This is a genomic window from Chitinimonas prasina (genome assembly GCF_030160395.1).
In the GTDB taxonomy this organism is placed as follows: domain Bacteria; phylum Pseudomonadota; class Gammaproteobacteria; order Burkholderiales; family Chitinimonadaceae; genus Chitinimonas; species Chitinimonas prasina.
Map to the genome: position 1 here is coordinate 387,280 of NZ_BSOG01000002.1, position 115,343 is coordinate 502,622.

The following is a 115,343-nucleotide window of genomic DNA, read 5'->3' on the forward strand; positions in this document are numbered from 1 at the left end:
GAGCTGGCGGGTGGCGCCCAGACGGGTCTGGCCGTCGGCGACGATGGTGCCGCCCTGGTTGTTCAGGTCGGCAGCCTGGAGGCTGACGTTGCCCTTGCCGCTGATGGTGCCGCCGATATTGCTGACCTGGTCGCGGGCCTGAATGTCCAGGTTGCCGGCGCTGGCCAAGACGGCGCCGTCCACCTCAATGCCACTCGCCTTGATGTCGACTTCGCTCCCCACCATGGAGCCATCCTTGAGTGCCAGCGACTTGTTCAGCACAACTGAGGATTTTCCACCGGCCACCAAGGCGGCGCCTGTCGCCTGCAAGGTGTCGGCTTTCAGCACTAAGTCATGCTTGGCCGAGACCGTACTTTTGGCGAGAGCCAGGTTTTCGGTGACATCGATCACTACATCGTTATTCGTGGCGATCAGGCTTGCATTACTGTCGAGGATGCGGCTTTGTAGCGTGACCCTGCCCTGTGCGGTCAGCTGTGCGTCTTGCAGCGAGAGTAGTTGCGCTGCCTTAATATCCAGTGCTGTGCCGGCTGAGAGGCGTGCTTTGTCTGCCAGCACCTGCTCACTGGTAAGCCGTACTGCTTGGTCAGAGACCACCGTACCGCCAGACATATCAGTGCGGCCATCTATCTTGATCGCTATATCCTGCTTAGCGCTGATGACGGTATCGCGCACACTGAGCGCCTCGGCCTGCAACTGCAGCGTGCCATTTGCCACGAGAGTGGATTGGTTGGCCTCGATGGTATCGGCCTTGAGCGACAATGCGCCATCGCTGCTGATAGCCCCGCCGTTGTTGCCAAGCGCTTTTGTCTCAACAGTTAGATCGCCAGCGGCATAGACTGTACCGGAGTTATTGAGCTTATCAACGCGCAGTGCGGCACCTTGTGCCCCCCCCAAGGCCAATATGCCCTCGTTGTTCAGCGTGGTTGTATTCAGTACCAGATCACCATTGACAAAGGCTTTGCCGGTGTTCTCCAGCTTGGCTGCCGTAACAACCAAGCCGGCTTCTGCATTGTTCTGGCCTGTCAGCTTAAGATCACCCGCAGCCTTCAGTTGCTGGCTACCCTTGCTGTAAACGTCATGCAAGCGAACATCACCATTCACGTCAAGCGTAAGGCTACTCTCCAGTGCGGCGATCCGGCCGGCAGAGTTCACCCCCAAGCCTTTTTCGGTGCCGACCAGAAAAATACGGTTGGCGTACATGCCACCTACCGCCGACACATCGAGCAGCATGCGCGGCGCAGGTCCTCGTGCCTGTGTGGCCTGAGTCGCCAACGTGGCATGGTCTATCTGATTGGCGCCACCTACCACGTTTAGCAATGGCGCCCATACTTCGCCTTCTACACTCAAGCCACGAGCAAACAAGTCGAGCTGGTCGACATTGGCCGCATTCAGGCCACCGCCTGCAATATGCAGTTGACCGCCGCCCACATCAAAACCACGGATAGCGCCATCTGCGCCGAACAAGGTTTGACCAGTGGTCAAGGTGGCGCGGCTAGTATTGATAAAGCCGCAACCGTCACAGCTGATGCCATTAGGGTTGGCTATGATCACCTCGGCCTTGCTACCTGCCACCTCCAAGTAACCGCGTAACTGGCTGCTACTCGCACCAGTAACTTCATTCAGAATAATGCGGGCCGAGCGTGTACCAAATTGCAGGTTGGGCGTGATGTAGCCACCCAACTGGGTGTCGGTGTTGCTTGTGGCGTTATTGAGTATCACGCCTTGCTTGTCGACATTGAACTGATCGTACTGATTGCGCGAAACACCCGACGCAGAGGGTGGTGCGATATGTACGACTGGTACGCCATTACCCGCTGCATCAACAATCGGCTTGGTTCCAGCAGGCGCACCCGGTGCGGCGACAACCGCCGCCCAGGCAAGGTTGGCTTGCCAGAAATAGCTTACCAGTACGGATTTGATGACCAGCTCGCGCCAGAAGCTGCGTGGCTCGCTAACTTGCATATCGTTCAAATTGTTCATTGCAGTCTTGCTCATCAGAACCCGTACCCCAGGCTCATAAAGGTATTCACCGCATGGGTCTGGAACCCATTAGGCTTATGTAAAGGCGCACCCAGACCTAACTCATAGCTCAAGCCCCATTGGCGTCCGCGCACGCCCAACATGCCGCCAGCCAATCGGTCACCTAGAAAATCGGAGGAAGAAGGACCCCAAACGCGGCCGGCATCCAGGGCAAGGTAATAGACACGCTCGCCTGAGGGCCAGGTCAGCTCATTGCGCCAGTACCATCCACGTTCACCACTCAAACTGACTTCACCGTCGAACCCTCTGATCGAGCCAGGCCCACCCAGAGAAACATGATCCATCACCAAGGTGGGTTGACCCGCAAACTGGCTGTGCAGTCGGCTGCTCAGGCCCAGCTTGGAGCCAGCTATCATCAATTGGCCGTTGAAGCTGATATCCAGGGTATCGACATCCGGGCGTAACGTGACGCCGCCGACATAGGCGCTCTCAAGATCATCCTGCGCCCCATTCCAGGCCATGCCCTGACGGCGTGAGTAGCTGATATCCATGCTGCCGTTTGCAAACCGCCTCCGGTAGCTGATGCCCAGCTCGGCATTGCTGGTGCGGCGACGCTGCACCAGTATCTCGGTATCGTCGATGAAGCTACGCGAGCCCCGCGAGTTGGCAGATAGGTGCATGGACAGGCGATCTGCGCCGGTGCGCCAGACCACGTGCTGTGCCCGAACCTCCACGCTATTGCTGCGGCCATGCGATAGAAAGGTCTGGCTGACGCCCAATATTCGTTGAGCAAAATTGCTACCCGATGCGGATGCGGACAACAGTGAGTAGCGGTAAGGCAGGCTGTAACTGAGCACCAGACTCTGGCTACGATTGTCCTGCTTTAGCTTGCTGAGGTTGCTACTGATGTTGACGTTTAGTTGATCACTTACACCCAAGGGATTGTCCAAAACCAAGTTGGCATTGCCCTGCAATTGGCCAAAAGCTTTAGACCCGGTATTGTCCAGCTGGACGCTACCGTAGAGGCTGCGACCACGTTGGCGGACAATGACGACATTGCTCGCGCCTGCGGTATTACCCGGCTCGATTTCTGTCTGCACCTGCTGGGAACCCAGTCTGCTGAACTGCTCCACGCCCTGCTCAAGATCACGCAGGTTCAGAAGTTGCCCCGGATCTACCGGCAAAGCGTTGGACCAGATGCCGCTATCAGCATCCGAAAAGCGTACTTTCTCAACCCGCCCTGCCATCACCCGCAGGATCAAAGTACCACCAGAGAGATTCTGCTCAGGCAGCAGCACACGCGTTGTGACAAAACCTTCATCCAGTAAACCATCGTTCAGGTAGGCCACGAGTTGTCGCAGGCCGTTGGCGCCGACGCATTGCCCTACAGCATCTTCTATCCGATCTGATAGTTGTCGAAACCGCGGCAGATCAGTTTCAATGTCGATCTGTTGCAAAGTAAAGCAGGGCGTTTCAGGTGCCAGCGATGGTTTCTCGCCACGCTTGGTAGCTGGTTTCAATGCGTCAGGCTGTGCCTGCAGGCGCTCCAAAACCGCCTTAGCCCTGTCCTCTTCTTTCTTAAGCTGCTCTGCAATCTGTTCATCCACGCCAATCGCAGCATGCGCAGACATGAGGATACTGCTCCAAGCCATAACGGCGAGCGCGATGCTGGCACAACGACGGTAAGAGGACTCAAGCAAACGCATTTTTATCAATAAATTCAGAAAAAACTCACCCGCTTCCATGCGCAAGGCTTGGAAGGCGTAGAAAGGACCTAGGTATTCAGCGGGTTTACTGGTTTCTACTGCGCTATGACGCAGTAGCATGGGGACCCAAAAGGTCGCATCCCTCAGACTTGGCCTGCTCAGATATGCCGAGGCTTGTATCCATATTGCTTTTCAACTTGGCAACCCTGCCAGCCGCGAAGCGACCCACCTAGCTCGCTGCAAAGCTGGTGGAAATTGGCACAGTACAGTTGAAGGCGCGAGAATATACTTTAGTCCCAGCACAACCTCAAGCCATTGATTTTATTAACAATAGTAAAGGAGCATAAGCTCTAGTGGTGTTAATTAGGTATCTAACTACCGCTAGTGGCAGGTCGAAAGCAGCTGAGCTCCGGAGCGCCAGTCCACATGGGATAGCTAACAGCACTGTGCTCGGTTAGCTTGAATTGAAGCGGTGCAACGAGTTGGCAGCCGTATTGAAGCAGCGGTGTGGTCTGCACAGCGAGGTAGGCCAATACCACTCGAGACATATCTTTTGGATTGCATGACATTTCTGTGTGCTGGGTAGCCAGAAACCCGGCAGTTCCGTTGTTCAATCCATCCGTCATTTATGACAATGGTCTTAATTTTCAATAGCTTTCTGACTCGGGATTGATCCCGCCGTACGCCAAGAACCTCAAGCTAGGGGGCCAATGAGAATAAAAGCCGAGGGCGTCAAGAAGTGCCAACAAGTCAGCCAAGTAGCAGCGTCACCCCTTCGGCGTCGTCAGCGCTACAATCATCTCCTTGACAGCAACAGCCGCCAGCTCCGGCTTCTCGAAGGGAAACAGGTGCCCGCCATCAAACTCTGCCAGTTTCACGCCGAAATGCCGCTTCATGCTGGCAATGTCGGCTGGCCGTACATAGATGGAGGTCTTGCCGCCAATAAAGCCGGTAGGCACGGTCAGCTTGCCTCTATGGCGTGGAAAAACATGCGGCAGGCCAACATAGATGCGGTACTCCACTTCGGTGTCGAACTTGAGCCTGACGCCGTTTTCCGTCGGTACAGTGCCCTCCGTCACATAGTCACGCAGGCAGCGAGGGTCGAAATCGGCAAACATGCCGCGCCCCTGGAAATGTCGATAGGCAGCATCCGTGCTGGGCCATTCGCGGCGGCGGGTACGTGACCCGCGGCCTGGGGTCAGTCGCTCGATAAAGCCAAACCATTTACCCAGGCGCAACATGCTGGAAACCCGTCTGCTGAAGATGGGGGAATCGAGCAGCACGACGGCGCGAAACAGGTCTGGCCGCTCCATGGCGCACATGAAGGACAGAAACCCGCCCAGCGAATGGCCAACTGCGATCACCGGCTGATCATAGCGCTGCTCGATATAGCGTATGGATTCAAGCACCTGATTTGGCCAGCAGTCATGCACGGGATAACGTGGATCATGCCCCAGCGCTTCTATGTAACCCACATCGAAATCAGCCTCGAACTGCGACAGGAACTGCTTGTAGCTGCTGGCCGGAAAGCTGTTGGCGTGGGAGAAATGCAGAGGAGTTTTCATGCGAGTCCGGGGCGGCCAAGTTTGCATGGCAGAAAGGTGACATGTCACCCTATCCGCCACTCAATTAAACTATCTAGCGGTTGCTAGAATATTAACTCGGATCATACCCTCGCCCTGCCCTGGCTGTCAGTGTGGTGGATGAATTTCCTGCCAGCCGGCATCCAGCCTGGGCAACAGCACCTTGTCCGCCGCCAGGCGCATCATCAACTCGGATGCAGGCATGGGGCGTCCCAGCAGATAGCCTTGCACCAGATCGCAGCCGGCGGCGCGCAGGAAATCAAACTGCTCAACCGTTTCCACGCCCTCGGCCACAACCTTCAATGCCATCTTGCGGGCGATGGCAACAATGGCCTCTGTGATGGCCATGTCGTCGCCTTCGTGTGGGATGCCCGAGATAAACCCACGGTCGATCTTGAGGTTATCCAGCGGGAACTGTTTGAGGCTGACCAGCGAGGAGTAGCCGGTGCCAAAGTCATCAATGGACAAGGCGACGCCCATTTCCTGCAAGCGCAGCAGCAGCCTCACGGCATCCTGCGGTTGTTGCATCACGGTGCTCTCGGTCAGCTCCAGCTCCAGCATATAGGGTGGCAGGCCGCTCTGGCTCAGCGCCGCGCTGATATAGCCCAGCAGATTGTCATCGGCAAACTGGCGGGCAGAGAGGTTCACCGCGACATGGCGCAGGCCATAACCTGCATCCAGCCATGCTTTGCCTTGACGGCAGGCCTCCTGCAACACCCAGGCGCCGATGGGCACAATCAGGCCATTCTGCTCAGCCAGGGGGATGAACCGTGCGGGCGGCACCAGACCCAATTCTGGATGGCGCCAGCGTATCAGTGCCTCCACCCCGACGATCTCGCCCGTCTCGGTCGCCACCTGTGGCTGGTAATGCAGCTCAAACTCACCACGCTCCAGTGCGTGCCTAAGGCTGTTTTCGAGCAGCAGATGCTCAAACGCCTGGGCATTCATCTCCTTGGCAAAGAACTGATAGGTGTTCTTGCCCCGTTGCTTGGCCCTATACATGGCCACGTCAGCGTTCTTCAGCAGCGACGCCGCATCATGGCCGTCCCCTGGGTACACAGCCACGCCCACGCTGGCCGTCACGAACATCTCGTGGCCATCGATAAAGAAATGCTGCGCCATGGCATCGACCACCCGGTTCGCCACGTCAGCTGCCATTTCCGGGCTGGGCAGGTTCTCCAGCACGAGGGTGAACTCATCCCCGCCCAGGCGCCCCAGCAGGTCCGTTGCCTTGACCTGGTTGCGCAAACGCTCGGTGGCAGCCACCAGCAGCTTGTCTCCCGCACCATGCCCCAGCGTGTCATTGATGGCCTTGAACCGGTCCAGGTCGAGAAACAACACAGCCAGCGACTGCTTGAGATTCCGTGCCCGGCTGATCTCGTGCTCCAGCTGGCTCATCAAGCCGCTGCGATTCAACAGCCCTGTCAGACCGTCATGGTTGGCCAGGTAGTGCAGCCGGGTTTCCGCCTCCTTGCGGCTGGTGTAGTCGGTAAACACTCCAACATAGCTATTGATGCGCCCCGCATCATCACGCACCGCCGAGATGGACATCCACACCGGATACCACTCACCGCCAAGACGCCGATCACGCATCTCGCCCTGCCAGTGACCATCACGTGCCAGGTGGTCGAGCATTTCATGGTTGAATTCAGCACGGGCGTCCTGCCGCATCAACATGCGCGAGAGCTTGCCTATGGCCTGCTGCGCCGAATAACCGGTAATACGGCTAAATGCCGGGTTCACCGCCACGATGCGGCTATCGGCATCGGTGATCAGTATCCCCTCAGAGGCTGACTCGAATACCCGCTCGGCCAGCCTGGACTGCCGCTCCGCTTCAATCCGCTGGCTTACGTCCAGCGCAATGCCCATCACGGCCAGACGACCATCGTATTCAAATACCCGGCCATGCGCCTCCACCCACAACAAGCTGCCATCGCGACGCCTGGCGCGGTAGGTATAGCGGGCACTTTCCATCTCGCCCGCCAGTCGGCGGCGGTGATAGTCGCGCAACAGGGGTAGATCCTCGGTGGCGGTCATGTCCTCTACCGAAAGCCCGATCAATTGCTCGGCCGAATCATAACCCAGCACACGTGCAATTTCCGGATTGGCATAAACCAGCCGGCCGTCCTGCACCACATACAGGCCAACCAGAGACAGCTCCACAAATGCGCGAAACTTGCCTTCCGATTCCAGCAGCTTGCGTTCTGCCGCCCGTATGGGCGAAAGATCGGTGATGATGGCTATGTAGTGGCTGACGGCATGGTGCTCGTTGCGCAGTGCGCTGATCGACAGCATGGTCGGATAGACGTCGCCGTTCTTGCGCAGGGCCAGGAACTCCCCCTGCCAACGGCCGCTGCTAAGGGCTGCCGCCACGATATGCTCCAGGCGCGTGCCACTGATGCGGTGCTCCAGCGACAGCACGGGCTGCCCCATCAGCTCGTCGCGGCGATAGCCCGACAGGTTTTCCAGCGCCGAATTGACGGTAACGATCATGCCCATGGCATCGGTCACCACGATGCCTTCGCTGCTGGCCTCGAAAGCCCGCGCATACAGCGCCAGTTCATGCTGAACGGTGATGCGGTCGGTAATATCGATCAACACGCCAACCAGGCGATGCTCGCCCCCCAGCCGGGCGGCCCTGCTATGCACCTCACAATGCCTTATCTGCCCATCACCGCGTAGGATGCGGAAGGGATAGCGCAGGCTATCGACCTCCCCCGCCATGCGGCGGCGAACGTTCTCGGTTACCAATCCCAGGTCATCAGGATGTATGACGCGACTGAGCGGCAGGTCAGACAGCGCATCGCGTGGGTAAGCCAGGATATCGGCCATGGCCTGATTGCCATAAACGATGCGGTCAGCCTCCAGGCAGTAGATACCAACCAGGGATTGCTCCACAAAGCCAGCCAGTTCTGCGGCAACTTCGGTGTCGTCGGGCTTGGCGGCAGAACGTAGATGACAGACATAGGCCACCGCTCCACCTATGGCCACGGCCAGGGGCAGTGCTACCCATGCAGGCAGCAGGCTCGCCGCCAGAACAGCGGTAGCCGCAACCACCCCCTTCAACAGGGGCGGCCAGATTCCAGGGGTCTTCTCCATTTCGCTCTTGGTGTTTGGGTGTCAGCCAGGGCCAACAACCGTACTCGGCGTATTTCAGCATTTGATTGTAAGGTAAATCCGCCAAACCACCAGTGACCCATCCACACCAAGCCGCCAAACACCCCAAACCTGATGCAAACCACCAACTACCCGCGCCAGACGCGAACCACTCAAGCCGCGCCAGGCAGCCGCAAAATCGCCAGCCCTGGCAGGCTGCGCAAATGCTTGTTCAGTATCTTGTAGCTATCCAGGTCAAACGGCATCTGCCCCACTTGCTCCAGCAGCTCGGGCAAGTCCTCTTCGCAGTTCACCGTACCCAGGTGGCGCCAGTGGTCTATCAGGTGCAGATCCACCGCCGCGCTGGACTCGGCCTGTTCCTTGACCAGAATAGGTCCGCCATAGGGCCAGCTATTGAGTTTGAGCTTGGCCAGCACGGCACAGGCACGCGCCTGGTGGGTCAGCATGGGTTCCTTGTTGACACAGGCACCACGGCATTTGCCTATCTGCATGCCAAAACAGGGCGTACCCGCTCGCCGGCTTGTACGTTCCAGCCCCAGTGCCATCATGCATAGCTTGTTGGCCTCGGCGATCTTGCGCAGGGTGTTGGTTGCCTCCCGCTCATTGCCGTAAAGGCCAAACAGGTTGGTCTGGCGACCAAAGTCCAACTCGTGGGCATAGACCAACTCAAGCTTGGCACTCCCCTCTGCATTGGGTTCATAGCGCCAGGCGCACAACTGCTCGTCGCACCGCTGCTTTGGGTTATGCAGTGGCTGCAATTGCTTGAGCAGGCGTGCTTCCGTCAGCAACGCCCCTAACTCGCCAGCGGTGGATACCCAATCTATGCGGGTGATCTGATGGTGAAAGCGCAGCGCCTTGTTGGCACGCCCATCGCCAGAAAAATGCGCCAGCACGCTGCGCTTGAGATTACTGCTCCGCCCCACATAGAGCGAGGCATCACTGTCACCATAAAACAGATACACCCCATGGCCATCCGGCATGGATTCGATCACCTCGGGATCAACACCGGCGGGCAGACTGGCCTGGCGGCTGATCTCCTCCAGCACGGCATTCAATTGCTCTGCCGGTAGCTCGCGCTTGAGCTTGACCAGAAACTGGTAGATCAACCGTGCGTCTGTCAAGGCACGATGCCGCTCACCTTCAGCAAGCAGGCCATTGCGCGCCGATACGGCATCCAGATTGTGCTTGTACTCGCCAGGAAACAGCTTTTTCGAAAGCTTGACGGTACACACCACCCGCGCACGGAAGTTGAGGCCAGCGCGCTGGAACTCGTTCTTGAGAAAGCCATAATCAAAGCGAGCATTGTGGGCCACGAATACCCTGCCCTCCAGCCGAGCCAGCAGCGGTTCGGCCAGTTGGGCAAAGGTCGGCGCCTCCGCCACCATTGCGTCGCTGATGCCCGTCAATTGGCTGATAAATGGCGGAATAGCAGTCTGCGGGTTGACCAGGCAGCTCCACTCCGTCATGCGCTCGCCATCCCATTCCACCAGGCCAACCTCGGTGATACGGTCACGCTGCGCATTGGCCCCGGTGGTTTCGAGGTCGACGAAGATCAGCGGCTGGTCTAGCAAATCAGGCATGGTGCTACGCAATGAGAAGGGCAAGGGGCCGTCACTTTAATCGAAAGTCCAGGAATACAGCAGATCCGCCGCACTACTCTGCCCTGCAGTCAAAGCTACCGATACCCGCCGTGTCAGCTGATACGTCAGTTTTACCGCATAACCCACGCCGTCCAGACTCTGCTCGTAGCTCACATAGGCCTTGTCCGATACCCGCTTGCCCAGGCTGACCACACGTCCCGACAAGGCGCCGCCATCCCCCTCGTTCTTGGTATAGCTATCAGAGCGGCCAATGCTGATATCGTCCAGCCCCAGGCGGCCCGCCATCTGCTGGCGCAAACCCACCGAGTCGCCTGCCGTAAACAGCGCATCCGCCGCCGTCAGCAAGAGATCGGCATCGCCACCGCCTGCCGCAGAGCCGCGCCCCAATACCAACCAGGACAACTTCTCTGCATCCGACATGGCATCGTTGGACACCAGGCTCACCCTGGGCGCCAGGGCAGTGCCCACGATTTTCACCCCCACCACCACCGGTAGATTCTTGCGCTCAGCCAGAATATCCAGCGCCGGATTGTCCAGCGGCCCCTGGAAAGTAATGATGCCTCGGCTAATGGCCAGATTCTGGCCATAGGCGGCGTAGCGCCCTTCATCAACCTTGAGCGCGCCACTGGCAGAGAGGTTCTGGGTGGGGCTGGCGGCGATTCTCACCAATCCAGACAGGCGGGCATCCACCCCCTGGCCCTTGAACACGAATTTTCGGCCCAGATCCAGATCAAGCCGCAGGGTAATCGGCGGCGCCTTGCTGCGCTTGCGATCCGGCGCCTCCCGCCCCTTCACGATCACATCGTCTCCCAGCGTCGGCGCATCGCCACGCGGTAGCTCTATCAGGCCCTCATCGGCAGATAGCTTACCGGTCAGCGTCAGTGCCTCGCCCTGTACACCCAGGGCAGTTTCTCCTGATACCACTAGGTTGCGGTCCGGTCGGGTCAACGCGCCAAATTGCGCAAACTTCACCAACAGCGAGCCCTCAGGGCCGGTATCCCGCAGACTCATACGACCCGATGCGGTCATTTCCCCCTTGCCGGCCTTGAGCGATAAGGCGGAGAGCTGTGCGGTATCACCATCCAGCGTGGCATCCAGCTGGCCCTCGCGCCAATAGATACCACTGTCGGGCAGCCTCAGTGCCACGTCTTTGGCGCTGAGCCGGCCAAACCAACTTGGCGCCCCGATATGCCCGCCGGCCGTAACTTCAGCCGAAAGCTTGCCTTCGACCTTGGCGGCCGGCCCAAGTAGCGGGCCCACCCAGCCCAGGGATGGCATTTCCGCCTGCAGCTTGCCCTCCAGAGCAGCGCCTGCGGCGGGCCGCCAGCCTTGTTCAGTACGCTCGAACCGGGTGCTGATACGGCCCGAGGCCGAACCGAAGGAAGCTGATTTCATATCCAAGGCCAGGGCCGCCTGATCGCCAGCCAGATCCAGCTGCGCCTTGGCACTAGATAGCTTCAGTGGCATGGGTTTGATCGTTGGGTCATCCACCAGCAGCGCCAGGTCACCAGTCTGCCTTTCAAGCACCAGGCTGCCTGCCAGTTTCTCATCTCCCTGCAAGTCAAAGCGCGCTGCCAACACCAGGTCGGTAGACAGATTGGATTTGAATTCCGGCAAACGTTCCAGCCATTCAGCCAGCGCCACATCGCGCAAATCGCCATGGGCGCTGAACCGGCCGCCGTGATGCCACTCGCCGCGCTGCACCCGTATCTTTGCACCCAGTGCCACGGCATCCAGCCCATGCACCGCACCGCCATCACGCGCCACCTGCAACTGCGCCGGCATGTTCAGGCGCATGGGCCAGACGCCTTTGTTCTCGAGTGCCACAATCTGCCCGCGCCACTGCTGTGTTTCGAGGCTGCCGCCTCCCTTCAACAGCAGCTCGAAATCTTCGTCCGCCAGCTTGCCCGTACCCTCCAGCTCCACCGTGTGAGCAGCCTGGGTGCCGCTAATCTGCAACCGTGCCCGGTTCAATGCCAGCTTTGGTGCGGTCAGCTGCGTCACATCCAGCTTTAGCATGAGCGGACTGCTGGCTGGCTTGTCGGGTGCGGCATCCAGGCGGGCAGCCAGCACGGCATTGCCTATGGCGATCTCACCAGGCAGACGCAGCTGCTCGCTACGGGCCGTCCCCTCCAGCGAAGGCCTTTGCAAGGTGCCGGACAGATTCAGCTGTGCCTCCAGGCGGCCGTTGAATCCCTTACCGAAGTCACCGACATCCGGCATTTGTATGTCCAGCCGCAGGCTATTACCAGGCAGGCCAAAATCACCCTGCGCGTTCAAGCGATTCGGCCCCAGCGCCAATGCAGCCCTCACCTTCTGCAACACGGCCGCGGCCCGCCAATCCGCTGCCAGTTCGCCTTGCAGTGGCTGCCCGTTGAAACGGCTGGGGGCGATATCCGCCTTGAAGGTGAGCGCCATAGGCGCAGCCAGTTGCCCTGCCGCAGTGATATCTGCATTGATCTGGCCTGCAGGCAGGGGGTAATCCACCAATTTGGCCAGGAATTGCGGGTCCATCCCTGCCAGTTTTCCAGTCAGCTTGAAGCCCTGCTTGCCTGCCAGACCCAGCTCCCCAGTAAGCGCCAGGCTACCCTCCGCCGCCTTCAATAACAGTTGCTTCGCCACAAGCTTGTGGGCTGGCAGCTCGCCAACCACGCCCAAGTCCATCGCCAGTGTCAGCCGGCCATCCCCCACCTCACCTTGCAGCAGTGGCGCTCGCGGGCTACCGGACAACACCAGCTGGCCGGATAACGGCCAGGCAGGGCCACCCAAAGCGGCGGGATTCAACTTGTTCAGCACAGCCTTGATATCCAGCTGATCCAGCGTTGCCGTCCCCGCCAAGCCCAATTCCCCCTCCGCCACACCGGCGTTCAGCTGCTCAATCCAGAGGTGTTCGGTATCCAGCCGCAGGCTGGCAGATGCTTGCCTAAGAGGCAGTCGGCCTGCCGGCCAATTGCCAGCCAGCGGGTTGCTCAGTTGCACACTCACCGCCACCGCCTCTTCGCGGCAGGGGGCACGCCTATGTTCCTGCCCTTGGCTGCCGACACGCGCATCATTGCACCTTGCCGGCCTGGCTTGCAGTTGCAAATCCAGCGCCGTGCGCGGCAGGCTGGCAGAGAGCACACGCAGATCCATCGCCTCGGTAGCCACTTCACCTGCCTTGAGTATGCCGTAGGACGAGCGGGAAAACGGCGCAAGCCGCAAGTCGTAACGGGCACGGAATGGCTTATCCTGCACCGGGCCACCCTGGGCCTGTCCTGCCAGGCGCAGGCTTTCCAGTGATTCAGACATTTTCAGTCCGGCCTGCCAAGGCGCGCCCTCTGCGCTGCCAGTCATCTTGAGCTCGCCGTGGAGCTTGAACGGCCGGGTACCCGCCAGTTGCAATTGGCCCTTGCCATCGAACCAGGGGGTGCGGGCTTGCTGTACCGTCATCTGATGCAGCGTGCCAGTGCTCTCCAGTGTCAGGCTGGCAGATTGCAGAACCTGCACACCATCCACCACCACCTTGCCGACAGTGGCCGAGCTGATGCGCAAAGCCATCGGCAGGTCCAAAGCATCGGGGACTTCGGTGGGGCTTGTGCTGGGTTGGGTGCGTATGTCCAGATTGCCTAGTACCAGTGCATCCACCGCCACCCGCCCCACCAGTAATTGCGCCGGCTGCCAACGCAACACAGTACTGTCCAGCCTCACATCCTCATTCTCGGTCTTGATCTGCACACCCTGCAGGCGCAACTCTCCCCATAGCGTGCCTTCCACCTGGGCCACCCGGATCATGCCGTCGGTCAAATGCGCCAGCAGGGCAAACAGGCCTCGCGTCCCGGTGGGGCTGGCTGCCATCAACACGGCGGCAGCCAGCAGCGATATCAGCAAAAACAGGAACAACTCCAGCCACACCGGCCCCAGGCGCCATTTACGCTTGGCCTTGGGCGTTGCTGACGGGGTGGCGGAAGTGGTCTGGGGCTCGGTCAAAACCCTATCCCCAGCGAAAAGTGAAAGCGCACTTTCTTGTCCGCCGCACCATAGGCCGCATCAAGTGCAAAGGGCCCCACCGGGCTAACCCAGCGGGCACCAACCCCATAGCCTTTGTACGCCTTGAAACTGAGCCAGTCATTGGCGGCGGCACCCACATCGGCAAATACGGCACCGCGCCACTTGCCCACAATGCGGTGCTGATACTCCACGCTACCTATAGCCAGCACCCTGCCCCCCTCCACCGCGCCGGTATCCGTCTTGATGCCGATGGACTGGTAGTTGTAGCCGCGCACCGAACCCGCGCCGCCAGCGCGGAACAGGGAATCGGTCGGCACACTGTCGCTGTTGTCGCTCACTACCTGGCCGGCTTCTCCACGCAACAGCACGATGCCCGCATCCCCGACAGGCATATACCAAGTAGCCCGTCCCCAGGCGCGCACGAAATTGGTATCCGACAGCAAAGCCTTGGCCGCCCCCCCCAACTGCCAACTCAGGGCCAAACCGCTGCGTGGGTCTACCGGGTTGTCCAGCTCAGTTCGCGACCAGGCTTGCGATGCAATCAGGGCACGATTGAGCTGCCTCTCCTTGCCCGCGGCCTGCTCAGCGCTACGGGTGTACTGTAATGCCTGTGTTACCTCGATCAGGCCCTTGAGCCGGCTGCGCTGCACCCCCAGGGTTTGCGCCGAAGTCCGTACTGCCTCCACGTCTTCGTTCTTGGCCTGAAAACTGCTGCTGTAGCGATAGCCATCGACATCGGGCGGTAGCTTCACGTCGGCATCAAAACGCTGCTCTCGCTGCTGCAGTTTCAGCTCCAACGAACCTATCCAGCCACGGCCTCGCAGATTATTGTCAGTAAATGCCAGCCGTGTACGCGCCCCCTTGTCGGTTTCATAACCCACACCGGCATCCGTGCGATAACGCGGTGCCTCGGTCAACTCCAGCTTGACCGGCACATCATTGGGCTGACTGGCATCAATGGGTACATCCAGAAACACCGATGAAAAATACGGCGTGTTCTGCAAGGCAGTCTGAAAGTCCAGCAGCTTCTGCTGGCTATAGCCCTCGCCAGGCTTGAAGGTCTGCAAACGCTCCACCAGCTCACGCGAATACTGCTTGAGCCCGCTGACCTGCAACTGGCCGAAGGTAAACCTCGGCCCGGAGTCGTATTGCACGCTCAATTCCGCACTGTTCTTGTCAGGGTCTATGTACGCACGGCTATCCTTGATGGATGCCGCCGGAAAACGGTCAATAATCAGTGCCTGCACCCCACGCCGCTTGGCGGCATCCCAATCGGATTGGGTAAAGTATCCCCCTATGGGCAAGGGCCATACCTCGATCAACTCAGCCCAGCGGCTACCAAAATCGGCTTCCTCGCGGATAGCGCCTGCTATTTGCAGCTCCACATCATGCACCAGGGCCTGCTCACCCGGCTCCACCTTGAAACCCAGCAGCCAACGGTGACGCTCTGTCCCCATGCTTGCAGTGATCTTGGGGTTGAAATACCCCTGAGGCGCGAGCAGTTTTTCTATCTCCTTCGGCGTTGCCTCGTAGAGCCGCTGCAGTTGCTCCTGGTCGATATAGTCACTACCCTGCCAGCGCAGTACCCCCAGGTTCTGCCGCAGCAGATCATCCAGCGGTGAAGGTGCAACAATCTCGACCTGATACTCAAGGCCGGCAGCATGGCCCGGTGCCGCCAACAAGGCGGTCAACAGATGCAGGGGAATAAGTTGGGATAGTCGGCGCACGTCGGGCAGTTTAGCGAGGCGCCGGCCCAACGTCATGGCAAGTGTGAGCAAATCGTGAGGTATTCCATCGAGAACAAGGGCTTAACCGACAACCGGGTATACAATTATCGTCAATCGGGCGGTAAAATCAGGTTAGGGGAATATCCGCGCCGTGTAACGTGCATGATGGGGATAGACCAATGAGCATCTCAGGGGTTTCAGCCAGCAGCACATACTATGCATCCATGCCCGCACGGCTGCATAGTAGTGGTTGCAGCTGCGCCATGTGCATGCCCCAGACCGTCAAGAGCTCGCCCCCGCCTACCGACCTCAGCGGCAAGCCCGTCAAGACCGATCCCGCCAAGCCAGAATCCGGCAGCGCCAAGGAGCAACAGCTCACCCGCGAGGAAATGGAGCGCCTGCGTGCACTGCAAGAACGTGATCGACAGGTCAGGCAGCACGAACAGGCCCATATGGCAGCCGCTGGCGGCCTGGTGGTATCAGGCCCCAGCTATACCTACCAGCGCGGCCCCGATGGCGTGAACTACGCCGTCGGCGGCGAAGTCGCTATCAGCGTATCCAAGGGCAGGACGCCAGAAGAAACCATCAGCAAGGCGCAGGCGATAGAACGCGCCGCACTGGCGCCGCAAGACCCTTCAGCAGCAGACCGCGCCATTGCCGCCCAGGCCAGGCAGATGGCGATGGACGCCCAGGCCGAGCAAGCACGGCAAGCGCAGGGGGAAGAACCCAGCGAGGCAGATGGCAAGAAAGGTGCCACACCAAGCGAAGCAGCAAATAATACCCGCCAGGGCCAGCGTGCCCGCCAAGCTTATGAGCAAAGTCCCGGCGCACAGGATTTCAACCAAGGCTTGCTGAGTGCTTATGCTTGAAAGCGGCTTGCAGATGCCTGGCATAGGCATGTGACCAAGCGGCCTCGGCCTTTACTTCAAGCGCAATGCTGAACTCAATCCGCATTCCGCATGAAATCTGCGGTGCGCCAGAATGCCTGCTCCAGATGATCAACCAGAGCCTGGTCCAGATTCATTTCACCCATGGCCTTGAACATGCAATAGAGCCACTCATCGCGCATGCGCTCGTCTATGCGAAAAGGCAGGTGCCGGGCGCGCAGCATGGGATGGCCGTATTTTTCGATATACAGTGCCGGCCCTCCCATCCAGCCGGTAAGAAACAACCGCAGCTTCTCCCTCGCCTCGGCAAGATCAGGTGCATGCACACCTCGCACCCCGGCCGCGACCGGGTCGCTATCCATGATGTCGTAGAAGCGCTGCACCAGGGTGGCGACGCCAGCCTCGCCGCCCAGCATGTCGTAAGGGGTGGTTTCCAGTAACTGACTCATAAAATGCTCTCTACTCCTGGCTGACGGCCAATGGTGGAAGACCGTGTCGGGCACGTGCGCGATTGCAGGCCGGCGGAAAGACCCCATGCTCGGCCAACGGGGCAAACTCGCGGCAAGGGCCAGGCCGCTCGGCATAGATGCCGCATTGCACCCGGCTGCCTATGGTGCCCACCAGCGCTATACAACGGGGCTTCAGGTAATCCGTACCGCGCAAACGGCACAGCACATCGTTTTCGTAGTCCACCAGACCTACGGGGACTCGCCCGCCCTCCTCGTCCAACTCAGCGCGGTCAAAGCTCACCCGAAACGCCGCACAGCAGGCGCCGCAGCTCAGGCAAGGGTTGTCGTTGGGGCTAGCGTTCATGTGAGTCGAATCAGGCCGGAATGGAAGCCAGCTGCGACTGGGTGCGTATTTCACGGAACAAGGCCGTGGCTTCCGGGTAGCTACGGCGTAGATAGCCCAGCCATTGCTTCAAACGCCCCGGCGCATAGGTGGGGGCACCCGTGCCGATCAAGCCGGTATGAAAGCGCCGGATGATCTCCAGCAGCTCAGGCCACTCAACCACGTCAGCCGCCTCACCAGCGATGGCTGCGCGTATCTGCCTTGCAAGGTCGGGGCGTGCTACCAACCCACGCCCCAGCATGACGTCATCACAGGTCGATTCGCTGCGGCAGCGAAAGTAATCTTCCACCGTCCAAATCTCGCCATTAGCAACCACCGGCGATTTCACCACTTCCTTGATACGGGCAATCCAGTGCCAGTGTGCGGGTGGTTTGTAGCCATCCAGCTTGGTACGGGCATGCACCACATGCTCGGCCGAGCCGCCTTCATCCAGCGCGCGGGCGCAATCGAGCACCAGTGCCGTGTCTTCATAGCCCAGCCGCATCTTGGTGGTTACCGGTATATGGACAGGTACGGCACGGCGCACTTCGCGCACGATGGCGTGCAGCAACTCCGGCTCCTGCAGCAGCACAGCACCACCCCGATGGCGATTGACTGTCTTCGCTGGGCAGCCAAAGTTCAGGTCTATGCCAGGCGCACCCAGCTCAGCCGCGCGGGCCGCATTATCAGCCAGGCAAGCGGGGTCCGACCCCAGCAACTGCAACTTGAGCGTGACGCCAACGGGAGTCTTCCAGCCATTTGCCCACTCCGGCGCCACCCGCTTGAAGTAGCGGGGCGGCAACAGGGTGCTGGTTACCCGCACGAACTCGGTCACACACCAGTCCACGCCACCAATTTCGGTCAGCGCGGTACGTAGCGGGGCATCAACCAATCCCTCCATCGGGGCAAGCGCAATACGCAAAATAGACAAGCCTTTGAAAAACATTGGATTCTAGCAAAATCCGGCCTGTTCACCGAATGGCAATTAGCAATGCGTTTTTTTTCATCTTTTGTATGCTGATAGATAGGCATTTCCTATGCCGAACCATCCAGGCGCCACTGCTAGCCCTAGGCAGAAAGAGCGCCAGCTACCACCTTGTACATGGGTCAACGCGGAGAAACAGCATGAAAGACCTCAGCTTCGGCTTACGCATAGGCGCCAGCTTCGCCTTGCTACTGGTATTGATGGCAATCGTCGCCATCACCGGCTCACGCGGTGTGGAACAACAATATCAGCAGGTCAAATCGCTGGTGGAGGGTGACATCGCCCTGAACGCGGCAGCGAGCGACACCCGCTACCACGTAGGGAACCTGCGCCGCTACGAGAAGGACAGCTTCATCAATATCGACAAGCCAGAGAAAGTGAAGGAATACCGCGAAAAGTGGGATAGCTCGCTGGCCAAAGCCCAAGAGAGCCTGGCCAAGGCCGACAAACTGGCAGCTGACGACATACACCAGAAGATAACAGCACTACGGGAGCAGATGGGCAAGTACGCCGAGGGCTACCGTGGGGTAGCGGGCAGACTGGGCCAGGATATCACCACCACGGCTGACGCCAACGCCGCCATCGATGTGCACAAGACCTATGTACGTGGTATGGAAGGCCAGTTGAACGAAATACTGAAATACACCGAAGGCCGTGCCGCCAAGGTGACTGATGAACTGGCCAGTGCCAAGGCATCGACCGAGCGTGGGCTTTGGTTATGGGCAGGTGCGGCCATACTCCTCGGCATCGGCATTGCCATTTGGGTTGCCACCTCCATCCGCACTCCGCTCAATGCCGCCCAGTCAGCAGCGCAGAAAATCGCGGCCGGCAACGATCTCACCATCAAGATGCCTTCGCATGGCGACAACGAAATTGGCCGTACCGTCAACGCCTTCTGCCGGGTGCTGGAAGGTCTGCGCAGCCTGGTAATCGATACCAGGGGCGGGGCACGCCAGGTGGCGGAATCCGCCAGCGAAATGGATACCATTTCCGAACAGGTCGCCTTGGCCTCCTCCAACCAGGCCCAAGCATCTGCAGCCGTCGCCTCTGCCATCGAACAGCTCACCACCAGCATCGCTGTTGTATCCGATAGCGCAGAAAGTGTGCGCGAGGCTGCGGGCGCTGCCACTGGCCAGGCGGGCGACGGTGAACGACTGGCAGGGCAGACCGCCGATGAGATTGCCCGTATCGCCGAGGCACTGGAGGCCGCCAGCCAGGCGATAGCCACGCTCAATGCCCGGTCCGACGAAATCGGCGGCATCGTTCGGGTAATCAAGGACATTGCCGATCAAACCAACCTGCTGGCCCTCAATGCAGCCATTGAGGCCGCCCGTGCTGGCGAACAGGGCCGTGGCTTTGCCGTGGTGGCCGATGAAGTACGCAAGCTGGCCGAGCGCACCGCTGGCGCCACGGCAGACATCTCGGCCAAGATAGAGACCGTGCAACGCGATACCGTCAGCGCTGGCGCTCGCATGCAGGAAGCCAGCGGCCGCATCGATGCCGGCGTATCCCATGCCCGGGAGCTGGCAGATGCCATGGAACGGATACGCTCCGGCTCGCAAGGTACGGTCAACACCCTGACCGAAATCGCCGACGCCATCCGTGAACAGCGGGTGGCCGCCAATCAGATCGCCATCAACATCGAGAAGATTGCCCAGATGAGCGAGGAAAACCACGCCTCAGTCTCGTCCGCCAATCTCTTGGCCAAGCGGCTTGGTGAACTATCGCGCGGGCTAAATGTGCAGATAGGCCAGTTCGTGGTGGATTAATAAACCCGACTAACAGCTCAGTGTCACGCGGGTGGATAGGCCAGGATGGCTTTCTACCTGCCCACCTACCTTCCTGCAGGCCAGACGCTAGCCGCCCCAGATCAATGCTACGGCCTGCTTCGAACTGCTAACAAAAACCAGCGTAGCGATTCTGGCTAGGCGTGCGAGCGATGGCGTGCGCAGCAGACAGTAAGTGGGTACGGCAAGCCCGCACAACAACGCCAGAGGGTTTTGTTAGCCGCTTTTAGCGACCGTGTGTCTTCCAGCAGCAGCCAGGCGCGACCCCTTCTGGCAATTCACCCTGTCTCACAACCGCCTTCCCAGCCAGATGCACCCGGGCTGCCGAAACAGCTCGGCGAAGCCAAACCGGGCATACCATCCCAAAGCACGCTCATTACGCGGATCCACCCCCAGGTGTACGGCCGGCGCACCTGCAGCCTGCAGACTACCCATCAGCTTCTCCATCAACACACCGCCCACCCCCTGCCCTTGGGCACGTGGCAGCAAATCCACATGGAGATGCGCTGGCCATTCGGTCAGGCGTGGGTCCAGCGTATGCACAGACTGCAAGCGGTTGATCAGCCAGCCATCGGCAGGGTGCTGCGGCACGCGATAGCACTCACGTAGTGGCGGCAGCCACGCCCGCTCCATATCGGCATAGAACGTTGCTGAATTGGCACACCCCAAGGCATAGCCGCAAATGCCCTCTTCATCCTCTGCCACCCAGGCATGCTCGGGCGCGAGCGACAGATACGGCCCCGCGTAAAGGTGCCCGTAGAGCGCATCCTGCCTGCCTGGCGCGCTGGCATCGCAACCGGCATCTCCGGTCAGCAGGCAGATGCGATATACCGCCTCTCTATCCGCCTCGGTTGCCATACGATATATTCGCATATAAGCAAATTCCTATCTTGATGGATGGCTCATGATCTGGCCATACTGCCACGCTGACTGCAAACCGTGCACCGCCCGATTCGAAGCGCCTCCGCAGTTCCGCAGAAGGGAGCCGTGTTGAAACGCCTGTATGCCCGTTTGATACCGCACACCGCAAGGATCAAGATCCTCATCGTGTTTATCGCCATCAACCTGGCGGCGACGGTGGCTTATACCCTCTACGCCTGGAACCTCAAAGCCGATGCGGTCCGCGAAACCATCGATGCCCGGCTGGTAGCCGCTGCCAGCGCCGCCCCCAAGATGATAGGGTACGACTACCTGCGCGAAGCCCGAGACCCCAAATCGATAGACGAGCAGCGCTACCTGGCCATGGTGCGCCTGCTGCATGACTACTGCCAGAAGGTAGGCCTGCGCTACCTCTATGTCTTCACCCAGGAAGGCAACAAGATCATCTACTTGGCCGACGCCGCCAGCGAGGAGGAAATCCGCGCTGGCAACTATGGCCGCTACTATGGCGAATACGATGCCCGCCCCTTGGGCCTGGCCCAGGCCTTCGCCACCGGTAAGGCACAGTTCGCCGAGTACGAAGATCGCTACGGACACTTCCGTTCTGTATTCCAGCCCATGCAGCGGGAAGACGGCAAGACCTTGGTGTTTGGCGCGGATATCGACCTGAGCGATGTAGAAACTCAGCAGCGCGAGGCATTGAACCAGGCCCTGCTGATAGGCATGGGCTTGTTCCTGGCCGGCGTACTCGGCTCATTCTGGCTGGCTCGCACCCTGTCTGCGCCGCTCAGCCGGCTTGCCGAGGCGGCAGACCGTATTGCCGATGGCGATTACCGTGTCAGGGTGCCGGCACGCGGACACGACGAGTTCGCCCTGCTCGCCCGTGCCTTCAACAGCATGGGCAGCGCCATATCGGAGCGCGAGGCGGAAATCATCCGCATGGCCTATATCGACCCACTAACCGAGCTGCCCAACCGCGTCAGGCTGGCAGAACTGATAGCCGAAGAAATCCAGGCGGCCCAGCAAGGCGACGACAGCGTCGCCGTGGTGATGATAGATATCGACCGCTTCAAGTACATCAACGACTATCTGGGCTATAGCGCAGGCGATGCCGCACTCAAGAGCATTGCCCAGCGGCTGCGGCAGGTGCAGCGCGATACCGACCATCTTGGCCGCTTCTCGGGTGACGAGTTCGTCCTGGTCCTGCCAGGCGTGCACAAAGGCAATATCGACAATGTCGTACGGCGCCTGCACCGCATACTGGAGAACCCACTCGCCATTGCCGGCCAGAGCATCGACGTGGCCGGCTCCACCGGCGTGGCGTTCTTCCCCCTGCATGGCACCAGTGCCAACGTGCTGCTGCGCGAGGCTGAAGCAGCCATGTATCTGGCCAAGCGCACCCACGCCGATTACCTGGTCTACGACCCTGGCCAGGAAGCCAACCGCAAGAGCCAGCTCTCGCTCCTGGGCGAGTTAAAGACCGCCGTCGAGAGCAATCAGCTCTCCACCTATCTGCAACCCAAGATCAACCTCGCCGATGGCCGCATTTGCGGGGTGGAGGCGCTGGTACGCTGGGACCACCCCGAAAGGGGCTGGATACCGCCCGGGCAGTTCATACCCTTTGCCGAACAGACCGGCAAAATACGGGCGCTCACCCTGTGGATACTGCGCGAATGCATGCTGACCAGTTGCCACTGGGCAGCGCTGGGCCGCAATGTACGCATCTCGGTCAACGTATCGGTCAACGACACCGAAGACCCCGCCTTCGCCGGCATGGTGCAGTCCCTGCTGGAAGAAACCGGCGCCGACGCCCACAACCTGTGCCTGGAAATCACCGAATCGGCCACCATGGAAGCGCCCGACAAGGTGCTCGATGCGCTCAGGCATCTGCGCAGCCTGGGCTTCAAGCTCTCCATCGACGACTTTGGCACGGGCTACTCCTCACTGGCCTATCTCTCGCGCCTGCCGGTGCAGGAGCTCAAGATAGACCGCTCCTTCGTACTGCGGCTGGACGAGGCCGATGGCCTGCAGATAGCCCGAGCCATAGTCGAACTGGGCCATGTGCTCAAGCTCGACGTCGTGGCAGAGGGCGTAGAAACCCAGGCCGCCTGGGACACCCTGGTAGAACTAGGCTGCGATCAGGTGCAGGGCTTCCTGGTGGCCAAACCTATGCCGATTGTGGCCTTTGATGAGTGGTACAAGCACCATAAAGGCTACTGGCGCGACGCAATGGAAAAAGACGAGTCCGGGCAAATGGCATGATTATTCGCTACAACAATAGGCAACAAGGGGGAGTACATGAGCACGCGATCAGGAGGTGGAGGCGGCCGTAGGCCGCCCGGAGGCCCAGGAAAGAATCCTTTCGGCTCGCATGCCCACTATAAGGAAGCCCAAGCACAAAAAGACCAAGCCGAGGCCGACGGCGATGAGCGCAAGGAACTTTCTGCCCTCAAGACAGAAAGAAAATCCCGCGCCGTGCATGGGAATACCAAGCATGGTGGTTTGGATACAGGGCACCAGCAATGGAACGCCGGCCTGAATAGCCGTATCAAGCAGCTTGAAGCGCGCGAGGAAGAGCGACAGGAGATCGCACGCGGACCGGTTGGCGCTGACGGCAGCAGGCCTACCCCCAAATCCTCCGCGCCGCTGACGCGCGCATGGGGTTCAGGTCGTATACCCGGCACCGCACCCAAGGCGCCCTCTATGGGGCTTGACGCCTTCCCTTCCCTACCAGGATCGACCTCCTCCAGCTCGAGTAGCAGCCACACCACGCCTGGGTCCATGCCACCGATAGTCTCCCCCACGCCCAGCACATCCACGCCCATGGCTCCTATTCCCGTCCCACGACCGACCTCCGTACAGAGTGGTGGCGGCTCGACCACCCCAACAACACCTGTGGGGTTGGTACCAACAGGCTCCTCATTCTCGCCGCCCGTCCAGACCGGTGGCCCCAGCCGACCAACCGCGCATGCCATGCCCCCCGTCCCCCCCCAGCCCAAGCGGGGTGGTGGCGGGCCCAGCTCCAGCAGCAAGCCAGGTTCTGGGGGTAAATCCGGCGGCGGCACGCCGCCTACTGGGGGTGGTACGGGTGTATAGGCAGGTGTGATGAGCGCTATCCCTTAAGCGGATGAAACCAGCCAGGTATGGTGGCAGGTTGGTGAAGGCCAGCAGCGCAGGCTCAGTCCATGGATCGCTTGGGCAGCGCAAAGAAGAAGCTCGCGCCCTGCCCTGGAGAGCTGCTAGCCCAGATGCGGCCACCGTGCAGCGCTATAATGCGGGCGCACAGCGCCAACCCTATGCCGGTGCCCGGGAACTCACTGCTCTTGTGCAAACGCTGGAACAGCACAAACAGCTTGTCGGCGTGCGAGGGGTCAAAACCAGCGCCATTGTCGTAGACCTCGATCACCCATTCCTGGCTGCTGGCCTCGCTATGGTCGCGGATGCCGACCACCGGGTCGGTTTGCCGGGCAGAGTACTTCATCGCATTATCGAGCAGGTTCTGCAGGACTTCGCGCAGCAAGATGCGATCAGCCTCAAGCTCGGGCAAGGTGCCAACTTGCCAGCTGATCTTCGCAGCCGCATCGACATTCAGTTCGGCCCGAATCTCATCGACCAGGACATTCAGTGCAAACCGGCTGACATTGAGTGCGGCACTACCCAGCCTGGCCACCGACCAGAGCCCCTGTATCATGTCGTTCATGCGCTCAAGCGCCCGCTGCGAGCGTTCCAGCCACTGGCGGGACGGATCCCCATCCGGCATGGCCTCGCCAACCATTTCCAGATAGCTACTGGCCTGCCGCAATGGCGCCCGCAAGTCATGCGCAATGGCATGGCCAAAGCTCTCAAGCTCGCCCAACGCCTCGCGCAGTGCGCGGGTGCGCAGCTCAACCTTCTGCTCCAGTTCCACATTCAACCTGCCCAGTTGCTCCTGGGCATAATGCAGTGCATTGATATTGAGTATCACGCCGTCCAGCCAGACCAACTGGTCCTTCGCGTCATAGCAGCCCTGCCCCTGCTCCATCACCCACATGATCTGGCCATCCTTGTGCTGAAGCCGATACTCAACCCGGTAGGGCAGCCTGTCCTCCAGCGCGTTCTGTATCTGCCGCCACAGCAGGTCGCGGTCGTCGACATGGACTACTGCATTGAAGCTGATGGCGCCCGTACCAATGAAGGCCGATGCCGGATAGCCGGTGAGCCCTTCCACCGCATCGCTGATGTAGTGCATGGTCCAGTCAGTATCATTGGCGCAGCGGTACACGATGCCGGGCAGATTGCTGACCAGGGTCCGATAGCGGGACTCCCTTTCGGCCAGGTCATCATGAAGTTTCAGTATGTCGTTGAAATGCCTACGGCCACGGCGATGGGCCAGTGCCAGGATCACCGTGGCGATCACCAGTTCGATCAGCAAGGTCGTTATTGCAATATTGCGCAGGGTAGTGAACGAGGCCTCAATCTGCCTGACGATAGGCCCCAATGGCAGGCTATTGACCAAGACCCAATCTGCGCCCTCGATACGCGCGACAAACCACACCCGGTCAGCCTGGGTGACCCGGACAAACCCCTGCCTGGCAAGACCCTGCTGGCGCGCCTGCTGAATCGCCGCAGCCCAGGCGGGGTCGCCAAGCTGGCCTAACCTCAGCTGCCCCTTTGCCCGCAGTATTTCCTCGCCATATTGGTCCGATGCCACGATGCTGTCCTGGCCGCTCAAGAGGACAAAGCGGCTACCCTCCTGCTGCCGCAGTTGCTGTGTCTGCAGCAGCAGGTTGGCCAGCGGCATGTCATGGCCCACCGAACCATACCAAGCGCCACGCCAGTACAGCGGCGCCACAACGCTGGTCATCCAGATACGGGGTACCGGGTCAAAAGCCAGGGCAGTCCAATAGGATTTACGCTGCGGGTTCTGTGCCGGTTCAGTCGGCAAGAACCACTCGGTGGCGCGGTAGTCGAAATCCGCTGCCGGTTGCTCCACCCAGCCCGGCTCGCTCGGCCAGAAAATCACCTCGCCGCCGTGCTTGGGCAAAATCCAGGTGTTGACGAAAGCCTTGCCGACCGTAGCCTGCCCAAACAGGCTGGTGAAGTGCACGCTGCGGACAAAGAACTCGCGGCTGGCGGCGTCTGGCTGCAGATACTTGGGCAGCACGGCAGCGGCATCGCGCTGTGGATCCATGCTGGCCAGGCGAGAACGGTAAGTGCCATCCGGCCGCTTTTCAAAAAGCGTATCGAATGCCCCGGCGGCCTGAGGATCGGTGCGATCCAGCTGGCGCTCCAGCTCCCGCGCGAAGCGCTCTATCGAGCCTCGCGTATCGCCCAGATCGTGCGCCATGCTGGCAGCCACCCGTTGTGCAGTCTGCTCATGCCGCTGCACGATCTGCTCAAGCCGCTCGGACAACAAGGCCTGCTGCTCTCGCTGCGCCGTCACAAACAGGACGAGAAATACCACCGCGCCCAGCAAAGCCGGCACGTAAAGCGGTAGCACAGCCCGGTAGCGCGGCCTGTCGTCAGTCGTCATGATCCACTTCCGGATCCCTCGTTCTAATCACTATAGCTGCCGGCCGCGTTGCAAACTGCCATCTGCCGCCATGCGGTGCGCCAGGCAAGTCAGCAATAAAAAAGGCGGGACATCGTCCCGCCCCTGCTTGAGCGCTTGCCGTAATGCCTGGCGGCTATCTCGGCGCCGGATCTTCTCGGCCTTGTCGTGCACACCCCCGCCACCGCGCTGGCTGGCGGCCAGCGCAATGGGGTTACGAGGCTTGGGTACTTTCAGTTTGATCTTCATGCTGTCATCGTCTCCAGATTCAATTGATACAACCTTGCTTCACAGGCCCGCTGCGCCTGCTTTTTACTCAAAAAACGCGGCACTTCGCTCCCTGCCGCAAAACAGAACTGCCTGGGCAGGTCGGTGTAGATCGAGCGTGGGGGCTGGCGCAGGACTATGCCCTTCAACGACAGGCACGAAGCCGGGCTGTGATAAAACATCCGTCGCAGCCCCAACTCCTCCCGTACAAACCAGATGGTTGCCGCGAGCATGGCCTCTGCCCACAGCTTGCGGTAGCGACCAAGCGCAAACTCGGCGTAGGCACGTATGGTTTCTTCACTTGCGTCCGTACCCTGCACCAGCCTGGGGTTCAACGCCGCAGCAGCGACATTGCGCAGCCAATCTGTCTGAACCTCTTCTATCAGTACCTCACCAGATGCCATATCCACGTCCAGTCGGGACCACGCCAGCGTATTGCGGCCCACCCTGTTGATAGGATGGCTGCGGGTACCAAATGGCAGGCAGTGCTCCCGTGGTCTAACCAGGCGCTGGTAGATTGCATCGTGGCCACGGTCAAAATTGAGCTGCAAAACCAGATTCGCGCCGCCACGGGTGGTCTGTGCGCCATCCCATAACCCCAGGCTCAGGGTAAAGGCCAATGCTGCCGGGTCGCCGTCCGCAGCCAGTACATCTGCCGTACATAGCCGCTTGCTGCCAGCCTGCGCCAGCCACTGCCTGATCCTGGGCTTCTGCAAAAGGCCCGCGTAAGCACTCCGCTTGATCGCCGCAATGCTTACTCCTGAGCCGACTAGGTGTTTGAGCAGCAGCCAGGCATAACGGTCTGGGTAATAATTGAAAATCGTCCTGCCCTCAGGCAGGCAGCCGATGATCTCCTCGGCATATTGTCTGTTCATAGACAGCTTCCCTCTGCCGCCTTTCTGGCGGCGCAATCTTGTATGGATGTGCGTGTTCGGGTTGGGCTGTCACTTGCATGGCGTACTCCTGGTCTAGCGGAAATCTTGTGGGGGATGGCGCACAAAGGCCGAGCACAGCCAGCCGATCGCAACAGCGATGGCATCTGGCAAGTGCAGCAGCACGCAATAGGCGCATGAAAAAACCCCGGACATGGCCGGGGCTTTGCGGGCGACCGGCGTGAAGGCTGTACCCTTCACGCCAATGGCGGTATGGGTCAGCGGATTAAGCGGAGATACATGGCAACAGACATCGGTGATTCTCCTTTCCTGACTGAGAGTGAGTTGAACAAGTTCTGCCTTTTTAAACCAGGCGGGCCTGCGCGGTCAAGTGCAGGCTGACAGGCCAGGGATAGGCTGATTGATTCCCCGGAGCCGCGGAATCAATCAGCCTGTCCTTAACGCTGCAGCGGCACTGCCAATACCTGGGTGGGCTTGAGGCTGGCTGCATCCTTCAGGCTGCCATCGGTTTGGTATCGCCCGACAAAGGAATTGGCAATCACATACAGCTTATCCCCCACCAAGGTGCCCGTGGTCGGCTCATCCAGCGCAGGGTGGTGATGCGACTGTAGTACAGTCATATCGGTGATGCTGCGGCCATCGGCGGCAAGCGCCACGCGTATCACCCGCCCTGGGTTGGTGCTGTTCTGCACCCCAAACAGCGCCTGGTCACGCCAGTAAAGCCCGTCTATCCCGCCAGTCATGACCGTATCAGGCTGCGGCATACGCATCGCTTCGCCTGTCGTCGCATCCACCCGGGCAATACCGGTGGAGAGGGTCACATACAAGGCATTCCCCTGGCCTACCGCCAACCCATTGGCGCCACGCAAGCTCCCCTTCTCGCCAAAACGTGCCAGCCCTGCTTCGCCCGGTTTCAGTCGCCAGAGCGAGCCTTCGGCCGAATCGCTGACATACACGCTACCGTCATCGGCAACCGCAACATCGTTGAACTGCAGTGCATCCGCCCCCTCCAGCCTACCCTGCAATTTGCCAGTGCGCAGATCGTAGCGCAGTACCGCATTGCGGCGCGCCAACTTGCTGCTGTCCTCAAAGCCATTGGTACTCACGGCATAGAGCACGCCCCGTGCGGCATCCACCGCCAAGCCCAGCACGGCATCCAGCTTATCGGTCTTGCGCGAGAAATCCTTGGTTCGCCCCTTGGCGTCCACCACCACGATCTTGTGCTGGGCCACACTCCCCAGAAAGAAGCGCTTGCCGCGTGCATCATAAGCAATACCCTCGGGTATCAGTTTGGGGTCTGGCAGGCTCAAGCCGACTGGCGCATCTGGCGTGCGCGGCTCATCCGCTGCCAGCTCCTGCCGCACAGCCTGGAAATCGGCATCCGCCCATAGCGCATCAAACCCCAGGCCGGGCGAGGGCACCAAACCCAGCTTACGGCCCTTCAGCGCCCGCAGCTCCGCCAGCGCCGCAGCCTTGTCGCCCAGGCTGGCAAGCGTCATGGCTTGGTAATACGCCAGCAAGCCATCACCGGGCCGCTCTGCCCGCAGTGCCTGCACACGGGCCAAGCGTGCCTTCAGAGCCGCCTGCGGGTCATCTTCTGCCTGGGCGGGCGCCCCAAGGGCAAGGCATAGCAAGCTGCAAATCCAGAGGCGTGAAGCGGGCATGGCGGGCTCCTGAAAAGTAGTCGGCCACTATAGTAGTGCCACGCCACCTGCGTCGATGCTGGGCAGCAGCAAGGTGCCAATAAGCAACAGGCAGCAAAGCCAGGCAGGCTTCTCGCTACCTTACATAGCGTTAAAGCACGTTAATCCACCTGCACTTATATTTGTGGGAATATAACTAGGCATGCCATATGCCACCGCCAAGCCTTGCTGTAAGCCACGGCGCGCAGCATCATGCACCCCATTACACCTGCCACTGAGCCTTAAAACGCGCCATCAACGGTACAAACATACACATGAACCCATCCACGATACAGATCATAGGCGCAGCGCTGTTTGCCATCGCCCTGATACATACCTTCTCCACCAAGTTCTTCGAGCGCCTGGCCCGTAGCCGGCCGCAGCATGCCGGCATCTGGCATCTGCTGGGCGAGGTGGAGGTGGTTTTCGGGTTCTGGGCCATGGTGCTGATGCTGGCGATGTTCTTCCTGCAGGGCAAGGATGTCGCAACAGCCTATATCGACTCGCGCAATTTCACCGAGCCCTTGTTCGTTTTCGCCATCATGGTCATCGCCGGTACTCGCCCCATATTGCAGTTGGCCAATTGGCTGGTCGAAGCCCTGGCCAGGCTGATCCCGCTGCAGACGAAACTGGCGCATTACTTTCTGGTACTCGCACTGGTTCCCTTGCTGGGCTCCTTCATCACCGAACCTGCCGCCATGACACTGGCTGCGCTGGTACTGCGTGATCGCTATCTGGGTGCCGGTGTCAGCAACCGCTTCAAGTACGCCACCCTGGGGGTACTGTTCGTCAACATCTCCATAGGCGGCACCCTGACACCCTTTGCAGCACCGCCTGTTCTGATGGTGGCGGCCACCTGGAACTGGGATATCGCCTTCATGATCACGACCTTTGGCTGGAAAGCCGCTGTCGCCGTCGTGTTCAACGCCGTTGCGGTGACTACCCTGCTGCGCAAGGAGTTGCTGGGACTCCAGCCAAGCAGCACAGGTGCTACGACACACCCTGTCCCCCTTGCGTTGATCGCCGTGCATCTGCTGTTCATGGTCGGGGTCGTAGTATTCGCCCATCACCCTGCCGTCTTCATGGGGCTGTTCCTGTTCTTCCTTGGGGTGGCCCACGCTTACGAACGCCATCAGGACAAGCTGATCCTGCGCGAAGGCTTGCTGGTGGCCTTCTTTCTGGCTGGCCTGGTGGTATTGGGTGGCCAGCAGCAGTGGTGGCTGCAGCCCGTACTCCTGAGCATGAATGCCGATGCCGTCTACTTCGGCGCCACCGCACTGACCGCCGTGACCGACAATGCCGCCCTGACCTATCTGGGCTCGCTGGTAGAAGGGCTGTCCGACGAGTTCAAGTACGCCCTGGTAGCCGGTGCCGTCACCGGTGGCGGCCTGACCATCATCGCCAACGCGCCCAACCCGGCGGGTATCGCCATCCTGCGCGACAAGTTCGACGACGGCGCAGTGCATCCATTAGGGCTGCTGGCCGCCGCACTCCCGCCCACCCTGGTGGCCATGCTGGCCTTCAAGCTGCTGTAGCGGGCTTCCCGCAACCTCAGCTTCCAAGCAATGCCGTATCGCAGCGAATTGCGGTAGCTACGAAAGTGGGGTTGCTGAGCGCCCTCGGCAGGAGTGGTACCGTGTTGATCATCAACCCCGGGACACTCCCTTCACCGGCTGGCGCGGTATCAAGCATGGCCTATATTGCAATGCCGGGCACGGCAACACTGCCCGGCATTGCTTTTTCCCATTCAGGAGTATTGCCATGCTGAAGATAACGCTGCCGCATACCGCCATAGCTGTGGCCGCAATTACCCTTGCCGCCATCACGGCACATGCTGCAAGCGAGTGGTATTTCTACGTCCAGAACAACACCAAGACCAAGATAGTGAAGCTGCAGGTATCCGAGACCAAGAAGGATTGGGGCGACTTTGACATAGGCAGCGGAATCGGCCCCGGCAAGAAGGAACGCATGGAATGGGACGAGAGCACCGATACCGAAGGTTGCGACCAGTGGATACGGGCCAAGTTTGCCGATGGCAGCTATAGCGAACCCAGCAAGTTCAATTTCTGCAAGAACCTGGACGACCCCATAGAGTTCGACGATTGACTCCCCCCGCAAAACCCTGGCTCGCCAGGGTTTCATCCTTCCAGCGTAAGCCACACCACGCTACGCGCTCCCAGATTCTCCCTCCCGGCTACTAGCCACCAGAATAGTCGGCAGTACCGTCCGGCTGGTGTAAAATTACATTTCCACAAATGCAAATAGACTTGGATGCATGGACCGGCATCGTTCCAAGCCATTCCCGTGCCCACAAGCGCATCTGAGCAGCAGATAGCACGACACCCAAGGGAGAAACAACATGTTGACCATCGCCATTCCAACCTTGAACGAGGCCGCCAACATCGGGTCGGTTGTCAGATTCGCCAAAGCCCACCCGTCCGTCCGGGAAGTCATTGTGGTGGATGATGGTTCGATTGATGACACGGTGCGCCTGGCCACCGAAGCGGGGGCAAATGTCATCACCAGCACCTTGCTGGGGAAGGGCCCATCCATGCGTGATGCGCTATCAGTCGCGCAGACAGACTTCATCCTCTATCTGGATGGCGACATGCGCAGGCTGGATGCCTCGCTGATCGACCGCATGCTGTCTCCACTTGAACGAGGGGCAGACTTCGTCAAGGCCAGCTTCGCCCGATCCGCAGGTCGCGTCACCGAACTCACTGCACGCCCCCTGCTGCGCACCTTCTTTCCGGAACTCAGCCAGTTCAGCCAGCCACTGGGCGGTATCATCGCGGCCCGCACCGAACTATTGCGGCGGCTCAGGTTCGAAGATGACTTCGGCGTGGATATCGGCCTGCTCATTGACGCCCATTTCCTGGGCGCACTGGTGGTAGAGGTGGATGTCGGCACGGTAGAGCACGACAGCAAGCCACTGGCCAGCCTGGGTAATATGGCCATGCAGGTCAGCCGCGCCATCCTGCGCCGCGCAGAGCTGGTCGGCAGGCTGCAAGCCGACAAACTGGCCGAGACCATGGAGCACGAGCGCCAGCTCGGTGCGGAACTGGACGGCATCGCTTCCAGCATCGACGCTGGCGGCAAGCTAGCCCTGTTTGATATGGACGGCACCTTGCTGCAGGGGCGCTTCATCCAGGCCCTGGCTCAGCGTGCCGGCTTTGAGCAGGCGCTGCTCCCCCTGCTGGACAATGGCATTCTGGATGCCGCTACCCGCTCCCAGGCCATCGCAGCCTTGCTCAAGGGCCTGCCCCAGCAGACATTCATCGACGTGGCAAAATCCATTCCCTTGCAGGAAGGCGCGGTAGAGGCCGTGATACAGCTGCGCAAGATGGGTTATCGCGTCGGCATCGTCTCGGACAGCTACTACATCGCCGCAGAAATCATCCGCAAGCGTGTCTTTGCCGATTTTGCCGTCGCCCATGTGCTGAACTTCGCCCAAGGCGAAGCCACTGGCGAGCTGCGAGTCAACGAACTGTTTGCGCATTCATCCGGCTGCGCTAGCCACGTGATTTGTAAGCGCAATGTCTTGCAGCATCTGGAAGATTTCGCCGATCAGCCTTTTGGCCACACCCTGATGGTGGGTGACGGCGACAACGATCTCTGCCTGATCAAGGCTGCCGATGCCGGCTTTGCCTACCGTACCCGCTCCCCACGGCTCAGCGCCAGCGCCACACCGCTAACTGATCTGAGGGAGATCAGCGCGCACATCAGCCGTGAGTGCGCCCTGCTCCACTGAAAGGCACAGGCCGAAACCCGCCTATCGTTGTAGCACGCACCCAAAGCAAACAGGCCGCTATGCGGCCTGTTTGCTTTACCAAGCATTGCCTGATCAATAAATATTGAAAATGAAGTACTTGCGCTGAATTTCCTGGTAAACACCATTCTCCAGAATGGTCGCCAGCGCCGTATTCAAGCGTGACTTCAGTGCGGTATTGCCCTTACGTAGCGCAATGCCCTGGCCCTCGCCAAAGAACTTGGGGTCAACCACCGACGAGCCCACCAGCTCAAAACCCTGGCCCTTGGGTGTCTGCAGGAAGCCATAGTAACCGGCCACAACGTCGTCCATCACCATGTCGACCTCGTTTCGGCTCAGGCCGTCGTACATCTCGTCTGCATTCTTGTAGCGGGTAATAGGCGAAGTAGCCGAATACTTGGCCGTGAGGTAGCGGTCATAGGTGGTATCGGCCTGCACACCTATCTTCAACTTAGCAACACGCTTGGGCGTGATGAACACATAGGGAACCCGCTTGTTCTTGGCAAAGAAGAAAGCCGGTGTATTGGCGTAGCGGTCAGTAAAATCAACCTGCTTCTTGCGCTCTTCCGTGATGGACATCATGGCCACCGCCGCGTCCACCTTCTTCTCCTGCAGTGCTGGGATCAAGTCATCCCAGTCCACCTTGACCAGCTTGCACTCCACCTTCATCTCCTTGCACAGCGCCAGGGAGATATCGATGTCGAAACCCTTGAGATTGCCCTTGGCGTCTACGTCAGAAAAAGGCGGATACTTGCCTTCGATGGCAATGCGCACTTCTTCGGCCTGTGCGGTAGAGAAAATCGCCAGCAACAAGACCGGCAAGAGCAAACGTAAGCTTTTCATGATTTCGGTACCCCCTTATGCAATGCACCATCCGAGTGTGGGCGCAAGGGCCGAAGCCTACGCCTAGCTGACAATACGAACAACCTTCCCCCTGCATTTGTCGCAATGCAACAATAGCGATGTTGTAGAACGCGAACATGGCCGCTTGCCGCAGCACCGCGACGCGCTACAATCGCCGATATGCTCAGCGAACGCGCCCAAATACTGCTAAAGACCCTGGTCGAGCGCTATATCGCCGAAGGCCAGCCGGTTGGTTCCCGTACCCTATCCAAGTACTCGGGTCTGGAATTGTCACCGGCATCCATTCGCAATGTGATGTCCGACCTGGAAGAACTGGGGCTGATCATCAGCCCGCATACCTCGGCGGGACGCATCCCGACACCGCTGGGCTATCGTCTGTTCGTCGATACCCTGCTCACCATCCAACCATTGGAGCAACTTCAGATACGGGAGTTGCAAGGACAGCTGCAGCCCGACAACCCTACCCGTGCCGTGGCAGCCGCGTCCACCTTGCTGTCGCAGTTGACCGAGTTCGCCGGCGTAGTCATGTCTCCCAAGCGGCGAGGCATCCCATTGGCCCAGGTGGAATTTGTCCGCCTGGCCGAAAAACGCATCCTGCTGATCCTGGTCACTGCCGATGGCGATGTGCAGAACCGCATCCTGCTAACCGAACGCGACCATTCCGCTAGCGAGCTGATTGAAGCCACCAATTTCCTCAACCAGCATTGCGTGGGCAAGACACTGGAAGAAGTACGCGACGCCGTCTATCAGGATCTCCGCAATCTGCAGGGCAATATCTCCGCCCTGATGAATGCGGCAGTCGAGGCCGGCAGCCAGGCTATGGCGGAGGACTCCACGCCCATGGTGATCACCGGTGAAAGCAACCTACTGCGGGTAGACGAGCTGTCAGGCAATGTCGAGCGACTGCGCCAGCTGTTCCGGGTATTCGAGGAGAAAACCGCCTTGCTGCAGCTACTGGATCACGGCCAGCATGCTGCCGGCGTGCAGATATTCATCGGCCAGGAAGCCGGTATTTCCTCGCTGGACGAATGCTCGGTCGTCACCGCCCCCTACAAGGTCAACGGCCAGATCGTCGGCACACTGGGCGTCATCGGCCCTACCCGCATGGCCTATGAGCGGGTGATACCCATCGTTGATATCACTGCGCGGCTGCTGTCTTCCGCGCTCTCGCACCACAACTGAGCCTGTCAGCCCGTCGCGCTACCGCGATAGGCTGGCATGCCGTGCCGCACACCCACCGGATACCCTGTTTTGATCCTACGTTCGCTGCTGCTCTCCCTCGCCGCCATCGCCTGCCTAGCCGACGATGCGCCGCTCCCATCCGCCCCCGAGGCCACGCCCGCCTATTGGGAACGGCCCGATGTGCAGGCCTTCATCGACGAAATGGCCACCCAGCACGGCTTCGACCGCGCCGCGCTGGTCCAACAGTTCGCCCAGATCGCACACAAGCCCAACATCTTGGCCGTGCTGGATAAGCCTTCCACCAGTCGCCCTTACCACGCCTTTCGCCCCGACTTCGTCAACGATACCCGCCTGCGCCTGGGCGTAGCCTATTGGCAGGCCAATGCCCCGCTGCTGCAAGCGGTGTCCGATCAATACGGCGTAGAGCCCGAATACCTGGTCGCCATACTCGGCGTAGAAACCCTCTGGGGCCGCAATACCGGCAGCTTCCGCGTCATGGATGCGCTCGGTACCATCGCCTTCGACTACCCACGGCGTGCCGATTTTTTCCGCAAGGAACTACGCGAGTTCCTGCTGCTGGCGCGCGATGAGCAGGCCGACCCCTTTGAATTCAAGGGCAGCTACGCTGGCGCCATGGGTGCTCCCCAGTTCATGCCGTCCAGCTTCCACGCCTATGCTGCAGACTGGGACAAAGACGGACGCCACGATATCTGGAACAACCAGGGCGATATCCTGGCCAGCGTGGCCAATTACTTCGTCCAGCATGGCTGGCAACGCGGCGAGCCACTGCTGGTGCCTGCTACGGTGGAGGGCGACGGCTACGCCCCGCTGGTCGCAGACAAGTTCAACCTGCACTACAAGGTCAGCGAACTGGCGGCCTTTGGCGTACGCCCCGCCGAACCGCTTAATGGCGACCCCCTGGCCGTACTTGCGCCGCTCGAACACGAGCCTGGCGTAACTCGCTACTGGCTCGGCCTGGCCAACTTCTACGCCATCACCCGCTACAACCGCAGCACCCATTACGCCATGGCGGTACACGAGTTGGCCCAGCGCATCAAGGCTGCCTATCACGATCCCAGTCTGCTGCCCAAGGTCGAAGCGCCTAAGCGCAAGCCAGCCAAGCCCAAAAAGAGATCCGGCAAGCGCCGTAAATAGCGCGGCCACAGGCTCTTACGACAAACCGATTACCAAGCCGCATCCGGGTCAGCTAGCCGACAGCGCACCTGACCCGCTCATGCAACCATCAGGAAAATGATATCTGCACCGCCTAGGGTCTATGCTGATAGACAAGGCGCCGGGCAGGAGGAAAGCAGCGCCCATACACCGGTCAACAATAAACAGCTCCAATGTCATTACGTACGTTGTTGCAGCGCATACCGCCTAGCCTCTACTACGTCCTGATCGCAGCGGCGTGGATCGCCTTTTCCGATCGCCTGCTCCAGACCCTGATCAGCTCGCCCACCCTCATCGCGACACTGCAGACCTTCAAGGGCTGGTTCTTCGTCCTGCTCACCGGCGCCGCCCTGCACTGGCTGATACATCGCAGCCGAGCCAGCAACCGCCTGGCCCATCACCGCATACAGGCCCTGGCTGGATTCTATCAAGCCGTCTCCAAGGTAGGCGATGCCGCTATGCGGGCAGAGCATAGCGAACCGCTTTACCAGGCCGTCTGCGAGGCCGTCGTCAGCAATCCAGGGATACGCGTCACCGCCGTCACCCGTATTGACCCCGATAAAAAACTTCTCCACAGCTGCTACAGCCTGGGCGAGGCCGCCGACATCTATGCAGAACCGCTGTCGATGGACCCCGCCAGTGCCCGCGCCGCACCGGTTTCCCTGCGTGCCATCCAGTCAGGCAGACCCTTCATCTGCAACGACATAGACAAAGACTACGCCTTTGCCCTGCAGCGGGAGCTGTACCGGGATCATCAACTCAACGCTTTTGCCGCCTTTCCCCTGTTTGAGGAAGGGCGCATAGTCGGCACCCTCACCGTCGCCAGCCAGCATGTGGGCTATTTTGATGCCGAACTGGTCGAGGTCATCACCCGTCTGGCCGACGCGGTCTCCTTCGGTCTGGGCCACCTGCGCCGCCTTCGCCGGCTCAGGCTGATGGACAGACTGATCGAACGCGCCAACGACGGCGTCATCGTCACCGACCCCACCGGTGTCATACGCGCCGTCAACCCCCGCTTTTGCGAGATCACCGGCTATACGGTGGATGAAATACTGGGGCAGACCCCTCGCGTGCTGCAGTCAGGCCGCCAAAGCGCGCAGTTCTACCGCGACATGTGGCAAAGGCTCACCCAGCAAGGCCATTGGCGTGGCGAGATATGGAACCGCCGCCGTAATGGCGAGATCTACCCCGAATGGCTGACCATTTCGTCGGTCAAGAACGAACGTGGCGAGACCGAAAACTACCTCGCCGTATTCAGCGACCTCAGCGAGCGCATCGAGTCCGAGCAACGGATACGCGAACTCACCGCAGTCGATACCCTAACCGGCGTACTCAACGCCGAGGTCTTCCGCGCCCGCCTAGCGGAATTCCTGCGGGATACCCGCCAGCAAAAGCAACGCGCCCTGGTGGCCGTGCTCAACCTCAATCGCCTGCGGGTGATCAATCAGGTGTATGGCCGCGAAAAAGGCGACCGCATACTCAGCGAGATAGGAGAACGCCTGCGCTCCCTGCAGCTAAGCAATTCCCTGATGGGCAGGCTGGGCGGCGACGAATTCGGTATCGCCGTAAGCGGTCTGCACACACTGGAAGATGTGATGCGCATCGCAAGGCGGATAGGCGGCTGCTTCAACGCCCTTTTCGTGGTGGATGCCGACACCCTGCTGATACGGCCCAGCATCGGTGCCGCCTGCTTCCCCGAGCACGGCGAAGACACCGTCAATATCCTGGCCCATGCCACCGCCGCCATGCAGCGCTGCAAGCGCGAGGCACTTGACACCGTTCGGCTCTATACGCCCGACCTATCCCACGAGGTCAATGCCCCATTTGAACTTGAACAGGACCTGCGCCGCGCCATCGACAACGGCGAGCTCTGGCTGTCCTTCCAACCCCAGGTCGATATCCGCGACGGCCGGCCCATAGGCATGGAAACCCTGCTGCGCTGGAACCACCCCAGCCTGGGGCCAATTTCCCCAGCCAAGTTCATCCCGGTCGCCGAAGAGTCCGGCCTCATCCTGCCCATAGGCGAATGGATATTGTTTGAGGCATGCCGCCAGGCCGCACTCTGGAACCAAGGCCGGACCCAGCCGCTACGAGTCGCCGTCAACGTCTCGGCCGTACAGTTCCAGCGCCAGAACTGGCCCAGGCTGGTCGAGAAAGCCCTCATCGCCAGCGGCCTGGAACCCACCTGCCTGGAACTGGAGGTCACCGAAAGCGTGGTGATGCAGCATATCGACGCCGTCGCCATGCGGCTCCGCGCCCTCAAGGCCCTGGGCGTCCAACTGGCCATCGACGACTTCGGGACAGGCTACTCCTCCCTGGCCTACCTCAAGCGCCTGCCCATAGACCGGCTCAAGATAGACCAAAGCTTTGTTCGGGGCCTGCCCGGTGACGCAGGCGACACCGCCATCACCCGCGCCATCGTCGGCCTGGCTGCCAGCCTGGGTTTCCAGACCATTGCCGAGGGAGTGGAAACGCTGGAGCAGGCAACCGTACTAAGCCGCATGGGCTGCCCAGAAGCACAAGGCTGGCACTACGCCAAAGCCATGCCCGCCAAAGACTTCAGTGCCTGGCTGGAAAAACAGGACCAGCGCATCACCACCAGCAATTAACCCTCGCGGCAAGTCCTCCTGTCTCCCACTACGGTTTCCATCAGCACACGCAACGGCCGGCATGGCGTCGGCGTATAATCATTCGCTTCGCCGAACCCACCCCATCCGCCGCTCGCCATGCCGCACTTGCTGCCCATACCGCCGCTGCCACCCGCCGGCCAACGCACCCGACTCGTATTGCCTGCCGGCTCCAGCGATGCCAGCTTGCTCGCAGCGATGGCGGAACAGGTCAAACCCCTGGCCCTACTGGCAGCCGATGCCCAGACGGCAGCAAGGCTGAAGGACGAGATTGCTTGGTTTGCGCCCGGCAAGAACGTCGTCCTCCTGCCCGACTGGGAGACCCTGCCCTACGACAGCTTCTCGCCGCACCATGATCTGATCTCCGAACGGCTGGCCACGCTGTGGCAGATACGCCAGCAACAGGCCGACGTCATCATCGTCCCGGTACAGACCGCGCTGATGCCACTGCCACCGGTCGAATACCTCACCGCCTACAGCTTCTTCCTCAAAGCCAAGACCCGGCTGGATGTGGAGAAACTCCGCAGCGACCTGGCCTTCGCCGGCTACAGCCATGTCACCCAGGTCTATGGCCCCGGTGAATTCTCCATCCGAGGCGGCTTGATCGACCTCTTCCCCATGGGCTCCACCCTGCCCTACCGGCTGGACCTGTTCGATTCCGACATCGAAACCATCCGTACCTTTGATGTCGATACCCAGCGCAGCATCTATCCGGTGCCCGAGATACGCCTGCTGCCCGCGCGTGAATTCCCGCTCGACGACAACGGCCGCGCCAAGTTCCGCTCACGTTTTCGCGAGGTATTCGAAGGTGACCCCAGCAAGTCGCGCGTCTACAAGGATATCTCCAGCGGCCTGATCCCCCCCGGCGTCGAGTACTACCTGCCGCTGTTCTTCGACCAGACCGCCACCCTGTTTGACTACCTGCCCGCAGATACCCTGCTGGCACAGCATGGCGACCTGATGCAGGCCTGCGACCGCTTCTGGGCCGATACCCAGAGCCGCTACAAGATGCTGGCCGGCGACCGCGACCGCCCCCTGCTGCCGCCCAATGAATTGTTCATCGGCACCGACCGCTTCTTCGCCCTGATGAAGCCCTACCGGCGGCTAGAACTCAGCGCCGAAGCCCCAGCGGTAGAGGACGCGCGCGAAACCGCCTGGCGCGAAGCCAGCCGAGGCCTGCCCGATCTGCGGGTAGACCGCCGGGCCGACAACCCCATCCAGAAACTGGCTGACTTTGTCGATGGCTTCGATGGCCGCGTCGTCCTGCTGGCCGAATCCCTGGGCCGCCGCGAGACCCTGCACCAATACTTTGCCGAATACGGCCTCAGCGTCGCCGTAGCCGAAACCTGGCAGGACTGCCTCGCCAGCACTGAAAGAGTACTGCTGGGCGTCTCGCCCCTGGCGGCAGGCTTTATCGTCAGCGGCATGGCCGTGATAACCGAGGCCGACTTGTACGGCCACAGCAGCACCCTCAGCCGCCGCAAGGCACAGAAGCGCAGCAACGCCGAAGGCATGCTGCGCGACCTGTCCGAACTCAAGGTCGGCGACCCGGTCGTGCACGAACAACACGGCATAGGCCGCTACATGGGCCTGGTCAGCATGGATCTAGGCGAGGGCGTCACCGAGATGCTGCTGCTGGAATACGCCGGCAGCGACAAGCTCTATGTCCCCGTCGCCCAGTTGCACCTGATCAGCCGCTATGCCGGCGGTGCCGAAGACAGCGCACCGCTGCACAAGCTGGGTTCAGGTCAATGGGAGAAAGCCAAGCGCAAGGCCGCCGAACAGGTACGCGATACCGCCGCCGAACTGCTCAACCTCTACGCCCGCCGCGCCGCCCGCGAGGGCTACGCCTTTGGCTTCAAGCCGCACGATTACGAAGCCTTTGCCGACGGTTTCGGCTTTGAGGAAACCGCCGACCAGGCCGGCGCCATCGAAGCCGTGATCGCCGACATGACCAGCGGCAAGCCCATGGACAGGCTCATCTGCGGCGATGTGGGCTTCGGCAAGACCGAAGTCGCCCTGCGGGCCGCCTACGTGGCCGTGGCAGACGGCAAGCAGGTCGCCGTGCTGGTCCCCACCACCTTGCTGGCCGAGCAGCACTTCCAGAATTTCTCCGACCGCTTTGCCGACCTGCCAGTAAGGGTGGCCGAACTCAGCCGCTTCCGCTCCAAGAAAGAAGTCGATGCCGCCGTAGCCGGGATGGAGTCAGGCAGCATCGACATCGTCATTGGCACCCACAAGCTGGTGCAGGACGGCATCAAGTTCAAGAACCTCGGCCTCGTCATCATCGACGAAGAACACCGCTTCGGCGTCCGCCACAAAGAGCAGCTCAAGGCGCTGCGCAGCGAAGTGGATGTACTCACGCTGACCGCCACCCCCATCCCGCGCACCCTCGCCATGTCGCTGGAGGGGCTGCGCGACTTCTCCGTCATCGCCACCGCCCCCAGCCGCCGGCTGGCCATCAAGACCTTTGTCGCCAACTGGAGCGACGGCGTCATCCGCGAAGCCGTCCTGCGCGAACTCAAGCGCGGCGGCCAGGTGTTCTTCCTGCATAACGAGGTGGACACCATCATCAATATGCACGAGAAGCTCGCCGCCCTGCTGCCCGAAGCCCGCATCGGCGTCGCCCACGGCCAGATGCGCGAACGCGATCTGGAACAGGTGATGCGCGACTTCAACCAGCAGCGCTTCAACCTGCTGCTGTGCACCACCATCATCGAAACCGGTATCGACATTCCCAATGCCAATACCATCATCATGAACCGCGCCGACAAGTTCGGCCTGGCCCAGCTGCACCAGATGCGCGGTCGTGTCGGCCGCTCCCATCACCAGGCCTACGCCTACCTGCTGGTCCCCGACATCAAAGCCCTGACAGCCTCCGCGCAAAAGCGCCTGGAAGCCATCCAGCAGATGGAAGAACTGGGCTCCGGCTTCTATCTCGCCATGCACGACCTGGAAATCCGTGGCGCAGGCGAAGTGCTGGGCGACGACCAATCCGGCGAGATGCAGGAAATCGGCTTCTCGCTGTATTCCGCCATGCTCAACGAAGCCGTCAAAGCGCTCAAGAAAGGGGTGGAGCCCGATCTCAACGCCCCGCTGGGCGTCGCGACCGAAATCAACCTGCACAGCCCCGCCCTGCTGCCCAATGACTACTGCCCCGATGTGCACGAACGGCTGGTCATCTACAAGCGCCTGGCCAACTGCGAAACCAACGACGAGCTGGACGACATGCAACAGGAGCTGATCGACCGCTTCGGCCTGCTGCCGCCGCCAGCCAAGATCCTGCTCGATTGCCACCGCCTGCGCCTGGTGGCCAAGCCCATGGGCGTGCTCAAGCTCGATGCCTCCGAGATCGCCATCTCGGTACAGTTTGCCGCCCAGAACACCCTGGACCCCATGAAGGTCATGAAACTGATACAGACCAAGCGTAACTACAAACTGGCCGGCCCAGACCGCCTGCGGGTAGAAAGCGCCCTGCCCGATCCCGCCATCAGGGCAGTGCGGGTAAAGGAGCTGCTGGCCGAACTCAGCTGACAGCTAAACACCGGCCCCGACGCCGTCCCTACAACATGCGTGCAACACAGGCATGCGAGCCTAGTTCAATCAAAACAAGCACTTCGCGCCGGGTGGGAAAAACAACAATCCGCCACCCGAGCCAGTGCTTGTATGCCCCCATGTTTTTGACCACAATCAAATCAAACCGGAGGACGTAATGACAGCAGTACCGGCCCTCAGCCTGCCCATGACGGGCGACCAGATTTTCGACACGGCCCAACTGGCCGGCACCCCCTACGTTCTCTATTTCTACCCCAAGGACAACACCCCAGGCTGCACCACCGAGGGCGGTGATTTCCGCGATCACCACGCCGCCTTCCAGGCCGCCGGCACCCAGGTGTTCGGCGCCAGCCGCGACAGCCTCAAGTCGCACGAGAACTTCAAGGCCAAGATGGCCTTCCCCTTCGAGTTGGTATCCGACCCCGAAGAGCAGCTATGCGAAGCCTTCGGCGTAATGAAGATGAAGAACATGTACGGCAAGCAAGTGCGCGGCATAGAGCGCAGCACCTTTGTCGTCGATGGTAAGGGACAGATTGTGAAGGAATGGCGCGGCGTGAAGGTGCCGGGCCATGTGAGCGATGTGCTAGCTTTCGTGCAAACGATGAAATGACCGAAACGCCCGTCCCCATGACGGGCGTTTTGCTTTGTGGAGCCGGATGAGCGCCACAAACAAAACCTAGCGTAACATTGCTGGCCAAGCGTGCAGCAGGCGTACGCGGCAGACCGTCCAGGCAGCACGGCCGGTTCACACCGCAACGCCAGCCGGGTTTTGTCAGTGGCAGCGATTTGGTACCGGTTCTCGCGACGTCGGCCACAAGCCGACCTATCACCTAGCCCGAGGAAAATATGGCCGCAGCCCGTAAAGCCAAAACCACCAAGCTCTTTGTGCTGGATACCAATGTACTGATGCACGACCCCACCAGTCTGTTCCGCTTCGAGGAACACGACGTCTGCCTCCCCATGGTCACCCTCGAAGAACTCGACGGCCACAAAAAAGGCATGAGCGAAGTCGCCCGCAATGCCCGCCAGGCCAGCCGATTCCTGGACGACATCGTCAGCGGCAAGGAAGGCGAGATCAACCAGGGCGTCTCCCTGAAAGACCCCTCCAAGGGCATGGCCACCGGCAGCCTGTTCCTGCAGACCCAGGCCACCCGCATCGAACTACCTGCTGACCTGCCCGTCGGCAAGGCCGACAACCAGATACTCACCGTCGTCATGCAACTGGCGCAGCAGCATGCCAAGCGCGAAGTCGTGCTGGTGTCCAAAGACATCAACATGCGCATCAAGGCCCGCGCCCTGGGTCTGGCGGCAGAAGACTACTTCAACGACCAGGTGCTGGAAGACACCGACCTGCTCTACACCGGCGTACGCGAGATAGACCAAGGCTTCTGGGAGAAAAACGGCAAGGACATGAAAAGCTGGCAGGAAGGTGGCCGCGCCTACTACCAGCTCAAGGGCAACGACTGCGCCAGCCTGCTGCTCAACCAGATGGTCTGGCAGGAAGCCGAGAAACCCTTCCTCGCCATGGTCAGGTCGGTCGAAGGCAAGACCGCCGTACTGGAGTCACTCAAGGACTACAGCCACCCCAAGAACGCCATCTGGGGCATTACCGCCCGCAATCGCGAACAGAACTTCGCCATCAACCTGCTGATGAACCCCGATATCGACTTCGTCACCCTGCTGGGCCAGGCCGGTACCGGCAAGACCCTGCTGACGCTGGCATCGGCCCTGATGATGACGCTGGAGGAAAAACGCTACACCGAGATCATCATGACCCGCGTCACCGTGCCGGTAGGAGAGGATATCGGCTTCCTGCCCGGCACCGAAGAAGAAAAGATGGCCCCCTGGATGGGCGCCCTCGAAGACAACCTGGACGTACTGAACCAGACCGATGGCGAGTCCGGCGAATGGGGCCGAGCCGCCACCCGCGACCTGATACGGTCACGCATCAAGATCAAATCGCTCAACTTCATGCGCGGCCGCACCTTCCTCAACAAATTTCTCATCATCGACGAAGCGCAGAACCTCACCCCCAAGCAGATGAAGACCCTGATCACCCGTGCCGGCCCCGGCACCAAGGTAGTCTGCCTGGGCAATATCGCCCAGATCGACACCCCCTACCTGACCGAAGGCTCTTCCGGCCTCACCTACGTGGTGGATCGCTTCAAGGGCTGGGGCCATTCCGGCCACATCACCCTGCAGCGGGGCGAACGCTCGCGCCTGGCCGACCACGCCGCCGAAGTACTGTAACCTCCCCCGTCCTGGCCAGCCTACCCATCAGGCTGGCCCAGGGCAGACCCATCCCACCAAACCGCCCGGCCATCGCAGCAAGCCGGGCGTTTTTTCATCGCCATTGGCCATACGGCAGCTAAAATGATGGCAGACCAACGAGGCGAACCGCATGACCATCATTGCCGTATTCAATCAGAAGGGTGGCGTAGGCAAGACCACCACCACCGCCAACCTGGCCGCCGCCATGGCCCGCAACGGCTTGGCGCCATTGGTGATCGACCTGGACCCGCAGGCCCACCTCACCAGCATGTCCGGCCTCACCCCCAAGGCCAGTCGCACGGTCTATAGCTTCTACCAGAACCAGACGCCCCTGTCCGAGCTGGTGACCGAGCTGGGCAACCAGGTCAACCTCATTCCCTCGCACATGGAACTGGCCAAGGTCGACATGATGCTGACCCAGAACCGGCGCGACTTGCGGCGGCTCAAGAAAGCCATGGCAGACGAAATGCTGGCCGATAGCGATACACCGGTCCTGATCGACTGTTGCCCCATGATCGGCGTACTGTCGCTCTCAGCGCTGATGGCTGCAGATGTCGTACTGGTACCCGTCACCGCCGAATACCTCGCGATGAACGGCGCCCAGCAACTCGACCAGACCTTGAAAGGCCTGGCCACCAAAGGCCTCTATCGCCCGCGCAAGGTATTCATCAACCGCTACCAGCGCGGCCACCCCACCTCCGAAAAAGTCTCTCACGAACTGACCCGCCGCTACGGCAAGGACTTCTGCCGCACCCGCGTGTTCGAGAGCCAAAGCATACTCGAAGGCGTAGGCAGCAATCAGGACGTCTTCAGTTTCGCCCCCGATTCAGAAAGTGCCGAGGACTTCAGCTACCTGTTGGACGAACTGATCGAATCCGGCTTCATCAAGGTGAGTTTGTGATAGTACGCATCCTGTTCGCACTCAGTCTCATGGCCTCGGCCCTGGCGGCCGACGTGGACAAGCTATGGGACTACGACAAACCAGCGGTATCGGAAACCCGTTTCCGCAAAGCCCTGGAACAAGCCCAGCAGGCCGGCGACGCCGCAACGGCAGGCGAACTCATCACCCAGATCGCCCGTGCACAAGGCCTTCAGGGCAACTTCCAGGCCGGTAATCTCACGCTCGACAGCGTACTGCCCACCATGGGCCAGTTGCCACCCACCGTCAGTGTGCGCTACCTGCTGGAACGTGGCCGCCTGATCAACTCAGCCGGCGAGCCCAAAAAAGCCTGGCGCTGGTTCCGCAATGCCCTCTCCCTGGCACAGCGCCACAACCTCGACTTCTACACCATCGACGCCCTGCATATGCTGGGCATCGTCGATAGCGGCAAGGCCACGCTCGAATGGAACCAGCAAGCCATCCAGCTGGCCGAGAAGAGCAGCGACACGCGCGCGAAAGACTGGCTGGGCTCGCTCTACAACAACCAGGGCTGGACCTACCACGACCAGAAAGACCTGCCCAAGGCGCTCGACTACCTGCGCAAGGCCCAAGCCTGGCACGAAGCGCACGGCAGCGGCAAAACACTGCTGGTAGCCCGCTGGAGCGTAGCCAAGGTACTGCGCGAAAGCGGCGAAGTGGAACGCGCCCTGACCATCCTGCTAGACCTGGAACGGGCCTGGCAGCGCCAGGGCGAGGAAGACGGCTACGTCTACGAGGAAATCGGCGAGAACCTGCTACTGACCGGCCGCCGCGACGAAGCCCGCAACTACTTCGCCCGCGCCCTAGCCGTGCTGTCCAAGGACGAATGGCTGGTCAAGGCCGAACCAGCACGCATGCAACGGCTGCGCCAGCTGTCGCAGTAGCACCATGCCATACCGCAAGCCCCCAGCAACCTTGATACCGGTGGCGTCCGCAGGTAGAGCGGCCTGAGCAAAGCGAAGCCCGCCGCATGGGGCAGAATGAAATACCAGTCCCCTCAGCGTTCACGCCAACCTCGGCAGCTCCCCCGCAAACAGCCCTAGTCCCGCATAGCTACTTCAAATATCTCGCCACAATCGCCTGCGCCTCACCGCTACGACTCTGCTCCACCAACTCCCTGTCCAGATCAGCAATAAATGCCTTCTGTGTCGCATCAATCTCGCCTGGCCCAAAAACCACATGGGCCGATTCGCTGGAGAGCGTCAAGCTTTCGCGCAGGTCCAGCGCCGCCATTGATGCCTTGATGCGAGGGTCGCGCTGCAATCGCTTAAGATTCCACAGGATGGAAAATCGATCATTGACATAGCAATGGGTCCTACCCGCCGCCAGCGCCAGCAGGTTTTCCTCGTTGCCTTTGAACTGCGTGACCCTGATTGCACCAGACTGCCGTGCCTGCACAAACACATCGCTCATGGCAAAACCCTGATTGATGCCTATGCGCAGGTCGCCATAGTCCCGGGGCCAGTCTGGCCTGGGTGGTTGCAATACCTGCTGCCTGCAGAACACCGCCACATGCTCGTGCTGCAGCGGGGCAGAGTAATGCGTGATATAGGACCGCTCAGACCGACGGTAGGAGGCAAACAAGCCAAAAATCCGCCCATGCGCCAGCTCCGCCAAACCGCGCTCCCAAGGAATGGGCCGCAGCTCCACCTGGTACTGCTTGAGTCTGGACACAGCGGCCCGCACCTGGTCTACATAGATACCCTTTAAGCGCCCCCGCTCAACATAGGAATAAGGGGGAAACGCCTCATCCGCATACAACACGATGGGCGCAGCCTGGCTTGCCGGCATGCATAGCAACGGCAACAAAGCCAGCATGCCGCACCAGTGGCTCGCACCGCCCACGGTCGCTTCGTACAGCCTCAGCAACGCGCGTCGGTCAAGCCAACAAGTGCTGCTCGCCCTAGCAGCAGCGCCCTGGCACATCACGGCCCAATGGAATCGACAAGAAAAAATCATTCCCCAGACGACCAGCCGCCACCTGGCAACGCCGCATTCTCGAAGCGCGACCAATGGCCCAGGAAGGTCAGCTTGACCACACCCGTCGGGCCGTTACGATGCTTGCTGACAATGATCTCGGCCAAGCCCTTGTCGGGCGAATCCGGGTTGTAGTACTCGTCCCGGTACAGAAACATGATCAAGTCGGCATCCTGCTCAATAGCGCCCGATTCCCGCAAGTCAGACATCATGGGACGCTTGTTGGGCCGCTGCTCCACCGAACGGCTCAACTGCGACAGTGCAATCACCGGCACCCGCAGCTCCTTGGCCAAGCCCTTCAGCGAACGCGAGATTTCACCCACTTCGGTAGCCCGGTTCTGATCCTTGCCCGAACCCGACATCAACTGTATGTAGTCGATCACGATCAAGCCCAGCTTGCCGTCAAACTGCCGCGCCAGGCGGCGGGCGCGGGCGCGTAGTTCCAGCGCCGTCAGGCCTGGCGTTTCGTCGATAAAGATATTGGCCTCAGAGAGCTTGCCAGCGGCATAGGTCAGCTTCTGCCAATCATCATCCTCCAGCCGGCCAGTCTTGATCTTGTGCTGATCCAGCCGCCCTACCGAACCGATCATACGCATGGCCAGCTGCGCACCGCCCATTTCCATCGAGAAAATCGCCACCGGCAAGGCCGAATCGATGGCCACATTCTCCGCGATGTTGACCGAGAAGGCCGTCTTGCCCATCGAAGGCCGCCCCGCCACGATAATCAGATCACCGGGCTGCAAGCCCGATGTCTTACCATCCAGGTCCGAGAAACCGGTAGGTGTCCCGGTCACCTCATCCGGGTTGTCGCGGCTGTAGAGTTCATCAATCCGCGTCACCACCTCCTTCAACAGCTGCGGCATGCCCAGAAAGCCCTGCTTGCCACGGGCAGACTGCTCGGCAATCTCAAACACCTTGCCTTCCGCCTCATCCAGCAGCTGTGCCGCCTCGCGGCCACGGGGGCTATAGGCGGCATCGGCAATTTCGGTACCGATGGCGGCCAACTGCCGCATGATGGAGCGCTCACGCACAATCTCGGCATAGCGCTTGATGTTGGCAGCGCTGGGTACGTTCTGCGCCAGGCTGGCCAGATAGCTCAGGCCACCCACATAGGCCAGCTGGCTGGCATTATCCAGCGATTCCGCCACCGTCACCGCATCCGCCGGGCGGCCAGTCTCCACCAACCGCGACACATGGCGGAAGATCACACGATGGTCGTCACGGTAGAAGTCCGGCTCGGTAATGGCATCCGCAATCCGGTCCCAGGAACCATTGTCGATCAGCAGGCCGCCCAACACCGACTGCTCCGCCTCCACCGAGTGTGGCGGTGTGCGGATGGCAGCTACCTGCGGGTCCAGCGACAACTCATGGTCGCCAAAATCCTGTATGTCTTCTTGATTGAATTGCATGTAACCCTGTTGAAACTTAGGATACGCGACCTTATGCCGCGAACTAGGCTGGTATTCTACCAGTCGCGATCACACCCATGCCCCAAGTCCGTAAATCTGTCCTCGTGCCCTACCCGGCCAAATTGATGTTCGACCTGATCGATCGGGTCGAGGATTACCCGCAATTCCTGCCCTGGTGCGGCCAGACCCAGATCCACCTGCGCGATCACGACTGGACCGTCGCCACCATAGGCATCGATTACCTGGGCCTGAAATCAGCGTTCACCACCGAAAACCGCAAGCAGGCCGATCTCATCAGCATGGAACTGAAAGACGGCCCCTTCCGTGCGCTCACCGGAGCATGGCGCTTCCATGCACTAGCAGACGACGCCTGCAAGATAGAATTCGAACTCGACTACGAGTTTTCCAGCCGCACGCTGGAAAGCCTGGTCGGCCCGGTATTCAGCAAGATAGCGGGCACCTTTGTCGATGCCTTCGTCAAAGAAGCAGACAGGCGGCACGGATGAGCACAATGATCCGCATCGAAGTAGCCTATGCCCGGCCCGACACACAGGCCATCGTCGCCCTGAGCCTGCCCGAAGGCAGCACAATCGCCGCCGCCATCACCGCATCAGCCCTCGCCCAGCGCTTTCCCGAGCTATCGCAGGCCAAGCTGACAGCCGGCGTACATGGCCATGTACGCGCGCTCGATACCCCGCTGCGCGAAGGAGACCGGGTAGAAATCTACCGCCCCCTGATCGCCGACCCCAAAGACGCCCGCCACCGCCGGGTAGCACTGGGCAAAACCATGAAGCGGGACGACGGCGCCTAGCAAGCCCAGCGGGCCACGACAACACAACGCGACCTTGAACGGGCGCCAACAACTCGCCGGCGCCCTACCTACTCCACCTTGTGGGCGCGTAGAGCTGCTAACAAAACCCAGCGTAGCGGTTCTGGCTAGGCGCGCGCCGCAGACAGTACGTGGGTACGGCAAGCTCGCACAACAACGCCAGAAGGGTTTGGTTAGCGGCGCTTAATTACTGCCCTTGCACAACCGCTGCTGCGCCTTGGTATTCTCGGCAATCTTCGCCTGGCGCTCCGCCTCAGGCATCTTCACATTCTTGCCATCCGGCCCGGTGGTAAAGACCTCCTTGGCGCCCAGGGCCTTCAAGTTGGCATTGGCATTGGCGCACAACACCTTGGCCTCTTCCGCCGTCGGCACACCGGCCTGTATCACATTACCCTTGCCCGCTGCCTGGGGCGGCGCCACCTGTACCACGCCAGCCGGTGAGCGAAGCTTCATCTGCTCGCTCTTCACCATGGCCGGTGGCTGATCGCCATACTGCACCTGGCCATTGGCGTCGACCCATTTATACACCTTGGCGTGCGCCAAGGTTGCTGCCAAGGCCAAGCCTACCAGACACAGGCCACGTACATTCATCATGCTCATATCAATTCCTCACTACTGGCTGCCTCAAGCGGCAGGGTCTCCGTTGCTTCGTGCTCAAACCGCACATGCTCGATCTCGACAAAACGCTTGCTGATCTTCTCACTGCTGATCTGTACCTGCTGCGCATCCTCATGCGCCTGCCGGATATGCGTAGCCAGGTTCTTCATACGCGTATCAAACCGGCGGAAGTCTTCCGACAAGCGCGACAGCGCCGACTTGATAATATGCACCTGCTGACGCGTTTCCACATCCTTGATGACAGCACGCGCCGTATTGAGCACGGCCATCATGGTGGTCGGCGACACAATCCACACCCGCTTGCCCATGGCGTACTGCACCAAGTCGGGATGGTAGGCATGGATCTCGGCAAACACCGCCTCGGCCGGGATAAACATCACGGCACCATCCGCCGTCTCACCCGCCACAATGTATTTGTCGCTGATGGCGTCGATATGTTTCTTCACATCCGCCTTGAACTGCCGCTGCGCCAGCAAGCGTTCGGATTCCACACTGGTACCGAACATCCTGTGATAGTTCTCCAGCGGGAACTTCGAATCCACTGCAACTGTGCCGGTCGGCTCCGGCAGCTTCAGTATGCAGTCCGCCCGGGTGCCATTGCTCAGCACCGCCTGCAACTGGTAGCAAGAAGCAGGCAGCACATTGCTCACCAGATGCTCCAGCTGCACCTCGCCAAAAGCCCCGCGCGAACGCTTGTCGCCCAGCAGCTCCTGCAGGCTCACCACATTGCTGGTCAAGCCATCTATCTTCTTCTGCGCCTCATCTATCGTCGCCAGGCGCGCCATCACGCTGGCAAAAGTCTCATTGGTCTTCTTGAAGCCCTCATCCAGCCGCTCGCTCACCTTGCCCGAAATCTGCTCCAGCCGCTTGTCCACCCCCTCGCTCAGCAAGCTAATCGACTGGGTCAACTGCTCGGTGGTACGGCGCAAGGTATTGAGCAACAACTCCTGCTGCGCCCGCCCCTGCTCACCCACCTGCTTGCCCACCGATTCCAGCACCTCAGCGCGCAAGGCATCCTGCTTTTGCTGCACAGTCTGCGAAATCTCAGCCAGCTGCTTGGCAATGGCCTCCCGGCTGTCGGCCAGGGCCTGGGCCTGCGTCAGCTGCATCGATTGCAAAGCAGCAGTCTGGGCAATCTGCGCCGCCTGCAAAGCCTCGGTCTGGGTCGCCCTCAGACTGTCCAGGCCTACCCGGGTGTCCTTCAGCTCAGCCCCCACCGATTCACGCAAGCGATCAAACGACTGCCCCACGCTATCGCGCAGGCGCTCGCCCGATTCCGTCACGCTATTACGCAAACGCTCACTCTGCTCGGCAAAGCCATGGCTCAATGCCTCGGATTGCCGCTGCAAACCACCATGCAGGTCATTGAGCATGGCCCTGTGCTTCTCCTCCAGCTGGGCAGACAACAAATCCAGCGTGGTGCGCTGTGACTGGGCCAACTGCCCCAACCGCACCACCACCAGAATGCCCGCCAACAGCACAACCACCGCCACGATGCCAAACAGCAGTTCAACCATGTAGATATTCCAAGAGCATGTTCATTGAGCGCGATGATACGCCTAGTCAGGCCCGCCGTATGGATGACCGCACAGCCGGCACCAACACAAAATTCCAAATTGATCTAAAAAGACAATTTCAAATTCCTATTTGGATTTTTTCATTGCCGGCATCATGCCCAGCAACGGCACCAAGAGCGGCTAACAAACCCAGCGTAGCGGTTCTGGCTAGGCGCGCGCAGCTGACAGTACGCGGGTACGGCAAGCTCGCACAACGACGCCAGAAGGGTTTTGTTAGCGGCTCAAAGGGTACACATACTGTGCTTGTATTAACCTTACCAAGGACACTTTCAGAAACCTCAGCGCGTCCATGGAGGCCCACCATTCCCCGGCCCCCAGGCAAGACAAGAGCAACACCGTTCTACGATAAAAGAGCGGTTGCCAGAAGCGCCCCCTACACAGCGTATCTGCCAAATTGACAGCCCATTTCGCTCACCCCCAACCCGATAGGCGAAGTCCATGCCCACCACGCCGATAGTGCTGCACCCAGGCTGGCAAAATTCCGGCCCCGAACACTGGCAAAGCCACTGGCAAGCCAGCCAACCCGGCAGCAGCCGCGTCCCACAAACCGATTGGGACCGCCCCGAACTGGACGACTGGATACAGACGCTGGACAAGCACCTGGCCCAGCAAGCCCAGCCCGTACTGCTGGCCTGCCACAGCCTGGGCTGCCTCACCCTGCTGCACTGGCTCGCCCACTACCCCCAACATCACCACCGCATAGTCGGCGCCCTGCTGGTCGCCCCGGCCGACGTCGAGCGCGATAACGCCCCGACGGAGATACAAGGCTTCGCCCCCATACCCCGCCAGCGGCTACCTTTTCCCAGCATCGTGGTCGCCAGCGACAACGACCCCTATTGCCAGTTTGCACGTAGCCAGCAACTGGCACAGCACTGGGGCTCCGGCTTCTACCTGCTCACCGGCGCAGGCCATATCAACGCCCAAAGCAGCCTGGCCGACTGGCCCGAGGGGTTGGCCTTGCTGCAGGGGATTGCCAACCAGCAGGCTGCTCTTGGGTAATGCGCTTCTGCATGCTCAATCTCCTTCGAATAATGGGATTGGACGCAAAATCGTGGTGCTACTCAAATTCGGGTGGACGCCGGCCTACCTCTCATAAGTAATAACTGGCTCCTTCAGCGCATCCATCAAAAGCGAGAAAGTTTCCCTAAGCTCTTCAAGATCATCTGCCTCAGGCGAAACAGGCTCTTTTGAGTACCCCTCAACCGAGCCATCATCCGCATAGTAGACCTCGTATATAGCAATATACTTCCCTCGTTTCATGACGCGATAATTCCAAGAACTCATAGATCACCTATTTCTAATGATAGTCTTGACCAACCCGATGAATAGTTACGCTATTCTCGGTTTCTGAATATATTACCCGATCCGATCCACGCCCTTTTCCGCTTCCAGGAAGATCAACCGCTGACTTGCTTTTCAGGTCGCCATGTAATTCATGTTGATTCTTTATGATGCCCCAGTCGGGGGCAACGCGGTGGGGGGGGACGGGCATACGGCCGGGCCGATGGTCCGGCTCCGAAGGAGTAGTCTCAGCATAGACTACTCGGTGCGTCTTACCAATCTGGTGAGCTGCGGTGGGCGGTTAGCGTGAGTACCGAACAGGGTAACGATGGCTGCTCAATCTGTTGCGGACGAGTGGGCGGGGCAACGGGGCACCGCGCTATGTGCTCTTGTGCTCCAACAATCCAGCGATATTATAAATGGCAGTATAAGACTTGCCCGAGTCCATGTCGTAAAACAATAGAAACATATACCCTTCCTCAGCGGACGGCATATCCAGCCATACCACAAAGATATTTTCGCTTGGATACTCGGCTATGATTTTCACTTCAGCCAGCAAATCAGTTACACGGCTCCAGACCCCCTTTTCCCTGTAGAAAATCTGCAGGGGAAACCGATCGTAGCACTCATTCGTTAAGAAATTCATGCACTCTTCAAGGGGCTCAATCACTTCATCCTCCTCACTTCGCAAGTGATTTACCGAATTGGAATTGCTGTTCTGTAGCATATTCTATTTCCTGCCTTACCATTAATCTTCACTGATGCGCGGCAGTAGTGCGATCATTAACCATTGCAATAATACGCTACCCATCTGCACTAATATAGTACTCTCTCCCATTGGGGCCACGCACCATATATGCCCCATCTTTAACTGGTACAAAAACATCTGAAGGCCTCGCCGTTTGAATATCATTTATCACCTTCCCAACATTTCGGCCTTCCAATTTTCGCAGTTCAGCGTGCGTTGTCTTTTGAAGAGCCTGGCTCTGCTGGGAAAGCGCCTTCTGCCCAACCACGCTCTCCCCAAGCAACCGACCGCCGTCATACCGGATCCATTGCTGTTTACCGTCTACTACTTTCATGTAGTAACCGGGACCGGGATACTTATCGACACCAGCTATAGTGGTACTTGGACCATCAGTCAGGTCATTAATCATCTTCCCAACAACAGGAAGCGCAGTCACGAACTCCTGAACCGATGATATCCCCTCCTGCACAGACGATGGCAGCGCCTCAATAACTCGGCCCGCTATTCCCCTGTTTGTCTAAACTGATGACCCCACCACGTCCTGTCCTACCCAAACGGCCAGATCCTAGACGCAGTGCGGCTTCCCTCGCATCACGCATACCGCCATACTCAGTTTAAAGAGCGAGACCCCCCAACGCGGTTTTCTGGCTACTGCTGAAGGGTCAAGGTTTAGGCTCGCAGTATAGCGTGTGCAAGGCTTGCAGCAATGCCCCGCCAGACATGAGAACGGCCGCGCGGTGAGGTTCCGGGCAGCCGTGGACGGGATGGATTGGCGGCAAGCATAGCGTGAGTACCACGCAGGGAACGAGGGCTACTCAATCTGTTGCGGACGCGCGGACAGGGCACCTACGCCTTGAGATCACCAAGGCAGCCAATTTTTAGATCGTACCACCTACCTTTTATCTCAAGGATATTCACCTCCTCACCACGGATTCTTTTCAAATAGGAGATATCTTCCTTTTCCACATTCAATTCTTTTTGCATCAGTGGATGAGAAGCGATCCTACCCTCCAGATCAGAATCTAAAGAGTCCATCCCCTCCAGCTCCTGAACATGCATATCGATAGAATCCCTGATCAAAGTCAATCCATCAGACAAATTCCCATTTTCAAATCTCTTTAAATATCTCAATAATGCACCTATTGCAACCGCCGCATCCAGTGCAGCAGAAACCAAAGGATCATTATAATCCTCCGTTTCAGGGGCTAAATCTTCGCATCGTTTTGCAAGGATCGAAAAATCAATATCATCAGATGGTGCGCCCAGCCATTCCCACGCCCTATCTAAGGCATCACGCAAGATGACTTGGTCCAGACCGTACCTCTTTGAGAACGAGGTGTAACTAGGTAACATTCTTTCACACACCCAAGCAAGGAAAACGGCACGTAACCGATGTGGCAGCTTCTCCAGCTCAGCATGTAATTCATCTAAATTGAAAATCAACATTCCTCACGGTTCCATTTTAACTATAACAGGACTGAAAGCATCTACGCGCTCTTGCTTTAGTGCGTTCGGACACAAAATCACAGGGTCAGGCCTCAATATTGTTTGGTTAGATTGATTACAGCGGTGGCTGCCGTGGTAGATAGTGCTGATCATGCGAACAATCTAACCGAACAATATTGAGACCCAACCCCTTTGTTGTTCCTTACCGAAATTATTTAGCATATCCGTTCCAGCACCTTTGCCAATGGCCCGTCTTTTTTGGCCAAATACGCCAATCCTGGCTTGGCGCCATCCTCCAACATGGCGATATTTTTCCCATGTAGGAAAATCTTCACGACATACTTATCGCTTCGGCACATCCACTCAGCCGAAATTTCACGCCCAGACTCCGGAAATTCAAAACCATCAACATCTCTCACGTATGACATGGGATTAGCAAAGGGCGCATTGCCTGGGCTAGTCCATTCAGGATCAACGGGAGCAGCACACCTGTTATACAGCCAAACATCGCCACAGATTTTTCCATTAGCATCGAGCAGATAGGCATATGCAACTCGCCCATCATCATCAACGACAACCGAACGGTCGCCATCTTCCGAGGTGAGTTTGATGCTAAAGCTCATCGAATCGCCCACTATCCCACTCCTTGTATCAATAATCTCGTTTTATCACACCTAGGGGGCAGGTCTCAATACTGCTTGGTTAGATACAATTCAACCCTCACGCTTCTGCCTCACGTCCTTACTGCACAATTCCGGTAGGGCGCCATGAGGCCGAAGGCCGAATCGCGCCGTATGTCTTGGGGCGAGCGCACCCTTAAAGGGAGATGGCTCAATATTGGAAAGTTTATCTAACCAAAGAATATTGATACCCGACCCCTTGTTTGATCCGTCACCAGACAAATAGACTACAAATTGTCTCTATAAGCTTATCGTCAATATAAACATCAGCGGATTGCCCATGAGGAATCCAAACGACAACATCACCATTGGAACAGTACTCAATTTCAAACAAAGCTGCAACTTCATATTTTGGATCCATCATCAATACCTCACCTGGCTTCAACCACAGTTCATCCGTTGAGGGCTCGATATACATCTTTAATGGCACTTCCTTGTCGTTCCTGAACAAGAACTTACTCACTATATTTTCCTTATCATTTCCATGAGCTGCAACCTGTGGGTCGAGTCTTGTTACCTTGACAGAATGGTTTGGATGTTTGGATGTTTGGATGTTTGGATGTTTGGATGTTGCGTAAGAGCGAACGGGGCTGCGCGCTACTTCCACACCGGAATGAAAATCGTATCCCCTTGCCCCACCTTTTCTATACAAGACTTGAACTCCTCAGAAACAATCAGCGCCACCCTCCACCCAGCCAATCTGAAAATATTAAAGCCCTTTGCACGTTCAGCATCAACAATTAGCTTCTCAAAGTATTTATACTGCCCAGCCTTATCCGGTCGAATTAAACTCCCACCTTCCCACTTCGAGAACAATGACACATCCTCGTCAACACACTCCACTTCAGCAAGCACATTCAAAATGAAGTACTCAACTCCGTTAATGCCAACCGGAATAAATTGAATATCCTGCTCAAATCCCCCCAACAATCCTTTCACCCCCTCACTCACGAAAGGAATGTCAAATGCACCAAAAAAGCACCCAGCAGAACTCCCCTGTACCTTCACAGCAGAAACCACCCCTCCCTGTCGAGTAGCATATCTCTCACATTTCTTGAAATTCCAAGCATCAACAACCTCACCATCTACCGATCTTGGTTCACCAACAAACCAAGTTGAGTGCGGCAAAGCACTAAATGTCCAGTTGAAATATTTCATCTTTTCGTGACCATATTATTCAGCGGGGTTCCAGGCCTACTAATTTCTTTACCTAACCACCTAAGCCCATGTCGCAATACAGAGGCGTACTCCTGCCTCTCAAGACCTTCTGTAATCCCCTGCAAACAAAATCACAGGGCCAAGCCTTGTATTATGCATTTCCCAAGCAGTCTTGAAAATTAGATGGCTCAGTATAGGCGAAATGTATCTAACCAAACAGAATTGATACCTGCCCCCTGTTTGTGCGTCCCCCATTTCTCACTTAAACCAGCAATCCAAAGTTACACATCAGACTATTTCACTCTTACCACCACGGCAATATTTTAAAATCCGTGACAGGTTGAGCCGGCCGAGGTTTGGTAAACACGCGGTCTTGCGCAGCAAATTTCAGAAGCTTCTCTGAATTTCTCGCAATAGCATAGATTGTCTCCCCATCCTCGCGGCGCTCCCGCACTTCCTTGTGATCAATATCATCCAACTGATCAGCATCTTCATCGAAGTACGACATCAAATCCAGGTTCAAGATCGACCCAGGATCGCCAAAGTAGCCTATATCGAGATCCAGCACTTCAACCCCTTCGAACCGGAGTTTGCTTGGATAGGAGCATCGTTCGCTGATACTAACCCACCTGGCCCGTACGATGCCGTGGATTTCCATAACATAGTCATTACCCGATGCGTAGATAAACCCCTCGGCCTCAACATCCCCTTTGACAAGGAAGATATCGGTCGTATAGATATTTTTTACCTTTAGATTGCCAAGACAGACCAAATGCGCTCGATTCGACTCGGCGCAAGTTCCTAGCACCTCAAGATTTCCATCAACGATAAGAGGAAAGTCCATTAACAGATCGGAAGGGATCGATAGGTCACCACGGTAGATTTTCCAATCGGCGACTTGCTCCATGCATATCCCGCCGGTTTCGGACAGGCAGTGAATCCTGTCCCGCTCTGCTTCAGTGGGTACGCCAAGATTCGTGATCAGCTTGGATGCGAGAAAATTCTTTGCCTTGGCTTTGCTCATGGTCAGTCTCTCAGATAAAAATCAAGGGCACTTCAAGCACTTCGTTTTCAATATGAAGGCTTCGGCCGTACCGCCTACGGAATCCTGGGGCCGCGCCTGCAATTTTCGCACTGTTTCCCCAGCCGCCCATCGTCCCGCATCGGTTTTCGCCTTGAGCTGGTAACGTGCATATTTCCGACGTATCAAGAAACTGTAGCGATCGTAGCGCGCATCTAGCGCTGCACGAAACAGACCACGACAGATATAGAACGGGGTAGAACGCACCTATGGCTCTTAGCTCTCGGGCAGGATTTCCAATTGATCTGAAAAGAAGACTCCGCTAAAAGTCGTTTTCGCAAGAACCTGTGCCACCTCACTTGGTAGATCATGCAATTTACAGGGTGATACAGGCACAGTAACTGGGAAATAGCTTAGACCCTTGGCATCGTAAGCAAATACACCTTTTCTTGACAACCAGGAGAAAGCTGAAACATAGCATTCTACATTCCCAGTCACACTCGAAATATTCGAGTCTACAGAATACCAATCCGATGCTTCAGCAGCTGAAGAGAAATATTTAAAGAGAAACTCCATTTCCCCAAATGATTGCATTATCGATAACGGAACGACACCACTTCCTGCGCTAGCAAATGCCGCAATGCTTCCTGTCGCATCAACAGCAAACCAGGTTATATCGAGCACTTCTAAATCCAACCCAGATATATTCACATTCAATCCATTTTTAGTTATAAAAGACGTTTTTCTAATTTTCACAATTTCTTAGCCCTGTCCTCGGGCGAATTACTTCGCCAAATATCAGACCTTTTAGCTTGGCACCTTAATGCAGCACTTCGTTCGTAGCACGAACCTTAGCACATTTACCATGCGCATTACCGCTAGTCAAAGATGGCTAGTCAGTGCGGGTGCCGGGGCAGATGAGTTAGGTATGAATTTTATCTTACCAAACAGTATTGAGACTGACCCCAGTGTCTCTTTGAAATTACTGCTTGTCGGCCATATTTAAAGATACAAGCACTGGCCTGGATGTTGACTTCGAATAGGAAAAATGAATTCGATAATCAGCCGCATTATCCCATCTTTCAGCTGCGATAGAACCATCTTCACGCTTTCTAACCCACGAAGGGCTACCTAGCTTCTTTCCAATATCTTTTATATCAATAGAAAAGGACAGGCCCATTGGTAGATTCCCTTTGAATTGCGAGTACCCATCTTTTCCTTCTGCATATAGAAACACACCACTTAGATAGAGCATGCCCTTACCTATCACCTGATTGGCCCTCCCCAAAAAGACAGCCTCATCCGTAAACACTAAAGAGTGCCCTTCAGCAGGCCGTTCAATATAAGCTCGATAATCACCATCAGGCAAGACCAATTCACTTAGCAAATCTATACCATTTTCAAGTAAAATTTTTACCAATTGCTGGCTAGATATGGGTTCGCCAATACACTCAAGCAACTTTTCTATTTCCACGCCAAGAGCCTCTCGCTAAAATTTGTCATCCAGTTACCTGCGCTGCCATTGATCAACCCGAATGGCAGCCACCCCAAGTTCGAATTTCCGTCGGAACGCTGCCCGCCCCCCACTGCTTGGCTGTTGTGATTGCGATATATTATGTACAAGCAGACGGGGCAGAAATAACCTGAATGTCTATTGACTCCCCACCCAGATAGAATCTTGACAGCCCCCCATCTCGTACTCCAACTGCATGCAAAGGATCAAAGTCAATCACAATTCTTTCATCCAATTGAACAATAGTAACAGGGTAATTTAAAACTAGATTTGTATTCCACGGAGCCTCCTCCCATGCGTGCACAACATTACCTCTAGCCTCAATTCTTAAAGAATACCAATCTGGCAATCCTTCATCAGCATATTCACAATAAGCTCTTAATATTATCCATACAGATCGATCCAGATTTGACACACCAAGATCGAACCCCATACCCAGCACAACGGCACCATCAAATCCCCCATACTGCTCAATAATAGCATTGACATTTACCGTCCCCACTGACCACCTCAATCTCATGGTTTTATCGGTTTAATTCCTGATGGCAATCCGCCCCAACCAGCAACTTAAATTTGCATTGTCTAAACAACCTTGCAATACAAATAATTAGACCTGACACCTTGGTTGTCAGCAAGGTCGATTTAGACTATTTCATCATCTGTAATTAAAGACACTCCAAAAATGCCCATTGGGGCAGTATATTCCCGGCGCCTTCTGATGCTCTTCTATGTCCGAAACGTCAAGCACAACAATTACCTCCTCCTGACACTTTGGACAGACGACAGACAATTCCCCTTTGTGATACTCACCAAATATCTTATTCATTGCCTCTAACTTTCCGTCGTAGATTATTTTTTCCATATTACCCTCCTAACCCTTACAATAACTTTTTGCAATTTAGTGCCAGGCACCGTCTTGTATTTTTTACAGTTCAAAGAAACCTAATAAATCAAATAACAAGGCCTGATCGCTTCGTTTTGCTTGCGTAAGATCCGCCAATACCATTTCTTCGATAAGCACGGCCTGCCTCACAGCTTATCCAATGAGCAGCGGAGGGTGGCTAGCTTGAGCACCATGCTGGGTTACGATCGCTACACCATCCCTTGCGAGTAAGCGGAAGGGGCTGCGCGTTGCATTTCCATAAGATCCTTGACTTGCGAAAGGAACGCCTCTGCCGACGACCCATTTTCCATTTCAAAATCAATCCGCTCGTTACTATTAGATATAACAGTCACCCACCTCAGCCCCAAACCCGGCAAAAACCCCAAGTCGCGATTAATTGCAAGATCAATCTTTGCAATCGAAATATCTTTATATTGCAGCCAGCTTACCGACTGATCTTTTTCCCAGAAAATCCCCTCCGACGCCACCCCAAAAAAACCACCCTCATCGCAAACATGAACCGCCAAAACAGTTGATGCCCCAGGAAGTGTCGAGAGAGCCCGTTGAATACTCCCCTTTATCGATTCTTCGCACGCTGAGAATACAAACGTTCGCCTAGTCTCCAACAGGCTCTTTCGGAACATGACAAGCAACGCCTGAATGGTTTTCACCTCGCCAAATCCTTTACTATTTTCAACAAGCTTTTATCGATTTCTGGGGTGCGACAGATAAGCTTTACTGCATAACCAGCCCGCAGGCCAAGCCCCCCCCCCCTCAGCCACAGCCAACGCAAGGCCCACCTGTGACGCTAACCCTGCCTAACGATATCCGGGGCGTAATTATGCCACGCCACCCAGAGCACACCCGCACCCGTCAGTAAACCACGGCCAGCTCGCCGCCAAGCACCCCCACCAACCCCACGCAAAACCACGCCGACCTTGCGTTTCAGCCTCGACGGTTCCACACTTGAAAACCCACTGTCATAGCTGCTCCGCGATGTACCGCTGCCTTATCCTCATCTTGCTGAGTTGTTCCCTTGCTGCTGCCGGCGATGCCCGGCAGGGTCTGGAGAGTCTTTACGAGGCAGCCAATCGTTACCTCACCACCCAACTCGCCAGCCACGGCGATCGGGCCAGCTTCCAGCTGGGCAGGCTGGATAGCCGGCTAACGCTTGCACCTTGCCAGAAGATAGATGTGGAACTGGCGCAGGGTAACCGGCTACTAGGCAACACCAGCTTGCGGATACGCTGCAGCAAGGGTGCCAAGTGGACAGTCAACCTGCCGGCCGCCATCGCCATACAGGCCGATTACTGGGTTGCTGCACGCGCCCTGCCCTCGGGCCACGCGATTACCGAAACCGACATCGAGCGCCGCACCGGCGATCTATCCCAATTGCCCCCCGCCGTGGTGGTCGACCACGTGCAAGCCATTGGCCGCCACCTGGTTGGGGGCACGCCCGCAGGCGCCCCATTGCGTAGCGATCAATTGCGTGCCCCCTTCGCCGTCAAGGTGAATGAATTCGTCAAGGTAGTGGCCGTCGGCAACGGCTTCGAAGTGGCCAGCGAGGGCCGCGCCATGGGCAATGCCAACGAAGGCCAGCAGGTCAGCGTCAAGATGATCAGCGGTGCCGTGGTGCAGGGCATCGCCCGCGCAGGCGGCACGGTCGAGATAAAGTACTGATTCTTGTTGCATTGCGCCATTCGCGCCTAGACCCCCAGCCCCCCCACAAGTAGAATTGCCGGTTCTTCCCACGGTGAGTGCATTCTCTCTACTCCATGCAGGTATTTCGCGGCGTCCCATTTCATCCGGCCGGGCCTTGTGCCCTGACCATAGGCAACTTCGATGGCTTGCATCGCGGCCATCGTGCCATGCTTGATCGCCTGGTGGCCGAAGCACGCCGCGCCAACCTGCCGCCCGCCGTGCTCACCTTCGAGCCGCACCCGCGCGAACTGTTTACCCCCGATGCCGCCCCCGCCCGCCTCTCCAGCCTGCGAGAAAAGCTCGAGCTGCTGCGCGATGCCGGCATCGCCAGGGTCTACCTCGCCCACTTCAATCGGGGCTTTGCCTCGCTTACCGCCGAGGCGTTTGCGGGCGAGATCGTAGCCAGGCAGATCGGTGCGCGTTACGTGCTGGTGGGCGACGATTTCCGTTTTGGCAAAGGCCGTGCTGGCGACAACAGCCTGCTGGCCACCTATGGCCAGCAATTTGGTTACCTGGCCGAGGCCATGCCCGAGATAGCCGTAGACGGCCGCCGCGCCTCCAGCACCGCCGTGCGCGAGGCCCTGGGCAGCGGCGATCTGGCGCTGGCCGAGCAGTTGCTGGGCCGCCCCTACCGCATCAGCGGCCGGGTGGTGCATGGCGCCAAGCTGGGCCGGCAGATAGGCTTTCCCACGGCCAATATCCAGGTCAAGCATAACCGCCCGCCCCTCACCGGCATCTTTGTCACCGAAGTCCACGGCGCGGCCGACCAGCCCCTGCTGGGTGCAGCAAGCCTGGGCAAACGCCCCACGGTGGACGACAGCGGCCGCATCGCACTGGAAGTCTACCTGCCCGATTTCAGCGGCGACCTGTACGGCCGTCATCTGCAGGTGGATTTTTTGCACAAATTGCGTGACGAAGCCAAGTACGATGGCCTGGAACCCCTGATCGCCCAGATCAAGCTGGATGTGGAGAACGCCCGCGCCTTCTACCGCGAACGAATTAGCCTCCCCCGTCCGTGAGCGGGCGGGGGCTGCACGAATCACGCTGATCGGTGCAAAGCGCCGGTCAAGAGACTGAATTCATCGAGTTACCACCATGTCCGAACAAAGCAAATACCCAGTCAACCTGCTGGATACCCCCTTCCCCATGCGGGGCGATCTGGCTCGCCGCGAGCCCGGCTTTTTGCAGCGCTGGCAAGACCAGAAGCTGTACCAGCGCATCCGCGCAGCCGCCCAGGGTCGGCCCAAGTTCATCCTGCACGACGGCCCCCCCTATGCCAACGGCGACATCCACATCGGTCATGCCGTCAACAAGGTACTCAAGGACATCATCGTCAAGACCAAGACCCTGTCGGGTTTTGATGCCCCCTATGTACCGGGCTGGGATTGCCACGGCCTGCCTATCGAGCATCAGATCGAAAAGCTGGTAAAGGGCGACAAGAAGGCCATCGAAGCCGCACCGGCCATCCACGCCAAGATCGTGGCCTTCCGCAAGGAAAACGGCCTGGACGAAAAAGCCACCCACCTGCCGGTCGATTTCGTCCGCACCCTGTGCCGCGAATACGCCGAGATCCAGATCGAGCGCCAGAAGAAGGACTTCGTCCGCCTCGGGGTGATCGGTGACTGGGAGCACCCCTACAAGACCATGGCCTTCGAGACCGAGGCCAACATCATCCGCACCCTGGGCGAAGTGCATCGCCAAGGCTATCTGGTTAAGGGCCAAAAGCCCGTGCACTGGTGCGTCGATTGCGGCTCCTCGCTGGCCGAGGCCGAGGTGGAGTACGAGGACAAGAATAGCCCCGCCATCGATGTTGCCTTCCCGGTCAAGGATACCGCCGCCCTGGCCGCGGCCTTCGGCCTGCCTGCCGATCGCATTGCCGGCGTGCCTGCCTATGCCGTGATCTGGACCACCACCCCCTGGACGCTACCGGCGAACCGGGCAGTTTGCGTACACCCCGAACTGACCTACGATCTGGTCGAAACTCCCAAGGGCCTGTTGATCCTGGTGCGCGAACTGGCCGAAAGCGCCATCAAGCGCTACGGTTTCGAATCGGTCGAGGTGGTAGCGCAGGCCCACGGCAGCAAGCTGGAACACCTGAAGCTGCAACACCCCTTCTACGAGCGTGAATCCTTCATCATCCTGGGCAACCATGTCACCACCGATGCCGGTACCGGCCTGGTGCATACCGCGCCCGCGCATGGCCTGGACGACTGGCTGGTCGGCCAGCATTACGGCCTGAGCGACGAAAACCCGGTGGGTAACGACGGCCGCTTCAAACCCGGTGTCGCCCTATTCGAAGGGAAGTCGGTATGGGAAGGCAACCCGCTGATCATCGAAAACCTGGCCGCCAACGAATTGCTGCTGGCCAATGTGCGCCTCAATCACAGCTACCCGCACTGCTGGCGCCACAAGACGCCCATCATCTTCCGCGCCACCGCCCAGTGGTTCATCAGCATGGAAAAACCCGGCCACGCCGGCCAGGCGCTCCGTGCCGTGGCGCAGAAGGCGGTCGATGACACCGAGTTCTTCCCCGACTGGGGCCGCCCACGGCTGGAATCCATGATCAACAACCGCCCGGACTGGTGCGTTTCACGCCAGCGCAACTGGGGCACCCCGATGACCTTCTTTGCCCACAAGGTGACCGGCGATCTGCACCCCCGTTCGCTGGAGCTGCTGGAAGCCGTCGCCAAGCGTGTGGAAACCGGCGGCATCAACGCCTGGTTCGCGCTCGACCCGGCCGAGCTGCTGGGCGACGAGGCCAAGGACTACGACAAGCTGAACGACACCCTGGACGTATGGTTTGATTCCGGCTCCACCCACTTCGCCGTGCTGCGCCAACGGCCCGAACTGGCCTGGCCGGCAGATCTCTACCTGGAAGGCTCAGACCAGCATCGCGGCTGGTTCCAGTCGTCCCTGCTGACCGGCTGCGCCACCCAGGGCCGCGCCCCGTACAAGCAGTTGCTGACCCATGGTTTTACCGTGGATGGCAAGGGCGAGAAGATGTCCAAGTCCAAGGGCAATGTGGTTGCGCCGCAGAAGGTCATCGATCAATACGGCGCCGACATGCTTCGCCTGTGGGCCGCCAGCACCGACTATTCGGGTGAGATGAGCATCTCGGACGAGATCCTCAAGCGTGTGGCCGACAGCTACCGCCGCGCACGCAACACCCTGCGCTTCCTGCTGGCCAACCTCAGCGACTTCAATGCCGCCACCGACGCCATCGCCGTAGACCAGATGCTGACGCTGGATCGCTACGCCCTGGTCATGGCACAGCAGTTCCAGGATGCCGTCACGGCCGACTACGGTCGCTACAGCTTCCACACGGCCATGCAGTCCGTCCACCACTATTGTGCGGACGACCTGGGCGGCTTCTACCTCGATATCCTGAAAGATCGCCTCTACACCACAGCGGCCAACAGCCCGGCCCGCCGCTCTGCCCAGACCGCTCTGTACCACATCACCCGCAGCCTGGCCTTGCTGCTGGCACCGGTACTCAGCTTCACGGCTGACGAGGTGTGGAACACACTGGAAGGCAATAGCGACGACAACACCCTGCTGCACACCTGGTACACGCTACCCCAACCTGCCGATGCGGCAGCACTGGCAAGCGATTGGTCCGCCGTGCGTAGCGTGGTGGCACTGGCCAAGAAGGAGATGGAAGTCCTGCGCGAAGCCGGCAATATCGGCTCCAGCCTGCAGGCCGAGCTGACCATCACAGCCGATGCCCAGCTCTACCCCTTGCTGGCCGCACTGGGCGACGATCTGAAATTCATCCTTATCGTCTCCAGCCTCAGCCTGGTCAGCGGCGACGAAACCCGCGTCAGCGTGTCGCCCGCCACGGCCGCCAAATGCGAGCGCTGCTGGCACTATCGCAGCGATGTAGGCAGCCATGCCGAGCACGGCAGCCTCTGCGGCCGCTGCGTCAGCAACCTGTTTGGCACGGGCGAGGTACGCAAGCATGCTTAAGCAAGGCATGGCGCGCTGGCTGCTGCTGGCTTTCATCATCATGGTGGTAGACCAGGCCACCAAGCTGGCAATTGAGTCGGCCTTCGAGTTCGGTGATGTCCTGCCCATCTTCAACGGCTTCAACCTGGTCCTGACCTACAACAAGGGCGCCGCCTTCAGCTTCCTGGCCACCGCCGGGGGCTGGCAGCGGCATTTCTTCACCTTGCTGGCCCTGGTCGTCTCGGTTGCCATCGTCGCCATGCTGCGCAAGCACCACGGCGAAACCCGCTTTGCCCTGGCGCTGTCGCTCATCCTCGGTGGCGCCGTAGGCAATCTGATAGACCGCCTGCTCTACGGCCACGTCATCGATTTCCTCGATGTCTACTGGGGCACCAGCCACTGGCCCGCCTTCAATATCGCCGACTCGGCCATCTGCGTCGGCGCCGTATTGATGGTGTTGGACAGTTTCAAGAAGCCGGCCGACCAGACCACCTGATCAAACAGGAATTGCCATGACCATCATGCAAATCGTACTCGCCAATCCACGTGGCTTCTGCGCAGGCGTAGACCGCGCCATCGCCATCGTCGAGCGCGCGCTGGATCAGTTCGGCGCCCCCATCTACGTCCGCCATGAAGTGGTGCACAACAAGTTCGTGGTGGAAGACCTCAAGCAAAAAGGCGCCATCTTCATCGAAGAGCTGGACGACGTGCCCGCTGGCGCCACCCTGATCTTCTCCGCCCACGGGGTATCCCAAGCGGTACGCCGCGAAGCAGAATCACGTGGCCTCAAGGTGTTTGATGCCACCTGCCCACTGGTGACCAAGGTCCACATGGAGGTCAAAAAGCTGCGCGAGACAGGCTTCGAGATCATCATGATCGGCCACAAGGGCCACCCCGAGGTAGAGGGCACCATGGGACAGTCCCAGGGCGGCATGTACCTGGTCGAAGACGCTGCCGATGTGGGCAGGCTCGCCGTGCAGGACGAAAGCCGGCTGGCCTATGTCACCCAGACCACCCTGAGTGTGGATGACGCGGCCGTGGTGGTGGATGCACTCAAGCAGCGCTTCCCCGCCATCGTTGGCCCCAAGAAGGACGATATCTGCTACGCCACGCAAAATCGCCAGGATGCCGTCAAAAAGCTCTCCAGCCAGGCCGATGTAGTGGTGGTGGTCGGTTCCACCAATAGCTCCAACTCCAACCGCCTGCGCGAAGTGGCGGCCAACGCCGGTCTCGATGCCTACTTGGTCGACAATGCCAGCGAATTGCAGGCAGCCTGGTTTACCGGCAAGGCCCGCGTGGGGGTCTCCGCTGGCGCGTCAGCCCCCGAAATACTGGTCAAGGAAGTCATAGCCCGTATTCAGGAATTCGGCGCTCAATCGGTAGAGGAAATGGAAGGCACGATTGAAGGGATTGTGTTCTCTTTACCCAAGGGATTGAATACCCAATAAATGGTGAATTACTGATATTCATTACCCGCAAACGCTGTCAACTATCTAATGTAGTTGTAGCGTGCGCGCTACAAAGGCCGGTAATATTATTACCGGCCTTTTTATTAAACGCGCCAAATCCAGATATAAATACAAGCGCAACGCATTGTTTACATTAAGAAAGTAGACATACCGACCAGTGTGTTTAGCCCCTCAGGTGAAATAGTTCCCTAACCGTTTTCCCTAATGCATTTATCGGCCACTCTCATCACAATGCGTTCGCCTGCCACGGGCGTGCTATGCGCCCTTGGCCTAACTTAGAAGAAAAGGAAATCCCGCATGAAATACGCTCGCATCGCCGCACTGGTTGCTGGTCTGTTTGCTGCTCCCGTACTGGTTCACGCCGAAAACGCCAACGTTACCGTTTACGGTATCGCCCAAGCCGGCGTCAGCATCGTCAACAACGACGACGTCACCAAGACCATCATTGAAGACACCGGTTCGCGCATCGGCTTCAAGGGCGAAGAAGATCTGGGCAACGGCCTCAGCGCTTTCTTCAAGATCGAAAGCAAGGTTCGCCTTGACGACGCCAGCGCAAGCGGCTTCGCCAACCGCGAAGGCTGGCTTGGCCTGAAGGGCGACTTCGGTACCGTCAAGCTGGGTCGCGGCAAGACCTACTTCGACCTGGCCCAAGAGAACTTCGACGGCTTCAACGGCAACTCCACCATGATCAACAGCCTGTTGATCGATGGCGTCTACTACCGCTCCAGCAACAACATCGCCTACGAAACCCCCAACCTGGGCGGCTTCGTTGGTAAGCTGCAGTACGGCGACATGGAAGGCAAGACCAACAACGTGACCCCCTCGGCCGTGATCGGCTCGCTGGAGTACAACGTTGGCTCGCTGCAACTGATCGGCGCCTTTGAGTCGCAGCGCGACCTGGCTCCTGTCATCGCTGATGGCACCAAGCCTGTCCTGGACGGCGCCCGCATCAAAAACTACCTGCTGGGCGCTGGTTACACCCTGCCAGCTGGCACCAACTTCAAGCTGGCCTACCGTCAATCCAACTTCAGCCTGGGCCCAGTCGATACCGACCGCGACACCATCATCGGTGTGGTCAGCCAGCCTTTCGGCAACGCTACTGCCCGTATCGGCTACACCCACGTGGGCGATCTGGACGGTCTGGACAACTCCGGTGGCAACTACCTGGCCCTGGGCGTGGACTACGCCGTGTCCAAGCGCACCATCGTTTACACCGAATTCAGCCGTGCCACCAACGAGAAGAACAACGTCTCGCTGCTGGAAACCTCGGCTGGCCAAGGTGGCGCCATCGGCACCAAGCGCAACAACAGCGCCTGGACCACTGGCATCATCCATCTGTTCTAAGCCGTACCCCGCTATATCGGCGCAAGCCGACGCAGCCGAAACACCCCGCTCAGGCGGGGTGTTTTTTTGCCAGCTGCGCTTGCAGATCGCCACCCAACTGCGCCACCAGAAAGTCGATCATCACCCGCAGCTTGGGGGGTACAAAGCGGTTGGACGGGTACAACACCCAGGCCGTCCCAGCATATGCCGTCAGGTGCTCCCAATCAGGCAACACCACCCGCAGTCGGCCCTGTGCCAAGCTGGCGGCAGCCGCAAATGCGGGCAGGCTGGCAATCCCCAAACCCGCCACTGCCCCTTCCAGCCGCATCTCACTGTGATTGGCCACATAGCGGCCACGCACCGCCACAGTACACAGCTCGCTGCCCTGTCTGAATCGCCAGTGCCGGTCACGCTCATCCTCACCAAGGTACAGGCAGCTATGCCCAGCCAGTTCCCTGGGGTGCACAGGCGTGCCATGCGCCGCCAGGTAGTCCGGGCTGGCGCATAACATATGGCTGATCGTCATCAAGGGCCGGCCAGCCAGCCCTGGCGGCGGATTGTCCGTCATGCGTATGGCCAGTTCCACCGACTCGGCAAACAGATCCACGGTCCGGTCAGTCACCACCAGCTGCACATCAACCTCCGGATAGCGCCGCAGGAATTCGGCCATCAACGGATGCACCACCTGCCGCCCCACCGCCTTGGGCACACTGATCCGTATCAACCCCCTCGGTGCTGCAGCGTAGGCATCCTTCAAAGCCAAAACCCCGCCGGCCGCCGCCAGCATGTCCTGGCTACAAGCCAAGGCCGCCTCGCCCGCCTCGGTCAAACGCAGCTGCCGGGTTGTCCGTTCCAGCAGCCGTAGCTGCAGGCGCGCTTCCAGCCTGGCTATCAAACGGCTGACCGCCGAGGGTGTCAGCCCCAGTTGCCTAGCCGCAGCCGAAAAACTACCCGCCTCCACCACCCTGGCGAACACCGCCATTTCAGGCAGGCTTTCAAACTCCTCATTTGTTCTCATGGCGCACAAATCTTGTTCCAATACGGCAGATTATCATTCCATACGGATAAATTGATAATCCGGCATCACTCTCTCCAGGCTGACGCCATGTCCTCACTTACCCTTCCCCAGCCCGCCGGATTACTGCGTCTGTCCGATCTCCTCTTGCTTCTAGTCGCCATGGTCTGGGGTACCAGCTATGGCATAGCCAAAGGCGCCCTCGCCTACTATCCGGTACTGGGCTTCCTGGCCATACGCTTCCTGCTGACCTTTGCCCTGCTGGCCCCCACGCTGTTGAACATCAGCCCACAAGCCCGCCGCGATGCGCTGCTGGCCGGCTTGCCACTGGGCGCCCTGATGCTGGGTATCTTTATCTGCGAGACCTTCGGCGTCGCAATGACCCAGGCCGCCAATGCCGCCTTCCTGATCAGCCTGTGCATCGTCATGACACCCTTCGTGGAGTGGTGGCTGCTGCGCCGCCGACCAGCAACACCGGCTTTTGCCTTCGCCGGTGTCTCCTTGCTGGGCGCCCTGCTGCTGAGCGGAGGTCTGGAGGCCCGCTTCGGCCTGGGCGATCTATTGATGCTGGGCGCAGCCCTGCTGCGCGCCATTACGGTCTGCCTCACCAGCAAGCTCACCCAGGGCCGCCAAATCGCCCCGCTGGCACTGACCGCCGTTCAGGCAGCCGTCATAGGCAGTGGTAGCCTATTCTTGGCTTGGTTTAGCCCACAGGGCCTACCGGCCCTACCTGCGCATACTGGCTTCTGGCTGGCAACGGTTTACCTGGTACTGGGCTGTACCATCTTTGCCTTCTTCGCCCAAAACTGGGCCTTGCGCCACAGCTCCCCCACACGGGTAAGCCTCCTCACCGGCAGCGAGCCCGTCTTCGGTGCCCTGTTTGCCGTCCTCTGGCTGGGCGAAACACTCAGCCCCATCGCCTGGCTAGGCGGCGCCCTTATCGTCCTGTCAGCATTCTGGGCCGCACGCCACAAGGCAATATGACATAATCATTCAAACAACAACAAAATCCATGCAAACACACTATTCAAGGCCGAATATCGTATCCCACCCACCACACACCAGCCTTGCTTAACCAAGCGCTAAGGCTGACTTAAGTGCGGTTATTCATTTGTCATGATAGTCTCCTCGTCCACGCAAACCCCTTTGCGCCCCGACAGTGGACCCAAAATACAAATGGAGAACCCCGTGCGTCACACCTTGCTCGCATCCCTGCTGACCTTAGCATTTCTCAACACCGCCCAAGCCGCCCCCGCCAAGAAGATCTGGATCACCGTAGGCGACGACGCCTACGCCCAACTGCAGCGCGTAGCTCCGCAAAGCATCGCCAAGCAATCACGCACCATCTCGGCCGGCCGTGGCGATCAAGGCCTGTTTGCCGAGCAGGTACACGTTGTCGAAGTCGAGGAGTCCAGCCTGCACTCACTGTCCGAAGCCGTGCACGAGGAACTGCACCGCTGCGGTGGCTTCATCGCCCACAATAGCTACGCTGACGCACTGCGCGCCTTGCAACCAGTACAACCAGCCGCCATCACCCGCCCCAGCTACGCCATCGACAATCAAGCCCAGGTCCAGCCCCTGCTGCCCATGCTGCAGGAAAGCCATATCGCCAGCACCATCGTCACCCTGTCGGCCTTCACCAACCGCCACTTCAAGAGCCGTCATGGCGTCGCCGCATCCGACTGGCTGCTCAAGCACTGGCAAAGCCTGGCAAAAGGCCGTAACGACATCGTCGCCGAGCAGATCACGCATGCAGACTACCCGCAGAAGTCTGTCATGATCACCATCAAGGGCCAGACCAAGCCGTCCGAAGTCATCGTCATCGGCGGTCACCTCGACTCGATCCACAAGGGCACCATGGGCGAGGACACCCGCGCCCCCGGCGCTGATGATGACGCATCGGGTATCGCCAGCATGACCGAAGCACTGCGCGTCCTGATCGCCCAGGGCTACAAGCCAGACCGCACCATCAAGTTCATCGGTTATGCCGCCGAAGAAGGCGGCCTGCGCGGCTCCAAGGATATTGCCCAGCGCTTCAAGTCCCAGAACACCAATGTGGTGGGCGTCATGCAGCTGGACATGACCAACTACAAGGGCTCGGATAGCGACATCTACCTCTACACCGACTACACCGACGCCGCACAAAACACCTTCCTGGCAGACCTGATCAAGACCTACCTGCCCACCTTGAAGGTAGGCCAGGACAAATGTGGCTATGGCTGTTCGGACCACGCCTCCTGGACTGGCCAAGGCTATCCGGCCTCCATGCCATTTGAAGCCAGCTTCAGCGGCATGAACAAACGCATCCATACCGCGGAAGACACTTTCGAGAACATGGGTAGCCAAGCACAGCACGCGCTCAAGTTCGCCCAACTCGCCACCGCCTACGCCGTAGAGCTTGGTAGCGATGCCAGCGGTCCCGGCAACGGCGGCGGCCAGACCGAGACCCAGACCGGCTCGCTGAAGCAAGGCCAAAACCTGGCCTACGGCCCTTATCGCCTTACCGCAGGCGCCAGGCTGACCGCCCAGCTCACCGGCCAGGGTGATGCGGATATCTACCTGCGTGCCGGTAGCGCCCCCACCAAGATGGAATGGGACTGCCGCCCTTATCGTGGTGACAGCGAGGAAAGCTGCAGCAGCCCGGTAGGCTACAGTGGCGACGTCTACCTGATGGTGGATGGCTACCGCGACGCCAGCTACACGCTGACGATCAAGCAGGCATCAGGAAAGTAAGTGAGCAAGGAGGATGGGTGTAAACCCATCCTCAGTAGCAAGGGGTGGAGTTGATCAATTATTGACGGCCCCCATCTTGCCTAGCCCATGAAAACAAACAGCCCATCGTTTCCGATGGGCTGTTTGTTTGCAGCACTCGCAGTGATTATTTGACTGCAACCGTGTCGGCCACGTCCTGATAATCCTTGATCTCGTTGAAATTCATGTACTTGTAGATTTCACCGGACTTGGCACTCAGCACGCCCATATCGGCCATGTACTCTTCCTTGGTCGGAATACGACCCAGCTTGGAGCAGATGGCGGCCAGCTCGGCCGAACCCAGGTAGACATTGGAGTTCTTGCCCAGGCGATTGGGGAAGTTACGGGTGGAGGTAGACATCACGGTGGCGCCTTCCTTCACCTGAGCCTGGTTACCCATGCACAAGGAACAGCCTGGCATTTCCATACGCGCGCCGGCAGTGCCAAAGGTGCCGTAGTGGCCTTCCTTGGTCAGCTCCTCGGCATCCATCTTGGTAGGAGGAGCCACCCACAGCTTGACGGGGATGTCGCGCTTGCCTTCCAGCAACTTGGAAGCGGCGCGGAAGTGGCCGATATTGGTCATGCAGGAACCGATGAACACTTCATCAATGGTAGCGCCTGCCACTTCGGTCAGCGTCTTCACGTCATCCGGGTCGTTCGGGCAGGCCACGATAGGCTCGTGAATATCGGCCAAATCGATCTCGATCACGGCAGCGTATTCGGCATCGGCATCGCCCTTGAGCAGCTCAGGCTTGGCAATCCAGGCCTCCATGGCCTTGATGCGACGCTCCAGGGTACGGGCATCGGCATAGCCGTTGGCGATCATGTTCTTCATGAGCGTGATGTTCGACGTCATGTATTCAATGATCGGCGCCTTGTCCAGATGCACGGTACAGCCAGCAGCAGAGCGCTCTGCCGAGGCATCGGACAATTCAAATGCCTGCTCGACCTTGAGATCAGGCAAACCTTCGATTTCCAGGATACGGCCGGAGAACACGTTCTTCTTGCCTGCCTTGGCTACCGTCAGCAGACCAGCCTTGATGGCATACAGCGGAATGGCATTGACCAGATCGCGCAGGGTGACACCGGGCTGCATCTTGCCCTTGAAACGCACCAGCACCGACTCGGGCATGTCCAGCGGCATCACACCGGTAGCCGCCGCAAAGGCGACTAGTCCGGAACCTGCGGGGAAGGAAATACCGATGGGGAAACGGGTATGCGAGTCGCCACCGGTGCCTACGGTATCAGGCAGCAGCAGACGGTTCAGCCAGGAGTGAATCACGCCATCGCCGGGGCGCAGGGCAACACCACCACGGGTGCTGATAAAGGCCGGCAGCTCCTTGTGCATCTTCACATCCACGGGCTTGGGGTAAGCCGCCGTGTGGCAGAACGACTGCATCACCATATCGGCGCTGAAACCCAGGCAAGCCAGATCCTTCAGCTCGTCGCGGGTCATCGGGCCAGTGGTGTCCTGCGAACCCACAGTGGTCATCTTGGGCTCGCAATAAGTCCCCGGGCGCACGCCCTGGCCTTCCGGCAAACCACAAGCACGACCCACCATCTTCTGGGCCAGCGAATAACCCTTGCCACTATCCACCGGCGCCTTGGGCAGGCGGAACTCGGTGCTGACCGGCAGGCCCAGTGCTTCACGTGCCTTGGCGGTGAGGCCGCGACCGATGATCAGGTTGATACGGCCACCGGCGCGTACTTCATCCAGGATCACATCGCTCTTGAGCTTGAACTCGGCCACGGTAGCGCCGTTCTTCTCGATCTTGCCAGCGTAGGGGTAGATGTCGATCACATCGCCCATTTCCAATGTGGACACGTCCACTTCAATAGGCAGGGAGCCGGAGTCTTCCTGGGTATTGAAGAAGATGGGGGCAATCTTGCCGCCCAGGGTCACGCCACCGAAACGCTTGTTCGGCACAAAGGGGATGTCCTGGCCGGTCGCCCAGACCACCGAGTTGGTGGCGGACTTGCGGCTGGACCCGGTACCCACCACATCGCCCACATAGGCGACCAGATGGCCCTTTTTCTTCAGGTCTTCAATGAACTGCATGGGGCCGCGCTTGCCGTCTTCTTCCGGGGTGATGCCGGGGCGGGCGTTCTTGAGCATGGCCAGGTAGTGCAACGGAATATCCGGGCGCGACCAAGCATCCGGTGCCGGCGACAGATCGTCGGTATTGGTCTCGCCCGTCACCTTGAACACTGTCACAGTGATCTTTTCTGCCACCTCTGGGCGGCTCTTGAACCACTCGGCATCAGCCCAGCTCTGCAGTACTGCCTTGGCGTTGGCATTGCCGCTATCGGCGAGTGCCTTCACGTCATGGAAGTAGTCAAACACCAGCAGGGTCTTCTTCAGGCCATCAGCCGCGATACCGCCCACTTCGGCGTCAGCCAGCAGATCGACCATAGGCTTGACGTTATAGCCGCCCAGCATGGTACCCAGCAGCTTGGTCGCCAGCGCGCGGTCAACCAGCGGCGACTTCACGCTGCCCTCAGCCACGGCAGCCAGAAAGGAGGCCTTCACCTTGGCGGCATCGTCCACACCAGGAGGAACGCGATGGGTGATCAGATCAACCAGGGTGGTTTCCTCGCCGGCCGGCGGGTTCTTCAGCAGCTCGACCAGGTCGGCCACCTGTTGGGCGGTGAGCGGGAGCGGCGGAATGCCCAGGGAGGCGCGTTCGGCGACGTGCTGGCGGTAGGCTTCTAGCATGATGGGGAACCTTTGCTTGCGGTTGCGATTTTTGGGAAGCGGCGCGGCTGCTTGCAGCCACAGATCCGGCTATTACCACCTGGCTGCCGGGATCATTCCCATGTCGGCGAGGCGATTTTTGCGAATGGGCGAAGATTACGCCCAACCGGCACAAGGCACAAACGAGTATTTGCTACACACGCTGTGAGCTAAAATCACAGCATGAAGCCCGATCTCCCCCCACTCAACGCTCTCCGCTCCTTTGAGTCTGCAGCAAGACTGGAAAGCTTTTCCGCTGCTGCCAACGAACTGTTTGTTACCCATGGTGCTGTGAGCAAACAGATAAAGCAATTGGAGGAATGGCTAGGGGTGAAGCTGTTTGAACGCGTGGGCGGCCGCGTCAAGCTGTCTGAAGTCGGCTGGCGCTATCTGGTGCAGGTGCAGGACGGCCTCGATATCATCGCCAATGCCACGGCGCAGCTGATGCAACCTAATCGCCAGCGCCGGCTGGTGATCAATTCCACCCCTACCATGGCCATGCATTGGCTGCTACCGCAGCTGACCGACTTCCAGCGTCAGTATCCTGACGTAGAGCTACGCTTGATGACCAGTGACCGCGACATCAGCCGCTTGGATGTACCGTTTGACCTTGCCATACGGCGTGGGCCCGGTGATTGGCCAGGCTATATCAGCAAACCCTTTCTGGATGAATGGGAAATACCCTTGTGCAGCCCTGCTTTGCTGGAGCGACACCCAATACGCGAACCCGCAGACCTGGTGCACCACACGTTGCTGCATGCCGATACCCGTCCCACGGCCTGGCAGCGTTGGCTGACGCTAGCCGGCGTCCCTGATCTGAAACCGGCCGCCAGCCAGCAATTCGACCATTTCTACCTGGCCCTGCAGGCTGCCATGGATGGCCTGGGCGTCACCCTGGGTCCTTTACCTATGATGCAGGCCGAAATCGAGGCCGGAACACTGATTGCCCCCTTGCGTGGCCCTATCGTACCGGTACGGGGCTATTGTTGGATCGCCCCACGCGCCATGATGAACGACCCCGCCATTACAGCTTTCTGCCAATGGCTGGAGGGACGTGCAGCCACCTTGGGCTGATGTAGCCGGCAGCCTCATGGTCAATACCCACATCGCAATGGCTTGCATCCTGCCGGGCATGGTCGAAGATAAGGAGATTGACGAACCACCAGACTGCCGCCCAGTCCTAATCGAAACACCCGCATTCCGTTCGGAGGAAGCACCATGCCCCACAATCTGCACAATACCCTCAAGTCGCTGACGCTCTCTTCGGGCATCCAGCTGCAGTATTACAGCCTGCCTGCACTGGAGGCTGCTGGCGTGGGGCCGATCAGGCAGCTGCCGGTATCGATAAGGCTAGTGCTCGAAGCGGTACTGCGCCATTGCGACGGCAAGAAAGTGGCTGAGGAACATGTTCGGCAGCTAGCCAACTGGGGGGCATCGGCACCTAGGGTGGATGAAATTCCTTTTGTGGTGGCGCGCGTTGTGCTGCAGGACTTTACTGGTGTCCCGCTACTGGCCGATCTGGCCGCCATGCGCAATGTCGCAGCCAGGCTGGGCAAGAACCCCAAGACCATAGAGCCGCTGGTACCGGTAGACCTGGTGGTCGATCATTCCGTGATGATAGATCACTACGGCTCCGCCGATGCCCTACGCCTGAACATGGAGCTTGAATTTCAGCGCAATAGCGAGCGCTACCAGTTCATGAAATGGGGCATGCAGGCATTTGACACGTTCAAGGTGGTACCGCCTGGCATTGGTATCGTCCATCAGGTCAATCTGGAATACCTTTTCCGTGGTGTGCAGATACGCGACGGCATGGCCTTCCCAGACACTCTGGTGGGTACCGATAGCCATACCACCATGATCAATGGCGTGGGTGTGGTCGGCTGGGGTGTAGGAGGAATAGAAGCCGAGGCTGGCATGCTGGGGCAGCCGGTATACTTTCTGACGCCTGATGTGGTGGGCGTAGAGCTCAAGGGCCAGTTGCGTGAGGGCATTACCGCTACCGACCTAGTGTTGACTGTAACCGAGATACTGCGACGCGAGAAGGTCGTCGGCAAGTTCGTGGAGTTCTTTGGTGACGGCGCGGCCACGCTAAGCGTGGTGGATAGGGCCACCATAGGCAATATGGCGCCCGAGTATGGCGCCACCATGGGTTTCTTCCCTGTGGATGAAAAAACCGTGGCCTACCTCAAAGGCACAGGTCGTAGCGATGCAGAGGTTGAGGCATTTGAAGCCTACTTCAGGGCACAAGAGCTCTTCGGCATGCCGCGTGCCGGCGATATCCAGTACAGCAAGACGCTATCACTTGACCTCGGCACCATTGTCCCCAGCCTGGCTGGCCCCAAGCGCCCGCAGGATCGCATTGCGCTACCCGACATGGCGAATACCTTCAACGACCTGTTCAGCAAACCTTTGGCCGAGAATGGCTTCAACAAACCCGCCGCTAACCTAGCCAGTCGGGTAGTGAGCAAGAAGGACGGCATCGACCTGGGGCATGGTGACGTACTGATCGCAGCCATCACCAGTTGCACCAATACGTCCAATCCTGGCGTACTGCTGGCCGCTGGCCTGCTGGCCAAGAAAGCGGTAGAGAAGGGCCTCAAGGTCCACCCCAGAGTCAAGACCAGCTTCGGGCCAGGCTCGCGCGTGGTGACTGAATACCTGAACGAAACTGGCCTGCAGCCTTATCTGGACCAACTAGGTTTTAATGTGGCCGCCTATGGCTGCACCACTTGCATAGGCAATGCGGGTGATCTAGCTGCCGAGTTCAACGAAGCCATCCTCGACCACGACCTGATCGCAGCTGCCGTACTATCGGGCAACCGCAATTTCGAGGCACGCATCCACCCCAATATCAAGGCCAACTTCCTGGCCAGCCCCCCTTTGGTGGTGGCCTTTGCACTGGCAGGCCGCGTCAATATCGATATGGAGACGGAAGCCCTGGGTCTGGGCCGGGATGGCCAAGCCGTGTTCCTGCGGGATATCTGGCCTGGCAGTAATGAAATCGCCGCGCTCATGCACCATGCCATGAACCCGCAAACCTTCCGCCGGCTTTATGGCGACTTCACTCGCGATCATGACCTGTGGAATGCCATTCCTGCGCCGACAGGGCAGGTCTATACCTGGCCGGACTCGACCTATATCGCCCGCCCACCGTTCTTCGACGAATTCAGTATGAGCACGGGACAGATAGGCAATATCGTTGCCGCACGCGCATTGCTGCTGCTTGGCGACTCGGTCACCACCGACCATATCTCTCCTGCGGGCTCGTTCAAGGAAACCACACCAGCGGGCCGTTACCTGCTGGAGCACGGCGTGCAAAAGCCAGACTTCAACAGCTATGGCAGCCGGCGCGGCAACCACGACATCATGATAAGGGGCACCTTTGCCAATGTGCGGGTAAAGAACCTGATGCTGCCACCCAAGGATGATGGTAGCCGGGTAGAGGGCGGCTACACCCTGCTGGATGGTGTGCAGGCTACCGTGTTTGATGCGGCGATGGAGTACATCCGCCGCGGCACTCCCACCGTGGTTTTTGCTGGCGAAGAATATGGTACTGGCTCTAGCCGGGACTGGGCCGCCAAAGGTACGCAACTCCTTGGCATCAAGGCGGTGGTTGCGCGCAGCTTCGAGCGTATCCATCGCTCCAACCTGGTAGGAATGGGCGTACTGCCGCTACAGTTCAAAGGCAGTGATAGTGCGGAATCGCTCCATATCAGGGGCGACGAAACCTTTGATATTGTGGGTGTGAATGAGGCCCTCAAACCGCAGCAGGACCTGAGCCTGCGCGTCACCCGCCATGATGGCAGCCGCTTTGAAGTCAGCGTCCTATGCCGCATCGATACTCCGATAGAAGTGGACTACTACAAGCATGGTGGCATCTTGCCTTTTGTGCTGCGAGAACTGATGGCCCGTTAAACATCGCCACAGTGCGAAAGGGTAAGTCGGGCGGGGGTACATCGGCGAGACGCCGTGCTGTAGGGTGCAGTGGCGCTAGAGTGGTGCGAAAACCTGGCGCGAGCCCACACTATTGAGAGGTGGGGTCGGACTGTACTAGCGCCAGGGAAACCCTGGCGCTATCGATTGCGGAAGGCCGAGCAGCCGCTTCTCAGTTGCTTGAGTTCATCACACGCGCTGAGTATCCATCTGCGTCATTAGCGGCCTGTGGCCGTTTGGGGTTGCACTGCCTCGTCGGGCAGCGCACTCGCTTGTGGCAACACGGTCTGTCGATAGAACGCCAGCAACCTCTCCGCCGTCGCCGGTGCGCTCCAGCCTTGCGCATAGTCACGGGCAGCCATGCCCAGTTGCTGTCGTTTCTGCGGATCTTGCAACAGCGCCACCAGCTTGGCGGCAAAGTCATCGGCATTGTCGCTGGTACAGACACACCCTATGCCCGGCCCCAAGATATCCCTCGCCCCCATGGCTGGAATGCCCAGTACCGGCACGCCCATGGCCATGGCCTCCAGCAGTACCAGGCCCTGGGTTTCTGTGGTCGAACCAAAGACAAACACATCGGCCGCCCGATAGCAGTCTGGCAATGCCTTGGCCCGGTCCAGATAGCCCAGAAAGCGCACATGCTCTCCCAGCCCCAGTTGGGTGGCGCGAGCCTGCAGGTGCGCCAGTGCCGGCCCTTCCCCGGCGATCAGCAGCAGCAGTCGTGGGCGCTGTAGCCGGGCTCTGGCTGCCACTTCCAGCAGCAGGTCGATATTCTTCTCGTGCGCCACCCTGCCTACAAACAAGGCCAGCTCACGGTCAGGCGCTATGTCATGTTGCTGCCTGAAACCTGCGCCATCCCCCTCGGCAAACTGCCGCAAGGGTATACCAGTAGGTATCACGGCTATGGGCACCGTCACACCATAGCGCCGCAAGCCATCGTGCATGGCACTGGAGGGGGCAATGACACCTGCCAGGGCATTGCACTGGCTGCGTGAAAACCTCCTGGCCAAGGCGCGCGTCAACACGGCAGGCAGCAAGCGGGCATAGTGGTGCAGGTACTCTTCAAAAAAGGTATGGTAAGTCGCCACTACCGGCACCCCAAGCTGGCCTGCCAGCGCCATACCGGCGTAATGGGCTATGAAGGGTGTCTGGATATGGACCAGATCGTATTGGGCTGCCTGCAACTGCGGTAGCAGGCGCCGTACCAACCCCCGCCGCATCATCCTGTCTTCCGGATCAAACGCCAGATAACGTGATGGCACCCGCCATACCCCGGGTTCGTCCAGTTCATTGGGGTAGGCCGGCGCGATCAGATCTACCTGCACATCCAGCGCAGCCAATGCTTCACGAAAGGTCTGTATCGAGGTGGAGACCCCGTTGACCCGGGGGAAATACACATCGGACACCATCAAGACGCGCATGCCAAGCCTCTGGTTTCAGCAAGATAGACACACGCCAGACTAGGCCTGGTTTATCTCAGCCAGATGACAGTGCGTGGCCACAGCTTTGTGCCGGCCGCCTCATGCAGGAGAAGACACACCCACCGCCCTGTTCCGCCCTGCATCCTTGGCACGGTAGAGTGCACGGTCTGCCCCGGCCACCAGATGGTCTGGCGCGACCCCCAGCAGTGGTACGACCGAGGCCAAGCCTATGCTGACCGTCACATGCGGGCTGGTCAGCGAGAAGGCATGGGGGATGGCCGCCTCGGCCAGCCTGAGCCGGATATGTACCGCCACCTCCATGGCACCGGCCTCGTCGGTATCGGGCAACAGGATGGCGAACTCCTCGCCGCCGTAACGGGCCGTAAAATCGCTGGCGCGGGTGACCGCGCCGCGCAGTATTTCGGCCACCTTGCGCAGGCATTCGTCACCCAGCTGGTGACCATAGCCATCGTTGTATTTCTTGAAATGATCCACGTCTATCATGAGTAGAGCCAAGGCGGTGCCGCTGCGGGCCGCGCGAGCCCACTCGGCGCTAAGACGCTGATCAAATGCCCGCCGATTGCCCACCCCGGTCAGCCCATCCTGCTGGGCCATACGGCCCAGTTCCATGTTGGCGTCCATCAATTGCTCATTGGCCGCATTGAGCGCATCTTGGGTGGCCTGCAACTCGTCAATGTTTTCGAGTAATTTCTCTTCAAATGCCTTGCGCTGCGAAATATCGCGCATCACGCAGGTAAACAGCCGCTTATCACCCAGCTTCACCTCGCTAATGGTCAATTCCAAAGGGAAGGAGCTGCCATCAGCGCGCTGGCCATCGACCTCGACCCGTTGCCCGATCACCTTGCCGCTGTGGGTGCCTGTCTCGATATACTGGAGGAAGCTGTTGCGATACTGCTCGGCCAGCACCTGCGGCAACAGCATGAATATCTCTCGCCCCATGACCTTGTGCAGGCCGTAGCCGAACACTGAGCTGACCGCAGGGTTGAGTGCCTGGACAATCGCATTTTCGTCCAGCACCACGATTGCGTCCTGCACACTCTCCAAGACTGAATTGAGGGTGGCTTCGTCTTCTATCATCTTGGCTTCCATGGCACGCATCTCAGTCAGATCGTGCACGATGGTCGCGGTAAAGTTTGGCTCTCTTCCGCCCATGCGGGGAGCCACAATCAGTTGTCGCGTTTCCAATGTGCGGCCATCGGGCAGGATCATCTGGGTATCGCCACTCCACGGCTTACCCTCCAGCGCCTGCGGCAAGCCCACGCGGCTGATCAGCTGGTAGGCCCATTCAGCCCAGCCTAAACGGATGGTAATGCCTTCCAGCGATGCTTCTGGCGCGATTCCCCGCATACGCCGTCCCGCCTGGTTCAAATAGATCAACTGCCCGTCAAGATCGCTCATGCCCACCATGTCGGGCAATACTTCGACCACGGCATGCAGCCTGTCCCGCTCTTCCTCCAATCGCTTCTGCTCGCTGATGTCATAGGCGATACCCATGGTGCCCAGCGCCCTACCCTCGGCATCACGCCTGACGGTCAGCGTCAGCAGTACCGGTATATGCCGGCCATCCTTGGCGACATAGGTCCACTCCCGCGTGCTGACACCATCGGTAGAGAGTAGCGAGACTGCCTCGAACAGGCTGGCATCCGGCTGTATGGTGCGCCCCAGCTCCTGGCTAAGCTGGGCGGCCATGCGGCTCAAATTGGCCGGTTCGTGAAACAGCATGGGAGTGGCGCGTCCTATTAGTTCGTCAGCGGCGTAGCCCAGCATCTGCTCGCCTGCACGATTGAGCAGACTGATCTTGCCGCTGGCATCGGTCGCCGCGATCATGTATGGGGCCGAATCCAGGATATTGCGCTGCAAGGCCTCGCTACTGGCCAAATCCAGCGCAGCCTGCTTGCGGGCAGTGATGTTGCGGCTGGTCAGTGTAATGCCCCACCCCATGGGCACCACCCGGTTCTCATACCAGCCTGGCTTGAGGCCAGCATGCTGCAGGTAGTCCTCTTCGACAAAGGGCTCGCCCGACTCCATGGCCCTGACGTAACGGTCGAAATAGCCAAGCTCGCGGGCTTCCGGATTGATCTGCGACTGTAGCTTGCCAATAAACGCTTCTCGTTGCATGCCCACTGCGCCCAGACCGATCTGGTTGGCTTCCACATAGAGAAAATCGACAATGCGGCCCGTTTCGTCCTTGACGGCCTCAAGCACGAAAACCGCATCAAGGCTGCCACTGAACACCGCGCGAAACAGTTCCTCGCTACGTGCAACCCGCGCCTGTATGCGGGCCATATCGGTCACATCACGGGCAAACAAAATGGCACCATCGAGATTGCCTTCGTCGTCATGCAGTGGCGCAAATGAAGCGTCAAACACCCGGCGCGATGATCCCAGGGTCAGGCGAACCTGCGTTTGCCTGCCTTGCAAGGCATGGGCAAACTGGTTCATCAGATTGGCCTGGTCTGCAGGGGACCGTGCCATCCATTCGTATAGCTGCGTGCCTACCGCCGGCACATCCCGGTACATGGCACCAAAGGCCTGCCCCAGCGCTGGATTGGCGAGTGTCACGCGTAAGCTGCGATCCAGTGCAAGGATAGGGTCACCGCTGCCAGTCACCACCCCTTGGACCAGTTGCAACGCATTGGCCAGTTGCGCCTCGTGATCCTTGCTGGCCTGAATATCGGCAAAACTCAGAATGCAGGCCATGGCTCGCAGCATCGGCCCTGGGCCCTGCGATATCATGCAGGCCACCCAGCGACGGCTGCCATCGCCCAGGCGCAGCTGCATCTCTAGGTTGGGTGCCTCCCCGTCCTCTAGAAACTTTGCCATTACCGCTTGTAGGCGCACTTGGTCTGCCTGCTCCAGCAAACTCCACCAGCCCTGGCCCTTGGCCAGAGCTGGATTCATGCCTGTAAGCCTGACCCAGTTGCGGTTGAAGAAATACCCCTCGCCCGCCTGATCCAGAACCACTACGCCTAGTGGCGCCTGCTCCAGCAAGGCCAGGAATACCTGCTCACGCGCATGCCGTGCCTCGCCCTTCAAGGCGCTACTTGCGAGCAGCACCCCGGCAATCAGCGCCAGCGCCAACGCACCGCCGCCAAACAGCAGGCTCAGCCGCATGGCAGCGTCTTGTGCCCGCATCAACGCGGCATCATCATAATGATTGAGCAACCACCAATGCTGCGGCCCCGGACCCGTCGCAAAAGGCAGGCGCAGACGTAACAGATCAGCCTGGCTACCGGGGTCGTTTGGCGTCAGCCTGCGAAAGCTCCATAGGCCTTGCTCATCCCGGTAATAGCCAGCAGTGCCGCTGCTGATGGCCGTCCATAAACCAGGGCGTAGCTGGCTCAGCAACCGGCCCTCACCTGTAATGGCACCGAAGTTGTCATGCTCTTGCCCGCCACGCAGCCATTGCCCGGCGGCATCAAGCAAGGCCACGCGCCCGCCGCCGCCCTCACCAAGCTTCTCCAGGAACTGGTTGGCCAGCAGGTTGACTACCAGAACACCGCGTTTGACGCCGCTGGCATCATAGAAAGGCGTCGCGAGACGCAGTGTGGGCTTGAATGGCCGTTCAATCTGTCCATGCTCGATATTGAGATCCAGGCCGGAGAGGTAGATACGGCCTCGTGCTAGCCCGACGCTATCCCTGAAATAATCGCGATTGGATTTATCCTGTAAGGCCTCTTCCGGCATGACCATCGGGGAGCCGCGATTCAGGTTGACCCGCAATCGCTCGCGCCCCTGCAGATCAATCAGTCTTATCTGGTCATAAACAGGCTTGTAGCTGAGAAAGCTGAGAAAGTGCTCGGCATGTGAACCCCATTCCGAGGCGGGACGCTCAACCCGGATGGCGAGCTCGGGGTCATTGGCCAGTAGCATCAAATCAACCGCTGCCGCCGTCACTGTCCCATACAGGTCACGCTGGGTTGCCGCCAAGTGCACATCTGCCTGCCGCGCAAGATCCTCCAGTGCCTGCTCGCGTTCCGTACGCCAAAGCCAAAGCGTCGCCAGCAGCGCCAAAAGCAACAAGGGCACGAAAGTGCGAAGAAACAATCGCATCCACAGCCTGCGTGCTGAGAGCGTGGTATCAGGAAGCATCCGTCCAATCCGGGCAAATTGACTGTTTATATATTTGATTCTTGTACATTGCAGTATAGGTGGCGATGCACAGGGTTTCTCCAAGCCTTATCGCCTGCAGCAGGCATCTGTCACGCAAGCGCGCGGCGGCCGGCATTTCGGCGTGCACTGCCAAGCGGTGCTTTACATTTCGGGACATCAAACCATAAAATACCGATCAGTATGCTTATTGGAGTACCGGCCTTGAACCGATCTGTCACCCCTGCCGCTGTCGAGCTGGATATACACGAGGCGCGTCAACGCGCCATTGCGGCCTTGCGCCAGCTGAGCCAGACACGCCCTGCGCCGGAGGTGAACTATGGCGAGATTGCGGCCGAAGCTGGCCTCCCCTGGCAGACCGTCAAGCGATTGCTGGGCCCTCGGGAAGAATTCACCGCCTTGCTGGAAGGTGGCGGGCCGGAACTGGTTGATACCCGGGATCGCATCCTGGATGCAGCCGCCCGGGTATTTGCCAATAAGAGCTATCTAGGTGCATCGCTGGATGAAGTGGCTGCCGATGCAGGCCTGACCAAGGGTGCCGTCTACTGGCATTTCAAGAGCAAGAGCGATCTGTTCTTTGCCCTGCTCGACAGCCGCTTCCAACAGGAATACGACGAACACCTGCCTGCCGCCCTGGCACGTGATGCCGCCCATACCGACCCCAAGGATGGCCTAAAGGAACTACTGGGTGGTGTAGTAGACCGAGTCAAGCAAGATCCGGACTGGCCCCGCCTGTTCCTGGAGTTCATGGGCCAGGCGCGCGACCCTGATGTACGTAACCGCCTGGCCACGGCCTATCAGGATTCCTGGCGTATGTCGGCCGGCCTCATTGCCCATCAGCATCAACTACGCGGCCAGCAGCCGCCGGCCGATCCTGAGTTGCTTGCCATCTTCTGGAGTGCCCTGATGGACGGTCTGATCATGGCCTGGTTGGTCAACCCCGAGCGCATACAACTCGACAGCCTGATGCCGCGCATGGTGGACATGCTCTGGCACGGCCTCGCTCCCGCTCCCGAATTCACGTCATCCCCTGCTATTGAGAAGGAGTAAAGCCATGCAAGCTCTCCGCCCCCGCTTTAATCGCCGTACCCTGGTCATCGGTGTCGTCGCTGCGCTGACCCTGGGCGGCATTGTTGCTTCCCAGACGGGCCGTGCTGCGCCTGACAGCCAGAAGAAGTCAGAAGCCCCCAAGGTATTCGAACTGTCCTCGTCTGACTTGGCTATCGTTGCTCACGGCGAGTTGAAGCAACCGGTGCCCTTGTCGGGCAGCCTGAGCGCCGTGCGCCAGACTGTTCTGTCGTCTGATGTCGAAGCCGTAGTGGCCGAGGTCATGGTGCGCCCTGGCGAAACCGTCAAGGCAGGCCAAATGCTGGCCAAGCTCGATACCCGTGAACTTAATGACCAGCTGATTGCCCGCTCGGCCAACCTGGACCGCACCCGTGCTGAACTGAAGCTGGCGGAGAAGAATCGCGCCCGCAGTGCCGACCTGCTCAAGCAAAACTTCATCTCTCCCAATAGCCACGATGCAGCCGAGAATCAATACGCTGTGGCACTGGCCCAGGTCAAGGCAGAGGAAGCCCAGGTCGCCATCGCCCGTAAAGCGCTGGGCGACGCCACCGTGCGCGCACCGTTCTCCGGCGTGATCGCCGAGCGATCGATCGAGCCTGGCGCCCGTGTAGGCGTTAGCCAAAAGCTGTTCAGCCTGGTCGATCTGGCCGAACTGGAGTTCGAGGCCAAGGTGGCCATGGCTGCGCTACCTCAGATCAAGCCCGCACAGGATGTCATCCTGCATATAGAAGGCTTTACCACCCAGCAGTTCAAGGGCCGAGTCGAGCGTATTGCTCCCGTGGCTGATAGCGGCACCCGCATGGTGTCGGTGTATGTGCGGCTGAAGAACACTGACGGCATCCTCAAGGGCGGCATGTTTGCTCAAGGTGAAGTGGCCGTTGCCACCGCCAGCGATACCGACATGCTGCCCCTGTCCGCCATCCGCGGCCTGGAAAGCAAACAGCCCTTCGTCTACACGATTGAAGGCGGCAAGGTAGTCGAACGCAGAGTGCAGTTGGGTTTGATCAACCAGCTCAGCAAGACAGCAGCCATTGCCAGCGGCACCAAGGCAGGGCAGCAGGTCATCATTGCCAAACTGGAGAACATCAAGCCCGGCCAGCGGGTCAAGTTGCCTGGTGAGGGCGATAAAGCGGCCGCCAAGCCGGCTACCAGCAGCAAGCAAAGCTAGCTAGCCTGCACTTAATCCCAGATCAAGGAAGGAACCCCACCTATGTGGTTCACCCGTATCAGCCTCCAGAACCCAGTATTCGCCACCATGATGATGGTGGCGCTGGTGGTGCTCGGCCTTGCCGCCTACTGGAAACTACCCGTCGAAGAAATGCCCGACGTGAAGTTCCCCTTTGTGGTGGTGGTGACCAGCTACCCCGGTGCATCGCCTGAAATCGTCGAGAACGAAATCTCTCGGCCCATAGAGGAGAAGATTGCGACCTTGTCGGGCATCAAGCATGTTTCGTCATCGTCCTATAACAGCCAGTCGGTGGTCGTCGCCGAGTTCGAGCTCAGCATAGACACCGAAAAAGCCTTGCGTGACGTACGCGAGAAAGTCGACGAGGCCAAGGTCGAATTCCGCGAGGAGATCACCGAGCCACAGGTCATTCAGGAGCGTAGTGATGACGAGGCTGCCATCTCGATAGCCTTGACCAGCGATAAGCTGACCATGAGAGAGATGACAGTCAAGGCCGATCAGTATGTCCGTCGGCAATTCCAGACGCTCAAGGGTGTGGGCTCAGCCGAGATCGTCGGCGGCGTAGCCCGACAGGTACGCGTGGAGCTGGACCCGCAGAAGATGCGGGCGCTGGGCGTGGGGGCCGATCAGGTGATCAGCGCACTGCGTAGCGAGAACCAGGAAGTACCTGTCGGCAACATCGAATTTGACAAGACTGAGCGGGTGGTTCAGCTCAAGGGGCGCATCAAGAACGCGGAGGATTTCCGCAATGTGGTCCTGAGCCGTCGTGATGGTCAGGTCATTGTACTGGGGGATGTGGCGACCGTGATTGATGGCGCCGAGGAAGAAACCTCCCTGTCGCTGGTGAACGGCAAGCGTGCCCTGTCAATCGACATTCGCAAGGTGGATGGCGCCAATACCATCGAGGTCACTGATGGCGTCAAGGCCATGACCAAGAAGCTGAACGAAGAGCTGGCGGCAGAAGGCTTGAGCCTGATGGTGATCAACGACTCGTCCAAGGGTATACGTACTTCCCTGGCTGATGTGAAGGCAACCCTCTTCGAGGGTGCACTGCTCACCATCCTGATCGTCTGGCTGTTCCTTGGTTCATGGCGCTCGACCGTGATTACCGGCCTGACCTTGCCTGTAGCACTGATCGGTACTTTCTTCTTCCTGCAGGCCTTTGGCTTCTCGCTCAATGTAATGACGCTGATGGCCCTATCGCTGTGCATAGGATTGTTGGTGGACGATGCCATTGTGGTGCGCGAGAACATCGTACGGCATATAGAAATGGGCAAGGGGCACTACCAGGCATCAATGGAAGGCACTCAGGAAATCGGCATGGCTGTATTGGCCACCACACTGACCATCGTGGCGGTATTCCTGCCTGTCGGTTTCATGGGCGGCATCATAGGCAAGTTCTTCTACCAGTTCGGCATTGCCGTCTGCGCCTCGGTGCTGATCTCCATGCTGGTGTCGTTTACCCTCGACCCCATGCTTAGCTCGGTCTGGCACGATCCGCACGCCCACGGCATGCGCCACAAGGGCTTCTTCGGTCGCATACTCGATGGCTTCGAGGCCTGGATGGACAAGGTTTCAGCGTTTTACAGTAGAGTCATACGCTGGGCCTTGGGTGAACAACGCTTTGCCCTGCCCCGCTGGCTGGTGCTGTGGCTTGCGGCGGCGGCCTTCCCCATCACGCTGCTGGCACTGATCACCCGCCCGCGTGCACGCGCCTGGGTGATGTCCGGCTTCAGGGGCAAGCCCACCTGGTCGCATCGCTTTGTGGTGTCACTTATCGGCCTATCGTCGGTGATAGTGGCCCTGATGTTCCCTTTCATGGGTTGGGTGGGCGGCGAATTCCTGCCGAAGTCCGATCAAAGCCGTGTCTATATCGACTTCCGTACTCCCATCGGTACTGCCTTGGACTACAGCACCAGCAAGGCCATGCAGGTAGAGGCCGCGCTGGCCGAGTTCAAGGAAATCGAGGAGATCTACACCACCATAGGCAGCAACAACAAGCACATCATCCGATCCAATATCAAGCTGGTCAGCAAGAAAGAGCGTGAAGCGAGCCAGGAAGAAATGGTCAAGCGCATCCGCGCTCGTATCGAGCGTATCGCGGGTATCGAAGTACGCAGCGTGCGTGGGCCTAGCGGCGGCGGCGGCGGCGCGCCGGTACAGATACAGGTGCAAGGCAAGGATCTCAATGAGCTCAAGCGCATTGCCGAAACCATTGCTGAACGCCTCAAGCGCATACCTCATCTGACCGAGGTGCAGACTTCGCTCCGGGCGGCAAAACCGGCGATCGATATTGAAGTCAACCGCGAGATGGCTGCCCAGGTCGGGCTGTCGGTCGGCCAGATTGGGCAAGCCTTGCGCCCACTGATTGCCGGAGACGAAATCACCACCTGGAAGTCGCCAGACGGTGAGAACTACGATGTGATACTGAAGTTGCCCAAGTCCAATCGCCGCATTGCGGAAGATCTGGCTGAGCTACCCATCTCCAGCCACGATGTGGATGCTCGTACCGGCCAACCCATCATGATCCCCTTGGGTCAGGTAGCCTCGGTCAAGGATAGCGGCACGTCGACCTTGATCGAAAGGCGTGATCAGTACCGCAACGTCACCATCAGCGCCGAAGTCGAAGGCGTGCCGGTGGGTTCGGTGCAGGGCGAAGTGAAGAAGGTGCTGGAGAGCATACAGATGCCACCAGGCTACCGTCAGGTGCAGGAAGGTGACAACGAGTTCATGCTGGAATCGGCAGGCTACGCCGGCATTGCCATGCTGATCGGCGCCGTGTTCATCTACCTGGTACTTGCCTCGCAGTTCGGGAGCTTCCTGCAGCCGCTGGCCATCATGATGTCCATGCCACTTAGTCTGCTGGGGGTATTCCTGGCACTGAAGGTCTGGGGCTCCACTCTCAACCTGTTCTCCATCATCGGCATCATCATGTTGATGGGGCTGGTGACCAAGAACGCCATTCTGCTGCTGGACTTCGTCAATCGTCTGCGTGAGGACGGCAAGTCGCGCTTCGACGCCGTGGTCGAGTCGGGCCGGGTACGTCTGCGCCCTATCCTGATGACCACCTTTGCCATGATAGGCGGCATGCTGCCGCTGGCCCTGGCTCTGGGCGAAGGGTCAGAGTCGAGGGCACCGATGGCGCACGCCATCATAGGTGGGGTGATTACCTCCACCCTGCTGACCCTGATCGTGGTGCCGGTGTTCTACACCTATCTCGACGACATGGTCAGCTGGTTGAAGGGCTTCTTCGTCAAGCCTATCGATGGCAAACATGGCCCGGTTGAACTACAGGTGGCCGAGCAACCAGGCAGCGGCCGCTGATTGAGCGTATGCGCCCTCCTGCGCGGAGGGCGCACTCAATCTTGGCTTGTCGTCTTTCGTGTACATTTTCCGCCATTTCATCGCATTCAATCTCACGGCATAGCCGTCTATCGCTAACATCCAGCCCGTTCCTGATGCTGCAGCCGGCACTGCCAGATAGCTCGGCCTGGATCACCCCATAACAAAGGCAATAGAGGACAACATGCAACTGATCACCGTTTTTACCGAACCCAGCAAACTGTTCGAGCGACTCAAGGAAAAGCCCGATGTCCTCTTCCCCATGGGCCTGTTCATTCTGGTCAGTTGCCTAGTCATTTTCTTCTACTTCAGCCGGGTGGACGCCGACTGGATGATCATGCAGACCCTGTCGGCCAATGAGGACATGAAGCCAGCAGAGATAGAAGCCGCCAAAGAACACATGAGCGGCACCATTATGATGATTAGTGGCCTGATTGGCGCCGCACTTGGTATACCGGTGGTCTACTTCATCATGGCGGCATACTACATGCTGGCCGGGAAAGTACTGGGTAGCGATCAGCGCTTTGTTGCCTGGCTGTCATTCTCGCTCTGGTCATCGATGCCGCAATTGTTATCTGGGCTTGTCGCGCTGGTAGGCATAGTCAGCATGTCGCCCGAAACCACGCTGCAGTCGCTGAACCTGACCCACTTGTCTCCCTTGCTGATGGACTTACCCAGCAACAGCCGCTGGTATTCGCTGGCTACCAGCGTGGACTTGCTGAGTATTTGGTCCATGGGCCTCGCCGCCGTCGGCCTGCGCAGCTGGACCGGTAGCAGCTGGACGTCAGCCATCATCGTCGCCGCCCTGCCCTCTGTGGTCATCTATGGCATCTGGGCCGTGGTCGTCGCCGTGATGTAAGCCCCCAATTGCGGTGCAGGCAAGAGCCTGCACCACTTCTGTTTACCTTTTTGCCAGCATTTATTACCGAGACATCCATGAAGCTTCCGTTCAAGAAAAAGTGGCTGGGCCTGATTGCCGTCATCGGCATCATTGCGGTTCCCCTGGTGGTCAAATCCAAATCCGGCGGTGACGGCAAACCGGTAGACATCGCGATTGCAGCGCAGCAGGAGATCAAGCCCACCATCCTGGCCTCAGGCAGCCTGACCTATCGTACCGAGGTCGACCTGCGATCCGAAGTCACGGCACGCGTGCAAGAGATCCTGGTTGCAGAAGGTGACGATGTGAAGGCTGGGCAATTGCTGCTGCGGCTGGACCCGGAAAGCTATCGCAACGCCATAGAACGCGAAGAAGCCGGTCTGCGGCAGAGCAGTTTGAGCATTGAACAGCAGCGCACCGCGCTGGAACTACGCCGTATCCAGTTCGAGCGCACCCGCAAGCTGTTTGAAGCCCGTATGGTTGACCATTCCAAATTCGACCAGGATAAGAACCAGTTGCAGTTAGCCGAAGTGGAATTGAAATCCAGCAAAGAAGCCTTGCGTCGCGCTGATGCTGTACTGAAGGAGGCCCGCGAGCAACTGGGCAAGACCGAAATTCGCGCACCCATGGCGGGTCGTGTCGTCAGCCTGCCCATCAAGGTCGGTGAGACTGCGATTCCTTCCATTTCCAGCCAGGCCGGCGCCCAGTTGCTGACCATTGCCGATACCTCGGCCATCCAGGCGGAAATCAAGGTGGATGAGGGCGATATCGCCAAGGTCAATGTTGGCCAGGCCGTTGACATCTACCCGGCAGCGTATCCCGAGACCGCCTTGAAGGGCCTGGTTGAGAAAGTCGCATTGGCCAGCACCACAGAAGGCCAAAGCCGAGCCTACAAGGTCACCGTCAGCCTGAAGCCGGATACCAGCCTCAAGCTGCGCTCGGGCATGAGCGCACGTGCCGAGATATTTCTGAGTGATGGCAACAAGCGCCTGGCTGTGCCGGTCGAGGCCGTTATCACCGAAGAAAAGGAAAATGCCAAGACCACCCAGCGCTTCCTCGTACTGGCACAGGATGGCAAGGCCAAGCGGGTGGAAATCGAACTGGGTACGTCCGATGACCGCTGGCAGGAAATCACCAAGGGTTTGAAGGTAGGTGACAGTGTAGTGACAGGCCCAGGCAAGACCCTGAATGAGCTGAAGAATGGCGACCCACTCAAGGCCAATGAAAAGAAGGCCGACAAAAAGAGCACGAACAAGGATGAAGCCGAATGAGTCGGGCCTTGATAGAGCTGTCGGGCATCGTCAAGCGCTACCGTATGGGCGACACCGAGTTTGAGGCCCTGCGCGGTGTGGACCTGCAGATACAGCGTAACGAATACGTGGCACTGGTCGGGCCATCCGGTTCAGGCAAATCCACCCTGATGAATCTGCTGGGCTGCCTGGATACCCCAACCACTGGGCGCTACACGCTGAACAATCGCGATATCGGTACCCTGCGCGATGATGAACTGGCCGCCATACGCAACCAGGAAATCGGCTTTGTGTTCCAGAGCTTTCATCTGCTGCCGCGCATGACAGTACTGGGCAATGTCGCACAGCCGCTGGTGTATAGGGGCATACCACTCAAGGAGCGTGAACGGCAGGCGGCGGAGTCTTTGCGCCGGGTTGGCCTGGGTGACAAGCTGCAACACCGGCCCAACCAGCTGTCAGGGGGGCAGCGCCAGCGCGTGGCTGTGGCCCGGGCGCTGGTAGGCAATCCCTCCCTGCTGCTGGCAGACGAACCGACCGGCAACCTGGACTCCCGTACCAGCGAGGAAATCATGGCCCTGTTCGATGCCCTCCACCAGGATGGCCAGACCGTGGTGCTGGTCACGCACGAACCTGATATTGCCGCCCATTGTCAGCGCACCGTACGCGTCAATGACGGGCGTATCGTTTTTGACAGCGCAGCACCAGCCACTGTCAGCGAGGTGGCCGCATGATCATCGTCATGATTGAATCACTGCGTGCCGCCATGGCCAATATCCTGGCAAATCGCTTGCGCAGCTTTCTCACTACCCTGGGTATCCTGATCGGCACCGCCGCCGTGGTCGCCGTAGTGGCCTTGATGCAGGGCTTTGCCCAGTCGATCTCGGCCCAGTTTGCCGATCTGGGCGGCGGTTCGCTCAAGGTGGAAGCCCTCAACACCCGGGAAAACCGGCTGAGCGGTGACTATCGCTACCTGAAGGATTCCGACCTGGATCTGTTGCGCTACCGGGTGGAAGGCGTAGGACATGTGGCTCCCATCATGGCAGCACCGCTGGGTACCGCCAGCCATCGTGCCGAGACGGCCACGCCATTTGTACTGGGCATTACCGCCGAATACCAGATGATAGAACGGCGCTTTACCCGTCTGGGTCGTTTTCTGGTACCAGCTGACAATGACACCCGTCGCCGGGTCGTCGTCATCGGCGACAAGGTGCGCGAAGATCTCAAGCTGCCGGACAATCCAGTCGGCAGTTACATCCAGCTGGGCCGTGAATGGTTCAAGGTGGTGGGCGTCATGGAATCACGTGGTGAGGTCTTTGGTTTCAACCAGGACAACTACGCCCTGATTCCTTTTGAGACGGCCAGGGCATTGACAGGCAACAAGGCCAAGGTGGATTTTGAGATCAACTTCACGATCTCCCAACTCGACGAGGTTGAAGCGGTCAAGGCCAGGGTGACGCGCGCCCTGCGTATCAACCACAACCTGAAGTTTGATGAGGAAGATGACTTCGAGATCCAGTCGCCGGATCAGATTGCCAAGACCTTTGAAAAGATCACCAGCATGGGCACCCTGGTGCTGGGCGGCATCGTCGGTATCTCCCTCTTGGTGGGCGGTATAGGCATCATGACGGTGATGCTGGTATCGGTAACAGAGCGGACGCGCGAGATCGGCATCCTGAAAGCCTTGGGTGCAACCCGACGCGACATCCTGGTGCAGTTTCTGATCGAAGCCGGTTTGCTCAGCCTGATCGGTGGCCTGATCGGTATCGCCATCGGCTACGGCCTGGGGCATGGCGTGGCAGCATTGATACCCAACTTCCCACCGGCATCCGTGCCGCTGTGGGCCAGCCTGGGGGCGGCAGCCTTCTGTGCCGTGGTGGGCGTGGTGTTCGGTATCATGCCCGCCTCCAAGGCCGCCAACCTTGATCCTATCGAGGCCTTGCGCTACGAATAACCGCTATTACCGGCCCGGCAAGCAGTACATGGCCGCCCCTCGCCTGCCACGCAATACATCTGCGTGCTCAGTTTAGGGTCGGTCATGCCAGCATGTGCAGAAGACAGGCGGAAGCATACCGCCGCACTGCATCGCATTACCTTAGGGGAGATTGATGAGCGATAAGAACCGGTCCCTGGCGCTGATCCTGTGCCTGCTGTTTGGCTGGGTAGGTGCCCACCGCTTCTATGCAGGCCGGACCATTTCCGCCGTGATACAGCTATTCACCCTGGGTGGCTTGTGCATCTGGGCAATGATAGACCTGCTGATCATCCTGTTTGGCGAGTTCAAGGATAGCAATGAACTGAAGATAGCCGACTGGAAGATGGACTAACTATACAGCGCCTCCAAACTGCGCATGCGGGTGCTTGGTACCCATGTTTAACTTCAAGCCAATAGGTAGCTCACACATGAAACATGCATTACTCGCCGCGCTGATAGCAGCCGGCTTTGCCGCCCAGGCCGCTGAGAACACCACCTACAAGGGTCTGGGTGCAGATAGCGTCAGTGCCGACACGCTGGAGAAATTCCGCGCCAAACCACTGGATTCAGACCTGAGCCGCAAGGTTCAGGGCGTGCTGGATCTGCGCGCGCCCGGTGCAGGCCTGCTGTCACCCGATGCCAAATCGCTGTACTTCGGCTGGCGGGTCACCGGTGTCGCACAGGTCTGGCGAATAGATGGCCCGCAGGCCTTCCCGGTGCAGATGACCGGTGGCGAGGATGCCACCAGCATTGCCGACATCACCCCAGACGGCAAATGGCTAGTCCTGAGCCGCGACCGCAAGGGCGAGGAGAATCCGGGGCTCTATCTGCAACCCGCCCGTGGCGGCGAACTGCAGGTCATTCAGCATATTCCTGGCGTGCAAACCTTCTTTGAACTCATCAGCGATGATGGTCGTTACATCTACTTCCGCAGCAATGACGAGAGCCGCGACAGCTATACCGTCTATCGCTACGATCTGCAGGGCAAGAAGAAGGAACGCCTGTTTGGCGAGAAGGGCTACTGGAGCATCATCGATCACAAGCCCGATGGCACGTTGCTGGCAGGCAAGGCGCTCAGCAATGTGGCGACCGAGGTATGGGAATGGAATCCCAAGGATGGCAAGCTCAAGCCCATCATCGGCCAGGCAGAGAAAGAAGAATACGATGTACGCTACGGTGCGCGTGATGGTGAATTGCTGGTGCAAACCAACAAGTTCGGCGAGTTCCGCCGCCTGTACAAATGGGTAGCCGGCAAGTTCGAGGCCATCAGCCCGGAACTGAAGTGGGATGTCGCCGGCTTTGGCCTGGACAAGCCCAAGAGCCGCCTGTTCTACTCCATCAACGAGGGTGGGTACACCAAGACCTTCGCGCTGGATGCGAAAACCCTCAAGCCCATCAAACTGCCCGAATTCCAAGGTGCTGATCACGTTACCGTCAGCGGTGGTACACGCGATGGCAGCAAGATCATTGTCAGCGTGGAGACGGCCACGGCCCCCCGCACCAGCTATGTATTGGACTGGAACAACGGCAAGCTGACCCAGTGGGTGCTGCCGTCATCACCGGAGACCGACACCAGCAAGTTCGCGGTCGCCACACTGGAAACCTATCCGACGCGTGATGGTGCCCAGATTCCCATGTTTGTACGCCGCCCGGCCCAATGCAACCCCGCGCCCTGCCCTGTCGTCGTGCACTTCCATGGCGGGCCGGAAGCTCAGTCAGATTCTGGCTTCTCGCCCTATGCCCAACTGTTCGTCGACGCCGGCTTCATCTATGTCGAGCCCAATGTCCGTGGCTCTGACGGCTATGGCAAGACCTGGCTGAACATGGACAATGGTGCCAAGCGCCTCAAGGTGGTTACCGATATCGAAGATGCCGCCATATATATGAAGAAGGCCTGGAGCAAGAACGGCATTGCGCCCAAGATAGGCGTGATGGGTGGCAGCTATGGGGGCTACTCCAGCATGGCCGCCATGACCATGTTTTCCGGCAGCTACGATGCGGGCGTCTCCACTGTTGGCATCTCCAACCTGCTGACCTTCCTGGAAAACACCGCCCCCTATCGCCGCGCCCTGCGCGTAGCCGAGTATGGTGACCCGGTCGCTGACCGCGAGGCCCTGATCAAGCTCTCGCCCATCACCCATATCGACAAACTGAAGGATCCTTTGCTCATCATCCAGGGAGCCAGTGACCCCCGTGTACCGGTAGGCGAGGCAGTGCAGATGTATGAGGCCGCCCAGAAGAAAGGTGTGCCCTCGGATCTGATCCTGTTTGCCGACGAAGGTCACGGCGCACAGAAGCGCGAAAACCAGGTGGCCAGCATAGGCCATACACTGAAGTTCTTTGAGCGCTACCTGAAGCCGGCCAAATAAACGGTTTGCAGTACAGCATTACAGGGGAGGCATAGCCTCCCCTGTTTTCTTTTGATGGGGCGCCAGTATGACAAAAGAGCCTGTATCCGATCTTTCACCTCATCGCCGATCTGGCACAGGAAAAGGCCTTGAACAGGCACTAAAGTGCAGTAAACCTTTGCCACCAATGCGAGCTTGATCCGCATCAACGTCCAACCTTGCTGCGGGGGGTAAGGTGCTACTTTCCACAAGCGCCGGGTAAGCCTGAACCAGCAGGCTCCCCTCAGTTTGAGTCCTCCCTCGCCACGGCGAGTAATCCTTGCTGGCACTCGTCATCAAGTTGAGCTGCTTGCAGGAATTGATTACAGCTTTCAAAGATTGACGTTCATGACAGGCGCAAGACCCACAGGAGGAAGCCTTGAACCATCTTGATCAATTGCTCCATACCGCCGCCCATGATGCCGGACTGCCCATGCAGGACGGCCACAGAGGCTTCCCCTACCGCAAGGTGCAGGCCGGTACGGCTATCGCCTACCAACCCAAGCCCACCCCGGCAGACGTTCAACCCCCACCTGAGCTGCATGCCTGGGCACAGGGGTACGGCGTAATCCAGCACGACCAACATACCCAGGCGCGCTGGGCGCAGCTGATAGAGTCAGCCGCCATACCCTGGCATGGTGGCGACAGTACCCTGGTGGCACCCCTGCTGCACGCCGCCGACCGGCTTTGTAGCCAGGCCATGTGGCTGGTCGCCCACATGACCTACTGCAAGCAGGTGAGGCTGGATGGCACGCCCCTGGCTGCAACGGACTTCAAGTCGGCACCAGAGGGGCATACCGGTGGTGCACTCAATATGGTGCCGGCCTATGTTGGCTATATGCTGGCCAACGCCCTGACCGGACAGACTCGTAGCTGGCTCATGGGGCAAGGCCACTGCGTCGCCGCAATCGAAGCTGTCAACACACTGCTGGGCAACCAATACCCGGAGCAGGCCGAACGCTACCCCTGTGATGATGCAGGGCTAAGCCAGCTCTGCCAGGACTTCTACAGCTATGCCCTCCATGCCAGCGGACGGCCTCAGGCGCCACTGGGTAGCCATGTCAACGCCCATACTGCGGGGGGCGTGATCGAAGGTGGCTACCTAGGCTTTGCCGAGCTTCAGTATGTGCACATGCCGCTACCGGGGGAGACGCTGGTCAGCTTCCTCAGCGATGGCGCCTTCGAAGAGCAACGCGGCAGCGACTGGATACCCCGCTGGTGGCGGGCAGAAGACTGCGGCGCGGCCCTCCCCGTGATGATATTGAATGGCCGCCGCATTGAGCAGCGCAGCGGACTGGAGCAGGATGGCGGCGTGGCGTGGTTTATCGAGCACTTGCGCCTGAACGGCTTCGAGCCCATGGAGATCGACGGCACCGACCCGGCAGCCTTTGCCTGGGCCATATTGCATATGGAGTCCAGCCTGGCAGCCCAGGCGGCCGAGATTGCACAGGGCCGTGCCGAGTACCCGGTACGTATGCCCTACGCCATCGCCCATGCCCCCAAGGGCTTTGGCTTCCCCGGTGCAGGCACTAACCTGGCTCACAATCTGCCGCTGGGCGGCAACCCCAGCCTTGATGCAAGCTGCCGCCAGCGTTTCAACCAGGCTGCAGCACAGCTCTGGGTCCACCCCTCGGCCTGGCAGGATGCCCGACGGCAGTTCCGCACCCATACGGTGCAAGGCAGGCCTGCCGAGCGCGATCACGCCATGGCGCAGCGACACCCGGACTACCATGCCCCCAGCCTGCCCTGGCGGGACGATATGGCATCGCCGCTGGTATCGCCCATGGCGGCGTTTGATGCCACCTTCTGCGCCATCGCCGAGGCCAATCCGCAACTCAGGGTACGGGTAGCCAACCCAGACGAACTACGCAGCAATGGCATGGGCAATACGCTGGAGCGGTTCAAGCACCGGGTCACCCACCCCGAGCCAGGCAATCCGGAATCACTGACCGGCGGTGTGATCACCGCACTCAACGAAGAGGCTGTCATCAGCGCAGCCCTGGCCAACAAGGGTGGACTCAATCTGGCGGTCAGCTATGAGGCCTTTGCCGTGAAAATGCTGGGCGCATTGCGACAGGAAGCCAATTTCGCCCGCAATCAGTCCGAGGCTGGCCGCCCGCCCGGTTGGCTGTCTGTCCCACTGTTGCTGTCTTCCCACGCCTGGGAGAATGGCAAGAACGAACTCTCACACCAAGACACAACCCTGGCGGAAGCGTGGTTGGCAGAAGCCAGCAGGCATGCCAGGCTGGTGTTCCCGCCTGACTGGAACAGCGCGGTCGCCACGCTGGATGCCTGCTATCGCAGCCGGGGCCAACTCTGGTGTGTGGTTGCGCCCAAGCGCGCCCTACCTGTCCGCCTGCCACCGGAGTCGGCTCGCCAGTTGACTGAGCAGGGGTGGTTCCGGCTGGTCGGCAAAGGTGAGGAGGACGAAAAACTGATACTGGTGGCAGTAGGTAGCTATCAGTTGACCGAGACACTGCGCGCCTCGCGCCGCCTGGACGAGCACGATATCCCGCATGCCGTGGTGTATGTCTACGAACCGGCCAGGCTAGGGAGTCACCAGGGCCTCGCAGCCAACGCCGGACTACTGTCAGATACCGAACTGGCAAGCGCCTTCCCCCATCACAGCCCATTACGCATCATCGTGGGCCATACCCGCCCCGGCCCTCTGCTGGGCGCCATGCGACGTATCGATACCGGGCCTGCCCATACCGTGGGTCTGGGCTTCCTGAATCAAGGCGGCACCCTGGATACCGCTGGCATGCTGTATGCCAATCGCTGCAGTTGGGCCCATATTGTCGCCAAGGCTGGTGAATTGCTGAAATTAGGGCTGGATGCCCTGCTTACCTCAGAGGAACGGGATGCAGTACTCGGCCTGGGTGACCCAGCCGACTTGCGCTAATCCGTATAGATGTCTCCTGGCACCGGGCCCATCATGTGGCCTGCGCCAGGGGCATACAGGCGTCAGGCTGCGGGCGTTATGCGGCGCAAAGGCGCCATGGTGATGCTACAACGACAGGCCGTACGCCTTGATACTGCTACAGTGGTTGCCAATCCGGGTCTATCTGGCCATCCACCACATTGATGCGCCGGTCAGCACCAGCAGCGAATTTGGGGTCATGCGTGACCGCAATCACCGACTTGCCCAGTTCGCGGGTCAGATCATGCAGTATTTGCCGCACATTCGCGCTCGCCACGGTATCGAGGTTGCCTGTGGGCTCATCCGCCAGCAGTATCAGCGGATCATTCGCCAATGCTCGCGCCACCGCCACCCGCTGGCGCTGCCCGCCCGATAGCTGGCTGGGTAGCTTTGACGCCTGTGCCGCCACACCCAGCCGCGTCAACAAGGACATGGCCCGCTCGTGGCACTGCGCCTCCGGCCATCGGCCTAACCGCCGCATGGGTAGGCAGACATTGTCCAGCACGCTGAATTCCGACAGCAGGAAGTGAAACTGGAACACGAACCCGAGCTTCTCCAGCCTTAGCTGGGTCAGTTGAGCATCGTTAAAACCCTGTGTATTGACGCCATCCAGCGCGATGGTGCCATGGGTAGGCACATCCAGCAGGCCTAGCAGATAGAGCAAGGAGGATTTGCCAGAGCCCGAGGGGCCCATGATGCAGACAAACTCTCCTGCCGATATCTCCAGATCGACGTCCTTGATCAAGGTAGTGGGAACATCCCCTGCCAGTATCTTGTGTAATCCCTGTGCGCGTAGGACCACACTCATGTCGCCCCCCGCAAGATATCCACCGGATGCAGCCTGCCGGCTTTACGGGCGGGTAGCCAGGCCGCCAGCAGGCATGAAAGCAGGGCAAACCCTGCGGCAATCAGAAATTGCTCCCCACCCCACCAGACTGGCAGATTGACCATGGCGGTCCCCCCTGGCGGACGTATCTGCACGCTGGCCATTAGTTGCATCAAGCCCGCCCCCACCGCGAGCCCCAGCACACTGCCCAGTGTGCCCACAATCAAGCCCTCCAGCACAAAGATGTGGCGTATATCCCTGGCCTGAAAACCAACCGACTTCAGGATGGCGATGTCGCGGGTTTTCTCCATCACGATGGTGGAGAGCGTGTTGTAGATACCAAAGGAGGCCACTAGCAGGATGGCCGATACCACGCTGTACATGATGACATTACGGACAAACAGCACATTGAGGATATCCTCCGATGCCTCTGCCCAACTGACTGCCTTGTAGGTCCCCATGGCCTCTATACGGCTGGCCACAAGCAGTGCCTGGCTGGCATCCGCCAGCTTGATGATGAAGCGATTGACTCTGTCTGGCCGCCCCAGCAGCAGCTGCGCACGTTTGAGCAGTACATAGGTCTGGCTCTCGTCGTAACCAGCATTGCCGGTGCGGAAAATCGCCACTACCGTCAGACTGCGATTGCTCCCACCACCGGCCACCAGATTGACGGTGCTACCCCGGCGCAGGCTGAATTTCTCGGCCAGTCCGGCACCGATGATGATGCCGCCGGGATTCGCCTCCAGGTCATCGAGCGAGCCCTCGACCAGTTTTTCTTCTATGCTCGACACCCCCCGCATGCGGGCCGGCACGATGCCAGATAGACTGATACCCTGCTCCTGCCCCGCAAACAGCAACACGGCCGACCCCACCAGCACCGGAGCCGCTTTCAACCCAGGCAGTGACTCTATCTGCCCCAGCCTATAGCGCCAGCCACGTATGCCCCGCGTTTCGTTATTGGGCCGCAGTCCGGCAATTTCCACCAGATCATCAGGCCAGCGTAAGCGCGCGGGCTGCAAACGAGCCGTCCTGAATTCGTCCGAAACCGTGATATGAGGGCTGTTATCGATCAGGCGGGTAATGAAGTCCTTCTCCGACCCACGCATCAAGGCCGATACCGCCAGGAAGAAAGCCACGCCCAGCACCACCCCCACCAGCGATACCGCCGTCTGCCGCTTCCGGCTGGTCAAATGGGTCCAGGCAATATTGAGCGCGATCATGGCGCCGAGCCCGTTCTGGCCGGCCCAGCCTCGGCCTGGCGAATTCTTACCACCTGGCCCACCGCTAACTGCTCATCGGGCACGCTGACTATCAAGTCATCCGGCCCTATGCCACTACGTATCTCGACCTGGTCCCCCATACTCGCACCGGTCGTCACCCTCACCTGTGTCAGCCGCCCATCCTGCACCCGCCATACCAGGCCTTCGCGCAGGGCGCTACGGGGCAGCAGCAACGCCCGTTCACGGCGGGCAAGGATCACATTGGCATCGACCGTCATACCTACCCTGAAGCGTTCGGGCTGATCGATGGCAATCCGCACCCGATAGCTGCGTGTCAACGGGTCGCCCTTGGGCGTAATACTGCTGACAACCCCATCAAATGTCTTGCCGGGCAATGCATCCGCCCCTAGCACTACCGGTTGGCCTTGTTGCACCCGGCCGATATCTTCTTCATCCACCTCGGCAACCACCCGCATGGGTGCGCAGCAGGCCAGATAGAGCAAAGCCTGGCCGGGCGAGACAACCTGCCCTACCTCCACATCGCGCTGGAGTATCTCGCCATCGGCCGGGGCCACCATTTGCAGAAAACGCCGCTGCGCCTGGCTACGCAGCAAGACTGCCTGGGCGGCTTTATTGGCGCTGGCGGCAGCATCACGCTCGGCGGCCGCCACAAAACCTTGCCGCCACAAAACCTCCGCTCGCTGCAGTTGCTGCCGGGCAAGTTCCGCCCTGGCGGCAAGCTCTGCAACGCCGCTGGCCAGATCATCATCCTGCAACTGTATAAGGATCTGCCCACGCCTCACAGCCTCGCCTTCCTGCACCAGGACTGCAGTCACCTGGCCCGCGCTGCGGGTAGTGATCGGTACTTGCACACCGGGCTCTACCTGGCCACTGGCATAGATGGCCTCCACCGCCGTACCCTGTGCAGGCTTGCTAACCTGAACCAGCCTTGGTCGCCAGTACCACCCTAATCCCGCCACGATAGCTACCAGCAGTATCGCAATCCACCAGCCGTGTTTTCGCACCGTATCTCGCTCCCTATTACCTGCTCAGAGCGGCTACCAAAACCCAGCGTAGCGTTTCTGGCTAGGCGTGCGAGCGCAGACAGTACGTGGGTACGGCAAGCTCGCACAACATCGTCAGAAGGGTTTTGGTAGCGGCTCTTAGAGCATGCCAGCCTTGCCCTGCACTATGGTTTGCGCTGGATCAGACTTCCAGCTTTTGAGTCTGTCATGGACTTCGCCATCCCCTTCCTATCTGGTGCAGCAGGCAATCACTAAAGCGCAAGGCAGGATGGGTTTATGCAACGCACTCCAAGCCTAGCTTGCTTTCTGCCAGGAGAGATACCGATACTGCAGACTCAACGTAAGTTTCGAGACAGAAACAGGAAAGCATTGCGTAAGCAATGCTATCCACGTTGAAACTATCCACCCATGGAGAATAGACAGATGCCCACATTCAAGGTCGCCACCACGGCAGCCTCGGCCGCGCTTTGCCTGCTATTGGGCGCATGCTCGGATGAATCCCCCACCGAGCCAGCCAGCAAGAAATCCCCAATCAGCCATAGATCCACCCAGCACAGCTATGCGACCGCTGCCAGCAGTGGCCTGCCCACCTATGCCGATTGGCCGGCTATCCAGAGCGCCATTCCGATCAACCCAAGCATGGAAGCACGTATCAGCCAGATCATGGCCGGCATGAACCTGGCGCAGAAGATAGGCCAGATGACGCAGCCCGAAATCAAGAGCATCAGCCCCGAGGAGGTACGGCGTCATTACATAGGTTCGGTATTGAATGGGGGCGGCTCCTGGCCAGGCAACAACAAGCATGCCCAGGCTAGAGACTGGCTGGCCCTGGCCGATGCGTACCACGCTGCCGCCATGAGTACCGATATGGCCGTTCCCATACCCTTGCTGTGGGGGACAGACGCCGTGCATGGCCACAACAACGTCTACGGCGCCACCCTGTTTCCGCATAATATCGGCCTGGGTGCAGCCAACGACGCCGATCTGGTGCAACGCATCGGTACGGCCACGGCCCGCGCGGTCAGGGCGACCGGCATACACTGGGCCTTCGCACCGACACTGGCCGTGGTGCGCGATGATCGCTGGGGCCGAACCTACGAAGGCTTCTCTGAAGACCCGGAAATCGTGGCCGCCTATGGCCGCAGCTATGTACTAGGGCTGCAGGGCAATCTGGGGGAGGCCAATGTACTGGCCACTGCCAAGCATTTCATCGGCGACGGCGGCACGGAAGCCGGTATCGACCAGGGGGTAAACCGCGCCAGCGAGGCAGAGCTGATCAATCTGCATGGGCAGGGCTATTACAGTGCCTTGGCCGCAGGAGTACAGACTGTCATGGTCAGCTTCAACAGCTGGGACAAGCCTCTCAACGGCGAGCCGGTAGGCAAGCTGCATGGCAGTCATGCCATGCTCAATGGTGTGCTCAAGACCCGCATGGGGTTTGATGGCCTGCTGGTATCGGACTGGAACGGCATAGGCCAGATACCGGGCTGCAGCAATGCCAGTTGTCCGCAAGCCATCAATGCCGGTATCGACATCATCATGGTGCCCGATGAATGGCGCGCCTTCATCAGCAATACGATGGCGCAGGTACAGAATGGGCAGATCAGCCAGGCACGGATAGATGATGCTGTCAGGCGGATACTCCGGGTAAAACTGCGTGCCGGGCTATTCGACGGCAAGCGCCCATCGCAACGCCCGGAGGCCGGCAGCCAGGCAGCCCTGCAAGCGAGAGCCCTGGCGCGCGAGGCGGTACGCAAATCCCTGGTATTGCTGAAAAACCAGCAGCAGTTGCTGCCCTTGGCGCGCAACAGCAGGGTGCTGGTGGTGGGCAAGAGCGCCAACAGCCTACAGAACCAGACCGGTGGCTGGTCACTCAGTTGGCAGGGCACTGGCAACAGCAACGCCGATTTCCCCATAGGGGATACGGTATTGGCTGGTATCAAGCAGGCCCTGGGCGAGGCACAGGTGCGCTATAGCGAAACTGCCTCGGGCGTGAGCCTGGCCAATGTGGATGCGGTGATCGCGGTCATCGGCGAGACACCCTATGCCGAAGGCAGCGGCGACATTGGCCTGGCCGGCAATCTGAGCCATAGCCGGCGCTACCCGGAAGACCTGGCCGTACTCAATGCGGTAAGCGGCCGTGGTGTGCCGGTCGTGACCGTTCTGCTCAGTGGGCGGCCCGCTCACGTCAACGATCTGCTGAACCGCTCCAGTGCCTTTATCTCCGGTTGGCTACCGGGTACCGAAGGCGCGGGCGTGGCCGATCTACTATTCCGTCGGTCAGACGGTGCCGTGGCTTACGATTTCAGTGGCCGGCTGTCATTCTCCTGGCCTGCCACCGCCTGCCAGACTGCGGTCAACCGTGGCGATGGCGGCACGCCGCCGTTGTTTGCTTTCGGCTACGGCTTGAGCGTATCGCAGCCCGGCAACCTGGGGGCGCTGGATGAGCGCGGCAGCAACCAGCTCTGCAATGGCAATACCCCACCTGAACTGCTGGTTTTCCGCCAGACCGACCAAGCACCGTTCGCCTTGCAGATCAGTACCGCAGCCAACGGTTGGGCCGGTGTGCCGGTAGGCAATGACCTCAATGCCAGCCTGGCCCTGCCCGCCAGCAACCCCTCGCTGCTACTCAGCACCACCCAGTTGAATGTGCAGCAGGATGCCAAGCTGCTGACGTGGCGCGCTGCGGGCCAATTCTATGCTGCAAGCAGCCAGCCACAGGATCTGCGCACCTACCTGGATCAACAGGGTGCGCTGCTGTTCGATGTGCAGACCCTGCAGTTGCCCCGGGGAGCGGTCAAACTGGCCATAGACTGCGGTTATCCTTGCCGGGGCGAAGTCGATGTAACGGCGCTGTTCGAGCGCCTGCCGCTGGGAACACGCCAGACACTCAAGCTTCCCCTGTCCTGCTTTGCCGCCCGCGGCAGTGATTTCAGCCGTATCAACGTACCCTTCCTGGTCTATACCGATCAGCCCTTCAGCGCAGCCTTTGCCCATGTGCGCTGGCAAGCGGGTGCCGGTGCGGATGCCGACGCGGTACGCTGTGACCAATTGCAAGCGGGCGCAGCCAAGCCAGGACCTTATTACACGGTATTGGAGGGGGGCCAGTTTGCGGCCGGGCTTCAACCCAGTCTGTGGTCCAGCCAGGCCGGCGTAGTCGGCATGGCCGCAGCGGGTAATGGTGAGCTGGCACTGCGCTGGGCCCATCCAGCCCCCGGCAATGGCTTGTTCTATGTAACTGGCGGCCCCTTGGATCTGCAGGCATTTGACCACGGCAAACTGGAGTTTGAGCTGCTGGTAGAAAGCTGGGGTGGCAATACGCAGGGATTGGCCATCAAGCTGGAAAGTACAGGTCAAGGCTGCCACAGCAATGACTACCGGATAGGCCGGCCCCAGGCAGGTGTCTGGACACGCTTCTCCCTGCCGTTGACGGAGATAATGGCCAACCCCACACCCTGCTTCAGGCTGGGCCAGCTCAGCGCGCCATTTGATCTGCTGCCCGTATGGGGAGACCAGTCGGGTGTAGCGCTACGGCTACGCAAGATCGCTTTCAGGCAATAGCGCCGTCTGCTACCAATGTGGGCAGCCAGTGCTTTGGCTCGCCCACAAGCAGGCGACTCGCGTAGCAAGCCAGCCTGCAATCCAGGTTCCTGGTTACTACGCCCTGATAAACTCGTCCAGACCCCGAACGGTGGTATCCAGCTTGCTGACAGCCTGGTCGATGGCCTCCGCCGAATGGCTGGCCGTCTGCATATCCACCCGTAGCTCAGCAATATCGGTGGCGATGGTCTGGAACTGGCCCGACTGGCGTTCCTCATTTTTTGCCACTTCGCCGATCAGGCTGGCAACACGGCCCGCGCCGGAAATGATCTCGTCCAGACGATTCCCCGCCTCGGCGGCGCTGAGGTTGATTTCGCCCATGCGCTGGGTGCCTTCGCGCATGGCTTCCATGGCCTGATTGGTGCCTGCCAGGATGGCGCCTATCTTTTCTTCTATTTCACGGGTTGCCGTACTGGTCCGCTCCGCCAGCTTGCGGACTTCATCCGCCACCACCGCAAAGCCCCGTCCCTGCTCGCCCGCACGGGCAGCCTCAATGGCCGCGTTCAGCGCCAGCAGATTGGTCTGATCGGCGATTTCCCGTATCACCTGCACAATGCCGCCTATTTCGTCGCTGCGCCGGCCCAGTTCCTCAATGCGTGCGGCCGAGTGGGTAACCACTTCAGATGCCTTGCCCAGGTTGCTGAGCGTGAGGTTCATGGCCCGCCCGCCCTCGCCGGCCAGCCGTCCCGCCTCTTGTGCCTCCCGCGCAGCCTGGCCTGACTGTTCGGCGCTCTTTACGGTCAAGGCCGCAATCTCATCCACGATTCGGGCCATCTCGGCGGCCTCGCCAGCCTGGTGACGCATGGTCTGGCTGATCGAAGCCGTACGCTCACTAATCTGCGCGGTCTGGCCCGAAGCCGTGCCGATGGCACCCGTTACCTGCGCCAGCAACTGCTGCATGGCAGCATTGCCCCGCTCTGCCTCCTGCCTGGCCTGCTCGGTTTTCTCGAAGCTCTTGACCTTGCCGAACTCAAACACCATGGCCAGGGCGTAGATCACGATGGTCAGGCCGACCAGCGAACGAGTTTGCAGCTGAGGGTGTAGTTCGGCGCCCAGGGGGCTCTTGGGCAAGGCCCAACCATGCTTGTGCGCCACAAAGAACAGCACGATGGCGATCAGCGCACCTACGCTCCAGAACGTCGCACTTTTCTTGCCGCCGATGAACATCGACGCCACCGGCACCAGCAGGAACCAAGGGGATGACGACGACTCTATCCCGCCGTTGACGTAACACATCCAGACCACCATGCCGAAGAACACGGCAATCGCGTACTCCCGCACCAAGGGTAGCAAACCAGTGAGCTTGAGCAAAAAGCCTGCCGTCAACATCAGGAAGCCCGCCGTCACGATGCCCCAGCCCATGGCGCCATGCCCCAACTTGAAGTAGTTGAGGGCGAAAATAGGCACAAAAACAGCAGCGAGCAACGTGGCGCCAACAATATTGCGGGCACGGCTCAGGTCCAGCGGGCTTTGCCGGATAGATTCAGGAATGAACCAGTCAAGAACACTGCTGAAGGTCTGGCTGATGGACATCGGTGGTATCTCCTGGCGCTGACAAGCTTAGGTATGACTTAGGGGTATTCTACACAAGCAAGCGCTTGCACTAACCGCGACTAAAGTATTTGCTCCACACCCGTTATAGCAGTCAAAAAAATAGCCCAACGTTGCGGTTGGGCCATGAAAAATACAAAGGAGAATAGAGGAGAAACATCGAGCGAGCACTTGCGTACCCATTCGATATGTTGATTTTCTTATATTGGTACATCTGTGTCAATTTTTAATTGTACAACTGTCTAATTTTTCCATCACAGCCCTTGCCTTGCTGGCCGGCCACATCATTTCCCCGCTACTACACGGTGGTACCGCTCGATCAGCGCAAGCTGCGTCCAACCTATCTGCGCCTGCTTGGGCTACCCATAGCCAGGGTATAATCCCGCTTTTAGCCCCACGACCGACTCCCCATGCAAGCCCTGCCCCTACTGCCCGATCCGCGCCAATACACCGGCACCGCCACCAGCCCGCTGCACAGCCTGGCCCAAGTACTGCTGGACGAACGCGACCTGGGCAGGCTGGTCGCAGCAGAGGCTGCACTGGATGCCGAACTGGCACGGCTGCTGACTGCCAATGACGACGCGGCTATCCAGGCAGCGCTCGCCACACCGCCCAACCCGGCCGTGCTGCGCATACTGAGCGAACGCCTGCGTGTGGCGGTCGAGAACCCAGCCCCCGGCAGTGCCATGCATGCCGTGATCTTTGCCTTACCCCTGGTCCTGGTCGCGGGCGTACGTGGCAAGCATGTGATTGCCGGGCGCCTGCCCGATGTGAGCGCTGTACAGTCACTCTTGACCGAACATGGCATCTTCAAGGCCGGCAGCGATATCCAGCTATCGGGTCGCCTGCTGGATCGCGAGCAATTGCAGGTGATACCGTCCAGTTCGCTGGCCCGTTGGCGCGATGCCCTGCAGTACGCTTCCGGCGGCTTACCGCACGAATTCAGCGGAAGCCCCATCACCGTGGATGGTGATGGCGTCTACCTGCGCTATCTGGTGGGGGTAGCCATGCAACCTGTCGATGCCGACCCCGTGGTACAGCTCAATGCCCCCCCCGGCACCTGGGCCATGGCCCTGACCAAGCTGCTGGGAGAGCAGCTCAAGCACGATGCCATGACGCTGTTCCCCTTGCCGCGCAGCCCACAAGCCTGGCTGCCTGCACTGGACGATGGCCGCGTTGCCCAGCAGGAAATACGCTTCCAGGTATTTGCCAGCAATACCCTGCGCAAGTTGCGCGAAGCTGGTGAAACCCCGGTAGCGGTGTTCTCCTGCCACGAAGGCAATGAATTGCGGGTGACACTGGGCGCCGAGAAAAATGGCGAAGAGTGGGCCGGCTTTATCTGGCCACTGGGCCCACAAGATCGAGTCGATGGCTTGCAGCACATGATGGTGAGCCTGCTGCGCGAGTGCCACCATGACGATGTCCGCGTGCTGCCCGACCTGCTGCCACAGGTGAAGGACGATCTGCCTTACTTTCCCCTGCCAACCGAGCTGCCATCCGCCGCCACCCGCCACTGAACCGAGCCATCATGAGCTACTTCAAGCACCACGTATTCTTTTGCACCAATCAGCGCCCCAATGGCGAGAGTTGCTGTGCTGATTTTGGCGCGAGCGATATGCATGCCTATGCCAAGAACCGGGTCAAGGAGCTTGGCCTGGCAGGCGAAGGTAAGGTACGCACCAACAAGGCCGGCTGCTTGGATCGCTGCGCTCTGGGGCCTGTCATGGTGGTCTACCCCGACAATGTCTGGTACCAGTACGTCGACAAGGAAGACGTGGAGGAAATCATCCAGGAGCACCTGCTCAACGGACGCGAAGTTGCCCGGCTCAAGATCTGACCCCGCATATGAAATCACCCCAGTTCCAGCCCATCACCGTGGCCGGCCCAGTGGGCCGGCTGGAAACCCTGCTGCTTGATAGCGCTCGGGAAGAAGGTCCACGCGGCATCGCCTTGGTCGCCCACCCCAACCCCACCCAAGGCGGCACCAATACCAACAAGGTCGTGCAAACCCTTGCCAAGGTATTCTCACGCAAGGGCTATGTCGCCTTTTGCCCCAATCTGCGAGGCGTGGGGCAGAGCGAGGGGGAGCATGATTTCGGCTCGGCCGAAGTCGACGACATGGCAGCCGTGCTGGCACATGCCCAGGCGGCTTATCCTGGTCTCCCCGTGATACTGGCCGGTTTTTCTTTCGGCACCTTTGTGCAGAGCCAGCTGCGCGAACGGCTGGGCGACGGCCCGATAGCCCGCATGGTGCTGGTCGGCCCTGCTACAGCCAAATGGAACTTCCCCACCGTCCCTGCAGACACCTTGGTGGTACACGGTGAAGAAGACGAGGTCGCCCCTCTGGCAGCAGTATTCGACTGGGCCAGACCGCAAGGTTTGCCTGTGGTAGTGGTGCCAGGCACGGGCCACTTCTTCCATGGCAAGCTCACCACGCTGGCCGATATCGTCAACCGAAATCTTGAATAGGTCGCCGGGCCCCGCTATCCAACAAGGGGCAGGTGCTCACTTCCCGGCGTCGTTCCAGCCCTTGTAGCGCGCCAGGTTTTCACGCGTTACCAGGGTAGGCTCCATCAATATCAACGGCTTGGCCAAGCGCTTTCCCTGCATCAGCTCATAGCCGACGCTCACCGCTCGCTCGGCCATGAGCCTGGGGCTCTGGCTGGCAGATGCAACGATAAAGGAAGGTTGCTGCAACGCCTGCTCGATATCGGGAGCGCCATCCACCGAGGTGATCAGCAGCCGCTTCAAGCCTGCCTTGCGGGCCGCCAGGTCCGTGCCGATAGCCTGACGGTCGTTGATGGTAAACACGCCGTCAATCCTCGGATACTGCTTAAGATGCTGCTGCATCAGCTGCTGCCCACCCCAACGAGACCCTTTGCCATCACCTTTGTCGTTCAGAACCGTGATTCCGGGAAATTGCTTCAAGGCCATATGGCAGCCCGCTACCCTGTCAATGACCGAAGACACCTGCGGACCACTCTGGATGATGACCTTGCCCTGCCCCGACAAGGCCTGGGCCAGGTACTGACAAGCCTGCTCCCCTGCCTGCAGGTTGTCTGTCATTACCGTGGCATTTACCCCGTTGGCCGCGACATCCACAGCAACCACCACAATGCCGGCAGCCCTGGCTGCCTGCACGGCAGGCTCCACCTTAACGGCATCGGCAGCATTCAACAGGATCAAGTCCACCCGTTCGGCCGTAAAGCGCTCCAGATGGGCGATCTGCTTTTCCAGTGAATACTCATTGGCCAGCGTCGTCACCTTGACGGTGGGGTTGAAGCGCCGCGCCTGCTGCTCGGCGCCCTTCACCAAGGCCACGAAGAAGGGGTTTTCCAGCGAGCTGATGCTCATGCCCAAAGATTGCAGCGCCACGCCCGGTGGTAGCTCCTGTGCCGCCACGGCGAAACTGCACAAGGCCAAGGTTGCCATTGCAATGCATCTCATCTTTACCGCCCGTCCTTTTTCGTATTCCAGATGGAATCCACTACTCCTTACTGTAGGGTGCTAGCGGCAACCGGCAAAGAAAAACCCCGCCTGGGCGGGGTTATCTGCTGCGCTTGCGACGCTGGCACAGGCCAGCCCAAGCTCAAGCAATGTCTTACAGCTGACCAGCGTTTTCAGCCAGATACTTGGCCACGCCAGCGGCATCAGCCTTCATGCCGGCCTTGCCCTTGTTCCAGCCAGCCGGGCAGACTTCGCCGTGCTCTTCGGTGAACTGCAGGGCATCAATCACACGCAGCATTTCGTCGATATCGCGGCCCAGCGGCAGGTTGTTGACCACCTGGTGTTGCACAACGCCGCTCTTGTCGATCAGGAAGGAGCCGCGCAGCGCCACGCCATCAGCGTGCTCGACATCATAAGCCTTGACGATATCGTGCTTGATGTCGGCCACCAGGGTGTAGCCAACCGGGCCGATACCGCCCTTGTCCACCGGGGTGTTGCGCCAGGCGCTGTGGCTGAACTGGCTGTCGATGGACACGCCGATCACTTCCACATTGCGCTTCTTGAATTCTTCCAGGCGGTGATCAAAGGCGATCAGTTCCGACGGGCAGACAAAAGTGAAGTCCAGCGGGTAGAAGAACACAACGGCGTACTTGCCCTTGGTGGCGGCGCTGAAGCTATAGTTCTCAACGATTTCGCCATTGCCCAGGACGGCAGCTGCGGTGAAATCGGGGGCTTGCTTGTTAACGAGGACGGCCATAGAGGTTCTCCGGAAATGGGTTGCAAAAAGACGATCAACTGTAGGCGCTAAGCCCTACAGCGTCCAATTTAAAAAGCAGAATGTTTCGATAGTATTTAGCTATCAAAGTTCACGAGGCATTGGAGAAAAAGCTTACACCCAACCACACCAGCACGTCAGGTCTTTGGCAGCGTCACGCCAACCTGACCCTGGTACTTGCCGCCCCTATCCTTGTACGACGTTTCGCATATGTCGTCAGGATCGGCCTCCAGGAACAACACCTGAGCGCAACCTTCATCGGCGTAGATCTTGGCCGGCAAGGGGGTGGTGTTGGAGAACTCCAGCGTCACATACCCCTCCCACTCCGGCTCGAAAGGCGTGACATTGACGATGATGCCGCAACGGGCATAGGTCGACTTGCCCAGGCAGATGGTCAGCACATTGCGGGGAATGCGGAAATACTCCACCGTGCGCGCCAGCGCAAAGCTGTTGGGTGGAATAATGCAATAGCCCTTACCGGAAACATCGACAAAGCTGTTCTCATCGAAATTCTTGGGGTCCACCACCGTGCTGTTCAGGTTGGTGAATAGCTTGAATTCGTCGGCGCAACGGATGTCGTAGCCATAGCTGGAGGTGCCATAGGAAACGATCTTCTGATCGTTCACATAGCGGACCTGGCCCGGCTCGAACGGCTCTATCATGCCGTGCTGTTCGGCCATCTTGCGTATCCAGCGGTCGGATTTAATGCTCATACTCTAGTTTTCCTTGTCCTGCGCCGCAGGCGGCGCCTTATCCACGCCATAGGCTACTCCAACCGGCGCAAAACCCACACTGCGGTAGAGCTGGATGGGGCCTTCTTCATCAGCCACGATCACCAGCTTAGTCGCACCAAATTCAGCTATGGCCTGGTGCCCCGCCTCGTAAACCAGGCGTTTTGCCATGCCCTGGCGACGCCAGTCTGGGTGTGTGCAGACATTCTGGTAGCGTGCCAGACCATCCTCACCCATGAATATCCCCAGTTCAGCCACCAGGGTGTCGCCGGCAAAGGCCCCATAGCGTTGCCCCAGCCCTGCCGCCACCATACTGCGATAGGTAGCGAACTGGGCGGTCTTGAACGTCTCGTAAGCCTGTTGCTCCTGGCTCTCATCACGGCTGGCCACCTGTACCGCGATAGCGGCCTGCCAGTCCGTCTCGCTCACCAGGGGGCGCACCTGTACTTGCTGATTCATGTCTGGCGCCTTGCTTGGCCGGCTGCAAGCCAGTGCTTGCGAGGCATAGACCTTGTAGCCCGCCAGCAGAAACTGCGCCTGCTCACCGGGCCCGCCCAGCCAGGCAAAGCAGCGATGGCGGGATTGTGGCTGCTCTGCTGCTATGTCAGCAATAAAAAGCGCTTCCCAATCCGCCAGCACACCCTGCCCTGGCGCCTGGGCAAACAACAGATAATTGCCCCAGTAAAAGGTGGGATTGCCAGGCGTGGTAATGCACAGGTAGTCGCCCCTGTCGCGCACGACGCCCTCAAAGCGATGGAAAATCATCGCTGTGGCATCCACCAGTGATTGGCTCAGATCCATCATGTATTCTGGATCACGATCTTCGGCAGCTTGGCGGAGAAATCCTTGGCCTTTTCGCCCACCTTGACCGCCACCTTGCGGGCAATCGCCTTGTAAAGCGCCGCCACCTTGCCGTCCGGCTCCGCCGCCACGCTGGGCTTGCCCTGGTCAGTGGCCAGGCGTATCGACAGCTCCAGCGGCAGTTGGCCCAGCAGCTCCACGCCATATTCGACGGCCATGCGGCCACCGCCGCCCTCACCGAAGATCGCCTCCACATGGCCACAGTTGGAACAGATATGCATGGCCATGTTCTCGACCACGCCTGTCACCGGCACGCCAACCTTTTCGAACATCTTCAGCCCCTTACGGGCATCCAGCAAGGCGATGTCCTGCGGCGTGGTCACGATGACGGCGCCGGTCACCGGTACTTTCTGCGACAGGGTCAGCTGAATGTCGCCGGTGCCCGGCGGCAGGTCGATCAGCAGGTAGTCGAGATTGTCCCAGCGGGTATCGTTGAGCAGCTGCATCAAGGCCTGGGTAACCATGGGGCCGCGCCAGACCATGGGCTGCTCGGCATCAATCAGAAAACCGATGGACATGGCCTGTATGCCATGAGCCTGCATGGGCAGGATGGACTTGCCGTCCGGTGACTCCGGCTTCTGCCCTTGCAGGCCCAACATCAGGGGCTGTGAGGGGCCATAGATATCGGCATCCAGCAAACCCACACGGGCACCTTCTGCCGCCAGGGCCAGCGCCAGATTCACGGCCGTGGTGGATTTACCCACTCCGCCCTTGCCACTGGCCACAGCGATCACGTTCTTGACCCCTGGCAGCGGCGTCAGGCCGCGCTGCACCGTGTGGGCCTCTATCCTGGCTTCGACCTTGACGGCGACACCGACCACACCCGGCACCGTCTTGAGCGCCGCTTCCACCTGAGCCGCCATCTCGGCATGCCGGCTGCGTGCCGGATAGGGCAAGGCGATGGTCAGGCTAACCTGCTCCCCTTCCAGTCGCAGAT

General features: G+C 59.3%; 87 protein-coding genes (1 of these 87 running past the window's edge). 41 read left to right on the forward strand and 46 right to left on the reverse strand.

What is annotated here, in order from left to right:
• The 7 genes from QQK16_RS08955 to QQK16_RS08985 all read right to left on the reverse strand — a co-directional run.
• Positions 1 to 1,980, reverse strand: a 1,980-nt coding sequence (locus QQK16_RS08955) for a filamentous hemagglutinin N-terminal domain-containing protein (RefSeq protein ID WP_284196109.1), incomplete at its 3' end; no start/stop codon positions are given.
• Between the two features lie 14 nt (positions 1,981 to 1,994).
• Positions 1,995 to 3,806 (reverse strand): ShlB/FhaC/HecB family hemolysin secretion/activation protein, encoded by a 1,812-nt coding sequence (locus QQK16_RS08960; RefSeq protein ID WP_284196110.1) that lies wholly within the window; start codon positions 3,804 to 3,806, stop codon positions 1,995 to 1,997.
• 647 nt (positions 3,807 to 4,453) lie between these two features.
• The gene (locus tag QQK16_RS08965) at positions 4,454 to 5,251 is read right to left on the reverse strand and encodes an alpha/beta fold hydrolase (protein WP_284196111.1); all 798 of its coding nucleotides are present in this window, start codon (positions 5,249 to 5,251) and stop codon (positions 4,454 to 4,456) included.
• Between the two features lie 126 nt (positions 5,252 to 5,377).
• The gene (locus tag QQK16_RS08970; protein ID WP_284196112.1) at positions 5,378 to 8,368 is read right to left on the reverse strand and encodes a PAS domain S-box protein; all 2,991 of its coding nucleotides are present in this window, start codon (positions 8,366 to 8,368) and stop codon (positions 5,378 to 5,380) included.
• 170 nt (positions 8,369 to 8,538) lie between these two features.
• Positions 8,539 to 9,966 (reverse strand): 3'-5' exonuclease family protein, encoded by a 1,428-nt coding sequence (locus tag QQK16_RS08975; RefSeq protein ID WP_284196113.1) that lies wholly within the window; start codon positions 9,964 to 9,966, stop codon positions 8,539 to 8,541.
• Positions 9,967 to 10,002: 36 nt separating this feature from the next.
• Entirely contained in the window at positions 10,003 to 13,953 is a 3,951-nt protein-coding gene (locus tag QQK16_RS08980) for a translocation/assembly module TamB domain-containing protein (protein WP_284196114.1), read from the reverse strand.
• Entirely contained in the window at positions 13,950 to 15,701 is a 1,752-nt protein-coding gene (locus tag QQK16_RS08985) for an autotransporter assembly complex protein TamA (RefSeq protein ID WP_284196115.1), read from the reverse strand. Before QQK16_RS08985 ends, QQK16_RS08980 begins: the two co-directional genes overlap by 4 nt.
• Positions 15,702 to 15,970: 269 nt before the next feature.
• Between QQK16_RS08985 and QQK16_RS08990 the strand changes: the two genes are divergently transcribed.
• Entirely contained in the window at positions 15,971 to 16,570 is a 600-nt protein-coding gene (locus QQK16_RS08990) for a putative metalloprotease CJM1_0395 family protein (RefSeq protein ID WP_284196116.1), read from the forward strand.
• 74 nt (positions 16,571 to 16,644) lie between these two features.
• Here the strand turns inward: QQK16_RS08990 and QQK16_RS08995 are convergent, their stop codons facing one another.
• Genes QQK16_RS08995 through QQK16_RS09005 form a run of 3 tightly spaced genes read right to left on the reverse strand, consistent with a single transcriptional unit; the run spans position 16,645 to position 18,320 of the window.
• Complete coding sequence (locus QQK16_RS08995) at positions 16,645 to 17,037, reverse strand: group II truncated hemoglobin (protein ID WP_284196117.1); 393 nt, start codon at positions 17,035 to 17,037, stop codon at positions 16,645 to 16,647.
• Positions 17,038 to 17,047: 10 nt separating this feature from the next.
• Positions 17,048 to 17,401, reverse strand: coding sequence for a YkgJ family cysteine cluster protein (locus QQK16_RS09000; RefSeq protein ID WP_284196118.1), 354 nt, complete (start codon positions 17,399 to 17,401; stop codon positions 17,048 to 17,050).
• A 10-nt stretch (positions 17,402 to 17,411) separates the two neighbouring features.
• Entirely contained in the window at positions 17,412 to 18,320 is a 909-nt protein-coding gene (locus QQK16_RS09005; protein ID WP_284196119.1) for a tRNA dihydrouridine synthase, read from the reverse strand.
• Between the two features lie 224 nt (positions 18,321 to 18,544).
• On the opposite strand from QQK16_RS09005, the gene QQK16_RS09010 reads away from it, so the two are divergent.
• Positions 18,545 to 20,173, forward strand: coding sequence for a methyl-accepting chemotaxis protein (locus QQK16_RS09010; RefSeq protein WP_284196120.1), 1,629 nt, complete (start codon positions 18,545 to 18,547; stop codon positions 20,171 to 20,173).
• A gap of 306 nt (positions 20,174 to 20,479) precedes the next feature.
• Here the strand turns inward: QQK16_RS09010 and QQK16_RS09015 are convergent, their stop codons facing one another.
• Positions 20,480 to 21,064, reverse strand: coding sequence for a GNAT family N-acetyltransferase (locus QQK16_RS09015; protein WP_284196121.1), 585 nt, complete (start codon positions 21,062 to 21,064; stop codon positions 20,480 to 20,482).
• Between the two features lie 114 nt (positions 21,065 to 21,178).
• On the opposite strand from QQK16_RS09015, the gene QQK16_RS09020 reads away from it, so the two are divergent.
• Complete coding sequence (locus QQK16_RS09020) at positions 21,179 to 23,332, forward strand: putative bifunctional diguanylate cyclase/phosphodiesterase (protein ID WP_284196122.1); 2,154 nt, start codon at positions 21,179 to 21,181, stop codon at positions 23,330 to 23,332.
• 916 nt (positions 23,333 to 24,248) lie between these two features.
• Here QQK16_RS09020 and QQK16_RS09025 read toward each other — a convergent pair.
• The 4 genes from QQK16_RS09025 to QQK16_RS09040 form a co-directional block, all read right to left on the reverse strand.
• The gene (locus QQK16_RS09025) at positions 24,249 to 26,582 is read right to left on the reverse strand and encodes an ATP-binding protein (protein WP_284196123.1); all 2,334 of its coding nucleotides are present in this window, start codon (positions 26,580 to 26,582) and stop codon (positions 24,249 to 24,251) included.
• A 30-nt stretch (positions 26,583 to 26,612) separates the two neighbouring features.
• Entirely contained in the window at positions 26,613 to 26,849 is a 237-nt protein-coding gene (locus QQK16_RS09030; protein ID WP_284196124.1) for a hypothetical protein, read from the reverse strand.
• Complete coding sequence (locus QQK16_RS09035) at positions 26,846 to 27,742, reverse strand: hypothetical protein (RefSeq protein WP_284196125.1); 897 nt, start codon at positions 27,740 to 27,742, stop codon at positions 26,846 to 26,848. The genes QQK16_RS09030 and QQK16_RS09035 overlap by 4 nt, the downstream gene beginning before the upstream one ends.
• Before the next feature lie 455 nt (positions 27,743 to 28,197).
• Complete coding sequence (locus QQK16_RS09040) at positions 28,198 to 29,424, reverse strand: SMP-30/gluconolactonase/LRE family protein (RefSeq protein ID WP_284196126.1); 1,227 nt, start codon at positions 29,422 to 29,424, stop codon at positions 28,198 to 28,200.
• 293 nt (positions 29,425 to 29,717) lie between these two features.
• On the opposite strand from QQK16_RS09040, the gene QQK16_RS09045 reads away from it, so the two are divergent.
• The 3 genes from QQK16_RS09045 to QQK16_RS09055 all read left to right on the forward strand — a co-directional run bounded on the left by QQK16_RS09045 (position 29,718) and on the right by QQK16_RS09055 (position 33,193).
• Entirely contained in the window at positions 29,718 to 30,977 is a 1,260-nt protein-coding gene (locus QQK16_RS09045) for a putative Na+/H+ antiporter (RefSeq protein WP_284196127.1), read from the forward strand.
• Between the two features lie 226 nt (positions 30,978 to 31,203).
• Positions 31,204 to 31,548, forward strand: coding sequence for a hypothetical protein (locus QQK16_RS09050; protein ID WP_284196128.1), 345 nt, complete (start codon positions 31,204 to 31,206; stop codon positions 31,546 to 31,548).
• Positions 31,549 to 31,801: 253 nt separating this feature from the next.
• On the forward strand, positions 31,802 to 33,193 hold the full coding sequence (locus tag QQK16_RS09055) for an HAD-IB family phosphatase (RefSeq protein ID WP_284196129.1): 1,392 nt from the start codon (positions 31,802 to 31,804) through the stop codon (positions 33,191 to 33,193).
• A 93-nt stretch (positions 33,194 to 33,286) separates the two neighbouring features.
• On the opposite strand, the gene QQK16_RS09060 is transcribed toward QQK16_RS09055, so the two are convergent.
• Positions 33,287 to 34,054 (reverse strand): transporter substrate-binding domain-containing protein, encoded by a 768-nt coding sequence (locus QQK16_RS09060; RefSeq protein WP_284196130.1) that lies wholly within the window; start codon positions 34,052 to 34,054, stop codon positions 33,287 to 33,289.
• A 180-nt stretch (positions 34,055 to 34,234) separates the two neighbouring features.
• Between QQK16_RS09060 and hrcA the strand changes: the two genes are divergently transcribed.
• The 8 genes from hrcA to QQK16_RS09100 all read left to right on the forward strand — a co-directional run bounded on the left by hrcA (position 34,235) and on the right by QQK16_RS09100 (position 46,686).
• Complete coding sequence (hrcA, locus tag QQK16_RS09065; protein WP_284196131.1) at positions 34,235 to 35,257, forward strand: heat-inducible transcriptional repressor HrcA; 1,023 nt, start codon at positions 34,235 to 34,237, stop codon at positions 35,255 to 35,257.
• 69 nt (positions 35,258 to 35,326) lie between these two features.
• Positions 35,327 to 36,412, forward strand: coding sequence for a lytic murein transglycosylase B (gene mltB, locus QQK16_RS09070; RefSeq protein ID WP_284196132.1), 1,086 nt, complete (start codon positions 35,327 to 35,329; stop codon positions 36,410 to 36,412).
• 191 nt (positions 36,413 to 36,603) lie between these two features.
• Positions 36,604 to 39,039 carry a putative bifunctional diguanylate cyclase/phosphodiesterase gene (locus QQK16_RS09075; RefSeq protein WP_284196133.1) on the forward strand — a complete coding sequence of 812 codons (2,436 nt, stop codon included), beginning with the start codon at positions 36,604 to 36,606 and terminating at the stop codon, positions 39,037 to 39,039.
• Positions 39,040 to 39,156: 117 nt separating this feature from the next.
• Positions 39,157 to 42,591, forward strand: a complete 3,435-nt coding sequence (mfd, locus tag QQK16_RS09080) for a transcription-repair coupling factor (RefSeq protein ID WP_284196134.1) — start codon at positions 39,157 to 39,159, stop codon at positions 42,589 to 42,591.
• A 178-nt stretch (positions 42,592 to 42,769) separates the two neighbouring features.
• Entirely contained in the window at positions 42,770 to 43,222 is a 453-nt protein-coding gene (locus tag QQK16_RS09085) for a peroxiredoxin (RefSeq protein WP_284196135.1), read from the forward strand.
• A gap of 236 nt (positions 43,223 to 43,458) precedes the next feature.
• On the forward strand, positions 43,459 to 44,862 hold the full coding sequence (locus QQK16_RS09090) for a PhoH family protein (RefSeq protein WP_284196136.1): 1,404 nt from the start codon (positions 43,459 to 43,461) through the stop codon (positions 44,860 to 44,862).
• A 151-nt stretch (positions 44,863 to 45,013) separates the two neighbouring features.
• Positions 45,014 to 45,784: a ParA family protein gene (locus tag QQK16_RS09095; protein WP_284196137.1), complete on the forward strand. Its 771-nt coding sequence runs from the start codon at positions 45,014 to 45,016 to the stop codon at positions 45,782 to 45,784.
• A complete protein-coding gene (locus QQK16_RS09100; protein WP_284196138.1) occupies positions 45,781 to 46,686 on the forward strand; it encodes a tetratricopeptide repeat protein in 906 nt (301 codons plus the stop codon). Before QQK16_RS09095 ends, QQK16_RS09100 begins: the two co-directional genes overlap by 4 nt.
• Before the next feature lie 169 nt (positions 46,687 to 46,855).
• Here QQK16_RS09100 and QQK16_RS09105 read toward each other — a convergent pair whose 3' ends face one another.
• Both QQK16_RS09105 and dnaB read right to left on the reverse strand, forming a co-directional pair.
• Positions 46,856 to 47,620 carry a substrate-binding periplasmic protein gene (locus tag QQK16_RS09105; protein WP_284196139.1) on the reverse strand — a complete coding sequence of 255 codons (765 nt, stop codon included), beginning with the start codon at positions 47,618 to 47,620 and terminating at the stop codon, positions 46,856 to 46,858.
• Between the two features lie 137 nt (positions 47,621 to 47,757).
• A complete protein-coding gene (gene dnaB, locus QQK16_RS09110) occupies positions 47,758 to 49,188 on the reverse strand; it encodes a replicative DNA helicase (protein ID WP_284196140.1) in 1,431 nt (476 codons plus the stop codon).
• A gap of 77 nt (positions 49,189 to 49,265) precedes the next feature.
• On the opposite strand from dnaB, the gene QQK16_RS09115 reads away from it, so the two are divergent.
• Together QQK16_RS09115 and QQK16_RS09120 are read left to right on the forward strand one after the other, a co-directional pair.
• Positions 49,266 to 49,694, forward strand: a complete 429-nt coding sequence (locus tag QQK16_RS09115) for a type II toxin-antitoxin system RatA family toxin (RefSeq protein WP_284196141.1) — start codon at positions 49,266 to 49,268, stop codon at positions 49,692 to 49,694.
• Positions 49,691 to 49,999 carry an RnfH family protein gene (locus QQK16_RS09120; RefSeq protein ID WP_284196142.1) on the forward strand — a complete coding sequence of 103 codons (309 nt, stop codon included), beginning with the start codon at positions 49,691 to 49,693 and terminating at the stop codon, positions 49,997 to 49,999. The genes QQK16_RS09115 and QQK16_RS09120 overlap by 4 nt, the downstream gene beginning before the upstream one ends.
• 201 nt (positions 50,000 to 50,200) lie before the next feature.
• On the opposite strand, the gene QQK16_RS09125 is transcribed toward QQK16_RS09120, so the two are convergent.
• Positions 50,201 to 50,617 carry a DUF4124 domain-containing protein gene (locus QQK16_RS09125; protein ID WP_284196143.1) on the reverse strand — a complete coding sequence of 139 codons (417 nt, stop codon included), beginning with the start codon at positions 50,615 to 50,617 and terminating at the stop codon, positions 50,201 to 50,203.
• On the reverse strand, positions 50,614 to 52,152 hold the full coding sequence (locus QQK16_RS09130; protein ID WP_284196144.1) for a DNA recombination protein RmuC: 1,539 nt from the start codon (positions 52,150 to 52,152) through the stop codon (positions 50,614 to 50,616). The genes QQK16_RS09125 and QQK16_RS09130 overlap by 4 nt, the downstream gene beginning before the upstream one ends.
• 498 nt (positions 52,153 to 52,650) lie before the next feature.
• Here QQK16_RS09130 and QQK16_RS09135 point away from each other — a divergent pair, with 498 nt between their 5' ends.
• Positions 52,651 to 53,211 (forward strand): RBBP9/YdeN family alpha/beta hydrolase, encoded by a 561-nt coding sequence (locus QQK16_RS09135; RefSeq protein WP_284196145.1) that lies wholly within the window; start codon positions 52,651 to 52,653, stop codon positions 53,209 to 53,211.
• An 84-nt stretch (positions 53,212 to 53,295) separates the two neighbouring features.
• Here QQK16_RS09135 and QQK16_RS09140 read toward each other — a convergent pair whose 3' ends face one another.
• From QQK16_RS09140 to QQK16_RS09200, 13 genes are all read right to left on the reverse strand, one after another.
• Positions 53,296 to 53,472: a hypothetical protein gene (locus tag QQK16_RS09140; RefSeq protein ID WP_284196146.1), complete on the reverse strand. Its 177-nt coding sequence runs from the start codon at positions 53,470 to 53,472 to the stop codon at positions 53,296 to 53,298.
• A 400-nt stretch (positions 53,473 to 53,872) separates the two neighbouring features.
• Positions 53,873 to 54,220 (reverse strand): hypothetical protein, encoded by a 348-nt coding sequence (locus tag QQK16_RS09145; RefSeq protein ID WP_284196147.1) that lies wholly within the window; start codon positions 54,218 to 54,220, stop codon positions 53,873 to 53,875.
• Positions 54,221 to 54,296: 76 nt separating this feature from the next.
• Positions 54,297 to 54,677, reverse strand: coding sequence for a hypothetical protein (locus QQK16_RS09150; RefSeq protein ID WP_284196148.1), 381 nt, complete (start codon positions 54,675 to 54,677; stop codon positions 54,297 to 54,299).
• 410 nt (positions 54,678 to 55,087) lie between these two features.
• Positions 55,088 to 55,687 (reverse strand): DUF416 family protein, encoded by a 600-nt coding sequence (locus QQK16_RS09155; protein ID WP_284196149.1) that lies wholly within the window; start codon positions 55,685 to 55,687, stop codon positions 55,088 to 55,090.
• Positions 55,688 to 55,902: 215 nt separating this feature from the next.
• Complete coding sequence (locus QQK16_RS09160; protein ID WP_284196150.1) at positions 55,903 to 56,310, reverse strand: hypothetical protein; 408 nt, start codon at positions 56,308 to 56,310, stop codon at positions 55,903 to 55,905.
• 268 nt (positions 56,311 to 56,578) lie between these two features.
• On the reverse strand, positions 56,579 to 57,019 hold the full coding sequence (locus tag QQK16_RS09165; RefSeq protein WP_284196151.1) for a hypothetical protein: 441 nt from the start codon (positions 57,017 to 57,019) through the stop codon (positions 56,579 to 56,581).
• Complete coding sequence (locus QQK16_RS09170; protein ID WP_284196152.1) at positions 56,965 to 57,525, reverse strand: imm11 family protein; 561 nt, start codon at positions 57,523 to 57,525, stop codon at positions 56,965 to 56,967. The genes QQK16_RS09165 and QQK16_RS09170 overlap by 55 nt, the downstream gene beginning before the upstream one ends.
• Positions 57,526 to 57,829: 304 nt before the next feature.
• On the reverse strand, positions 57,830 to 58,549 hold the full coding sequence (locus tag QQK16_RS09175; RefSeq protein ID WP_284196153.1) for a hypothetical protein: 720 nt from the start codon (positions 58,547 to 58,549) through the stop codon (positions 57,830 to 57,832).
• Positions 58,550 to 58,822: 273 nt separating this feature from the next.
• Entirely contained in the window at positions 58,823 to 59,302 is a 480-nt protein-coding gene (locus QQK16_RS09180; RefSeq protein WP_284196154.1) for a hypothetical protein, read from the reverse strand.
• Between the two features lie 226 nt (positions 59,303 to 59,528).
• Positions 59,529 to 60,020, reverse strand: coding sequence for a hypothetical protein (locus QQK16_RS09185; RefSeq protein WP_284196155.1), 492 nt, complete (start codon positions 60,018 to 60,020; stop codon positions 59,529 to 59,531).
• Between the two features lie 139 nt (positions 60,021 to 60,159).
• Entirely contained in the window at positions 60,160 to 60,579 is a 420-nt protein-coding gene (locus QQK16_RS09190; RefSeq protein WP_284196156.1) for a hypothetical protein, read from the reverse strand.
• Between the two features lie 135 nt (positions 60,580 to 60,714).
• Positions 60,715 to 60,921, reverse strand: coding sequence for a hypothetical protein (locus QQK16_RS09195; protein WP_284196157.1), 207 nt, complete (start codon positions 60,919 to 60,921; stop codon positions 60,715 to 60,717).
• Between the two features lie 230 nt (positions 60,922 to 61,151).
• Positions 61,152 to 61,613 carry a hypothetical protein gene (locus QQK16_RS09200; RefSeq protein ID WP_284196158.1) on the reverse strand — a complete coding sequence of 154 codons (462 nt, stop codon included), beginning with the start codon at positions 61,611 to 61,613 and terminating at the stop codon, positions 61,152 to 61,154.
• 325 nt (positions 61,614 to 61,938) lie between these two features.
• On the opposite strand from QQK16_RS09200, the gene flgA reads away from it, so the two are divergent.
• The 6 genes from flgA to QQK16_RS09230 all read left to right on the forward strand — a co-directional run bounded on the left by flgA (position 61,939) and on the right by QQK16_RS09230 (position 69,401).
• Positions 61,939 to 62,622: a flagellar basal body P-ring formation chaperone FlgA gene (flgA, locus tag QQK16_RS09205; protein WP_284196159.1), complete on the forward strand. Its 684-nt coding sequence runs from the start codon at positions 61,939 to 61,941 to the stop codon at positions 62,620 to 62,622.
• 95 nt (positions 62,623 to 62,717) lie between these two features.
• On the forward strand, positions 62,718 to 63,662 hold the full coding sequence (locus tag QQK16_RS09210; protein WP_284196160.1) for a bifunctional riboflavin kinase/FAD synthetase: 945 nt from the start codon (positions 62,718 to 62,720) through the stop codon (positions 63,660 to 63,662).
• Between the two features lie 76 nt (positions 63,663 to 63,738).
• Positions 63,739 to 66,609 carry an isoleucine--tRNA ligase gene (ileS, locus tag QQK16_RS09215; RefSeq protein WP_284196161.1) on the forward strand — a complete coding sequence of 957 codons (2,871 nt, stop codon included), beginning with the start codon at positions 63,739 to 63,741 and terminating at the stop codon, positions 66,607 to 66,609.
• Entirely contained in the window at positions 66,602 to 67,084 is a 483-nt protein-coding gene (gene lspA, locus QQK16_RS09220) for a signal peptidase II (RefSeq protein WP_284196162.1), read from the forward strand. The genes ileS and lspA overlap by 8 nt, the downstream gene beginning before the upstream one ends.
• 16 nt (positions 67,085 to 67,100) lie before the next feature.
• Positions 67,101 to 68,036 (forward strand): 4-hydroxy-3-methylbut-2-enyl diphosphate reductase, encoded by a 936-nt coding sequence (gene ispH, locus QQK16_RS09225; RefSeq protein WP_284196163.1) that lies wholly within the window; start codon positions 67,101 to 67,103, stop codon positions 68,034 to 68,036.
• Positions 68,037 to 68,354: 318 nt separating this feature from the next.
• Complete coding sequence (locus tag QQK16_RS09230) at positions 68,355 to 69,401, forward strand: porin (RefSeq protein ID WP_284196164.1); 1,047 nt, start codon at positions 68,355 to 68,357, stop codon at positions 69,399 to 69,401.
• 49 nt (positions 69,402 to 69,450) lie between these two features.
• On the opposite strand, the gene QQK16_RS09235 is transcribed toward QQK16_RS09230, so the two are convergent.
• Positions 69,451 to 70,398, reverse strand: coding sequence for a LysR family transcriptional regulator (locus QQK16_RS09235; RefSeq protein WP_284196165.1), 948 nt, complete (start codon positions 70,396 to 70,398; stop codon positions 69,451 to 69,453).
• A gap of 87 nt (positions 70,399 to 70,485) precedes the next feature.
• On the opposite strand from QQK16_RS09235, the gene QQK16_RS09240 reads away from it, so the two are divergent.
• Both QQK16_RS09240 and QQK16_RS09245 read left to right on the forward strand, forming a co-directional pair.
• Positions 70,486 to 71,379 (forward strand): DMT family transporter, encoded by an 894-nt coding sequence (locus QQK16_RS09240; RefSeq protein ID WP_284196166.1) that lies wholly within the window; start codon positions 70,486 to 70,488, stop codon positions 71,377 to 71,379.
• Positions 71,380 to 71,583: 204 nt separating this feature from the next.
• Entirely contained in the window at positions 71,584 to 73,128 is a 1,545-nt protein-coding gene (locus QQK16_RS09245; RefSeq protein ID WP_284196167.1) for a M20/M25/M40 family metallo-hydrolase, read from the forward strand.
• Positions 73,129 to 73,273: 145 nt separating this feature from the next.
• Here QQK16_RS09245 and acnB read toward each other — a convergent pair whose 3' ends face one another.
• Positions 73,274 to 75,862 (reverse strand): bifunctional aconitate hydratase 2/2-methylisocitrate dehydratase, encoded by a 2,589-nt coding sequence (gene acnB / locus QQK16_RS09250; RefSeq protein ID WP_284196168.1) that lies wholly within the window; start codon positions 75,860 to 75,862, stop codon positions 73,274 to 73,276.
• A 201-nt stretch (positions 75,863 to 76,063) separates the two neighbouring features.
• Between acnB and QQK16_RS09255 the strand changes: the two genes are divergently transcribed.
• Positions 76,064 to 76,954: a transcriptional regulator GcvA gene (locus QQK16_RS09255; RefSeq protein WP_284196169.1), complete on the forward strand. Its 891-nt coding sequence runs from the start codon at positions 76,064 to 76,066 to the stop codon at positions 76,952 to 76,954.
• A 144-nt stretch (positions 76,955 to 77,098) separates the two neighbouring features.
• A complete protein-coding gene (gene acnA / locus QQK16_RS09260) occupies positions 77,099 to 79,798 on the forward strand; it encodes an aconitate hydratase AcnA (protein WP_284196170.1) in 2,700 nt (899 codons plus the stop codon).
• A 236-nt stretch (positions 79,799 to 80,034) separates the two neighbouring features.
• On the opposite strand, the gene QQK16_RS09265 is transcribed toward acnA, so the two are convergent.
• Both QQK16_RS09265 and QQK16_RS09270 read right to left on the reverse strand, forming a co-directional pair.
• On the reverse strand, positions 80,035 to 81,237 hold the full coding sequence (locus tag QQK16_RS09265) for a glycosyltransferase (protein WP_284196171.1): 1,203 nt from the start codon (positions 81,235 to 81,237) through the stop codon (positions 80,035 to 80,037).
• Positions 81,238 to 81,336: 99 nt separating this feature from the next.
• The gene (locus QQK16_RS09270; RefSeq protein WP_284196172.1) at positions 81,337 to 85,311 is read right to left on the reverse strand and encodes a PAS domain S-box protein; all 3,975 of its coding nucleotides are present in this window, start codon (positions 85,309 to 85,311) and stop codon (positions 81,337 to 81,339) included.
• A 261-nt stretch (positions 85,312 to 85,572) separates the two neighbouring features.
• On the opposite strand from QQK16_RS09270, the gene QQK16_RS09275 reads away from it, so the two are divergent.
• The 10 genes from QQK16_RS09275 to QQK16_RS09320 all read left to right on the forward strand — a co-directional run bounded on the left by QQK16_RS09275 (position 85,573) and on the right by QQK16_RS09320 (position 100,352).
• On the forward strand, positions 85,573 to 86,418 hold the full coding sequence (locus QQK16_RS09275; protein ID WP_284196173.1) for a TetR/AcrR family transcriptional regulator: 846 nt from the start codon (positions 85,573 to 85,575) through the stop codon (positions 86,416 to 86,418).
• 4 nt (positions 86,419 to 86,422) lie between these two features.
• The gene (locus QQK16_RS09280; protein ID WP_284196174.1) at positions 86,423 to 87,604 is read left to right on the forward strand and encodes an efflux RND transporter periplasmic adaptor subunit; all 1,182 of its coding nucleotides are present in this window, start codon (positions 86,423 to 86,425) and stop codon (positions 87,602 to 87,604) included.
• 42 nt (positions 87,605 to 87,646) lie between these two features.
• Entirely contained in the window at positions 87,647 to 90,946 is a 3,300-nt protein-coding gene (locus QQK16_RS09285; RefSeq protein WP_284196175.1) for an efflux RND transporter permease subunit, read from the forward strand.
• Between the two features lie 202 nt (positions 90,947 to 91,148).
• A complete protein-coding gene (locus QQK16_RS09290; RefSeq protein WP_284196176.1) occupies positions 91,149 to 91,823 on the forward strand; it encodes a Yip1 family protein in 675 nt (224 codons plus the stop codon).
• Between the two features lie 77 nt (positions 91,824 to 91,900).
• A complete protein-coding gene (locus QQK16_RS09295; RefSeq protein WP_284196177.1) occupies positions 91,901 to 93,112 on the forward strand; it encodes an efflux RND transporter periplasmic adaptor subunit in 1,212 nt (403 codons plus the stop codon).
• Entirely contained in the window at positions 93,109 to 93,822 is a 714-nt protein-coding gene (locus QQK16_RS09300) for an ABC transporter ATP-binding protein (RefSeq protein ID WP_284196178.1), read from the forward strand. Before QQK16_RS09295 ends, QQK16_RS09300 begins: the two co-directional genes overlap by 4 nt.
• Before the next feature lie 8 nt (positions 93,823 to 93,830).
• Positions 93,831 to 95,042, forward strand: coding sequence for an ABC transporter permease (locus QQK16_RS09305; RefSeq protein ID WP_284196179.1), 1,212 nt, complete (start codon positions 93,831 to 93,833; stop codon positions 95,040 to 95,042).
• 154 nt (positions 95,043 to 95,196) lie between these two features.
• Positions 95,197 to 95,415 carry a TM2 domain-containing protein gene (locus QQK16_RS09310; protein WP_284196180.1) on the forward strand — a complete coding sequence of 73 codons (219 nt, stop codon included), beginning with the start codon at positions 95,197 to 95,199 and terminating at the stop codon, positions 95,413 to 95,415.
• 76 nt (positions 95,416 to 95,491) lie between these two features.
• The gene (locus QQK16_RS09315; protein ID WP_284196181.1) at positions 95,492 to 97,432 is read left to right on the forward strand and encodes a S9 family peptidase; all 1,941 of its coding nucleotides are present in this window, start codon (positions 95,492 to 95,494) and stop codon (positions 97,430 to 97,432) included.
• A gap of 397 nt (positions 97,433 to 97,829) precedes the next feature.
• Positions 97,830 to 100,352: a xylulose 5-phosphate 3-epimerase gene (locus QQK16_RS09320; RefSeq protein ID WP_284196182.1), complete on the forward strand. Its 2,523-nt coding sequence runs from the start codon at positions 97,830 to 97,832 to the stop codon at positions 100,350 to 100,352.
• Between the two features lie 136 nt (positions 100,353 to 100,488).
• Here QQK16_RS09320 and QQK16_RS09325 read toward each other — a convergent pair whose 3' ends face one another.
• The 3 genes from QQK16_RS09325 to QQK16_RS09335 are packed head-to-tail and all read right to left on the reverse strand — an operon-like array spanning position 100,489 to position 103,441.
• Entirely contained in the window at positions 100,489 to 101,178 is a 690-nt protein-coding gene (locus tag QQK16_RS09325; RefSeq protein WP_284196183.1) for an ABC transporter ATP-binding protein, read from the reverse strand.
• Positions 101,175 to 102,416, reverse strand: coding sequence for an ABC transporter permease (locus QQK16_RS09330; RefSeq protein WP_284196184.1), 1,242 nt, complete (start codon positions 102,414 to 102,416; stop codon positions 101,175 to 101,177). The genes QQK16_RS09325 and QQK16_RS09330 overlap by 4 nt, the downstream gene beginning before the upstream one ends.
• On the reverse strand, positions 102,413 to 103,441 hold the full coding sequence (locus QQK16_RS09335; RefSeq protein ID WP_284196185.1) for an efflux RND transporter periplasmic adaptor subunit: 1,029 nt from the start codon (positions 103,439 to 103,441) through the stop codon (positions 102,413 to 102,415). Before QQK16_RS09335 ends, QQK16_RS09330 begins: the two co-directional genes overlap by 4 nt.
• 423 nt (positions 103,442 to 103,864) lie before the next feature.
• Here QQK16_RS09335 and QQK16_RS09340 point away from each other — a divergent pair, with 423 nt between their 5' ends.
• Positions 103,865 to 107,002, forward strand: coding sequence for a glycoside hydrolase family 3 protein (locus tag QQK16_RS09340; RefSeq protein WP_284196186.1), 3,138 nt, complete (start codon positions 103,865 to 103,867; stop codon positions 107,000 to 107,002).
• Positions 107,003 to 107,098: 96 nt separating this feature from the next.
• On the opposite strand, the gene QQK16_RS09345 is transcribed toward QQK16_RS09340, so the two are convergent.
• Complete coding sequence (locus QQK16_RS09345) at positions 107,099 to 108,574, reverse strand: methyl-accepting chemotaxis protein (protein ID WP_284196187.1); 1,476 nt, start codon at positions 108,572 to 108,574, stop codon at positions 107,099 to 107,101.
• Between the two features lie 428 nt (positions 108,575 to 109,002).
• Between QQK16_RS09345 and QQK16_RS09350 the strand changes: the two genes are divergently transcribed.
• Genes QQK16_RS09350 through QQK16_RS09360 form a run of 3 tightly spaced genes read left to right on the forward strand, consistent with a single transcriptional unit; the run spans position 109,003 to position 111,061 of the window.
• Positions 109,003 to 110,109, forward strand: coding sequence for a hypothetical protein (locus tag QQK16_RS09350; protein ID WP_284196188.1), 1,107 nt, complete (start codon positions 109,003 to 109,005; stop codon positions 110,107 to 110,109).
• Between the two features lie 11 nt (positions 110,110 to 110,120).
• Positions 110,121 to 110,429, forward strand: a complete 309-nt coding sequence (locus QQK16_RS09355; protein ID WP_308447003.1) for a (2Fe-2S) ferredoxin domain-containing protein — start codon at positions 110,121 to 110,123, stop codon at positions 110,427 to 110,429.
• Positions 110,430 to 110,437: 8 nt separating this feature from the next.
• Positions 110,438 to 111,061: an alpha/beta hydrolase gene (locus tag QQK16_RS09360; protein WP_284196189.1), complete on the forward strand. Its 624-nt coding sequence runs from the start codon at positions 110,438 to 110,440 to the stop codon at positions 111,059 to 111,061.
• Between the two features lie 36 nt (positions 111,062 to 111,097).
• Here the strand turns inward: QQK16_RS09360 and QQK16_RS09365 are convergent, their stop codons facing one another.
• The 5 genes from QQK16_RS09365 to apbC all read right to left on the reverse strand — a co-directional run.
• A complete protein-coding gene (locus QQK16_RS09365) occupies positions 111,098 to 112,024 on the reverse strand; it encodes a substrate-binding domain-containing protein (RefSeq protein WP_284196190.1) in 927 nt (308 codons plus the stop codon).
• A gap of 169 nt (positions 112,025 to 112,193) precedes the next feature.
• Complete coding sequence (locus tag QQK16_RS09370; protein WP_284196191.1) at positions 112,194 to 112,796, reverse strand: peroxiredoxin; 603 nt, start codon at positions 112,794 to 112,796, stop codon at positions 112,194 to 112,196.
• 155 nt (positions 112,797 to 112,951) lie between these two features.
• Positions 112,952 to 113,527, reverse strand: coding sequence for a dCTP deaminase (gene dcd, locus QQK16_RS09375; RefSeq protein WP_284196192.1), 576 nt, complete (start codon positions 113,525 to 113,527; stop codon positions 112,952 to 112,954).
• A gap of 3 nt (positions 113,528 to 113,530) precedes the next feature.
• Positions 113,531 to 114,349, reverse strand: a complete 819-nt coding sequence (locus tag QQK16_RS09380; RefSeq protein ID WP_284196193.1) for a GNAT family N-acetyltransferase — start codon at positions 114,347 to 114,349, stop codon at positions 113,531 to 113,533.
• Positions 114,346 to 115,343 carry the 3' portion of an iron-sulfur cluster carrier protein ApbC gene (apbC, locus tag QQK16_RS09385; RefSeq protein ID WP_284196194.1) on the reverse strand. 91 nt of this gene lie beyond the right edge of the window, so the window shows 998 of its 1,089 coding nt (coding positions 92-1,089); the start codon falls outside the window, past its right edge; its stop codon occupies positions 114,346 to 114,348. The genes QQK16_RS09380 and apbC overlap by 4 nt, the downstream gene beginning before the upstream one ends.

Coding starts and splice junctions, on each gene's coding strand:
- ileS (WP_284196161.1), top strand. CDS start 63,739: ATGTCCGAACAAAGCAAATACCCAGTCAACCTGCTGGATACCCCCTTC.
- QQK16_RS09270 (WP_284196172.1), bottom strand. CDS start 85,311: ATGCGATTGTTTCTTCGCACTTTCGTGCCCTTGTTGCTTTTGGCGCTG.
- QQK16_RS09340 (WP_284196186.1), top strand. CDS start 103,865: ATGCCCACATTCAAGGTCGCCACCACGGCAGCCTCGGCCGCGCTTTGC.
- QQK16_RS09085 (WP_284196135.1), top strand. CDS start 42,770: ATGACAGCAGTACCGGCCCTCAGCCTGCCCATGACGGGCGACCAGATT.
- QQK16_RS09350 (WP_284196188.1), top strand. CDS start 109,003: ATGCAAGCCCTGCCCCTACTGCCCGATCCGCGCCAATACACCGGCACC.
- QQK16_RS09015 (WP_284196121.1), bottom strand. CDS start 21,064: ATGCGAATATATCGTATGGCAACCGAGGCGGATAGAGAGGCGGTATAT.
- QQK16_RS09105 (WP_284196139.1), bottom strand. CDS start 47,620: ATGCTGGCTTTGTTGCCGTTGCTATGCATGCCGGCAAGCCAGGCTGCG.
- QQK16_RS09360 (WP_284196189.1), top strand. CDS start 110,438: ATGAAATCACCCCAGTTCCAGCCCATCACCGTGGCCGGCCCAGTGGGC.
- QQK16_RS09045 (WP_284196127.1), top strand. CDS start 29,718: ATGAACCCATCCACGATACAGATCATAGGCGCAGCGCTGTTTGCCATC.
- QQK16_RS09090 (WP_284196136.1), top strand. CDS start 43,459: ATGGCCGCAGCCCGTAAAGCCAAAACCACCAAGCTCTTTGTGCTGGAT.
- dcd (WP_284196192.1), bottom strand. CDS start 113,527: ATGAGCATTAAATCCGACCGCTGGATACGCAAGATGGCCGAACAGCAC.
- QQK16_RS09025 (WP_284196123.1), bottom strand. CDS start 26,582: ATGACGACTGACGACAGGCCGCGCTACCGGGCTGTGCTACCGCTTTAC.
- QQK16_RS09310 (WP_284196180.1), top strand. CDS start 95,197: ATGAGCGATAAGAACCGGTCCCTGGCGCTGATCCTGTGCCTGCTGTTT.
- QQK16_RS09370 (WP_284196191.1), bottom strand. CDS start 112,796: ATGGCCGTCCTCGTTAACAAGCAAGCCCCCGATTTCACCGCAGCTGCC.
- QQK16_RS09010 (WP_284196120.1), top strand. CDS start 18,545: ATGAAAGACCTCAGCTTCGGCTTACGCATAGGCGCCAGCTTCGCCTTG.
- QQK16_RS09255 (WP_284196169.1), top strand. CDS start 76,064: ATGAAGCCCGATCTCCCCCCACTCAACGCTCTCCGCTCCTTTGAGTCT.
- QQK16_RS09035 (WP_284196125.1), bottom strand. CDS start 27,742: ATGAACAGACAATATGCCGAGGAGATCATCGGCTGCCTGCCTGAGGGC.
- QQK16_RS09040 (WP_284196126.1), bottom strand. CDS start 29,424: ATGCCCGCTTCACGCCTCTGGATTTGCAGCTTGCTATGCCTTGCCCTT.
- QQK16_RS09050 (WP_284196128.1), top strand. CDS start 31,204: ATGCTGAAGATAACGCTGCCGCATACCGCCATAGCTGTGGCCGCAATT.
- QQK16_RS09125 (WP_284196143.1), bottom strand. CDS start 50,617: ATGAGCATGATGAATGTACGTGGCCTGTGTCTGGTAGGCTTGGCCTTG.
- QQK16_RS09280 (WP_284196174.1), top strand. CDS start 86,423: ATGCAAGCTCTCCGCCCCCGCTTTAATCGCCGTACCCTGGTCATCGGT.
- QQK16_RS09285 (WP_284196175.1), top strand. CDS start 87,647: ATGTGGTTCACCCGTATCAGCCTCCAGAACCCAGTATTCGCCACCATG.
- QQK16_RS09315 (WP_284196181.1), top strand. CDS start 95,492: ATGAAACATGCATTACTCGCCGCGCTGATAGCAGCCGGCTTTGCCGCC.
- QQK16_RS09130 (WP_284196144.1), bottom strand. CDS start 52,152: ATGGTTGAACTGCTGTTTGGCATCGTGGCGGTGGTTGTGCTGTTGGCG.
- QQK16_RS09295 (WP_284196177.1), top strand. CDS start 91,901: ATGAAGCTTCCGTTCAAGAAAAAGTGGCTGGGCCTGATTGCCGTCATC.
- QQK16_RS09030 (WP_284196124.1), bottom strand. CDS start 26,849: ATGAAGATCAAACTGAAAGTACCCAAGCCTCGTAACCCCATTGCGCTG.
- QQK16_RS08995 (WP_284196117.1), bottom strand. CDS start 17,037: ATGAGTCAGTTACTGGAAACCACCCCTTACGACATGCTGGGCGGCGAG.
- acnB (WP_284196168.1), bottom strand. CDS start 75,862: ATGCTAGAAGCCTACCGCCAGCACGTCGCCGAACGCGCCTCCCTGGGC.
- dnaB (WP_284196140.1), bottom strand. CDS start 49,188: ATGCAATTCAATCAAGAAGACATACAGGATTTTGGCGACCATGAGTTG.
- QQK16_RS09330 (WP_284196184.1), bottom strand. CDS start 102,416: ATGATCGCGCTCAATATTGCCTGGACCCATTTGACCAGCCGGAAGCGG.
- QQK16_RS09160 (WP_284196150.1), bottom strand. CDS start 56,310: ATGAGCTTTAGCATCAAACTCACCTCGGAAGATGGCGACCGTTCGGTT.
- QQK16_RS09235 (WP_284196165.1), bottom strand. CDS start 70,398: ATGAGAACAAATGAGGAGTTTGAAAGCCTGCCTGAAATGGCGGTGTTC.
- lspA (WP_284196162.1), top strand. CDS start 66,602: ATGCTTAAGCAAGGCATGGCGCGCTGGCTGCTGCTGGCTTTCATCATC.
- QQK16_RS09265 (WP_284196171.1), bottom strand. CDS start 81,237: ATGCGCGTCTTGATGGTGTCCGATGTGTATTTCCCCCGGGTCAACGGG.
- QQK16_RS08990 (WP_284196116.1), top strand. CDS start 15,971: ATGCCCCAGACCGTCAAGAGCTCGCCCCCGCCTACCGACCTCAGCGGC.
- QQK16_RS09000 (WP_284196118.1), bottom strand. CDS start 17,401: ATGAACGCTAGCCCCAACGACAACCCTTGCCTGAGCTGCGGCGCCTGC.
- flgA (WP_284196159.1), top strand. CDS start 61,939: ATGTACCGCTGCCTTATCCTCATCTTGCTGAGTTGTTCCCTTGCTGCT.
- QQK16_RS09135 (WP_284196145.1), top strand. CDS start 52,651: ATGCCCACCACGCCGATAGTGCTGCACCCAGGCTGGCAAAATTCCGGC.
- QQK16_RS09210 (WP_284196160.1), top strand. CDS start 62,718: ATGCAGGTATTTCGCGGCGTCCCATTTCATCCGGCCGGGCCTTGTGCC.
- QQK16_RS09120 (WP_284196142.1), top strand. CDS start 49,691: ATGAGCACAATGATCCGCATCGAAGTAGCCTATGCCCGGCCCGACACA.
- QQK16_RS08975 (WP_284196113.1), bottom strand. CDS start 9,966: ATGCCTGATTTGCTAGACCAGCCGCTGATCTTCGTCGACCTCGAAACC.
- QQK16_RS09190 (WP_284196156.1), bottom strand. CDS start 60,579: ATGAGATTGAGGTGGTCAGTGGGGACGGTAAATGTCAATGCTATTATT.
- QQK16_RS09195 (WP_284196157.1), bottom strand. CDS start 60,921: ATGGAAAAAATAATCTACGACGGAAAGTTAGAGGCAATGAATAAGATA.
- QQK16_RS09075 (WP_284196133.1), top strand. CDS start 36,604: ATGTCATTACGTACGTTGTTGCAGCGCATACCGCCTAGCCTCTACTAC.
- QQK16_RS09055 (WP_284196129.1), top strand. CDS start 31,802: ATGTTGACCATCGCCATTCCAACCTTGAACGAGGCCGCCAACATCGGG.
- QQK16_RS09300 (WP_284196178.1), top strand. CDS start 93,109: ATGAGTCGGGCCTTGATAGAGCTGTCGGGCATCGTCAAGCGCTACCGT.
- QQK16_RS09145 (WP_284196147.1), bottom strand. CDS start 54,220: ATGCTACAGAACAGCAATTCCAATTCGGTAAATCACTTGCGAAGTGAG.
- QQK16_RS08960 (WP_284196110.1), bottom strand. CDS start 3,806: ATGCTACTGCGTCATAGCGCAGTAGAAACCAGTAAACCCGCTGAATAC.
- QQK16_RS09170 (WP_284196152.1), bottom strand. CDS start 57,525: ATGAAATATTTCAACTGGACATTTAGTGCTTTGCCGCACTCAACTTGG.
- QQK16_RS09230 (WP_284196164.1), top strand. CDS start 68,355: ATGAAATACGCTCGCATCGCCGCACTGGTTGCTGGTCTGTTTGCTGCT.
- QQK16_RS09380 (WP_284196193.1), bottom strand. CDS start 114,349: ATGATGGATCTGAGCCAATCACTGGTGGATGCCACAGCGATGATTTTC.
- QQK16_RS09325 (WP_284196183.1), bottom strand. CDS start 101,178: ATGAGTGTGGTCCTACGCGCACAGGGATTACACAAGATACTGGCAGGG.
- acnA (WP_284196170.1), top strand. CDS start 77,099: ATGCCCCACAATCTGCACAATACCCTCAAGTCGCTGACGCTCTCTTCG.
- QQK16_RS09240 (WP_284196166.1), top strand. CDS start 70,486: ATGTCCTCACTTACCCTTCCCCAGCCCGCCGGATTACTGCGTCTGTCC.
- QQK16_RS09355 (WP_308447003.1), top strand. CDS start 110,121: ATGAGCTACTTCAAGCACCACGTATTCTTTTGCACCAATCAGCGCCCC.
- hrcA (WP_284196131.1), top strand. CDS start 34,235: ATGCTCAGCGAACGCGCCCAAATACTGCTAAAGACCCTGGTCGAGCGC.
- QQK16_RS09140 (WP_284196146.1), bottom strand. CDS start 53,472: ATGAAACGAGGGAAGTATATTGCTATATACGAGGTCTACTATGCGGAT.
- ispH (WP_284196163.1), top strand. CDS start 67,101: ATGACCATCATGCAAATCGTACTCGCCAATCCACGTGGCTTCTGCGCA.
- QQK16_RS09155 (WP_284196149.1), bottom strand. CDS start 55,687: ATGTTGATTTTCAATTTAGATGAATTACATGCTGAGCTGGAGAAGCTG.
- QQK16_RS09365 (WP_284196190.1), bottom strand. CDS start 112,024: ATGGCAACCTTGGCCTTGTGCAGTTTCGCCGTGGCGGCACAGGAGCTA.
- mfd (WP_284196134.1), top strand. CDS start 39,157: ATGCCGCACTTGCTGCCCATACCGCCGCTGCCACCCGCCGGCCAACGC.
- QQK16_RS09005 (WP_284196119.1), bottom strand. CDS start 18,320: ATGGAGGGATTGGTTGATGCCCCGCTACGTACCGCGCTGACCGAAATT.
- QQK16_RS09115 (WP_284196141.1), top strand. CDS start 49,266: ATGCCCCAAGTCCGTAAATCTGTCCTCGTGCCCTACCCGGCCAAATTG.
- QQK16_RS08970 (WP_284196112.1), bottom strand. CDS start 8,368: ATGGAGAAGACCCCTGGAATCTGGCCGCCCCTGTTGAAGGGGGTGGTT.
- QQK16_RS09345 (WP_284196187.1), bottom strand. CDS start 108,574: ATGTCCATCAGCCAGACCTTCAGCAGTGTTCTTGACTGGTTCATTCCT.
- QQK16_RS09175 (WP_284196153.1), bottom strand. CDS start 58,549: ATGAGCAAAGCCAAGGCAAAGAATTTTCTCGCATCCAAGCTGATCACG.
- QQK16_RS08965 (WP_284196111.1), bottom strand. CDS start 5,251: ATGAAAACTCCTCTGCATTTCTCCCACGCCAACAGCTTTCCGGCCAGC.
- QQK16_RS09095 (WP_284196137.1), top strand. CDS start 45,014: ATGACCATCATTGCCGTATTCAATCAGAAGGGTGGCGTAGGCAAGACC.
- QQK16_RS09305 (WP_284196179.1), top strand. CDS start 93,831: ATGATTGAATCACTGCGTGCCGCCATGGCCAATATCCTGGCAAATCGC.
- QQK16_RS09290 (WP_284196176.1), top strand. CDS start 91,149: ATGCAACTGATCACCGTTTTTACCGAACCCAGCAAACTGTTCGAGCGA.
- QQK16_RS09060 (WP_284196130.1), bottom strand. CDS start 34,054: ATGAAAAGCTTACGTTTGCTCTTGCCGGTCTTGTTGCTGGCGATTTTC.